Below are 104,246 nucleotides of genomic sequence, written 5' to 3' on the forward strand. Positions count from 1 at the left end.
ACTTCAAAAGTATATGCAAAAAGAACAGTCTAAACAATTTGAACCAAACAGATTAGCAGGCGAGAAGTTCTTGGCAGAAAATAAAAAGAAAGAAGGCGTTGTTACTTTGGCGAGCGGTTTACAGTATCAGATTTTGAAAAAAGGTGATGGACCAATCCCAACAGCGAATGATAAAGTAAAAACTCATTATCACGGAACATTGATTGATGGAACCGTGTTTGATAGTTCAGTAGATAGAGGTGAACCAATTTCATTTCCAGTTACAGGTGTAATTCAAGGCTGGGTAGAAGCGCTTCAATTAATGCCAGTAGGTTCTAAATGGAAATTGTTTGTTCCTTATGAATTAGCGTATGGTACTCTTGGAAGTGGCCCAACAATCAAACCATATTCTACTTTAGTTTTTGAAGTAGAATTGTTGGGTATTGAAAAATAGACTAATGAAAAATAAGATGATGAAATACTTTCTTGCTCTTGTGCCAATTTCGCTGCTTGCGTTTTTTGGCTTACAGTCCTTCTCGCACAATAATAGTGCTCTTTCTGGAGCAGATTATAAATTTGCGGCCGATGATTTACAACCGACTGCTACTCAAAAGAAAGTCGAAAACTTAGTGACAGAAATCCTAAGTAATTATCATTATCGCCGTGTGCCTTTGAATGACTCTCTTTCTTCTAAAATCTTCGATAATTATATCAAAGAATTGGATTTCAATAAAATGAATTTCACTGCTGCTGATATTACAGAATTTGAGAAGTTCCGTTTTCAATTGGATGACCAATTAAGAAATGGAGAATTGACTGCCGCTTACCAAATCTATAATGTATTCAGAAACAGAGCGAAAGAGCGTTTTGCTTTTGTAGCTTCTGTGTTATCTAAACCAGTAGATTTTAAGGTTGATGAAACCTACACTCCAGACCGTGAAAAAGCTGCATGGGCAAAATCCAAAGAAGAATTAGATAACATTTGGAGAAAAGCCGTAAAAAGCACTTTACTTGATTGGAAAATTAGCGGAAAAGCAGATACTTCTGCCATCAAAGATTTAAGAGAGCGTTATAAGCGTACCGAAAAGTACTTTGATAAAACGAAGAGTGAGGACGTATTTCAGCAATTTATGAATTCCTTCACCGAGAGTGTTGACCCACATACGACTTATTTTATTCCTAAAACGGCTTCAAGTTTCAATCAAGAAATGGCACAATCTTTTGAAGGAATTGGTGCTACGCTCAGAAACGAAGGCGATTATGTAATGATTGTAGATTGTATCGTAGGTGGACCAGCTTTCAGAAGTAAATTACTGAATCCGAAAGATAGAATTGTTGCTGTAGCTCAGGGCGACGATAAACCTTATCAAGATATTGTAGGTTGGTTTACTGATGATGCTGTGAAGCTTATCAAAGGACCTAAAAATACTGTGGTTCGTTTGAAAATTCTTTCAAGTGATGCTCCGATTGGTTCAGTACCAAAAGAAGTACGTTTAGTTCGTGAGAAAATTAAACTTGAAGACGGAACGGCTAAAAAAGAAGTATTGAATTTTAATCGTGATGGAAGAGAATTTAAATTAGGATTGATTACGATTCCACTTTTTTATCGTGATGCAGAAGGCGCTAGAAATGGCGAACAAGGCTATAAGAGTACCACTGCTGATGTTAAAAAATACTTGAATGAATTGAAAGCTGAAAAAGTGGACGGAGTAATTGTTGACCTTAGAAATAACGGTGGAGGTTTCTTGAACGAAGCGGTTAGTCTAACAGGTTTATTTATTTCGCAAGGTCCAGTTGTTCAACGTCGCCAGTCAGATGGAGAAATTAGTGTTGAAAATGACAGAGACCCTTCTGTAACTTATGATGGTCCTGTTACGGTATTAGTTAACCGTTTTTCTGCTTCTGCTTCTGAGATTTTTGCAGGTGCTATCCAAGATTACAAACGTGGTTTAGTAATTGGAGAACAGACTTACGGAAAAGGCACAGTTCAAAGTTTAGTTGATTTAGACCGTTTCTTGAAAGGTGAACCAGAAGGAGTAGGGCAACTGAAAATTACGATGGAAAAATTCTATCGTGTTACAGGTAGTAGTACTCAACACAAAGGAGTAACGCCTGATATTGAATTTCCTTCGTCTTTCAGTGCTTCTGAATTTGGAGAAAGCTCTCAGCCAAGTGCTTTGCCTTGGGATATGATTGCTTCTACCAAATATTCCCCAACGACTGATGTAAATGAACAAGCGGTTGTTAAATTGAAAGCTTTGTATCAAGATAGATTAAAAACAGATGCTGATTTGAAAAAATTAGTAGCTGATATTAATTATATCAAAAAGGCTAAAGAAAAGAAAACAATTTCTTTACAGGAAGATAAACGACGTAAAGAAATAGAAGATCAAAAGAAGAAAAATTTAGCTGATTTAGGAGATGAGTTGACAAGTGCTACAGAAAAAGAACCTGAAAAAGCACCAACAGATTCGACGAGTATAGCTCAAGCTAAATTGAAAATTTTGAAAGACAGAAGAAGTAAAGATACTTATTTAAAAGAAAGCGAGAGAATTTTAACAGATTTCATTATGTTGAATCCAACGACTTCTCAAGTAAAGCTTACTAATGTTGATAAGAAGAAGTAAATATTTGTTTTTTGAAAGTAGCTTAAAAAATCCACTCAGAATATGAGTGGATTTTTTGTTTTATTTGATGAGGAAATACTAAAGGTCTCAAATTTGCTTTGGACGTTTCAAAAGTAATGTGTTTGACGAACAACTTCTATACACTTTTCCTAAGCTCAAAAAGAATAAAAGTACCATTGGTTGTTGCACCTTTTCCTTTTTCTTCAAAACCTTTTCTTTGGTAGAATTCTACTGCTTTGATATTATTAGACAAACATTTCAATTTGATAGGTAAACCAAATTTATCAACGACAGCTTTTATTAATACTGTTCCAATTCCTTGATTTTGGTGTTTTTCGTCAATAAATAAATGATGAATAAAGTTATCTTCTTCCCAAACAGTAATAAATCCAACGATTTTGTTATCTTCTTTAGCTACAAGTACAAACTCTCCTGCTGTTTCTTTGTCAAAATCAGCAATGGAAAATAAATAAGTATTTAGCCAAGTAAAAGTATTTATTCTTTCTTGAAAAAATAATGTTCTTAAGGCTGGCAAATCCGTTGGTTTACTTTCTGAGATTAGTATCATTTCTAAATATTTAGCCTCTTTCAAAATTTAAAAAAAGAGGTTTGTAAAGAATTTATATTTGTTTTTGTATGTAAACTTAAAAGTTTAAGTTATATAGTTTAGTAATATTTAGCAGTTCATACAAGGGTTATATTAAATTATAATGTTGTTACTAACAATTAACAAAAAAATCAATGATAGGCGAAAATTTTAAGAATGTATTAAAAGAAAGTGAACAGATTAGAGCTATTGTAAATCAATATTGTGATTATTTGATGAAAAATAAAAAATGGAAATTTGAAAATGACATTAGATTTATTTTTATTAATCAACTCAATAACATATTAATATCTCATAATCTTAATATTAGTTATATAATTGAGAATATATCTAATATTGATTGGGTCAAACAAAAGTTACAGACAGATAATTATGGTGCGTTTGAAATACATGAGAGCTACATTACCTATAATAGAAATGCACTTATTTTTTCATTAACGGGAGTTGTAGAAAGGTTTTTCCGTAGAATTTTGATGGAATTAAATACTTCTTCTATCATAACCGAAGAGTTTTATAATATTAGAAAAAATGTTTTTGAGTTGTTAGAAATAGATAAGGAAGGAGATGAATGGAAGGCACTAAATGTTTTATCTAATATTAGAAATACAATTCATAATAATGGAATACATCTAACAAATCGAAAAGATATGAAAGAGATTCAGTTTAAATATCATCATCTATATATCATTTTTAAAAATGAAAAACAACACTTTAATGCGAAGTATGAAATTCTTAATTTTGTTCTAATAGACTTAATAAACTTGGCTCGCATAATTAATGAGCATCCCAAAATTTCTAATATCAACTGTATTGAAGAAGATGTAACTCTTATTTAAACAACAGTATAATTTTACTAATTATATGATTTATAAATGTAAATAAGAGTCCTCTCGAATTTTCCATCCAAAGAAATAAGTTTTAGGTGTTTTATAAGTTTTAGGATTTGTTCTCGTCCTTACTTTTTGTCTTGATACAAAAAGTAACAAAAAAATCAAGAATTCCTAAACTCGCTTCGCTCAAACAGTAGGAATTCATTGTTCATCAATCATAAAAAAGTGGTCTAAAATCTAATTTAGACCACTTTTTTATGATTTTAAAATTCGAGATTACTCGTGTTTAAAATTTATTTTACTCCACCACAATCTCATCTACAAACAACCAAGGTTTATCACCTGCACCTGTTGAATTGGCTGGAATTGTACCGAATGAATGGGCAATGATTTTGATAAACCTTAATGATTGTTGATTGAACGTTACTGGTAATGTAACAACACCTTCTTGTTGAGGAACGCTTACTTTTTGAGAAGTTATCTTTGTGAAATTCACGCCATCTTTTGAACCTAAAATTTCTACTTCAGAAGGTATCCAAATCCAACTAGATGGTTTGTGGAAGAAACGGAATGTTGCTTTTTGAATAGAAACTTCTTTGCCAAAATCTAAAGTGCCTCCAAAGTCTAAACCATTCCAACCCAACCATTCTTCGTCACCAAATCTACTTTCTCCGCCAAACATACCATTTGTTAAAGCTTTTGCTCCGCCACGATTATAGCGTTGGTCGGCAGGAGTATCTAAATTAATTATTTTTCCTGTGGCTTTGTTATAAGTGATTTTTCTTGTGATTTCATCGACTAATTTTCCTTTCATTACGGTAGAAGCCTTTACCGTACTACTTTCACGAATAGCAATTGGGCTTTTGTATTGAGCAGATGCTAAGGTCGGACTTGTTCCATCTAAAGTATAATAAATAGGAGCGTTGCCATTATCACAATTGAAAGCTAATTGAATGGCATTGTCTGCCGTGGTTGACATGCTCGTTTTGATTTCATAAAAATGTTTGGCATAATTTACTTGTCGATAATCCATGCGATTCAAATAACTGCTCAAACGGTTTAAGAAATGGTCATAATTTCTTGATTCTTTCGTTGACCAATCTACTTCTGCTAAAGCGACCGCTCTAGGAAAAGTCATGTATTCCACATGTGAACCCACAGGTACTTGTTCTGTCCACAGGTTTGCTTGTCCACCTAAAATATACTTTTCTTCTTCCTTTGTTAAGCCTTCTGGAATGGGTTCGAAACTATAAATTTTAGGTAAATTAATAAAACCACTAAAAGCCAAAGGTTCGTTCGGGTCTTCGGATTGATAATAATCTAAGTAGCAATGCGAAGTAGGAGAAATGATAGCTTGATGTTTTAATTTGGCAGCCGTTCCGCCACTTTCAATACTTCTCCAAGCCATTACGGTTGCGTTGGGCGCTAAACCTCCATCCAGAATTTCATCCCAACCGATAATTTGTCTGCCTTTTTGATTGACGTGTTCTTCGATACTTTTGATAAAATCACTTTGTAGCTCATCAATACTTTTCAAGCCTTTTTCTTTGATTCTCTTCTGACAGTTCGGGCATTTATGCCAAGCAGTTTTTGAGGCTTCATCACCGCCAATATGAATGTATTTACTTGGAAAAATCTCCATTACTTCATCCAAAATATCATTGACAAAAGCAATTGATTCATCTTTCGGACAAAATTCTCCTTGTAATAATAATTGTTTGCCAGTGCTATCTAAACAAGCAAATTGCGGATAAGCCACCAAAGCAGCATTTGAATGTGCTGGAACATCAATTTCTGGGATAATCGTAATGAATCTTTCAGCAGCATATTTTACGATGTCTCGCATTTCATCTTGCGAATAAAAACCTTCGTTGGTTGACCATTGAGGTGATTTTGCTGTATGTAATAAAGGATATTTTTTACTTTCAAAACGAAAAGCTTGTCCGTCGGTAAGATGCCAATGAAAACGGTTGAGTTTTAATGCTGCCAATTCATCCAAGTACTTTTTAATAAAATCTACCTGCATAAAATGACGAGAAACATCCAACATGATACCTCTGTAAGGAAATCTTGGAGCATCTTCAATCGTCAGAGCTGGAAGTTTACAGTCTATTTTTGAAGAGAAAGTACTCTTTTCAATTTCAGGAGGCAATAATTGTAAAATACTTTGTACGGCATAAAATACTCCAGAAGAATTGGTTGCTTTGATACTAACTTTTGAAGGAGAAATCTTTAAGAGATAAGCTTCTGGATTTGTAAGATTTTTATCCAATTCAATCACAATGCAATTTGCTTTGCTGATTTTTGTTTGAAAACTAAGATTAATACCTGCTGATTTTTGTAATTTCTCGGTGAGTGGTTTTAAAGCATTTTTTGTTTCAGCATTGTTCGTAAGGTTGATAATTTTTGTTTCTTTGTTGATTCGGAAGAAACCTTGCGATAGGCTAAGATGCTTTGGCAATGGAATAATATTGACTTGTGCTTGCGCAAATACTTTGCTAAGCGAGCAAAGACAAAGAAGTAAAAGAATGATACGATTCATTTTAAATTGGATTGAAGTATTGTTGAATGAAATACTTGTGGATAATGACTAAATTGAGAAGTAGAAATTTATAAAAAAATACTTATTAAAACTTGTCAACATTAAAATGAATGGCTTCTGAGGATAATCTTTAATTAATTAAGATAGAATCGTATTTTTGTAAACATATTTTAATTAATTCCTTTTGAAAACAGATACTTTACATATTTTACCGAAAGTGAAATTCATTTCTCCATATTTTGATGCTAAGAAAATCACTCAGTATCAACTTAGTATAGCGTTGTCGGAGACGTATTTTCATTATTGGGTAAAAGATTCGCTTGATAATTCACTGCTTGCTTTAGAAAGTTATCAATTGCCCGTTGAACCGCATTGCCATTCGATAGTTGCCAATTTAGAAATCATTTTTGCAGAACATGATTATTTGAAATCTTTGAAATGGAAAAACGTTTATATTTCAATTGATAATCATTCGTTCACATTGTTGCCTTTGTCATTGTTTAGAAAAGAATACACGAATAAGTATTTACAATTGGCAAAAGGGAAAATAATTGAAACAGACGAAGAAGTAAGAGTAAAAACACATGCTGATTTAGGCATTATTAATATTTATAGTAGCGAACGACAATTATTCAATTGGTTTGAAGAAGTTTATCCGCTTTTGAATTTAGAATATCAACATTTTGCTAGTCAGTTGATTGATTTTGCAGTTCGTTCTAGTAAAGCACAAACGGCTTTTCTACATTTTGGAAAAGATAGTTTTACGATGGTGATTTCGATTAATGGTACTTTGAAGTTTTGTAATCGTTTTCATTATAAAACTTCAGAAGATTTAGTTTACTATGTACTTTTTGTAATGAGTGAACTAGAAATTGAGCCAGACGAAATATTTATTAGATTGTATGGAAATGTTAATGCAGAATCGGTTGATTATTTATTGTTGAATCAGTACTTACCTAAAGTGAAAATTGGAGATATAATTCATGAAAATCTATTAGAAAATCAAATAGAGGAACATCGTTATATTGGAATTTTAAATGTTGAATTTTAAGCTTTACCATTCAGCATTCACAAATAAAAATTAATAAAACAAACAAGATCGTGCAGAAAAAAATCGCATTCTTCCCAGGTTCATTTGACCCTTTCACGAAAGGACATGAAGATATTGTTGTAAGAGCATTGTCGTTGTTTGATGAAATTATCATCGGAATTGGGCATAATAGCAGCAAAGCTCGCTATTTTCCAATCGAAAAAATGATTACTTGGATTGAGGAAACTTTTGAAGGAAAACCCGTAAAAGTTGTTGCCTACAATAACTTAACGGCAAATATTGCCAAAGAAATGGGTGCTAATTTTTTAGTAAGAGGACTCAGAAACACAACAGACTTTGAATATGAAAACTCTATTGCACAAGTAAATCGCTTTTTGGTGGATGGTTTAGAAACCGTTTTTCTAATTACTTCTCCACACTTAGCACCCATTAGTTCAACTATTATTCGTGATTTGTATCGTTACGGAACCAATATTGATACCTTTTTACCTTATAATATTAATAAGTAGAAGGATTAGAATCTGCCAAATTCTGATTTAATAGACTTTTATCCGACATCAAAAGCGAATTGTTGTTATCATAATTGCTAACAACATCTGATAAAATATTCTTGAGTTGCTCTACTTTTTCAAAACCAATTACTTCAGCAAATTTAGACTCAATATTAGCGGTACATTCTTTCCAATGTAACATTGTACTAATGCCTTTATCACTTAGTTTAACAATAAGTGTACGGGCATCATTTGGATGTTTTTCAATACTCACAAAACCTTCGTCTTGTAATTCTTTCACTAATTTACTCATAGCTTGTTTGGTAACACCTGCCAACGAAGCCAGATTATTGATGTTAGAACCGTCTAAATCAATATGAATTAAAGCAACCATGTGCCCAACTCTGAAATTAGTATAACCTTTTGCACGTAAAAATTCACTCGCAATTTCTCTTACTAAGCGATGGGACTTCGCAATCAAACGACCGATATGGCGATCTTTATCTTGTTTAAAAAGATAGAGTTCCGATAATTTATCCTCATTCATGGCTTTTTATGCAACACGATTTCAACGTGTTGTTGATTTTTATAAGTCTTTAATATTGTTTGTATGGATTTAGGAGAATTGAATCTACTAAATTTTATACAAAGATAACATAAAAAAAATAATTGTCAATGTACTTGACTAATTTAGTAAACTTAGTTTACCTTTGTGTCGTCAAAAGATTTTATTGCCTGATTCTCACGGGCTTTTTACTCAAGAAAATCATTTTATTCAACGACTTAATCAATCATTATTACCTTAAAAATTATTAAAAGGATGGAAAATCAAAATCCAATTAAAACTTATCTTCCTCGAATAATACTATTTTGTGTTTTAGCAGTAGGTTTATATTTAGGTTATAGTAAATACCAATATGCACAAGCGCATGAGGATACAGACAATGCACAAGTAGAAACTTATTTTGTGCCAGTATTACCAAGAATGGCAGGTTATGTAAAGGCTGTCAATGTAAAAGATTATGATGTAGTGAAAAAAGACGAATTAATCTTAGAGATTGATTCAGACGAAGCAAAACTAGCTTTAGACGAAATGGAAGCTGATTTATTGCAAGCACAAACAGATGTTGAAAATGCGAAAGCGAACATTTCAAATTTGTCGATGACGGTTAAATCAAACGAAGCGAATCTGAAAGCTAATTACTTACGCAAAGAAAAAGCGAGAAAAGATGCAGATCGTGATGCAGCTTTAGTTTCGGAAAATGCCATTACTCGTAAACAAGGCGATGATAGTAAGTCAGCTTATGAAGTATTGTCTGCACAGTACGAAGCGGGTTTGGCGGATATTTCTGCGGTGAAATCAAGAATGCCGATTCTTCAAGCGGCACTACACAAAGCTGAAGCTACTTTGGCAGTGAAAAAAGTGAAAATTGAACAACAAAAATTGAAACTTACTTATTCAAAAGTATATGCTCCAACTTCTGGAAGAATCGGAAAGAAAAGCGTAGAAGCAGGTCAATTTATTCAAGCTGGACAACCTTTGATGACCATCGTTCAAGATACTACTTTCTGGGTAGTAGCAAATTTCAAAGAAACACAAGTAAGTCGTTTGAAAATTGGTGGCGAAGCAGAATTAAAATTAGATGCTTATCCAAACAGAATTTTAAAGGGAAAAATCATTTCGATTGCAGAATCTACAGGTGCAAAAACATCTTTATTACCTCCTGATAATGCTTCTGGAAACTTTGTAAAAGTAACGCAACGTGTACCAGTGAAAATTGAAATCCATGATTTAGAAAAAAACAAGGATATTCTAAGAGCAGGTCTTTCATTGGAAGTAAGTGTTGATGTAAAATAATGAGTGAATTAGTGATTTTAATTTATCTAAACTAATTCAATCAAAGCTGAAATAATCACTAAATCACTCATTCACTAACTCACAACTAACTGACTCACAAATAAAAAAAGAGACATGGCTGCTAAAACAGGATTTGCAAAATATATAATCGTTATCACGACGGTTACAGCAGCAATCATGGAATTGCTCGATACCACCATCGTGAACGTGGCACTCAATCAAATGGCGGGTTCTTTGGGCTCAACGATTGAAGATGTTGCTTGGGTGATTACTTCTTACGCCATTGCCAACGTAATCATCATTCCTATGACGGGATTTTTAGGAGAGTATTTCGGTAGAAAAACCTATTACCTTACTTCAATGGTACTTTTTGGAGTAGCTTCCTATTTTTGTGGTGCTTCTGATGGTTTATGGGAATTAGTTTTCTGGCGTTTTATTCAAGGAATTGGTGGCGGAGCATTACTTTCTACGTCGCAAGCAATTTTATTTGATGCCTTCGACCCAAAAGATAGAGGAATAGCTTCTGGACTTTTTGGAATGGGGATTGTACTTGGGCCAACATTAGGACCAGCCTTGGGCGGTTATATTCTTGAAACTTATAACTGGTCACAAATTTTTTATGTAAATATTCCGATTTGTGCGCTTGCTACGGTTTTAACACTGATTTATATTGATAGAAAAGAAGGTGAAGGCGAGCGTAAACAAGAAATTAAAATTGATTATATCGGAATTTTACTGCTCATTATAGGTATTGGTGCATTACAATTTGTATTAGAAAAAGGAGAATCGGAAGACTGGTTTGAATCAAGAATGATTGTTACCGTTAGTTTGATGGCAGCTGTTGGTATCATCGGTTTTGTTTGGCATGAACTCCACACCGAACATCCAGTAGTGAATTTAGGCATTTTTAAATATAGAATTTTTGCTTTTTCTACGATGTTCAATTTGGTTTCAGGTTTAGGTTTGTTTACTTCTGCTTTTGTGTATCCAGTTTTGGTACAAAGAGTAAACGGTTTTACGCCACTTGAAGCTGGGATTTCATTAGTCGCACCAACGATGGCAGCCGTAATTCTTTTTCCGATAATTGGTAAAAGAATGGGAGCAGGCGCTTCGCCAATTCCTTTTATGATTGCAGGAATTTGCTTTTTTGTCTTCTTCGGTTTTTACAGTGGAACAGCTACGCCAGACATGGGCAAATGGGATTTTTTTCCGATGCAAATTTGTAGAACCATAGGTATTTCATTATTACAATTACCACTCATCAATCAAGCTGTAGCAGGTTTAAAGCCGAAGGAATATCCAGCAGGCATTGCACTTTCGAACATGATTCGTCAACTAGGTGGTGCTTTTGGAATTGCTTTGGCTAATAACTTTGCTACGAATCGTGCGGCGCAACACCGTTCAGATTTAATGGCAAATATGAGTACCGATAACCCACTTTTCAATGAAAGAGTAGCCAATGCCACCAAAAACATGATAGCATCAACAGGCGATACTTTCAATGCTGCTGCAATGGCATATAAACAATTAGAAGCTGCGGTAGCTCGTCAGGCGTATTACTTGGCTTATTTAGATACTTTTAGATTGATTTCTATCTTCTTTATTTGCTTACTTCCTTTTGTGTTTTTACTAAGAACCAAGAAGTTGTCGCCAGAAGAAGCCGCTGCTATGGCAAAAGCTGCTGCGGAAAGTCATTAATATTTTGGAGTTGAGGTTTCGGGTTGTGGAATCATCTTCTCAATTTTTAATTCATGAACTTGATTAATTTTTCAAACAATGAAAATCAACAATAATTATATCGCTTCGTTTTTACTTTTTGCCGAAATATTGGTAGGACAAGAAGTATCAGCGCAAGAAAAAACCGATGAGACACTCAAACAATTGGTGCGTTCAGCCATTGAGTATGCTCCGAAAATCAAGGAACAGCAACAAATGGTTTCTATTGGTGATTATCGTACCAAAGTACAAGAATCAGCTTTGAAACCACAGATTCAGTCTGAAATTGGAGTAACCCGAATTGACCCAGTTGCCAAAGCTACTTTTGCTACGACCAGTTTGCAGTTTCAACCTAATATGAATTACAATGCAAATATTGGTGCAAACTATGTATTGTACGATTGGGGAAAACAAGCTATCAATATCGAGAAATCTAAATTAGAAACTGAACTTTCTAAAACGGGTGTTGAAGGTTTAAAGAACATTTATGCTTACCAAGTAGCAAATTTGTATTACGGAATTATTTATACGCAAAAAGCAATTGAAGTACAAAAAGAGCAATTGAAATTGGTAGAGGATAACGGTAAAATTATCGGAGACCGATTAAAACAAGGCGATGCTTTGGATTATGACCAAGTGACGATTCAGGTAAGATATAAAAATGCTGAAACTCGTTTATCGGATTTACAAAGTCAATTAGAACGCCAGTATATTTATCTTTCTTCGCTCATCGGAAAAGATGCTCATGGAGTAATTCCAAACAATGCAGATTTCAATTTGGGACTAGCGTCACTTAGCACTGAAGAAGCTTTGAATCAAGCTCAAAACAGTAATTTTGATTTAAAAACCTTGAAAGACAGAGATTTAATTGCTGAGCGTGAAGTAAAAATTGCCAAAATGGGTTCCGCACCTTATATCGCTGCGAATGCTTCTTTGGGCTTGAGAAATGGATATTTACCAAGAATTAACGGAGAAATTCCTCCAATTTCTGATGATTTTAAATTCGGAAGTACTGTAGGTGTGAAATTGACAATTCCTGTTTATTCAGGAAATAAAACGGCTCATCAAACTGAAATTGCGAGATTGAATCGTGAAATGTTAAAATACACTGCAGAAGTAACCAATCAGAATTTGAAGCGTGATTTAGAAGCTGCTCAGAACGATTATAACACCGCAAAAAACAAATTAGATTTATCTGAACGTAACGTTTTTCAAGCACAATATGCTTTGAAATTAGCCAACGCTCGTTTTAAAAATGGCGTAATTACCAATGTGGAAATTGAAGCTTCGCAAACGGCTTTAAGAGAAGCACAACTTACTCAGTTACAATATCAGTATCAAATGTCGATTGCTCAATTAGAACTTAATCGTTTGACGGGAATCAAATTTTGGTAAATAACTTGAGACTGACTATCTTGTTTAGTCAGTCTCAAATTCAATGAAGAAAAAACTACTCTTTTACCTCTTTCTCTCCGCATACTTTCAGGCAAAAGCCTCTGAAACGGATTCTACAAAGCATTCTCAACTCAAAATCGTCAAATTTCTTACGGGTCATAAATACCTTACTTCTCCTTTTGTTTTCTATATGCCAGAAACCAGTTGGGTGATTGGTGGAGGAGTAAAACGTTTTTTTAATGGTGGAGGCGAAGGCGATTCGCTTACTCGTGTGTCAAATACTGCGGTTTTCTTACAATACTCCTTGAACAATCAAATCATGTTCGAGCATAATTATCAAATATTCACGAATAAAGAAAAATATTATATCGTTGGTTATTATGGTTTTAGCCGTTTTCCAGTACTTTTTTACGGAGTAGGAGCGGAGGCGAAACCCGAAAATGAAGAAGCCATTACTTATGATTTAATCCGTTTTGATAATTTGACTTACCGAAAAATTGCCAAGCATACTTTTGCAGGTTTGGGTTGGCGGTACTTCAATATGTATAATGTTCGTGGAAAAGTTAATGGTATTTTGGAAAATGGGAACAATGTACTTGGACGAATCGGTTCAGTCGTTTCTGGTTTGAATGCTTCTCTACAGTTTGATAATCGTGATAATGTTTTGACGACTTCAAAGGGCTCTTTTTTGCAATTAGAATATTCAGCCCATGAACGTTGGATGGGAAGTACGCAATCTTTTCATCGTTGGCAATTAGATGCTAGAAAGTTTTTGATGCCTTTTTCGCATCGAAAAGATGTGTTGGCTTTTCAAGGTTACGCTTATTTGACAAACGGAAATGTACCTTTTCACGAACTTGGTTTGTTGGGTGGTGATATGATTATGCGGGGCTATTATGTAGGTTCAAAAAGAGATAAAAGTTTGCTGGCTTTTCAAACAGAATATCGTTGGCAAGTATTAAACCGTTGGGGAGTAGTTGGTTTTGGTGGTTTAGGTTGGGTAAATGAGCAAGTAAAAGACATGAGCATGAGTAATATTTTACCAAGTTATGGTGCAGGACTTCGTTTCAAAATCAATCGAAAAGAGAATGTAAATGTTCGGGTTGATTATGGTTTTGGAAACGGACAACAGAATTTATATTTCTTTATTGCGGAAGCATTTTAAGTAAAGTTGTGAATGATATTTTAGTTCTACAAGATTAAAAATCTCATAGAACTAAAATGAAATAACATCAATAATTTACTTTATTTAAGCCAAAGCTTCACTTGGACCAAAGAATTCATAATGCAATTGCGAAGCTGGAATTTCGGCACTTTCTAACATTTTTTTTACACTTTTCATAAAACCAACTGGGCCGCAGAAGTAATATTCAGCATCTAAAGTTGATAATTTTTCTTTCAAAATATCAATCGTTAGCAAACCTGAAAATTCTTGAATTCCATCAGCAATATCTGTACTTAAAGGTTCGTCGTACAAACTGATGATTTGTAAAGAAGGTTTTTGTTTTGCCAGTTTCTGACTTTTTGCTTTAAAAGCATGCACCGACGAATTTTTAGCACATTGTACAAAAAGTACTTCATTGTCAGCAAAATGGAAAAGCTCCATATACATACTCATTAATGGCGTAATGCCTACTCCACCCGCAATCAATACGATTGGCTTTTCCGTTTTTGTCAATATAAATTCACCCGCAGGAATACCCAATTTTACAGTATCGCCAACGTTTAAATGGTCATGAAGGAAGTTTGAAACTACTCCATCAGGACTTCCAGTTTCTCTTTTTACTGAAATTCTCAAAGTATTTTGCGTAGGGCAACCCGACAAACTATAATTTCTAGTATGTAAATGTTCTAAATCTGGAATTTGTACACTTACGGCTACGTACTGTCCGCCTTTGAAACTCGGTATTGCTGAACCATCAACAGGTTTGAAATAAAACGAAGTAATAATGCTACTTTCAGCTTCTTTTTTGGTGATTACAAATTCTTTTTGTCCTCTAAAACCACCTTTTTTAGCTTCAGCATTCTGGTACAATTGTTCTTCTTTCGTGATAAAAAGTGAGGCCAAATCTCCATAAGCTTCTGCCCAAGCGTCCATAATTTCTGGTGTTGCGGCATCTTGCAATACTTCTTTAATGGCTGCCAATAAGTTTGTTCCAACAAGCTGATACATCGCTGGCGTGATGCTTAAACTACTGTGTTTTTGAGTGATTTGCTCTACAGCAGCACTTAAAACAGCTAAATTGTCAATGTTTGCAGCATAGGCATAAACGGCATTGGCTAAGGCTTTCGACTGTGTGCCATGTGTTTGATGCGTCATATTGAAGACATTTTTTAATTCTGGATGATTTTGAAATAAAAGCTGATAAAACACCTTAGTGATGTTTTCTCCATGAATAGCTAATACTGGTGCTGTTGATTTTACGATTTCAATTGTTTTTTGACTTGCCATGATGGTTTGAGTTAATTTTAAATTACATTAGATAAGGAATAAAAGACCTTTATGTCTTTTATTTGAAAATGAAAAAATTTGAAATAAGGTTTAAAATTCATGAAATATTAAGCTTGATTTTGTACTGATGTTAAAAAAGTAAGTCCAGAAGTAAGCCCAGTAGCTAGTTCTTCTAAGCTTGTACTTTCTAGCAATTTTGTAATATCATTTCTGATTTTAGCAAATTGGTTATGAAGGGGACAAGGATTTTTAGCCGAACAATTTTTAAGTCCTAATCCGCAACTGATAAAAATATTATCGCCATCAACAGCTTTCACGATGGCTGAAAGCTTTGTAGAACGCATTTTTTCTGGTTGAATTTCAAAACCTCCGTTGGGACCTTTGATAGAATCTACCAAATGATTTTTTGAAAGTACTTGCAAAATTTTAGCCGTAAAAGCCTCTGGCGAAGAGATTTCATGAGCAATTTCTTTTATCCCAACTCTTTTATTCTCAAGAGATTGAGAAGCGATATAAATGCTCGCTTTGATGGCGTACTCACAAGTTTTTGAAAACATAAAAAAATATTTCTGCAAATATAGTAATGAAATAATAAAAGACAAAAAACTCTTTTATTTTATTGCTACGGTTGAACGAAAGTAATTAAGGATTTTTAACAATGGAAGAAGGCAATAAACCAAGGAGAAAAGCTTTATGAAAGAGTAATCGCATCAGCCAGATTTACTGAAATATATGACATGATAATTTCAAATATTTGAAGAAATAGTTTTCAAGTTATTTAATCTAAATAAAAATTATTTTAATGTTTCCTGCAACGCTTCTTTTCTTTTGTCGGTCATAATGTTTAAACGATTTTGAGTGATAAAGCTTTTTTCATTGATTGATGTACCCAACCTAACCATTTTAATGTACAGATATTTTGAAAAACCCCCAAAGCCTTTCACTGAAACACCAATATAAAACCTTCTTTCTTATGACTAAATCAAAATTATTTTACGCTCTTTTTCTAATGAGTGCCGTTCTTTTTACTTCAGGAATAATTTCTTGTAAAACTGCTTCAGAAGATGAAGTAATTGAAACTGGTGAAGAAGTAATTGTTGATGGTGACTTTGATACAAAAACCAAAGACACCACTTTCGCCAATGCCGTAGTAATAAAATACTCAGGAACTACCGCCACAGTAACCAATCCTTTAGAAAGTTCGGGTGTAAAAGTAAGTGTAAGTAACGGAAATGTTGTGGTTACTTCTACGACCACAACTACCGAAGTAAATTATGTTTTGTCGGGTTCAGCTACGAATGGTAGTTTTAAAATTTACAGTGATTACAAATTCAATCTTGTATTGAACGGAGCAAGTATTGTTAATAGTAGTGGTCCAGCAATTAATATTCAATCAGGTAAAAAAGTATCTGTCAATTTATTAAGTGGTACGAATAATCGTGTGGTTGATGGCAGTACTTATGCAACCAGTTCTGAAGACCAAAAAGGAGCTTTCTTTAGCGAGGGGCAATTGAATTTTGCAGGAACAGGCGCTTTAACAGTGATGGCAAATTATAAACATGGTATTTGTAGCGACGATTATATTGCCATTACAGATGGAAACATAACCATTACCAAAACGGTATCAGATGGAATTCACGCCAATGATTATTTTAAAATGAGTGGTGGTACATTGAATATTACTGCTGCTGGTGATGGAATTGATTGCGAAGAAGGATATGTTGCTATTTCTGGAGGAAATATTACTGTAAATAGCGTAGATGATGGAATCACGGCATCTTATGATGGTACAGACACAGCTATTACTCCTTATGTGGCAATTACAGGTGGAACAATCAATGTAACAACCACAGGAGATAAAGGAAATGCTATTAAAAGCGAAAGTTACACAACCGTTAATAGTAGCGAAGCAATTACCTTAAAAGTATCTGGTAGAGCATCAAAAGGTTTTAAAACGACGGGTAATTTAACGATTACCAATGCCAATGCTAATATTACAACATCAGGAAATGCTTTTTATGATACTTCTGATGCAGATATTGCTTCAGCAGCTGGTATTAATTGTGATGCAAATTTTGTGATGCAGCAAGGAACTGTGACAATTAATAGTACAGGAATTGCAGGGAAAGGCATTACAGTAGATGGTACTTCAACTATCAACGGTGGGACTATCAATATTATCACAACTGGAGCTACTTATACTTACAATTCGGCTAATACTAGCGAAGCAAAAGGATTTAAAAGTGATGGTGCTTTTGTCATGAACAAAGGAGAACTCAACATTGCTGCCTCTAATGATGGTCTCAAATCTGGTACTTCTATTACAATAAATGATGGAACAATCAATGTAACAAAGTCTTATGAAGGCATGGAGTCTATTTTCATTACAATCGCAGGAGGTGTGTGCAATCTAACAGCAACGAATGATGGCATTAATACTTCTTATGGAACAGTATCTGGAGGTACGGAGTCGAACGATAATAGTCACTTAAAAGTAACAGGAGGTGTGTTAATTGTAACGGGTTCTGATGCGATTGATAGTAACGGTAACTTTACCATAAGTGGCGGAGTTGTGATTAGTAATGGTAATGAAAATATTGATATCAATGGTAATTTCTTGGTTAATGGAGGTACATTGATTGGCGCAGAACCAGCCAATAACATGACAAAAGCGATGAGTACTTCTTCTACTCAAGTAGGCTTTTTTATTAAATCAAGTGCATCAGTGTCAACCTCTTCTTTATTTCATATTGAAGATGCGTCAGGAAAAGATCTTGGAACATTTATGCCTAAAATGTCTTCTAGCTACTTCCATTTTTCGCATCCAAGTATGGCGAAAGGTTCTCAATATAAAATCTATTTTGGTGGAAGTTACACAGGAGGCAGTTTTGTTGGGAGTTCTTCTGGCTGGGGCTTATATACGGGCGGAACATACTCCAACACAGGAGCAACCCTAAAATCAACAACTACCACGTCGAGTTCAAGTACAGTTAATACGATTACTTTCTAAAAATAATAACCTGCCCGTTTTAGACTTGGAGAAAATCCATTTTCTAAGAAACTTTTATTATTAGTCTGAAAGTACTTTAAAATACAAATCCCTTTAGCATCAAAAAGCTAAAGGGATTTTCTTTCAATCTTATTCCGAAAGCCGAAGGCTGATAGCTCAAGGCTCACAGCTCACTGCTAAAAATTACAATACACTTTCAAGACTTGAAAGCGCTAAGCCCCAAGCATCTGAAACGCCTTTATAAACGATTTTTCCAGCTACAACGTTTAAGCCTTTTTTCAATTCCTCGTTATCAGTACAAGCTTTTTTCCAACCTTTGTTGGCTAATTGAAGTGCATAAGGTAAAGTAGCGTTTGTCAATGCCAAGGTAGAAGTATATGGTACAGCACCCGGCATATTGGCTACGCAATAATGTACTACGCCATCAATTTCAAAAGTTGGATTTTCGTGAGTAGTTGGATGACAAGTTTCAATACAACCGCCTTGGTCAACAGCAACGTCAACTAATACTGTTCCTTGACGCATTTCTTTCAACATTTCACGAGTAATCAAATGTGGTGCTTTTGCTCCGGGAATCAATACTGCTCCAATAATTAAATCTGAAACTTTGATAGCTTCACGAACATTGTATTCGTTCGACATTACAGTATCAACATTGGCTGGCATCACGTCTTCCAAATAACGTAAACGTGGCAAGCTAATATCCATAATTGTTACATTTGCTCCTAAACCTGCTGCCATTTTTGCCGCTTGTGTTCCTACGATTCCACCGCCTAAAACCAATACATTGGCTGGTTTTACGCCTGCTACACCGCCTAATAAAATACCTCTTCCGCCCATAGGTTTTTCTAAGTATTTTGCTCCTTCTTGAATCGCCATTCTACCTGCTACTTCCGACATTGGTACTAATAAGGGTAATGAACGGTCTGTTTTCTCAACAGTTTCGTAAGCTAAACAAATTGCTTTGCGTTCAATCATCGCATGAGTTAATGGCTCAGAAGAAGCAAAGTGGAAGTAAGTAAAAAGTAATTGATTTTCTTTGATTAAATTATATTCAGAAGCAATCGGCTCTTTTACTTTGCAAATCATCTCGGCAATCGCATATACTTCTTCGATTGTACCTAAAATACTTGCTCCAGCTTTTACATATTCTTCATCCGAAAATCCGCTTCCTAAACCAGCTTGTGTTTGGATGTAAACTGTATGACCGTTCTTTTTGAATTCTGCAACGCCAGCAGGAGTTAGAGCAACTCGGTTTTCATTGTTTTTAATTTCTTTTGGGACACCGATAATCATGGGATTGGGGGTTTTATGTCTGCTTTTCTGTTATTGGTTAAATCAATGCCACCAATAACAGAACTGCAGAGGTGTTTGGAAATGAAGTGTATGCAAAGTTAAGAAAACAGGAAATAGTTTTACATTTGCTGAATAAATAAGGAAAAAACATTTATTTTTATGTTTTAAAGCGAAAAAAATCCTGTATTAAGTGAATATTACCTTTCTGTAAAGTAAATTTTTCTTTATGACTTTAGATGCGACTGATTTGCGGATTCTCCAATTGTTACAAGAGAATGCCCAACTTACTATAAAAGAAATCTCAAAGCAGATTAATCTTTCGATGACGCCCACTCACGACCGTATCAAAAGGTTGGAACAAGAGGAAATCATCGAGAAGTATGTGACCATTTTGAACAAAAAAAAGTTGGGAAATCCACTCGTAGTTTACTGTAGCATTACATTGGATAAACAGCAAAAAAATCATTTTGAAGAATTTGAGGAAGCCATCAAGCAATTTCCTGAAGTAATAGAGTGCAGTGTAGTTTCTGGAAGCTATGATTATTTGGTAAAAATCATAGCCAAAGATATGGAAGCTTATAATGAATTTTATCAAAAGAAATTAACCGCCTTAGAAAGCGTAGCTCATATCAGTAGCTCATTTGTGATGTCGGAAGTAAAGAATACGACGGTGCTACCGATTGGTAATTTGAAAATTTGAGAATTTGAAGATTTGAAAATAATGGAATTGTTATTCTGAAACTCATTAAACATTTTCAAACTTTCAAATCACCAAACTTTCAAATTATTTTAATTATTTTCAAATTACCCTAATCATTTTCAAATCTTCAAATCACCAAATTTTCAAATTATTTTTCCATGAGTAGCCCTAATAATCATTCTCAAAGCAGGTTTGAAGTTCTTTAAGCTCAATAAAGTAATTTCAGACAGTACTTCATTCCCGAATAATTTTTGTACGGTTCTGCCAACCCAAAGTCTTTGAGCAAAGGTTTTTTGCCATGCTTTTTGATAGTTTTCTTCTAATTGCTTTCGGTCATCAAAGTACTTTAAAAGATGTTCGGATAAAATTTTTGCTCCATGAATCGCCATTGCCATACCGTTTCCACATAAAGGAGTAATCAAACCCGCTGAATCGCCTACCATTAAAATATGATTTTCGATAGTCGTTTTTGGAGCAAATGAAATTTCATTAATTACTTCTGGCTTGTCATAAAGAAATTCAGATTCAGTAAATATTTTTTTGAGATGTGGATTCTTCCAGAGAATATTTTTCTCCATTTTAGCAATCGTTCCGTGCTGGCGGAGGTTTTCTCTAGTCGTTAAATAACAAAGACAATACTTGTCGTCTTCAATGGCAGAAATACCACAGTAGCCATCTTTGAAATTGTGAAGAGCAATTAAATCTTTCGGAAAATCGGTTTTGATATGATACTTTACACCAATGTAAGGACTCCTTTTTCCGAAAAAATCTCGCTTTAAAGTAGCATCTAATTTCGTTCTTTTTCCATAAGAACCAATCACATAGCGAGCTTCAAAATTTTCAGTATTGGTACTTACGGTAAAATGGTTATTGTGAAATTCAACGTTTTCAACGCTTTTTTCTAATAAAAATTCAATGCCATTTTTGATTGCCAATTGATACAATACTTCATCAAAAGTATAACGACTGATACCAAAACCGCCTAAATCGAGCTGGGTTTCAAGTACTTTGCCCGAAGGTGAAGTAAATTGAAAACGGGAAATTTCTTTATAATTTAGCAGACTGAAATCAACACCCAGTGACGCTAAAAATGGTCGGGTTTCGTTGGAAATGTATTCGCCACAAACACGATGAAAAGGATAGCTTTTTCTTTCAATCAGTAAAACTTTTTTACCTGCTTTTGAAAGTAAAATGCTGTTGACCAATCCAGCTAAACCGCCGCCAACGATGATGATGTCGTACATAAATTTTATTTTTTACCAATTAGCTCAGAACAATGTAGTAAATTTAGGCTATGAAACCAAGACTTTATCATATCGTGAGTCCAGAATGGTGGGCTGAGTTTTCGGATTTAGATGATTATGAATCAGAAACGTTTTCAGTAGAAAAATTTATACATCTTTCTACTTTCGAACAAGTACAAGGAACGCTCAATAATTATTTTGTGGGCAAACCGCACTTGTTGTTATTGCATCTTGACATTGATGCTTTAACGGCTGAAACTCGTTTTGAAGACGTTCCTCATGGCGGAACTTTTCCACATTTATACGGAAAACTGAACAAAAGTGCCATCACAAAAGTTGAAGATTTGTTTCCAAATCCAGACGGAACATTTACTTTTCCTGCTGAATAGCACAATATCGAAATTGAAATTTCAGAAACCCCGTAAGTAATTTTACTTCACGGGGTTTCTTTAGTATTTAAACCTGAGAACTTTGTGTAATGTTTGATGGTTTTATGAAAAGCAATTATTTCTAAAGAGCATGTTATACCCACAAAATATAGAACAAAAATTAGGATTCGACTGCATCAGAGAACACTTAAGTGAATTATGTGTGAGTTCGCTAGGAAGAGCCTTCGTGAACAAAATTCGTTTTGCCGATAATTACGATTTAATTCAAAAAATGATTCGGCAAGTAGCCGAAATGAAAGATATTTTAGCTTTTGAGCCTCAAGCTTTTCCTTCACAGAATTATCTTGATGTAAATCTTCAACTTTCAAAGGCGGCTATTGAAGGTGCTTTCCTGACGGAAGAAGAATTTTTCGACCTCAAACTTTCGTTAAGAACCATTCAAGAATGTTTACGCTTTTTCGATAACAAAGAACCAGAAGCGTATCCGCAATTGAGAGAATTGGTTGGAACGGCTTTTTCGGCAGATTTGAACCTTCGTCAAATCTTGGATTCTTTAGATAAAGTAATTGACGACCGTGGTAAATTGAAAGACAATGCCAGTCCAGAATTACAAAGTATTCGTCGTAGAATTCAAAGTCAAGAAATAGATTTACGTAAAAAATTAGAAAGTATTCTGAAAAATGCTCGTTCGAACGGCTGGATTTCTGATGATTTTTCTTTGACTTTACGTGGCGGAAGAATGGTGATTCCCATCGCTGCCGAACACAAACGTAAAATTAAAGGCTTCGTTCACGATGAATCAGATACTGGCAAAACAGTATTTATGGAACCAACCGAAGTACTGGAAGCCAATAACGAAATCCGTGAATTAGAATCGGCTGAAAGACGTGAAATCATCAGGATTTTGATGGAACTCACGACGAGAGTTCGTCCACATGTTCCCGTTTTACGAAAAGCTTATACTTTTTTGGGCATCATAGATTTTATCAGAGCGAAAGCACGTTTGGCAATTGAAATCAATGGCATTGCGCCTTTGAGTTTGAACAGCCAAATCGTAGATTGGAAAAATGCAGTTCATCCTTTACTCTTTCTTTCTTTCAAAAAACAAGGTAAAAAAGTACAGCCGCTGACGATAAAACTGGATTCTGAAGAAAGAATTTTATTGATTTCTGGTCCAAACGCAGGAGGGAAGTCGGTTACTTTAAAGACTTTGGGTTTGGTACAATATATGTATCAGTGCGGTTTGTTAGTACCGATGTCGGAGTACTCTACGATTGGGATTTTCAGAAGCGTTTTTATTGACATTGGTGACGAACAAAGTTTAGAAAACGATTTAAGTACTTATTCGTCGCACCTGACGAACATGAAGTACTTTTTGATTAATTCAGATAGAAAAACTTTATTTTTAATTGATGAATTTGGAACAGGTACAGAACCAACTTTGGGCGGAGCGATTGCCGAAAGTATTCTGGAAGATTTGAATCGTTCTGGAGCTTATGGAGCAATCAATACGCACTACACAAACCTCAAAACTTTTGCCGATAAAACGAAAGGATTGGTCAACGGAGCGATGCGTTATGATGCCGAACATCTTGAGCCTTTGTATGAATTAGAAATCGGAAAGCCGGGAAGTTCTTTTGCGATAGAAATTGCTTATAAAATTGGTTTACCAAAAGCGATTATTGATAAATCGAAGCAAAAAATTGGCAATCAGCAAGTAAGTTTTGAGAAGCTAATCAAAGAATTAGAAATTGAAAAGAAAGTATTTGCGGATAAAAACGTTGAAAATGCCCAAAAACAACGCAAACTTGACCAATTATTAGAGCAATACAACTCATTAAAATCGTATTTAGAAACCGAAAAGAAAACGATTTTAAATACAGCAAAAATTCAGGCGAAAGAATTAATCAAGAACACGAACCAGAAAATTGAAGCGACGATTAAGGAAATTCGTGAGCAAGGAGCAGAGAAACTGGCAACGAAAGAAATTAGACAAGATTTAGTCGATTTTCAGCAAAGTTTGGTGCTTGATAAAGTAAATCAAAATACGAAAAAGCCAACGCCAAAAGAGGAGAAAGAAAAAGAAGAGCGTGAAGAAATTGAAGTAATTTTAGGCGAAATTTCAGTAGGCTCTTTGGTCAGAATCAAAGGTCAGGAGGCTTTGGGAGAAGTATTAAGTTTGCGTGGAAAAGATGCTGAAATTGCCATCGGCGATTTGAAAACGACGGTAAAAATTAATCGTTTGGAAAAGATTTCTCGCAAAGAGTACAAACAGAAAATTTCATCAAGTACCAAAATTGTTGGCGTTGATATGAATGATAAAATGATGAATTTTTCATTCAATCTTGATTTGCGAGGAAAACGTGGGGAAGAAGCTTTGGTAGAAGTAGATAAATTTATGAACGATGCCATCATGGTTGGTTATGATGAACTCAGAATTGTGCATGGAAAAGGTGATGGAATTTTGAGAAATCTCATTCGTCAGCATCTCAGAGGTTATAAACAAGTAGCCAATACACAAGACGAACATGCAGATAGAGGAGGAGCAGGCGTTACTTTGGTGAGTATGAAGTAAGTTGTTTAGATATGAAATATGAATTATGAGTTATTAGGTTTTAAAGCACTATCTCATAATTCATATCTAATATCTCATATCTATAAAACGTTAGAAGTCTGTTCTTTGATTTTTTCAAGTTCATCTTTCATATTGATGACCATTCTTTGAATCACAACATCGTTTGCTTTTGAACCAATTGTGTTGATTTCACGACCGATTTCTTGGCAAAGGAAATTTAGTTTTTTACCATTTCCTTCTTTCAATACTTCTTTGAAATAGACCAAATGCGTTCCTAAACGTACTTTTTCTTCTGAAATATCGTACTTTTCAATGTAATAAATTAATTCTTGTTCAAAGCGATTTTTATCAAAATCATCGGCTTCCAATAAATCAGTAACTGATTTTCTAAGACGTTCACGAACGGCAGGAATACGTAATTTATCTTGCTCTTCTACTTCTTTTAATAGTTCGCCGATTTTATCAATGTATTCAATGAATTTATTTTTTACAATTTCTCCTTCACGCAAACGGAATTTTGTGCATTCTGCAATTGCTTGATTCACAGCAGATAAAATAGTTTTCCATTCTTCTTCTGCTTGTTCTTCCGAAACCGTTTCAGTATTATAAGCATTTGGTAAAGTAAGGGCTATTTTGAATAATTCTGTAATATCTGCTACACCATAAACGTTGGCAGATTCTTGCAAATCTTTCATGTAAGCGTCAACCAATGGACGATTGATATTTGTTCCAGAACTGGCAACATCAGTGTAATTAATAGAAAGATTAAACTCAATTTTACCACGTTCTAAGGATTGAGTAAGTAAATTTCTTACTTCTATTTCTCTGAAAGACAGACTTTTAGGAATTCTGCAATAAATATCTGTAAACTTAGAGTTCAGTGTTTTTACTTCAGCAGTAACGGTTAAAGATTTTGCTTCTATCACCGATTTGCCAAAACCTGTCATTGATTTTAACATTATATAATAATTTAGAAAACGTGGATGTCTTTGTATGAATTAGGGTGCAATATACAGAAAATAAAAGTGTTATAAAGCAAAAAAACTGTAAGTAACATGCTTTCATGTACTTACAGTTTTTTGCGTTTAGTCTAGTATAAACTAAGACTATAATTCTTTGATTTTGATGTTTCTAAACCAAACTTTATTCCCGTGATCTTGGAAAACGATGTGTCCTTTTGTGAAAGTACCCCAGTTTTCCATGCCTTTGAATTTACTTGCAGCTACTAATTTTTTATATTCTTCGCTACCAATTGTATATTCAATAACCATTCTACCGTTTACGAATAATTTTACATGACCGCTTTTTTGTTCAATCATTACTTTATTCCACTCGCCAACTGGTTTTACGTTTTCAGGTTCATATTTGATTAAATCGTATAAATTACCTGCTCTGTGCTTGTCGATTTTACCATCTGCATGACCATCGTTATCTAACACTTGGAATTCAGGACCAGTAAACCAAGAATATGGATGTTTTGTAGCATCGTCTTCTTGTGCGTTAAAGATAATTCCAGAGTTACCGCCTTCAGAAATTTTCCAGTCGCAAGCTAAAATAAAGTTTTCGTAAATTCCATCTGTAGTCAGTTCCCCGCCACCTTTAGTATTCCAACCATCCATTTGACTGTTGTCTAACATAATGGCATCATCTGAGATTTTCCAAGCAGGACCAAGGTCTTTTTTATTGAAATTTCTCCAACCATTTAATGTTTTACCATCAAAAAGGAGTTTCCAGCCTTGTTTTTTTTCTTTGGCTGTCAAGGTGTTAGGCTTCTGAGCAATTGCTGATAAAGAAGCGAATAACAAAGTAATGATAACAAATAGATTTTTCATGTTCATTAATTGAAATAATAGTATTGTTTAATTGGCGTCTAAATTAAGCATTTTAGTGAATTATTCAATCCTTATTTATGCTTAAAGACTTTTGTAAACAACTCCATCTTTCATCACAAACGATACTTTTCTCATTACTTTAATGTCTTGTAATGGGTTTCCGTCGGTAGCAATAATGTCTGCAATTTTACCAGTTTCAATAGAGCCCGTTTCTTTTTGAGTACCCAAAATAATGGCAGGCGTCATCGTTGCAGCCTTAATCGCTTCCATCGCTGGCATTCCTGCTTCGACCATGTATTGAAATTCATAAGCATTATAACCATGAATAGAAACGCCAGAATCTGTTCCAAAAGCAATTTTAACACCTGCTTTGTAAGCTTTAGCAAAAGTAGCCTGAATCAATGGTCCAATTTCCAAAGCTTTCGGAGCTACTAATGGATGAAAGTAACCAGGGATTTTAGCTGAATCACCAACAGTTTTACCTGCAATAATGGTTGGAACATAATAAGTACCGTTCTTTTTCATCAATTCAATTACTTCGTCGTCCATATAAGTACCGTGTTCAATGGTTGTTACGCCAGCTTTTACAGCTCTTTTCATACCTTCTGTACCGTGGGCATGAGCTGCCACATGGAAACCGTAATCTTTAGCAGTTTCAACAATCGCTCTGATTTCTTCTTCGGTAAACTGTGGAGCTTTTCCGCTTTTTGCCAAACTTAATACGCCACCAGTAGCTGTAATTTTAATACAATCAGAACCTTCTTTATAACGTTGGCGCACTGCTTGACGACATTCATCTACTCCATTTACAACGCCTGTTAAATATCTTGGCTCTAGCGATAATTTATCCGCTAAAGCATTTGAAGGGTCGCCATGTCCGCCTGTTGTTGCAATAATTCTGCCCACAGTATAAACTCTTGGTCCAATCGTCGTACCTTTATTGATGGCATTTCTCAAGGCAAGATTTACACCTGAACCTCCTAAATCTCTTACCGTAGTAAAACCAGCCATCAATGTTGTTTTAGCATACTTCGCTGCATCGAATGCAATATCGGCATCATTTTGTTGATAGCGTTTTATCGCCCCACCTTTACTGGTTTCTTCTTCCAAATGCACGTGCATATCGGTAAGACCCGGCATGACTGTTTGGTTTTTTAGATTGATAACTTTATCTGTTCCAGTAGGAGCAGTAAAGCCTTTTTGAACAGCAATAATCTTTTTGCCTTCAACAACGATGGTTACTTGGCTTTGTGCTTCATTTTGAATACCGTCGATAAGCGTACCACAGTGAACAAGGGTTTTTTGTGCAAAAGAAGCGGTACTTAGCAGACAGAGCCCTGCTAGTGTAAGGATTTGTTTTTTCATTTGTTGATATTAATAAAGGTAATGGATTGGATGATGTTATAAAAATAGAAAAATACCACAAAATACCATGCTATTTCAGTTAGAAATATCAAAACTATTGAATTATGATGCTAATTCAGTGCTAACTTCTATCGGATTCGTTAATATTTTATGAACAGGACAGCTATTAGCAACGGTGAGTAACCTTGCTTTTTGCTCTTCATCTAAATTACCTATTAATTCTATTTTTCTAGTAAATGAGGATTTATTGGCAACTGCATCTCTATCAAAAGTTACATCAACTTTCACTTCTGTTAAATCCCAAGCTTTTCTGTCGGCATACATTCTTAAGGTTGCCGAAGTGCAAGCCGCTAATGCTGCCGCCAAAAGTTCTTTAGGGTTAAATCCTAAACCTTTTCCGCCTACTTCAACAGGTTCATCAGCAATCAAGGTATTTGTAGCAGACTGAATGGTAGTTTTATAAAGTTCTTTACCGATTTGTGCGTGTACTTTTTCCATTTATTTATTTTTTAAAGGATGAGCTTGTGGAAGTGGAACGAATGTAGTTTCGCCCGGAACTTTAGGAAAGCTTTGTTCAATCCATCTGGTTTTGGCATCTTCAATCAATTCTTTAGTTGAGGCAACAAAATTCCAATAAATATATCTTTCTTCAGGAAATGGCTCTCCACCAAAAATATAAACCGTAGTATTTTCAGCCATTTCAAAACTACATAATTTACTGTCGTTCGCTATCAAAATATGTTTGGGTTCATAGCTATGTCCTTCGCTACTGATACTTCCTTCTAAAATATACAAAGCACTTTCTCCGAATAAATCATCACCAATATTGATTGTAGTAGCATTTGTTGTTTTTATCTCTAAAAAATACAAAGGACTATAAACAGGAACTGCCGATTTTTTACCAAAAGCTTCTCCAGCAATTAATTTAAAAGAAACACCATTGTTTTCCCAAGTAGGAATTTCTTCCTCAGTAATATGCGCAAAACTTGGTGACATCTCTTCAAGTTCTTTAGGCAAAGCCACCCAAATTTGTAAACCATGTAAATTTTTATCAGAATGACGCAAATACTCTGGCGTTCTTTCAGAGTGAACGATGCCATTGCCTGCTGTCATCCAGTTTACTTGATTGGGTTTTATTTCTATGGCTGTTCCTAGACTGTCTTTGTGCATAACACTTCCTTCAAAAAGATAAGTCAGCGTAGAAAGCCCGATGTGAGGATGTGGACCAACATCTAAATTTTCGTGGTCACTTAATTTTGCTGGTCCCATGTGGTCTATAAAACAAAATGGACCCACCATTCTTTTCTCTCTAAAAGGTAATAATCGACCCACCATAAAATTTCCAATATTACTTGGTCTTTCTTCGATGATTAATTTAATGTTAGACATTGTTCTTTCGTTTTTAGGTTTTTCTTTTCGAGTATTTTGAATCATCAAAGATGCAAGTTTTCTGGAATACCTTGATTTATTTGTAAGGTAATTTTAAATAGCAGAGGTAAATATTTTTAAAGATAGTCTGTCGAAAGAAAATCACATTTCCCCTTCAATACCATCACAAAGGTTTTATAACTATTACTAACAATTTTTTACAGAATTATCATTAATTTGCAAAAACAATGTGTTGGAAATGCTTGATTGTTAATCGCTTTCAAACGTTTCACTTCCCAAGAACAATCCATTTTTATAAACATGAAAAAATACGCACTACTTTCAGTTGGCGAACTTTTGGCTGACTTTATTGGAACAGAAATACAAGAAAGTATTCTTGAAACCTCCACTTTTGAACGTTTTCAAGGAGGAAGTCCCGCCAATATGGCTGCTAATATGGCTCGTTTGGGCATGAATACCGCCTTAGTTTCTTGCATTGGCAACGATAATATCGGTATTTATTTAAAAAGAGAAGTAGCCAAAACAGGTATAGATGTTAGTCACGTTGCGGTAGATGATTTTCAACCAACCAGTATTGTAGTGGTTTCTCGTACCAAAGGCACGCCCGATTTTATCGCTTATCGTACCGCCGACCGTATGCTTCAACCACAGCATATTCCTGATAGTTTATTGGCGGAATCAGCCATTTTTCATACTACTTGTTTCGCTTTGAGCCAAGACCCAGCCCAAAGTACCATCGTTGATGCCGCCAAACGTGCTAATGCCTTGAATTGCCGTGTAAGTTTAGATGCTAACTACGCTATTCAGATTTGGCCCGACAGAAAACAGGCTTGGGAAACGATTTCAGCCTATTGTTCACACGATGCTTTGGTAAAATTGAGTGAAGATGATGCCGAAAGAATCTATGGACATAAAGTTTCCGAAGCACAAATCCTACAAGATTTTCATGCGATGGGTGCAGACCTCATTTGTCTAACCAAAGGCGGTGATGGTTCTATCATTTCTACTGAAAAGGGAGCAAAACAAATCACCTTAGGCGTAAAACCCATTGAAGTAATTGATGCTACTGGAGCAGGAGACGCTTATTGGGCAGGATTCTTAACGGCTTATACAGAAGGAGCTTCGCCAGAAACCTGTGCGAATGCAGGTGCTAACTTAGCGGCCCTAAAGTTAGTAACCAAAGGACCTTTGCCTGCGAAAGTGGATAAGGGAATTTTGTATGCGTAGGAGTGATTGATGATAGGCTGTCGATTTATTTACTACAAAATATTGTGCTACTAAAGACCTCACCGTAGCGACGGTCGCCCCCAACCCCCTCTCCGTCAGAGAGGGGGCTTTTTTTGCTTCAAAATCTCCCCTCTCAGCAGGAGAGGGGTTGGGGGTGAGGTTTCGTAGTAAAGAAGATTTGACTATACTTCCTTTTCCAATAGCTACTAAAAACAAAATGCGGATGCTCTAACACTAAATGCGTAAGCCTACATTCTAAATGCGGATGCTCTAATACTAAATGCGTAAGCCTACATTCTAAATGCGGATGCTCTAATACTAAATGCGCAAGCCTATATTCTAAATGCGGATGCTCTAATACTAAATGCGTAAGCCTATATTCTAAATGCGGATGCTCTAACACTAAATGCGTAAGCCTACATTCTAAATGCAGACGCTCTAATACTCATTTTACAGCTTGGCATCTTTAAAGGGGATACCCTTCACCATCCCATACTCCACACTACTCGTACCGAAAACCGCTTTGATATAATTTTTCACGTCCAAAGCCGTATCAACCAAGCCCGTTTCTGGGGAGTATAAACACTTATTTCTGGCAGCTCTGCTAATCGTCCAAGTCGTATTGGCGACCATCACATTGTTGTTGGCATTTTGTAAATCAGTTAAATAAGCTTGTAAAGTACTTACTTTCAGGGCATCTTCATTAGGATTATATACCGAATGTGAACGAATCAATTCTATCAAAGTATAAAAATGCTCTACCAAATACTCATAACTCTGTTGCGAACTAGAAATGCTTTTAGGTTGAGGCGTTTCTCCTTCAACAGCAGTACTTGCACTCTTCTCACTAGACGAAGCCCTTTTCCCTTGAATCTTTCGATTAATGGTTTTAACCTCCGCCACCGCACTGTCTGGCACGCCCGAAACAGAAAAAGCATTTAGAATTTTAGTAGCCAAAGGCTTGATTTGTGCAAATAAATCCCGACGAGTATCAGTGGATTGGATATACACCGTTTCGTTAGTGATACTTTGTTGTAATAAAGTGTTTGCGGTATTGAGTTGACTTTGCAGATTGGGGACTTTCAGGGCATCTTTTGTAGGATTGTAGCCAGCACCAAAGCCAATGCAAAAATTAATCAGGTTTTTGAAATTAGCAATGTTCGTAGCATTGCCAGAATCTTGTGAGGTGTTCATGATATATATATATTGTTTAAGTTAAGAAATACAACCTATAGAAATTGCATTTAACCGCCCCAAGGCGAAAGCGATTAATAAGTAATTGAACGTATTGAGTGGTAGGCTAAAGCATTATACAATAGATATTTGTAGTTGGCTTATACTTTAAAATTAATGAATTGATTTTAGAAAATGGTGTGGAGGAAGAGGAAATCTTTTGTAAAAAATTAAAAATAATTCGTGTCCTAATCCTGAAAGGATTAAATATGAATAACTAAAAGTAAAATGAGGAAGATATATGACCCCAAAGGGGTCGAATGGTGTCGTTTTATTGCTTTTCTATAAATATGTCATTCCTTCGGAATTGTTTGTGGCTTCATTATTTACTATTCTTTAAAAACCTCCACAAAAGTAATATCCTAAATAATAATCACTATTTTAGTAATTCAATTCAACAAATTAATCAACAAAATGAAAATCACTTTTCCTCAAACTAATCCTAAAAATCTATTGATAGGCTTGTTTGTCGGCGCTTTTGCGATTGTCGGCATGGCAAATTCCTTTAATCATTTATCGCCAAGGCATCTATCTTCGGGCGATTCTCTTAAAAAAGACACAACGAAATTTGTTCGTTACAAAGATTTACCGCTTAAAGCTACTCGTAAATTCAAACTCAATACCGACGAAGGTACTTGGCTTTCGTTGGATGTGAGTCCTGATGCTAAAAACATCGTTTTTGATTTGATGGGTGATTTATACTCTATTCCTTTTACTGGCGGAAAAGCGACTAACATTACCAAAGGTTTGGCTTTTGATACGCATCCACGTTATAGCCCAGACGGGAAAAAGTTGATTTTTATTTCAGACCGTAGCGGTTCGGATAATGTTTGGATGATTGATTTCGAGAAAAAAGATACCATCCAAGTAACAAAAGACCGTGACCAAAACTACGAAGCTGCTGAATGGACCTCCGATGGTAATTACATCATTTTTGCCAAAGGTCGCATGAATGTACAAATGTGGATGGTGCATAAAGATGGAGGCGGAGGCGTTCAATTAATTGACCAACCTGCCAATTTAAAAACCATCGACCCTGCTGTAAGCCCTGATGGAAGATACATTTACTTCTCGCAGCGTTCGGGTGCATGGAATTATAATGCCATGATGCCACAGTACCAAATTGGCGTTTACGACCGTGACAATGCGAAACGCACTACCATTACTTCAAGGTACGGTTCCGCATTTTCGCCTACTTTGTCGGGAGATGGCAAATGGTTGGTGTATGGTTCTCGCTTTGAAGAAAAAACTGGTTTGGTATTAAGAAATCTGGAAAGTGGCGATGAAAAATGGTTAGCTTATCCAGTACAAAGAGACGAACAGGAATCAATCGCAACGATGGGCGTTTTGCCTTCAATGTCTTTCACACCCGATAACCAAGCATTGATTGCTTCTTATGGGGGTAAGATTTATAAAATTGCTATCAATGGCGGAAACCCTGTACAGATTCCATTTAGTGTTGATATGGATTTAGAAATGGGACCAAGATTAGAGTTTAAGTACCCAATTTCAGATACTACTCAAACGTTAATTTCACAAATTCGTGATGCTGTTCCTTCGCCAAATGGCAAGCAATTAGCTTTTACTTCTTTGAACCGTTTGTATGTTGCAGATTATCCGAATGGAACGCCACGCAGAATTACTAATCATGAATTTACCGAAGCAAATCCTATTTGGTCGAACGATGGAACGCAGATAGCTTTCATTACTTGGACAGCCGAAGGTGGTCATCTTTATAAAGTAAATACCAGCGGAACGCCAAACGTACAGAAGCTAACGTCAGTGCCAGCTTTGTATTCGCAACCCGTTTTCTCGCAGAAAGATGATAAAATCGTTTTCATTCGTAGCAAAATGCGTACTTTCAAAGAATCCGTTGGTCCAGTTGCCAATAGTTCAGAAGATGAAATTTGTTGGATTGATGCCAAAGGCGGAGCAATCACGGTGATTGACAAAGCACAAGGCAGAAGTACGCCTCATTTCGTAAAAAATAGTGATAGAATCTATTTAAGCGGAGGTGATGGTTCTTTGCAGTCGATTAAATGGGATGGAACAGATGAAAAAGTTCATGCAAAAATTACGGGAATCACTACTTATGGCATGAGTATCGAAGGTGAAGATTATGTGCATAATTGTATGTTGGGAGAAAAAATGGCGGAGGCAATGGAAGTAAACAGAGCTTCAAATGCTTCGCAAGTATTGATGTCGCCCGATGGAGATAAAGCTTTGGCACAAATCAACAATGATATTTATGTAATGACGATTCCTAAAACAGGAAAAACCGTTAATATTTCTGTTTCAGACCCAAGTTCAGCACAGTTTCCTGCACAAAAATTAACTGAAATAGGAGGAGAGTTTCCCGCTTGGTCGAGCGATGCGAAGAAAGTACATTGGTCATTAGGTCGCTTTCATTTTGTATATGATTTAGACAAATCAAAAGCTTTTGAAGACAGTGTAAAAACGGCTAAAAAAGTACAAGAAAAAGCAAAAGCAGATTCGTTGAACAAAGTAAAAACCGATACTTTGAAAATTAAAGTAGCTATAAAAGCCAATGCAGATTCAGCCACGAAAAAAGTAGCCGTTAAAAAAGCGGATACTTATAAGCCAGAAGAAACCGAGATTAAACTGTACTTCACCAAAGATATTCCGACTGGAAATGTATTGTTGAAAGGCGGAAGAATCATCACGATGAATGGCAATGAAGTGATAGAAAACGGGGATATTTTGATTGAAAACAACCGAATAAAAGCGGTCGGGAAAAGTGGAAGTCTGAAAGGCGTTGGTAATGCCAAAGTAATCGATGTAAAAGGTAAAACCATCACACCGGGTTTTGTGGATACGCATTCGCACATGTGGCCACAATGGGGCATTCAGAAAAATCAAGTATGGATTTATGCTACGAATTTAGCTTATGGCGTTACGACTACTCGTGACCCACAAACGGCTACTACCGACGTACTTACTTATAGCGATATGGTGGATGCAGGTAAAATGGCTGGACCAAGAATCTATTCAACGGGACCGGGTGTTGGTTTCTGGTCATACAATATCAAGGATTCAACAGGGGCAATCAATGCTTTGAAGCAATACAGCAAATATTACAATACCAAGTACATCAAAATGTATTTGACGGGCAATCGTCAAACTCGCCAGTGGATTATCAAAGCGGCAAAAGACCAAAAACTAATGCCAACTACCGAAGGCGGTTTGAACTATAAATTGAACATGACCAATATGTTGGATGGTTATCCCGGACACGAACACGCTATTCCTGTTTATCCATTGTATAACGATGTGGTGAAATCTATCGCTTACTCTAAAATGGCAGTAACACCTACTTTCTTGGTAGCTTATGGCGGTCCTTTTGCTGAGATTTTCTACTTTGAAACAGAGAATCCGTATCACGACAAAAAGATGCAATACTTTATGCCTTATGAAGAATTAGCAGAAAAAACTCGTAGAGTAACAGGTTGGTTCTTGCCAGAAGAACACGTTTTCCAGAAACACGCCAAGTCGATGAAATCAATGGTAGAAAATGGTTCATTGGCAGGTATCGGTAGTCACGGAGAATTCCAAGGGTTGGGTTATCATTGGGAATTATGGTCGATGCAAAGCGGAGGCATGAAAAACCATGATGCCTTGAAAACATCAACCATTCTTGGAGCAACCGCTTTAGGTTTAGATAAAGATTTAGGAAGTATCGAAAAAGGAAAATTAGCCGATTTATTAATTATGGATAAAAATCCTTTAGAAAACATTCGCAATTCAAATACTTTGAAAATGGTAATGAAAAACGGCAGAATCTATGATGCCAATACTTTAAATGAAGTATATCCAAGCCAAAATAAACTAATTAGAAGCGAATGGGAATTTGAAAAACCTGCGGAGAATACGGGAGTTAAGGAGTAAGTATAAGTAATAAAATCCCTCATAGCGATATGGGGGATTTTTGTTTTTATTGAGATTGATAGAAACACGTTTTTTAATTTAAAGTTAGCCATCAAACCTAGGGTTTACCCTAAGTTTTCTTGTTTAAAGAAGGTGTAAATTTGTTGAATTAGTTCTTTAAAAATGGAATCTCAACGGAAATGTTGAGCATTCTAATTGAGGCTAAAGATTACAAACATATTATGCTTGATTTGATTGAAACGAATAGTAAACTAGAGCCAAAGAATTTTATTTTTTGGCTCTATTCATTTCACCATTCTACTGAAAATTCATCAATCATGATATTGGCATATAAAAAAATGATAATTTTATCAGTATATTTTGCAATTTTTACCTTATTGTTTGTGTCTATGAGACCCCTTGAGTTAAATGAATGTTTTCAGAGGTATTCATTTCAATTTTATCAATTCAATTAATTCATTTTGGCAATTAAACCCTTGCATAGCGATGATTTATTACTTTGGCAGACCTTCAAAAAAGGAGACAAGAAAGCTTTTGCCAAAATTTATCAGCTATATGCCAAGCCTCTGTTAAACTATGGAATTACTCTCAGAATTTCTCCTAATTTATCAGTAGTAGAAGACTGCATTCAAGATATTTTTTTAGAGCTTTGGCAAAGCAAGGAGAACCTTGCAGATACAGATTCTATTAAATTTTACTTGTTTCGTTCGCTCAAAAATAAATTGATGCGCACGATGAAGTACAATTTTACTAAAAATGCTGATGAAATAGAACATAATTTGGAAGCACTGTTTGAATCGTCTTTTGAAGGACTTTTAATTGAGGAAGAAAATCAGAAAGAGCAATTAGAAAGACTTGAAAAAGCTTTCGGACAATTATCGCAACGCCAGCGAGAAGTAATCAATTTAAAATATTATCATCAATTCTCGAATGCGCAAATCGCTGAAATGATGGAGCTGAATTATGCCTCAGTGGGCAATCTTATTCAAAAAGCCTTATACTCTTTGCGCCAATCCATTCATTTTCCTTCACATTTTTTACTCTTTATTATTAATTTTTTGATTTGATAAATCACTGATTTATTTGTACTTAGCTATTTTGTGAAAATTAAATGTAAAAATTTACACATTTAATAGGATATATTTTTGTTGTCTGTGTCATTCTATAATTAATTCCCCTATAAACAATGAACTACTCTGATTTCGATATTATAGATTTTGTAAAAGACGATTTTTTTTGTCGATGGGTACAAAATCCAGATGAACAAACTGAAAGGTTTTGGCAAGGTTTTCTACAAGAGAATCCTGATAAAGAAGTATTGATTTTAAAGGCAAAATCAATGGTGAAAAGCTTGGCTTCTATTCAAAATACGGCTGTTGATGAAGAGGCATCGGTAGCAAAAATTTGGCAAGGAGTAGAATCTGAGATGACAGAGAAGACAAACTATTGGGGGCGTTATATTTGGCAATTGGCAGCATCTATTACTGTATTAATTGGTTTAGGTTGGTGGATGAATTATCAAAAAGAGGCTGAAAAAACATTTGACATTCCACAATTATCAGCTAAAAGTTCGGAGGTAGAATTTATTGAAAAAGAAAATACTTCAAACGAACCAATGAGTGTTTTTTTGATGGATGGAAGTGAAATCGTTCTTGAAAAAAAATCAAAGATTCGTTATCCAAAAGTTTTTGAAGCAGATAAAAGAGAAGTGTTTTTGGTAGGAGAAGCTTTTTTTGAAGTAACAAAAAACCCAAAAAGACCTTTTCTAATTTATACCAAAAAATTAATTACAAAAGTATTGGGTACAAGTTTTACGATTAAGGCAAATCCAGAAACAGAAGAAGAAAGAGTAGTCGTAAAAACAGGACGAGTTTCGGTGGTTTCACAGTTAGAATCTAATACAATTGAAAAAGGCGTTCATTTTTCTGAGGCAAATGGCATCGTGGTTACGCCAAACCAAGAGGCTATTTACTTATCATCCAACGCCAAATTGATGAAGAGGATAGTTCCTACACCAACAATACTTTCATCTACACTACAAAAGCAAGAATTTATCTACAAAAATGCTTCTTTGGCTAAAGTCTTTACAGATTTAGAAAAGGCTTATGGCATTAAAATAATTTATGATGAAAACCTTTTTGAAGAATGCACGATTAATGGAAATCTGTCGGATGCAACCATGTTTGATAAACTGAACAGTATTGCCAAAATTACTGGAATAAATTATCAAGTAGTTGATGCACAGATTATTGTGTCTGGTAAAGGTTGTGAATAATTGTTTGATTATTAATGATTTTTATAAATACTCTAACTCAAAAAATATCTCAATTATGAAAAAACGCATTACCAATTCCTCCTGAAAAAAAGAAAAGCCGATAAATGTTCTCAGCATTTATCGACTTGATACCATTCCCTTTCAGACGCAAATCAAACACTTCCTTAGGAAGAAGTGTTAGGGAATATTTTTGCCAATTTTTTCCAAAAAAACAAAAACAGTACAATTTATGAAAAAAAATCTATTAACGTTAGCAACGTTGCTATCCATTATGAAAATTTCAGCTGGACAGATATTAATTGCGATAATCTTCACTACGTTGTCGTATGCGAGTGAAGTAAGTGGGCAAGATATACTGCAACAAAAGATAACTGTACGTATCGAAGAAAAAGGTTTATCTGAAGCTCTTTCTGAGCTTGAGAATGCTGCGAAAATCAACTTTTTCTATAGTCCAAAAAAAATTAGTGCTAAACGAAAAATTAGCATTGTGGCGAAGAATCGTGAATTAAGAGATGTCTTAAAAGAACTATTTACTCCACTAAGCATCAGTTACGAAATTCAGGGCGAACGTATTCTTTTGAAGAAAAGTAATGTCAGCATCGAAAAAAACGACCAAAGTCTTGCACCTCAATTAGAGATTCAAGAACAAAATATAACGGGAACCGTAACCGATGAAAAAGGAGAGCCTTTAGTAGGAGTAAGCATTACGATAAAAGGAACGACCAAAGGAGGAGTAACGGATGATAAGGGCAAATTTAATATTAGCGTACCTGATGATAATAGCATTCTGGTTTTCTCATTTATAGGATATAAAAAACGAGAAGTATTAGTAGGGAAGATTGCTGATATGAAAGTCCAATTGGTGGTAGAGCAACTCAATTTGGATGAAGTTGTAGTGGTAGGATATGGTACTCAGAAAAAAGTAAATTTAACAGGCTCTGTCTCAACAGTATCATCAAAGGAAATTGCAGATAGGCCTATCACGCAATCATCACAAGCTTTAGCAGGCTTAGCCACTGGCGTTTCAGTGTCGCAGGGTTCTGGGCAGCCGGGTAATAATGGTGCTAGTATTACTATAAGAGGGATAGGGTCGTATGGTGCAGGTGGTGGTCCTTTAATTTTGGTCGATGGTTTAGCAACTTCTATTAATGATGTTGACCCAAATAATATTAAGAGTATTTCTGTTTTGAAAGATGCCGCTTCGGCTGCAATGTATGGTAGTAGAGCCGCCAACGGAGTAATATTGATTGAAACAAAGCGAGGAGAAAATGGAAAAATGCAGGTTAGTTACAATAGCTATGCTGGCTGGCAAAAACCTACTCAACTTCCTGATTTTGTTGAATCGTGGGAGTTTGCTAAACTTAGAAATGAAGCAAATTTGAATGCAGGTGCTGGATTGTCTTACACTGATGCTGAAATTGAAAAATTTAGAAATGGGTCGGATCCAGATAATTATCCGAATGTCCCACACCTTAAAAATCTACTAACTTCTGGTAATGGTTTTCAGAGCAACCATAGCTTAAGTTTTATGGGTGGAAATGATAAAAATCATTATATACTATCGTTAGGGTATCTTCAACAAGATGGTATAGTGGCTAAAAATGGTTATTCAAAGTATAATTTTCTATTAAATACCGATAGCAAAATTAAAGATAACCTTACTTTAAGAGTAAGCCTATCAGGATATACTTCTGAAAATCATTCGCCTAGACACTACGAAGGAGGAATGAACCACATGATTAATTTTGCAGTGCGTGAAGCACCAATTTTTGCTGGAAAGAAATCTGATGGAACCTATGGGTATCAGGACAATTTCAGCCCTGAGGCTTGGATGTCTAGTGAATCTTTTTACAAAGGTACCAACAAATATTTTTTAGGTAGTACAGAAATTGCGTGGGAGCTATTCAAAGGTTTTACTTTGAGTGGTAAGGTTGGTTATAATTATTGGAGTTACTATAACAAAGATTATGCTTCAGATTTTGTATTCAATGCTTTCAAGACGGTTGGCCCTAATAATTTAAGTATATCAACTGGACAAGGAGAACAATTGACACTACAATCGCTTGCTACTTATACAACGCAAATTAACAAGCATTCCATCACAGTATTAGGAGGTGTTTCTGAGGAACAATATGACGATTTAGGTATGTCGGCTTATCGCAAAGATTTTCCAACCAATACTTTATATGAATTAAATGCAGGTTCGGCGACAGGGATGAGAAATTCTGGTTCAGCCTCAGCTTGGTCGATGCGTTCTTTTTTTAGTAGGGTTAATTATATCTATCATGACCGATATTTATTTGAAGCAAATATTCGCTCAGATGCTACATCTCGTTTTCCAGAAAAGGGTAGATGGGGTTATTTCCCTTCATTTTCGGCAGGCTGGATAATTTCTGAAGAAAACTTTTTGAAAAATGTACTTTGGCTAGACAATCTAAAGGTAAGAGCAAGTTGGGGTAAATTAGGTAACCAGAATGTAGGGGCATACCCTTATCAAAATATTGTTTCTCTTGGGCAGAACTATTCTATTGGCGGAGTATTGGCTTCTGGTGCTGCCAGTAGCAGACTTAGTAATTCAGATATTACTTGGGAAAACACCACCACAACCGATATTGGCATAGAAGCAAGCTTATGGAAAGGAAAGTTAGATTTTACCTTAGGAGTTTTTAAAAAGCAGACTTCTGGAGTACTTTATAGTATTGCAAGTTCAGCTACTTTAGGACTTAGTACTTCTCCAGTTAACATTGGAGGGGTGGAGAATACTGGTTTTGAAGCAAGTCTAAATTACCGAACAACCATTGGTAAATTCAAACTAGGAGTATCGCCAAACTTTACAATTGTTAATAACAAAGTGACTGAATTAGCCAATGGTCTTCAGCAAAATGTAGGTGCTAATCTATTTGTAGGACAGTCTCTAGGAGTAACATACGGTTATATTGCCGACGGGTTATTTAAAGATGCTAATGATGTGGCTACTTATCCTAAACAACCCTATTCAGCAGAACCTGGTTTTATAAGGTTTAAAGATATTAGTGGCCCCGACGGTGTGCCTGATGGTAAGGTAGATGCTACTTACGATAGAACTTTTATCGGTAATACTGTTCCTAAATATAATTTTGGGCTTACCATTACAGCCAATTATAAAGGATTCGATTTGTCAGTATTAATTCAAGGACTTGCTGGATGGAAAAAGCAGATGAATAACTATCAAGCGTTTGCTTTCTTTAACGGTGGGCAAATTCAGAGATGGCAAGTAGAAAACCGTTGGACTACAGAAAATCCCAATTCAAATGCTCTCTATCCAAAATTAACAAGCTTAAACGAGGGTAGTGGTATTATTCAATCATCTACTTACTGGAACAGAGATGCAAGTTTTGCAAGACTCAAAAACCTACAGCTAGGTTATACTTTTAGTAATAGATTAATAGAACAAATGAAGATAAGTAGGCTCAGGGTATATTTTAGTGGACAAAACCTCCTTTCAATTAATTCATATTACCAAGGTTGGGATCCTGAAATGGCGCAAAATGGTGGATTTTATCCGCTCACAAGTGTTTATACCTTTGGTGTAAATGTATCATTCTAAATTATTCTGACATATTTTTTACTAAACAATTGAAAGACATGAAATTCAATAATATATATACAACATTGCCACCTTTCAAAATTGGATTGCTCCTTTTACTATTCTTTTCCATTTCGGCTTGTAAGAATGATTATTTTGATAAACAGCCACTTGATTCAATTTCGGATGGAACCTTCTGGAAAACAGAAAAAGATGCCAATCTGGCATTAGTTGGATGTTACAATATTGGAGCAGGATGGTCAGGAGAAGATTTTTGGAATGCTCGTGCGGTGCTTAATCTTGACTTTATGGCTGGGCTAGGTTCTGAAAAAGAGCTAATTCCAGATCATGTTACCGATGGTACATTGAATGCTTCTTATTGGTTAACAGCCAGTATTTGGTCTAATACGTATAATAAAATTGCTAGATGTAATAATTTTTTAGATCATATAGATGCAATACCTATTGATCAAACTAAAAAGAATATAATAAAATCTGAAGTACGTACTTTAAGGGCATATTCTTTATTTAATCTAGCATTGTACTTTGGCGACATCCCTTTGCCTAAACATTTACTGACGTTGGCCGAAGCTAATTCAATTACTAGAACTTCGAAAACAGAAGTATGGACATTTGTTGAAAATGAATTAAAGGAAAGTGCTTCAATGTTGCCAGCTACTCGTCCTAGTAGCGAAATGGGACGTATTACTGCGGGAGCTGCCTTAGCGATTCTGGGTAGAGTACAAATGGCAGAAAAGAAATGGAGTGATGCAGCGGCAACCTACAAAAAGATATTGGATAGTGGTGTTTATTCGATAGAACAGGGAGGTTTTAAAAAGTTATTTATTCAAACAGGAGAGAGTAGTAATGAGATTATTTTGGCTTCTCAGTATCACGAGGATACTTATGGACACGTAATGTTACAATATCTTTATCCTGAAAGTTATGGAGGATGGCATCAGTTCTCTCCTTATAACGAATTAGTACAATCTTATGAATGTATTGATGGTAAAACGGTTGAGGAGTCTCCATTGTATAATCCGAATTCTCCATACACTAATCGTGATCCTAGGCTTGATCAAACGATAATGATATCCGACCGCACAATATTTAAAGGGGTAATGTATGTTTCAAGACCAGGAACTAATTCACCTGATAGAATGAGCCGATACAATTGGAGTGGCTATTGTATTAATAAATACATGGACTCTACCTTTGCAGGAAATTTGATGAACTATGGCGGTAACTTCACGTTGATTCGCTATGCTGAGGTACTTTTAAGTTATCTTGAATCAAAAGTAGAAGCTGGAGATGCTATTGATCAAACATTGTTAGATGCAACCATCAATAAGGTTAGGGGTAGAGCTACTGTTAATATGCCTCCAGTAACCGTTACAGGAGCTACTTTATTGAGACCGATAATAAGAAGAGAACGTAAAGTAGAATTGGCATTTGAGGGTATTCATTATTACGATATACTGAGATGGGGCACTGCTGCAACCGAACTAAACCGACAGTTTACAGGAATGAAGCTTACCAATTCGCCAGGTACTTATAAAGATTATCCGGTAGATGCTCAGGGCTTTTTATTGTATCAAAAGAGGGCTTTCATTGCAGGGAAAAATGAATTATGGCCAATTCCTCAATCTGAAAGAGATATTAATAAAAACTTAACTCAAAACCCTGGATATTGATATATTTGAAAAGAGAATGTAAGAGTAACGGGTTATTTTAAAGTGAATAAAGAGGTCAAAAGTTAGCTTTTGACCTCTTTGTTTTTACAGCCATCGAATCTCAAAGCTTGAAAGAATAACTTCACATTAATTAAACAAGTAGTAATATATTTTGAAAATTAACGACTATACATTTTATATAATTAACTTGTCGTTTTATTCATTTTAAAAAACAGTTGCCATGCGATTGTTCGCATCATTAAGCAGAACTATAATTATGACGTTAAACAAAATATTACTCTTTAGCTTTTTGATGATTGTTACGGCTTGCCACGGACAAGAAAAGAATAGCTCGCTTAAAGTGTCATTTACTTCCAAACCAAGCCCAACAGTAATCAAAAACTTTAAATCAGTGGGAGTAGCTCCTGATTTTGACACTACTTTAGTGAGCCAATACATCCGAAGTATTTTTGAGGACTCCAAAGGGAATTTATGGTTTGGTACTCTTGGCGAAGGCGTAGTGAGGTACGACAAAACAACTTTAACCTATTTTGCTAATCCTGATGGTTTTGAAAGCAAGTCTGTTTTTTCCATTAATGAAGATAAAAAGGGCAATATGTGGTTTGGCACCGACCAAGGAGTATATAAGTATGATTCCAAATTGGCAGTAGATAAAAGGTTTAGAAATTATACTCAAAAAGATGGGCTAAATCATATCGACATCAGTCGAAAAAGTATTCTTGTTGATAAATCGGGGACGGTTTGGGTAGGTACACACGGTGGAGTTTATCAGTATAATCCATTAGCTGATAGTTTGGGTAATCAATGTTTCTCGTTATTTCCTTTGCTTCCGCCTATCAATGTTGCGGGCATTATGGAGGACAAGGATGGAAATATTTGGTTTGCTTCATCTAATAAAGGTGTGTTTCGTTACGATGGCAAAACGATTGTCAATTTCAACGAAAAAGAAGGTTTGGGCGAGAACTATGCAGGAGGTATCGCACAAGACAAATTGGGTAATATGTGGTTTACCATGAAAAATGGTATCTGTAAATTTGACGGCAAAACTTTCACCGAATACACGCCCAAAGATGGTTTAGTCGGTACAGAGTTTTGGGGGATAATTATAGAAGATTCGGGTATTATATGGATTACAGCAAGAGGTAGCACTACCAGATTTGACCCATCTATTCCGCTGCCAAATCCCAAAGCATTTAAGGTATTTACCCCTACCGACGGGCTAAATTGTTGTGTACAAAGTATGTTTCAAGATAAATCAGGAAATATGTGGTGGGGTGCAGGAAGCGGACTTTTTAGGTTCAACGGCACGCAATTTTATCAAGTGAAGCAGAATGGTCCTTGGTAGGATTGATAAAATGGGAGATGTAATATAATCGTTAGTAAAATTAATAGGCATCTTGTTAGATAGGATTGTCATAAATTAAAAACTGTAATTAAGATTATTTTAAAATCATTGAACTTATTCGAATTCTTAATATTTTAAATAAGTACAGCATTTGAGGTGAAAAAATAATTTGTTCGTTTAGATGGTAGAAATTTAATATTTAAATAATTCAAGATTTACGATAAAACTTTCTTATACAAGCGATTTGGCGACGAGTATTTAAGAAAAACAAAACCAAATGGACACTTACAATTTAACTAAAGTTGACAACTATGACAGAAAGAGAGAAAATTATTGAAAATTATATTGAGGGCTATAATCAATTTGACGTAAACAAAATGATTATAGCTTTTGCCGACAAAATGGTTTTTGAAAATATTCAAAATGGAGAAATAAATATGACTTTAAATGGACTTACTCAATTTAGAGAACAGGCTGAACAAGCTAAAGCTTATTTTTCCCAAAGGAAACAAACAATAAAGTCATTTAAGCATACAGTCATAACAACAGAAATAGAAATTGATTATGATGCTATTCTTGGAATGGACTTCCCAAATGGAATGAAAAAAGGTCAACACCTAAATTTGACAGGCAAATCTATTTTTGAATTTGAGGGAAATAAGATTATTAAATTGGTAGATATAAGCTGAGAAATGTAACTGATAATGGAAAATTATCAATCCCTTGCTGTTTCAAATCCGCAAGATTTCACTCAAATAAAATACAAACCATACAAATCTCCCCAGAAAGCAAGGTACAAAGCTGTAACTTGCTTTTTTAGTTTAAACAATCCTAATAAATATGATAAAGTTTAGCCGTGTGCTTGCCGTACTCTTGTTGTCGAATCAATTATTGTTGGCACAGTCGAATGATGATATTTCTTCGTTGAATCTTGTCCAAAAAGGGGCTTCCTTGGTGCAAGTATCTAAGCAATTTACTTTTACAGAAGGCCCAGCGGTGGATAAAAAAGGAAATATTTTCTTTACCGACCAACCCAATGATAAAATCTGGAAATACAGTGCGGATGGCAAACTGAGCCTTTTTATGGATAAAACGGGTCGTTCAAATGGATTGTATGTGGATAAAAAAGGAAGAATAATCGCTTGTGCGGATGAAAAAAATGAGCTTTGGGCAATTGATAAAGGGAAAGTTTCAGTTTTGTTAGATAATATCAAAGGACTAAAAGCCAATGGTCCCAATGATTTATGGATTGACCCTAAAGGTGGAATTTACTTCACCGACCCATATTATCAGCGTGATTATTGGACAAGAAAAAAGCCTGAAATCGACAAACAAAATGTGTATTATTTAGCCAAAGGTTCAAAAGAAGTAACCCTTGTGGACGGCGACCTCAAACAGCCTAACGGTATTGTGGGTACGTCGGATGGAAAGTATTTATTTGTAGCCGATATTCGTGATAGCAAAACGTACAGATACGAAATTCAAGCAGATGGAACTTTGGCAAATCGTCAGCTTTTTGCGCCGATGGGTTCAGATGGAATGACTTTGGATAATCAAGGGAATTTATATTTAACGGGCAGAGGCGTGACGATTTATAATAAAGAAGGCGTAAAATTGGGCAATATTCCTGTGCCATCTAATTGGGTAGGAAATATTTGTTTTGGAGGGAAAGACCGCAAAACTTTGTTCATTACAGCTTCCGAATCCATTTATACTTTGCAGATGCAAGTAAAAGGAGTGGAATAATTAACAGCATTCTTAAATTTGAAAGGCGTATTGGATGTTAAAATTCATTACGCTTTTTATTTTTATTCTGATACAACATCTGCAAAAAGGTTCAACCCCTACAGACCCCCCAAGATTCTTTTATAAAATCCAGTATAAAAATTATCTTAGATTCTTTTGTCAATAAATCTAATTTTATAATAAAACGATGAAACAAAAGTTTTTAAGTATTTTCTTTATTATCAGTATTTTATCTTTTTCAACTTTCGCTCAGAAAGAAAAATGGACAAATTTATTTGATGGAAAAACCCTAAAAGGATTCAAACAATTAGGCGGAAAAGCTAAGTATAGCGTAAGAAATGGTGAAATTGTAGGAACTACTGTAAAGGATACTCCTAATTCATTTTTAGCTACTGAAAAAGATTACGGTGATTTTATTTTGGAACTTGAGCTAAATGTAGCTGATGGCATGAACTCAGGTATTCAATTCAGAAGTCTTTCAAGTCCAGATTATCAAAATGGTAGAGTACATGGTTATCAAGCAGAAGTAGATCCTTCAGAACGTGCTTGGTCTGGTGGTATTTATGACGAAGCTCGCCGTGATTGGTTGTATATTCCAAACATTAATCCAGAAGCAAAAAAGGCTTTCAAATTACATGGACAATGGAATAAGTATCGTATCGAAGCGATTGGAAATGTAATTCGTACTTGGGTAAACGATGTGCCTGTTTCAAATTTAGTAGATGATGTGACTGCCAAAGGATTTATTGCTTTGCAAGTACACTCTATCTATGCTAATATGACAGAAGGCATGGAAATTCGTTGGAGAAATATTAAAATCCAAACAGAAAATCTAACTCCTCGTCCGACAGACAATACGCCTGTCATCAATTTAACCTTGAATACTTTATCTGCACAAGAAAAAGCACAAGGCGTAAAATTATTATTCAACGGTAAAGATTTTACAGGTTGGAGAGGCGTTCACCAAGATGCAATGCCAACAATTCACTGGAAAGTAGTGGATGGAACAATTAATGTAAGTCCATCTGATGGTTCTGAAACAGGAAACGATATTGTAAGTACCGAACAGTACGGGGCATTTGAATTAACTTTTGAGTTTAAATTGACAGAAGGTGCAAACTCTGGCGTTAAATACTTTGTGAATGAAGCCTTTGATTCGAATGGAAAATCTGGGATTGGTTTAGAGTATCAAGTATTAGATGATGAACGTCATCCAGATGCAAAAATGGGTTCTATCGGTAACCGTACCATGAGCAGTTTATATGATTTAATTCCTTCGTATAAATTAGACAAACGTTTCCAACGCAAAATTGGCGAATGGAATCAAGCAAGAGTAATTGTGTATCCAAACAACATCGTTCAACACTGGTTGAATGGCTTTAAAGTAGTTGAATATGAACGTAACAGTAACATTTTCAAAGCTTTAGTAGCAAGAAGTAAATATGAAAAATACAATGGTTTCGGTGCGGGCGAAAAAGGAAATATCTTAATCCAAGACCACGGTAATAATGTTTCGTTTAAAAATATCAAGATTAAAACGTTGTGATTTTTTGTGATTAGTGATTGGTAATTAGATTTTTAATTCTTGTAAAACATTAAACAAATCACCAATCACTATTTACTAATCACCCATCACTTAAAATTAAATTCATTTACAAATAAACTATGGAAAGAAGAGAATTTATCCAAAAAACAACCTTTGCTTCATTAGGAGCATTGACATTTAGTGCTAAATCTTACGCTAAAATTATCGGTGCAAACGACCGTGTAAGAGTAGGTTGTGTAGGTTTTTCTGACCGTCACAGAGCTTCTCATGTGGGTCCATTCAAGGCTTTACAAAAAGAAATGAACTTTGAAATGACAGCTCTTTCTGATTTATGGAATCGTCGTAGAGAAGAAGGAAAAGCATTTTTAGATAAGCAATTGGGAAGTGATGTAAAAGTATTTAGAAATAACGAAGAGCTTTACGATTCTAAAATGGTAGATGCTGTGTTTATTTCAACAGCAGATTTCCAACATGCTTTGCATACTATTGAAGCCGTAAAAGCTGGTTGTGATACTTATACTGAGAAACCATTGGCAGAAACAATGGAAGATGCTCGTGCAGTATTGAAAGCGGTTAAAAATTCAAAGCAAATTGTTCAAATTGGTTCGCAACGTAGAAGTGGTGAAAATTACTTTGCTGCTGAAGATTTTATCAAATCTGGTAAATTTGGTCCTATTGTAATGGTAGAATTGATGTGGAACGTAAACCAACCAGAACGTTGGAGAAGACCTGAATTGGTGAAAAACTTAAAAGAAACCGATGTAGATTGGAAACGTTATTTGATGAATCGTCCTTACGAAGCATTCGATCCACGTAAATACTTAGAATATCGTTTATTCTGGCCATATTCTTCAGGAATTCCGGGACAATGGATGTCTCACCAAATTGATACAGTTCACTGGTTTACTGGTTTGCCACACCCAAGAAGCGTAGTAGCTAATGGAGGAATTTATCAGTGGAAAGATGGTCGTTCAAATGCAGATACTTTAACAGTTGTATTTGATTACGGTCCATTAGATGATCCTAAATCAGGCTTCCAAGTACAATTTACTTCTCGTTTCTCAAACTCAGCAGGTGAAACAAAAGAATTGTATTACTCAAATGGTGGTATGATTAACTTAGATACTAACGAAATTTCTTCAACAGGAGGTTTAACAGAAGGTCATGCCAAAACAATGGGCTTGAAAGCTAATTTGTTAGCGCCAATGAAGCTTGAAGGACAAAAAGTAGCTTCAGATGCAAACACTGGTGGAGATCCATTGACGTTCAGTCACATTAAAAACTGGATGGAATGTGTACGTTCACGTAAGCAAAGCCATGCACCAATTGAAGCTGGTTACTCGCATTCAATTGCAACAATCATGTCGAACGCTGCTTACAGAACAGGCTTGAAAGTTACTTTCGATGAGAAAACACAAGAAGTATTAGCAGGAGGAAAAGTATTCAAATACTAGTTGTTAATATCATTGTTGAATATAAAAGCCTACCAGAGCATTGTTTCTGGTAGGCTTTTTAGTTTTTACTTCTTGAGTAAATTGCTTAAAGAGACAATCAACTCTTTTATTCAGATGCGACTTAAGTCGCACCCTAATGAAAATTAAAGATTAAATTTTAATTTTCCTTCCCACAAATCTAATCACAGAACCTTGTCCATTATGAAATACTCCTTCGTTTAATTCAATTACCGTTTCTACTAATTCAATGATTTCATAGTTCTTAAAATCAGCTTGTATTTCTTCAATAGAGAATAGCATCGCTAATTCTTTCGGTCCACCGACTTTTTCATTTTTAGCGATATAATCAAGATGATTTTTACTAAAGGCTTCAAAAATAATAATTCCACCTTTGCGCAAATACTTATCCAATGTTTGATGAATTGATGATTTAATTTTGGCAGGAAAATGTGCATAAATCAAGGCAATGACATCAAATTGTGCTGCTTGAAAATTCAAAGTTTGCAATTCCCCAACCTGATAATCAATACTTACTTGATTCGCTTCTGCCAATCGCAAGGCTTTGTTTTTTCCTTCAATACTAATATCAAATGCTGAAACATTCCAACCCATTTTTGCCGCAAAAACTGCATTTCTTCCTTCGCCTTCTGCTGGAAAAAGGATAGAACCTACGCTTAGTTTTTCTAATTGTTCTTTTAAATAATTATTAGGTTGCTCGCCATAAGCAAACTCATTTTTACTGTATCTATCATTCCATCTGTCTGTCCAAGATGCGTCCATATTTTGCGTGGTTTTGTTTCTGTTCAATCAAAATTATTGATTATTTTACATCATTCCTATATTGTATCAGACCAGTAAGAAGCCAGCCACTTTCCTCATCCCATCTATCAGCTTGTTCATCCCAAATAAAATCTATTTCTTTAACTTTCTGGTAAATTGCTTTCCGAATTACAGTTCAAGTAATGCTATCTAATCTATTTAAGATGAATCATTTAAAGAAAGGAGAATTTTACGGGCAGACTAATCAAACTATTCATCTGAATGGTCTTACTTTGACGGATACCGTTTATACACAACCAAAGGTCGATTGGCACTATCATGAACACGCTTATTTTACTTTTATCCTTGAAGGTTTAGTAATCGAGGGCAACAAAAAAGAGGTTTATCATTGTCCTGCTGGTACTTTATTGTTTCATCATTGGCAAGATGCTCATTATAATATTAAACCCGACGGCTTTACCAGAGGTTTTCATGTAGAAATAGAAAAGCCTTGGTTTGATGATTTGTTCTTAAAGGCTGATGATATACAGGGCAACATAAACCTTTTAAACCCTGCCCTCAAACTTTTGATGTATAAGGTTTTTACAGAAACCAAGATACAAGACCAAACTTCATCTTTATCCATCCAAGGAGTATTGCTTAATATGCTGTCGCAAATGGCAGAAGGTGATAAATCTGTGGGGGATAAGAATCCTTCTTGGGTAGCTAAAATCAATGAGATTCTGAACGACCAGTTTACTGATAATCTGACATTGGGTTTTCTATCCGAAACCCTAAGTATTCATCCTGTACATCTTTCCAGAGATTTCTCTAAATACTTTAATTGTAGTTTTGGGGAATATATCCGAAAGTTAAAAGTTGAGAAATCGCTCTCGCTACTTTCAGACAAAAGGAAACTTCTGACAGACATCGCTTTTGAATGTGGTTTTGCCGACCAGAGTCATTTTATACGCTGTTTTAAACAGATAAATGGCATGAGTCCTTCTAACTATCGAAAAATACTTTTTCATTAATGCTTCAACGTTAATTCTGTTCTATTTTAGGTAAACAGTTCAGCATAACTTCGCATCTGAAATAACTCATTATTATGAAACAGATTTTAATCATACTTTTCAGTGTATTAATGTCGCTGAAAACTGTTGGGCAAATAAAAGATATTATTACGCCCGAAATCATTACCAATCCACTCCACCAAGCCAACATAGGTAGAATTACTTTTATGGCTAGCAACATTCCTCTGAATGTTTACAAGAAGGAGGATTTTCTCAGCACTTTTGAATTATCTAGAAAATCCAGCCTAAATATTAGGGTGTTTATGGGGAATTCGGTTACTAATTATCTTCATCAATTAGCACCAGAACTACCACTTGAAGAACTCGTAAAAAGTGGAAATCTACAATTTTCATTCTTTATTGACGGAAGTCTTATATACCAAGAAAATATCCATCATGGCTGCAATTTTGGAGCTAGTGTGAATAAAAATACTGCAACAACCTTTAGAGTTCCGCTAACAAGTACAACTGGTGAAGACTGGTGGGCAATGTATTTATGGGATAGATTTAAAGTAAATGGAGGGGAAAAAGCCCTAACAGAAGGTAAACATCAACTAAAAATAGAACTTAAACCTTATGTAAAACTGGTTGATAATGATCTAAGAGTAGGAGAGATGATTGCACAAGGAGAGGTAGAATTACTGATAAAAGCTCCTGTAATTACCAAAGAACAAATAGCCATACAAACCATCGCTCCAAATAGTGGTTGGGAAGTATCAAAGGCTAAATACAATACTAAGAAAATAGAAGCATTGAATACGGCTATTGCTAAATATGAGCTAAAGGATATTACGAGCATTGTGGTTATCAAAGACAATCAATTATTGTTGGAGGAATATTTTAACGATGCCAATAGAAATACTCTTCATGACCCACGGTCGGCAGGAAAATCATTTACTTCTACCGTGATGGGGATTGCCATCAAAGATGGTTATATCAAAAACGAAGACCAACCTTTGAAGAGTTTTTATGATTTGAAAAAGTATGCTAATTATGATGAAAGCAAAGATAAGGTTACCTTAAAAAATTTACTTACCATGAGTTCCGCCTTTGAAGGTTCAGATGCCAATAGCGAATCACAAGGGAATGAAGAGAATATGTATCCAACCGATAATTGGGTAAAATTTACTTTAGATTTACCGATGGACAATCACAAAAAGAATGGTGCTCAGTGGGATTATTTTACCGCAGGCGTAGTATTGATGGGCGATATTTTGAATAAGTCCGTACCAGAAAATTTAGAAAAGTACACCGATAAAAAACTATTTAAGCCCTTAAATATCACAAAATATCAGTGGCAATATACTCCACAAAAGGTGGTTAACACGGCAGGAAGCCTCCAGATGAGAGCGATAGACTATGCAAAATATGCACAGCTATATAAAAACAAGGGCAAATGGAAGGGCAAACAAATTATTCCGACTGATTGGGTTGCCAAAACATTGACCAAACAAATACAGATTTCTGAAAGGGATAATCAGTATTATGGCTATTTGTTTTGGAACAAAACCTATAATATTAAAGGCAAAAACTATGAGGCATTTTACTGTGCGGGGAATGGCGGTAATCAATTTTTAATCTTTAAAGATTTACCCTTAGTAATCATCATAACGGGCAAGGCTTATAATAAACCTTATGCACATCCACAAGTAGATAAAATAGTGAAGGAATATCTTTTGCCAGCGGTGTTGTAGTAATTATTTTGTTGGATAACTCACCAATGGGGAAATATTAAAGCTTTTTCCTGACAAAATGTGTTTGTACCAAATTGCCTAAAAAGATTTGAGAAGATTGTACTTCAAAAGCTAAGGGTTGAGTTAATTCTCCAAAGAGAGCAAAACCCCCGCCAAGTAAAAGAGGAAAAGTCGTAATTATCATTTCATCTATCAAATCTTCTTTCAAGAATTGTTGAATGGTTTTTCCGCCATCTATGTATAAGCGATTGTAACCCTTTTGGTGTATTTGTGAAAGAATTTCAGGCAATGTTCCTTTCACAAGAAAAGCTTTGCCTTGATGACTTTCAGGAATTTCGTTGAGCGTATTACTCAATACAAAAACAGGCTTTTGGTAAGGCCATTCGCAATCAAAACCACAGACAGTTTCAAAAGTAATGCGACCCATCACAAGGGCATCCATGCGATTTAGAAAAGCATAATAACCCATATCATCACCATCAGGATTAGGGATTGAATCTAACCAAGCGATGCCACCATTTTTGTCGGCAATATAACCATCAAGACTTTGAGCGATATATACAGCGTTTTGTGTTTGCATTGATTTAGAAAGTTAATTACGTTCTTTGCAAAAATACCTATAAGTTAGAACGCTTACAAGTGTTTTAATAGTTGATAGCTTTTGCTTGCTGTTCCAAGTCTCCAGATTTGGAACAGCGAGGGAACCTAAACTATATCTTTCAGTTCGGAATAACCTCAACTATTAATCTTGAAGGTTCAACTTTTGAGTAGGCATATCTTGTTTTCCAAATTGGATTTTTTCCAAGGCCTTGAACTGTCGAGTTACTTTGAATATTGTCACCAGTTTCAAAGACATAATAAGCAAGATTTTGTAAAGCTCCTGCTACTTCGCCAGGATTGTAACCTTTAAATCTACACTCAAAGTCAGGAATTCCAAAAGCGTGAAGTCCAACAGTATCCATAAGTGTTTCATCATTTGAAACATTGAACAATCTAATATTCATTATACCGTGAAGAAATGAACTTTGTTCTGAGTCACAGGCTTCTAAAAAGTCCGTTGGTTCAAGTAATTTGTCACTGTTGCGAAAATAAATTACCGTTGGATTCGTCGCACGTACAACTGCACAAATGAATTTTTGGAAATATTCAAGTCGTGCTTGATGTGGCAATGTCCTTGACATTAAATCGGTCAAATTTATTTCAAAATTGCACGATTCCATAGCAATTTTAGAATTGTCCCAATGCCAAGATTGTTGAAATGCTTTTTCAAATCTCTCCAAATTAGGTTTTTGGTCAATTTGGATAATTGCTCCTTGTGCAGGAATAGAAGCATCACCCATTTCTATCATATACTCTGGAAAGAAAAATGTAAACGATGAATCCTCTTCTGCTGAATTTACTACTTTGAATCTTGATTTCAGTTCTTTCAAAATTTGTTTTTTGTCAATCGTTGGTTTATGCTCGAAGAAAAGGCTTACAAATTGAAGTTCAGGTTGATTAGGAATAATTTCCGATTGTTGTTGTGGTGAGTCTTGTGATTTTTTTTTGAAAATGTCAAATAGTCCCATAAGTAAAAATAGAAGTTTATAATTGTTTAAATTGTTCTGTAAAATTGGAACAGCGAAGATGCTAGTTATCCACAACACCATTATGATGTATAACAACTTTCTGAATTCTTTTATGAATCCACCATGCACCCAATGGTAGAATGAGAATCATAAAAAAGGTAATAATTGATTTAATATTCACTTTTTTATTTTGTTCCAATGTTGACAAATAAATTGTTAGTATAAGAGCTAAATAAATGTAACATATCAAATTAAAATAACCCAAAAGAATTAGGTTAAACCCAAATGCACTACGTAAACTTATGGCAATCACTAACCATATCAATGCTAAATTATATGATAGTTTGATTTTAATATTTCTGTCTGAAACAGTAGATAGATGTCGAAATGCAAAATAAAACCAACTAAAAAGAAACATCGCCCAAATCCAAAAAGCAAACTTACTGTTATTATATTGTTTGGGTAAAATCATGTCAGTCCATACAGTGAAAAATAGAAGAAAAACGATAGTTTTATGGCTTGTCTGTAAAAAGAATTTCATTTATCAAATTGTTTATTTTAACTGATAGAAGTCGTATTGTAGGTGCAAGTAAATAAAAAATCCGAAGGATTTGAATGTTTATAGATAGAGAAGAAGTTTTAGCAACAATTGTTTGACTCCGAAGGAGTCGTATTTTCCACTTTATTATTTCCTATAAACATTGAATCCTTTCAGGATTTTGAGCCAGAGCTTTTTTGTATTTAGGTTATTACTGTGTTGTGCAGCCTGAGACTGTATTTTATTATTGATTTTAGGTACAAGTGACGCTTCGTTTGACACTTGCACCAGTGCGGGCAAGTAAATAAAAAATCCGAAGGATTTGAATGTTTATAGATAGAGAAGAAGTTTTAGCAACAATTGTTTGACTCCGAAGGAGTCGTATTCTCCACTTTACCATTTCTATAAACATTGAATCCTTTCAAGATTTTGAGCCAGAGCTGTTACTGGTGCAAGTGTTAAGCGAAGCGTCACTTGTACCCATAATAATTTCAGTTTAAAACTGAAACAAAATATTTTCGATACAAATAAAATAGTATTTCCCTTTTATCCTCTTTACAAACTGAGGTAATTTTAGGTACAAGTGACGCTTCGCTTGACACTTGCACCAGTGGGGACTGCATTTTATTTATTGTTCTAAGTTATTAAACTTTGAACAGCGAGTGGTAAAATTTTATGCTCCTAAAGCTGCTGTTAATTTGTCTTGCAAGTCTTCTATTGTTGTCCACTCTGCGCAATTTGCTGGTAATGGTGAAGCATAGTCAATGAGTGCTTTTAATAGTGTTTCAACAATATTGAATTTTTCTTCGTTTGTTTCTAATGTATTTAATGCGTTATATGGTTTTTCCTCATCTGCGATTTCCCCGAAGTATGCTTCTTCAAAATTTGGCAATGATGCTAAAAGTCGTGTTTCTGTCCCTGCTGGCTTTAAATTGATTGTAGATAATATATTCGGATTATTGCCCCACGCAGGATTAGCCATTTCCTTGCCCTTTTTGGTTGTTATTCTTGGAATGTCGCTGTCGTGAAGAATAGCATAGTTAGAGCCAAAATGATTTAAAACTTTTATTAAAGAAACAATGGTAGCTTTTCCTCTTGCTCGTATAATATGTATGTCTTTATACACTTCTGGCTTTTTCTTTTTTATGTAATTGAAAGCTGTGTATTCTGTGTCACCTTCAACAACAATTACTTTGCCTCCAAAGAAAAACTCTGCTACGTAAGGGTCACAAATATTTAGAAGTTTTAAATTGCTTTTGTCATCAGGGTCAAGCATGACCTTATCAGGTCTGAATACTGTTGTACCTTTTATTTCTCCATTTGCAATTTTTTCGACTTTTATAATTGTTGTATTATCTCGTGAAAAGTCAATAAAAATTGGGGAATGGGTTGTAACCATCACTTGCCAATTTGAAGTATTTGGCAATTCGTATAATACTTTACAAGCTTCACGAATTGCATTTGGATGCAAACAAATTTCAGGCTCGTCAATTAATAACAAATGTGGTCTAACTGTTGAAGTTACTTTATTTTTTTGGCTGTTTTCCGAAATGAACTTAATTGCTGTCCATAGTAATGTTCTTCTTGCTCCACTACCTTGTCTATCAACAGTACTTAGAAAACCGTCTGCTGGACCCATTAATAATTGCCCATCAGTTTTAAATAGATTTATCGTTTTGTCTAAATCATCTTCGGGTTTTGCGTCAAATGCAATTTTGTAATTTGGAAATACTTTTTCAATCGATTGAGTTAATTCTAAATTAACGGCATCAATTTGTTCCTGTGCTTCTAAAACAATTTTCTTTTGAAGTTCTTTAACTTTATTTAAAAGCTTTCTATAATCATTTTCTTCTTGTCCTTCAACAGGACCTTCAGTTTTTAAGTTTTTTACTCTTTCAGTAAGAGCTTGCATTAATAAATCTCTAATTGCTTTGGCTTGGTCTTCGGGTGATGCAAAAGCGTCAACTCTATGTGGCTCTGGTCTTCTTGAGTTTGCAACATTAGGTGCACCCCATGGAACATTTACACTCCACGAGCCTGCTTCAGCATCCCAACCTTCTCGTTTGGGTTTCCCTTCTCCATTCCAAATCCATCTTTCTTTTACAAGCATTTCGCCATTTGGTAAAGTTTGTATCCATTTTTCACCTGGGCTATTATCATAAACTATTGTATGCAATTCAATTTCAGGTAAATTGTCGTTATCTATTTCATTGTTTGGAAAGTCTTCAAGTTTTAAATCGGCTTTGCTCGAACCTTGCGACATTGCTAATTCGTATGCTTTCAATATTGAACTCTTACCAACATTATTTGCTCCAACCAAAACAACAATGTCATTAAGGTCTATTTCAACTGGTGTCGAGCCAATGCAACGATAGTTCCTAATAATAAGTTTTGTAAGTCTTGGTTTTTGGATTTCAGGATTGTCTGAAACTAATGTAGCTTCCGCTTCAACTTTTTTTGCTTTTGCCATATTTGCATAATGGTTGTGATGTGTCGTGATTTATTGCGGTCAACTCGCTTATATGCGAAAGTTTTGTAGTACTTTTTGTATTATTACTAATTTTAAACCCCAATCTACCAATTCCAAAAACCAATCAAAAACACTCCCTCCACGAATTCCATAAAACTTATTATACGGTAAGTTTTCTTGGTATAATGCAAAACATTTGAGGATACTTATTTGATAGAAAAGAAATATTGCTACTTAGAAAAGAGAAATGCTTACTTGGAAAAGAAAATTTCCAACCCGCCTAAGAAATCTTGCTACTCATAAAAGATAAATGCTTACTTGGAAAAGAAATATTACTACTCAGAAAAGGGAAATGCTTACTTGGGAAAGAAATATTGCTACTTGGAAAAGAAAACTTCTAACCCAACTAAGAAATCTTGCTTCCTGATTTAGGGATTTCGTTTCCCGACTGTGAGATTTTGCCTCCAGATTTAGGGATTTCGTTTCCCGTCCGAGAAATATTCCTTCCCAAAAAAAAGAAAAGAAGCTGTATAAGAGCCTCTTTTCTAATCATTTAATAAGCCTTTCAACTGAACATACTGCAAAAGCATGATGGTTTTAGCGTCTCTTATCTCGCCTGTTTCTATCATGTCGAGGGCTTTTGCAAAGGGTAATTCTAATACTTCAATGTTTTCGTGTTCGCCTTCTACTCCGCCGCCTTCGCTTACTTGTTGGCTTTTGTCGTACTCGGCTACAAAGAAATATAATATCTCAGTCACCGAACCGGGCGACATATACGCTTCATAAATTTTCTTTACTTCGGTAATTCTAAAGCCAGTTTCTTCTTCGGTTTCTCTTTTGATGCAATCTTCGGCATTGTCTTGGTCGAGTAAACCTGCACAAGCCTCAATCAGCATGCCTGTCGGATTTCCATTATGATAGGTCGGCATTCTAAATTGCTCGGTCAATATCACGGTTTTGTTGGCAACATTATACAATAAAATCACCGCACCATTGCCACGGTCGTAGGCTTCACGAGATTGTGTAATCCAAGAACCATCTTTTTGTTGGATGTCGAAAGTGATTTTTCGCAAAGTGTACCAATTGTTAGAAAGTACTTCGGTTTTGTTAATTTTGATGCTTGGCGTCATTTTATGATTATATTTGATAATTATTGATTATTTTTGAACAAATTAATCATGTTTTTATGAGTTTTCAAAATAGAAAGCAGATAATTCTAAAAATTTTAGAAGAAAAGGGAGAAGCCGAAGTAAAAGATTTTGCCCAAGCTTTAGATATTTCAGAGATTACCATCCGCAGAGATTTGCAACAAATGGCTACTGATGGCTTGTTGTTTCGCACGCATGGCGGAGCGATGAAATTGTCTTTGGCACAAATGCCTTTTACTTTTGCCAACAAAACGGCGGTGAATGCCAAAGAGAAAGATAAGATTTGTCAGTTGGCGGCACAGCAAATACAAGAGGGCGATATTATTTTGATGGACTGTGGCAGTACGGTATTTAGGATGTGCCAGTTTATCAAAAACAAGCGGATAAAAGTAATTACCAATTCTTTGCCTGTTGTCTATGAATTGATGAACAGCCAAGTGTCTATTAACCTCATTGGTGGCGAAATTGACCAAGAACGCCAAGCAGTACACGGCAGAATTGCGGAGGAACATATTGCTCGCTATAAAGTGGATAAGGCTTTTTTGGGTGTGGATGGCATTTCGCCTGAAAATGGATTAAGTGCTTTTGGCGAAGACGAAGCCAGTATTACTTTGGCAATGGCAAAGGCTTCGGCAAGAAACTATTTCCTTTGCGATGCCTCAAAACTGGGGAAAGACAAGTACTTGACTTTTGCTCCGATTACGTTGGTAGATGTTTTGATTACGAATGCTAGTATTGAAGATGTTAAAGTTTATCAGGATAAAGGAATAAGTATTTTGATTTGAAAATCAGGTTTTGATTTGAAGATTTGGAAATTTGAAAATTTGAAGATGAGGTTTAATTTTTAAATTTTCAAATCCTCAAATTTTCAAATTAGAGTAGAATCATTTTCAAATCTTCAAATCACCAAATTTTCAAATTAATTGGAGGATACATATAAAACAATAAAAACACCTTCGGAAGGGCTTTTTAAAGATAAGGGTAGTAAATTTTTTGCCTTTGCTTATCCAATAGAACAAGAATCGGAAGTAAAGGCTTTGATAGAACCGCTTCGGAAAGAACATTTCAAGGCGGTGCATTTTTGTTATGCTTTTCGGTTGGGTTTGGATAGAACAAATTTCAGAGTAAACGACGATGGTGAACCTTCTGGTTCGGCTGGTCGCCCGATATTGAATGTACTTTTGTCGAAGGATATTACCAATATTTTGGTGGTGGTAGTGCGTTATTGGGGAGGTACTTTGTTAGGCGTTCCCGGTTTAATCAATGCTTATAAATCCGCCACAGAAGAAGCTTTGGTGGAGGCTGAGGTCATTGAAAAAACCATAAATGAAGTCTATCAAGTACAGTTTGAATACATTCAAATGAATGATGTAATGAAAGTGGTAAAGGATTTTGATTTAAAAATCAAGAATCAACAATTTGATAATCAATGTACTATTGAAATAGATTTTCGTAAATCGCTGGCGAATCAGATTTTAGGGAAATTAGAGAAAATAGAGGGGATTTTGGTAGAATATTTACGAACAGTATAAAAGCTTTATCGGGATTCAGCCCAAAAAGCAATAGAATGTTTTACCTTTGTATTGAAATAAAATAACAAACAATGGATATTTATGTAGGAAGTATTCCTTTCAAGTGGAAGGATGCAAGACTGAAAGAGATTTTTGAAGTATATGGTGAAGTAACTTCTGCCAAAATTGTGATTGATAAAATTACTCGTCAGAACAAAGGTTTTGCTTTTGTACAAATGCCTAATGATGCAGAAGCTAAATTAGCGATTGAGTCATTGAATGGTGCAGAAATTGACGAAAGAAAAATTATAGTGAATGAATCTATTCCAAATAATGCTGGAAGTTTAGATAAAAACAAAAAGAAAAAGCCTTACACTAAGCCCGAAAATAAAGAGTGGAAACCTTTTAGAGGGAATAATAAGGGTAGGAGAGATTAGTTTGAAGCGGTCGAAATTAGATTTTCGACCGCTTTTTGATTTTAATAGTCGGTGATGATTTATGCTTGTTTACTTGAAAATCAAACCGATGCCCCAACCTAAATCAGTGGCTGAACTGATTCCAAATGAAGGCCCTGCAACAATGCCTACGTGTGGACCAGGATATAATCTAAATTCAACAGAACCTGCTAAAATATTAAATTCTTCTGGCGAAGCAAAACTGTGAACCCAACCTATTCCTGGAACAATATCAATCATTTTAGATTGAAAAATCTGTGAAAAATGGAAGTTTAGACTAATGGCAGTATTGGCTACTGTTTCATAATGACTAAGTGTTTTTGTGTACGAATAATTATAATAATACGCTACTCGTGAACGACCAATTCCTAATCCTAAACCAAGATACTTGCTTAAACCAATTTCCATTCCTAAACTGTAAGGAACAAAATCTTTTTGAATACCAATTACAGGGATGAAATAGACTTTTCCGCCTCTAAATGAGTACTCTGCTTTTTGAAGTGCGGAAACTCTAGAAAGTGTGTCAGATTGAGCTAAAGTAGAAAATGCAAAAAACAATAAAGCGAAAAGGGTAATTAAGTTTTTTTTCATGATTGTTGTGTATGTTTATTTTGGATTTGCTAATTGTAGATTCTGAATTTATGGATTAAAAAAGAGAAAAGAATAATTATTTACTGTACAGTTTGATTTGGTTGAAACCAATCTCTTTCAATATCTCTCCATTTTCAAATACTGTTTCCAAAATATCTTCTCCACTTTCATCAAGACTTTTGGTTTGATAAGTATTGTTTTCAAAGACTAATTTCATTCTCCCTTTTTTGCTTAATTTACCGTGATCGGTGATGGGGTCTTTAAAAACTTCTTGTTCTTTTCCATTAATGGTTGCCGAACTGCATTTAAAAGCAAATTTTTGTGTATCACGGTTTACTTTCTGTAACAAAGCACCACCCATGCCAAAAGCTACATTGTCTGCACTCCAGCCATGATTTTTTAAATGGGCTAAAATTTCTCCGATGCTTTCATAATTCACGCCATCGCCTTGAATGATTCTGATATTTGGGTGCAATACTTTATAACCTTTTTGGTTAATGCTAAAACCAATCTTTTCGCCTAAAATTTCAGCAACTTTCAGAACTACATTTTTGGGTTCTCCACTATCTGGTCGAACCACTAAAGTGCCTTTTCTGGCTAAAATTTGTTCTTTTAATAATCCTCCCCACAGTTTTTCGCAAGCATTATAAATATCATAACTATCACTTACTACCGCTACCAAACCTTCTGGATATTGTGCCAACATATTTTCGTAAGCATCTACTTCATGCTCTTTTCCCCAACTGGTGATGGTACTATGTTCTGCCGCAGGAATGCTAAAACCAAACATATCATCTTCATTTCCGTAATAATTCTGGATAAAAGTCAATGCAGCTACGGTATCCGTTCCCATAAAATTGATTAAATGAGCGGCTCCGCCAATACTTGCACTATCCACACTACTTACGCCTCTGAAACCAAAATCATGTAGTTTGAAATCAATTGTACTTGGGTCGCCAGTTTCTTCAAGGTATGAAGCGATAAGTTTTTTTACTTCTCTACTAATGGTTGCGACAGTACTTGGGTACCACAATTGTAATAATAATGTTTCTAGAAAGTTTGTCAGCCAAAAGCAATTTGGGTCGGTATTTTCTACCGTCATCATTACATTGTGGGTTGGAATTACTTTTCCTTCCGGAACAGCTTTGATACGGATTGGTAATTTCCCAGCATGATTGTTCAGAATATATTCCCAACCTGCTTTGTTGAATAAAGTAGCATTACCAAAATGAGCTTCATACAATTTGGCAGCTTGGTCAATTTTTCTTTGCGTGATTACTTGTCCGACTAAAAATTCCTTCAATAAATATTGTAATCCAAAGAAAGTAATTTCCTCAAATTTCCCTCCACGGCTTTCGAAGTAGCTGTAAATTTGCGTTGTGCCTTCGGGATATTGTTTGTAATGACTTACTTTGTAACTATCGGTTAGTAAAATAATATTGTTTTCCATCGTAAAATCTTGAATCCTTAAATATGATGCAATATGTTAAAATATTACGAAATCTATTCTTCCCAAATGAATATCTTGTAAATTGCAACATAAATATGCTTTGTCCGTTGGTAAATATCTTTAATCTTTGAAAAAAGTATATTTATTATCTAATGAAGAGTATGTTTAAATGATAAAAATGTCTAAAAGTCAGTGCATTACGATTTTCGTGTGTAAACCTTTCCGAAATTCTGCTGTTTGAGCGGAGCGAGTTTCGGAATTTCTTGATTTTCTTTTGTTACTTTTCTTGTATCAAGACAAGAAAAGTAAGCTAATGAGAATAGGTTTTTATTATTTATCACCAAACCAAATAATTGTTTAAACATATTATAAACTAAACAATACTAACAGATAGACGTTAATATTTCCCTAAAAAATTAATGATGAAAATTTCCACCAATTCAAAAAAAGACGTTTATCTCCATGCTGCCATCATTACACTTTTGTTAATGGTGTTATTTTTTGGTTTTTTCTTCGTGTATTTGCCTTGGAGTACCAATCATGGCGATGCTATCACTGTTCCTAATTTAAAAGGATTAACAATGGAGGAAGCTGAAGACCTTTTGGACGAAAGAAATCTTGATTTTGAAGTAACAGATAGCACTTTCACGGCTGGCTTAAAACCACTTACGGTACTTTCGCAATATCCTTTAGAAAATTCTAAAGTAAAACAAGGAAGAAAAATTTATTTGACCATCAATACCGAAACGGCTCCAATGATTAAGTTGCCTAAACTTACGGAAATGTCTGTAAGAAGCGCTGAACAACAATTATTGGTTTCGGGTTTATTGAAACCAGATTTGGAGTATCAAAACGATAGCCGACAAAATGAAGTATTAGAAGTGAAGTTTGGAGGTACGAAAATCGAAGCAGGAGCGTTAATTGCAAAAGGCTCTAAAGTTACTTTGGTTGTTGGTAATGGAACAGATTCTGTTGAAATAGATGTACCTTGTGTCGTTGGGCAATTGTATGATGAAGCGCAAATCGTTATCAAAGGTTCTAGCTTACAAATTGGTACAGTTATTTATGACCCAACTTCTACCGAACCAGCAGGAACAATTATCAAACAAAATCCTGAATGCGAAAACGGAAATAAAGTTCGTTCTGGAGATATGATAGACCTTTGGGTTGCGGGTAATCCACCGAATTGATATTTTTACTTTTAAACGATTTCATGAAAAAAATATCCTCTAATTTAATCAAATCAAAAAATATAGTGTTGTGTGGTTTCACGCAACACTTCTTTATTTTTCTACTCTTCCTACTTATTCATCAGGTTTCGAATGCGCAGTTTTTAACAGTTCCTATTCAGCGAAATCAAGCAATATCCTTACAAAAAAGTCAAGCAAATAGTAGAATAAATGCTTTGACACTTCCTTTTTTTGACGATTTTTCAACGGCAAAAAATGGACAAGCCATAGCTTCACTTTGGCAAACAAATGGAGGCGTTTTTGTGAATAATACTTTAGCCCTTAATCAACCAACAGTGAATGTAGCAACTTTTGATGGACTACAAGCCAATGGTTTCCCTTATGATTTTACCAATCAATTGACGCAAGGAGCAACGGATACTTTAACGTCACTTCCCATCAATTTATCCGTTCATACTCCTGCCGATTCGTTATATTTTAGTTTTTTTTGGCAAGGAAAAGGTTTGGGTGAACAGCCAGATTTATCAGATTCGCTTCAATTACAATTTTTAACTAATGGCAATATTTGGAATACCGTTTGGGTTCAGAAAGGCGTAAATCTTCCCGTTAATTTTAGTCAAGTAATTTTGCCAATTCGTGCTAGTTTATACTTTCATGGAAATTTTCAATTTCGTTTTCAGAGCTTCGGTAGAAAATCTGGGCAGTTTGATGTTTGGCATTTAGATTATGTTTGTTTGGCAAAAAAGAGTGATAATTCTGTGAATGGTTATATTTTAGGAAGTGTTCTGAATAACCAAACGAATAAATTTGAAAGAGTTTCTTATTTGAAAGACATTGCTTGTAGCGATAATATTGAACCAGTCTTGAAGCGTTATCGCTCGATGCCATTGGTTCAGTTTTTGGCTGGAAAACCTTCGCCATCTGCAGAAATTAATGATTCTACGGGCGTGAAAGTGAACAATTTGTACAGTAATAATAACGACGTAAATATTTATTATTCTGTCAGAAATACCAATCTTTCAGCTGGAAACGATACTTTGCAAAAAGACCAAAGAGTAGGGCGAGATGCTTTGTCGGTTGGTGCTTCAAAAGTGTTTAAATTCAAAAATAATTTTGCAAGTAAAATTACTGGCGACAAAGCTTACTTAAATTTTAAATTCCTGTTGGGAACACAAGATGCTAGTAATATTTCTTTCAAAAACAGTATTCTTGCGCAAAACGATACGATTTCAACAACAGTAGCTTTAGATAATTTTTATGCTTACGACGACGGAACTGCTGAAACGGGCGCTTATCTAAAAAAAGGTTTTGGCAGAGTAGCCGTACAATTTGTCAATAATAAAGCCGATGTTGTCAAAGCAATTCGTATTAATCTTCAACCTTCATTAACAAGTATTGTTGGTAATGCCATTACCTTACAAGTAATTGGAAATGATAAAGGAAAACCGGGGCAAATCTTGAGAGGACTTTATACAAAAGTTCAGTATTCAGATGTTCAGAATGGTTTTATCGAATACGCAATCGACCCAGTTGCTGTTACAGATACTTTTTATGTTGGTTATTTACAATTGACGGATGATGAACCAATCATTGTTGGTTTGGATAAAAATTCGCCTCAATTCACTAATAAGCATTTTTTCAATATCAGTAATTCGTGGACGAACGTAGCCAATGCTGATACAAGTATTTATAAAGCAATCAGAGGAAGTATGATGATTCGCCCAGTGATGGGAGGGAAGCCTTTGGATGTTGTGTTGGAAAGTGAGACTGAAATTCAAGATAAAAACTTGATAGTTTCGCCAAATCCAAGCCCAGATATAATTCATTGGAACGATAGTTCTTTGAAAAATGTAGAAGTATTAGATGTTTACGGTAGAAGTATTTTGAAAGAAAATGTTGACAGTCAGTCGATTAATTTACAGCATCTAAATTCAGGAATGTATCTTTTGCGACTTTCAAATGAACGTAATACATTTGTCAGAAAAATATGGATTAGTCATTAATATTAACAATCAATAAAATACCAACACAATGGATATTACTGTAGAAGAACTTAAAGAAAGAATTGACAAAGGTGAAAAATTCAATTTTCTTGATGTAAGAGAAGAATATGAATTTGATGAACAAAATCTTGGTGCAAAGTTGATTCCGTTGGGTGAATTACCAGACCGTTTGGATGAAATTGAAGCTTGGAAAGAGGAAGAAGTAATTGTTCACTGTCGTTCAGGAGCACGTTCAGGCAAAGCGAAAGCATTTTTAACAGCTCAAGGATATGCCAATGTACGTAATGTATTAGGCGGTATTTTAGCTTATAATGAATTAGACTAATTGGGTTTCGCTTCAAAATAATTTTGGATGGTCTGTCGGAAGGCAGACCACTTTTATTTAACATGAATTCATCCAGTATTACTCCTACAGAGTTTAAAGAGCGTTTGGCAACACTTCGTATTTTAGACATCCGAACGCCTTATGAAATTGAAGATTTTGATATTGGAGGCATGCAAATTCCTTTAGATGAACTCTTGCTTTCCGTTGAAAAAATAGCACATTTGCAACAAGAAGAAATTATCATTGTTTGTTATTCTGGTTTGCAAAGCGAAATAGCCAGAAAAATTTTAGCCAAAAAAGGCTTTCAGTATTTAAGAAATTTAGAAGGAGGTTTAGAAGCCTATTTAAATTTGTAAAGAAAATTTAGAATGATTTTCATGGCATTTTAATAAAGTAAAAGAAAATCTTTCGATAGAAAAACAGTATTTTTGAAAAATATTTTTGACAAAGAAATCAACGAATTTGCAGTGTAGATTAAATGTCTGTATATCAAAACCTTAACGCTCACAATTCATCACTCACAATTCATAACTCTTACATACCCTAATGTTAACATATATTGATTGGCATACTTCTCCAGAAATTTTTGAAGTTTTCGGTTTTCCAATTCGTTGGTACGGATTAATGTTTGCAATGGCTTTTTTAGCGGGTTATCAAGTACTTAGCTATATATTTAAAAAAGAAAGTCGTTCGCTTGAAGAAGCTGACGAATTATTACTTTATGCCATGATTGCCACCGTTGTAGGTGCTAGAATGGGGCATTACTTTTTTTATGAATATCCGTTATTATTAAGCGACCCAGTTAAGTTTTTTATATCCATGATTAAACCTCCTTATGCAGGATTAGCATCGCATGGAGCGGTAATTGGGATGTTAATTGCCTTTTATTTGTACTCAAAAAAGAGAAATGTTCCTTATTTGTATGTAACTGATAGAGTAGTACCAACAGCAGCTTTGGGCGGAGCGTTTATTCGTTTTGGAAACTTGATGAATTCTGAAATTGTAGGAAAACAAACAGATGTGCCTTGGGCATTTAACTTTTTTAATGACCCATCACTCGGTCATGATTATTTTGAAGTAGTGCCTCGTCACCCATCACAATTGTACGAATGTCTTTCTTGTTTGGTGCTTTTTGTCATCTTGATGTGGTTTTGGTCAAGAAAAAAGCAAAATACAACCAATGGATTTATGACAGCCGTATTTTTATTATACGTATTTATTCTCCGCTTTTTCTATGAATTCCTTAAAGAAAATCAAGTATCTTTTGAAAATGATATGACTTTCAACATGGGACAATGGCTAAGTGTACCTGTTATTCTTTTTGCAATCGGGATTTTAGTATATGCTTTTCGTAATCCTCGAAAAGAACTAAAGTAAGTTTATTTAATGATAACTTATTGTGTTGATTATTAGGGAGTTTTGTTAAAATTATTCATATTTGTGTAATGTCACTTTAACAACATAAATAATGGAAAATAAAGAAACTCAAACCGACGAACAATTAGAAGATAAGAAAGTACCTCTTGCGGATAAACTTGAGGATTTAGCCGAAGCTACAACGGATAAAATCAGTGAAATTACGGGTACTGATGTGGTTGCTGAAGCTAAGGAGTTAAAGGCAGAAGCAGCTGAAAAACTTGAAGAAGCAGAAACAGCGGTTACTGAAAAAATCTCTGAATTAAAAAATATTGATATTGCCGCCGAAACCGAGGAATTGAAAGTTGAGGCAGCTGAAAAACTTGAAGAAGTAAAAATAGCGACAGAAGAAGAAGCCTCTGAACTAAAAGCCGATGCAACTGAGAAACTCGATGAAGTAAAAGAAGCATTCGAAGAAAAAATCACGGAATTAAAAAATGTTGATTTTGCAGGTAAAGCAGAAGAGTTGAAAGCGAAAGCAACAGCAAAATTCGAGGAAGTAAAAGCTGAAGCTACTGAAAAGTTTGAAGAAGCTAAGGCAATAGCAACAGAGAAAATCACAGAGCTTAAAGCAGAAGCGACTGAAAAATTAGAAGATGTAAAAGAAGCCGTCAATGAAAAAATTACGGAATTGAAAAACATAGATATTGCTGCCAAAGCCGAAGAATTGAAAGCCGAAGCTACTGAGGAGTTCAATGATTTAAAAGAAGAAGTAAGTGCAGGAATTGAAGACTTAAAAGAAGTTGCCACAGAAAAAATAGAAGAAGCCAAAGAAGCATCAAAAGGACTTTGGGGCAAAATAAAAGGAGTTTTTGGAGCTTAATAGTCTAATTTTGAGTTATGAATTATGAGATTTTAAAAATCAGAATGGAAAGAGAGAACTTAATAGTCAATCAAGCTACATTTGATAATTAATATCTCATAATTCATAATTTACTAATAAACCTTATCTGCTTTCAACTTACCAATTCCTTCCATACCTGTTTTTAAAATACGTTTTGCTCGTAAATATCTTTTGAAATTGTAGGCATCATAATTCGGAGCAGAAGAATTCATACTATTGATACTTACTTTATCCGAAGCGTGAATAAATTCTCCATTTCCCAACCACATCGCTACGTGGACTACTCTTTCAGAGCCATCTTCACGTTTTTCTCCGAAGAATAATAAATCGCCAGTTTTTAAATTTGACCAATTGCCTGTTTTATCAACAGTCTCGCCAACCATTACTTGCTGTGAAGCATCACGAGGAAGCATAATGCCGTTCAAGAAATAAACGGTTTTGGTAAAACCGCTACAATCTACACCTTTGAAAGAAGTACCGCCCCATAAGTATGGAACGCCCATTAAACGTTTTGAAGTTTTATCAAGATTTTCTTCTGTAGCATTAATTCCTGAGAGCCATTTATTATAAAGATTAGCTTCGTTTTTAGCGATAAAGCCTTTTCTGTTATCAGGGAAAAGTACTTCGTAAAAACCGTCTTTTTCAGCTTTCAATTCAATAATACAACCTGCTACCAAATCAGAAATAGTTTCTGAATTAATATTCGCTTCAGAATAAGCCGAACCATAAGAACGAGTATAAATAAGTTTAGGCGAGTTTTGCCATTGTTTTAATTGTTCTTTTTTGATGGTGGTAATAGCACCTCTGTCCACCCAAGCGATATAATTATCTGGCGTTTGAATTAATAACCAACCATTATCTTCTCTTTCTAAAATCTTTACAGGTGTCCCCATCAAAGCCTGTGAAGCCAGCTCTCCGCTATGGCGAGGCGAATAACGAATATTACAAACGGAGACTTCAACCAAACCGTAGATTTTATCTTCTAATTCTGCTTCAGGGAGGGTTTTGATTTCATCTACAACAATTGTATTACCAATTTTCAGTCGATTTATTAAAGCATTTTTAGCTTCAATTAGATTCGTTTTTCCTGTTAAAACCAATTGATTTTCTTTTCTAAAAGCATCAATCTGAAAAATAGCTGTGCGTTTATCTGGAGCAAATCTTTGGGTAAAACTATCAATGATTTGAGTGACAGAAGAATCAACAATACTCCGTTTTGGCAAAGTATTTTTGATTGGCTTTGCAAAAGCTACAAAACTAGAGAGGAATAAAATAAGGAAATGTTTTTTCATAATGTTGATGATGAAAGTTGTTGTCTGTTAGGGAATTAAATGCTTCTATGTATAGCATGTTTTAAAAAATAACTCCTTTCAAATTTAACACTTGAAAGGAGTTTAGTATTTATAAAATTAAAGTTTTTGTATTTTATATACTACCCGTTTATTATCTCTATTGAATTGCAGAAAATATAAGCCAGTTGTAAAGCCACTGAAATCCAAAACCGTTTCGGATTTGACCAAATCTTGTTCTAAAATATCTTTTCCTAAAGCGTCAACAATTTTCAACCTTGTATTTTTAAAATAATCACTTCTAATCGTTACAAAGTTTGGTGTTGGATTGGGGAACAACGTAATATTCAAATCTTTAGGGTCTTCATTGGCAGTGATAAGTTCTATCTTAGCAATTCCAGTTCCTAGTACTTTTCCTAAACAATAACCGTCACTTACAGCAAAGATTTTGTAGGAAGTAGGCATCGTTGGAGTAATTGTTCTTACATAAGGAGATGAATAAATCGCCTGAGAATAAGCTGTTAATAATTCATCAGAACCAAATTTTACATACCAAGGAGGGGTTCCTGTTAAATTAATTTTCAGGTTTACAGGTTTACCTTCTTTAAAAAGATAGGTTGTTGAATCCAACTCTGCCGTAGAGATAGTTCTTAAACCTAATGGATAAATATTAGATGCGCTACTTACATTAACATCTGAAGCGATTACTCGTACTCTATAATTATCACCAATTGGTAAGTCTTCTGGGACTTTAAATTTCAGAGGAGAACCGTTTCCTTCAGAAGCTACAGTTTTATAATTATCACCATTTTTATCTGAAATTTGGACTGAAAATTTATTGTTTGCTGTAAAGCTTCCTTGATAAGTAAACGTTAATTCCTGAGTAGAACCTAAACATAAATAACGCATATTATTAGGGAGGCTTGTACTAATCATTTTGTCAGAAGCAGGGTTTACTGTAACAGTTGCACTCCCTGATATTTTGCCAAGACCACATATATTTGAAACTGACTTCAATGTATATGTAGTTGTTTGGTTGGGGCTGACAAAGATTGAAGCCTTTTTATTGGGAGTATAAATAGACCTTGCTATGTTATCCGAAAGTGTGAAATCTAAGTTTGAACTAATATCAGCTACAGCTTCATTATTGATAAGGTTTATGTATGTTACTTGCCCTTGGTTAATAATAGTGTTTCCCGAAAGTGTAACGTCAGGCAGATTAGACACACCTAGATAAGAAACCAATTCTTTTGATGTTACAGGGTTAGTCGAACTAACTTCCATTTTATAAGTTGAAGATGCAAAGGTCTTAGGCATTTTTAACTTCAATGTTCCTTGTAACTTATTAATTTGACCAATTTCTATTTTGTTGCTCTTATCATCTACTAACGAAAATTTAAAAATATTGTCATTAGCAAATTCACCGAAAGTAGAATAGTTAAGAAGAATATCTTTTTCAGGACATAAAGTATAACTTTCTAAACTATTTAGCTTCACAGAAGGCTTGACTGTTATTTTAACACTTCCAGAAACCTTGCCAAAACCACAAATTGAATTTGAAACAGACTTTAAGGTATATGTAGTTGATTTGGTTGGATTGACTTTATGGGTTATTTCGTCTTTATCAAAAGGAAATAAAAAAAAGGTTTTCGTAAAAGTTTGATTGTAATTGTCAGTAGTAAGAAAAGTTCCCCAAGACCCTTCTTTTATCTTATAAATTAAATCAATACTATTTTCTCCGTCAGTTGTTATTGTGTTTGAACCATCTTTGGTTGATAATTCTACCACTGCGGGAGAGTATAAATTAAACCATTGCCAAGCTGAATTATATTTTGTGGCTTTATTGACTAATCGGACAAAGTAATATCCGTCTTTTAGACCTGTGGGAAACTTGAATTTAATAGGATTATCAGGAGTATCTACGACAACATCTCTAAAAATAGAATCTTTAGCTGAAGCAATTTGTAGGGTGAATGTTGTTCCACTTTTCATTTCCCCTTCAACATCGTATGAGTAAGAAATTAATTTATCAAGACATTCCTCTCTTGTGAAATTAATATTATGGTTAGTAATGTATGGAAAAACGTTGATTTCAAAGCTGTTTTTAACATCAGTATTTATGCCACACTCATTTTTAACAGAAGCTAAAGAAAACGTAGTACTTTTTGAGAAGGTTTTGTGAATATACTGATTACCACTTGCAGTTGAGCCATCTGAAAATGTAAAGATATTTGAGGCTGATAATCCCCCAGAATTCTCAATATTGAAAGTTAATTCTGTACTTGGAAGAATACCTTTATTGTAATCATCTGTCAGGATAGATAACTTTCCAGAAGGCTTTTTATTAATAATGATTCTTTCTGTTTCTGTGCTTATTGTAGGGTTTGTTGCAATTACTCTAATAAGATAAAAATTATTATCTTCAATCACTAAATTTTCAGGTATTTTAATGTCAATGGGTGAAGTTTTTGCCGTTCCTAAAACGATAGGGATATTGTTTTGAAAGGAAGTTAGTTCTACTTTGAAATCGTTATCACTAGTAAAATTTCCTGTTGCTTTGAAATAAACTTTTGCATTAGCACCTACACAAACCCTTTGTGGAAATGCTTTTAGAATTAAACCATTAGTTGGTGGCGTTGTTATTGTAACATTAGCCCAGCGATTATCCGTTGAAATACCTTTACCACAAAAATTGCTATAAGATGCTATTTTAAAAGTAGTAGTTTCGTTTACTTTTAAAGGGATGTAAACTTTATGGATACCATTAAACTCGGAGTGAAATGCGTGTGTACTAGAATCGTCTAACGTTACAATTGTGGTTCCAACTCCTCTAATACTGATAGGTAGTTTTACTTCACCGCTGTTAGGGATTGTAATAGTAGTAGTTTCATTAAAAAATGATACTTCAGGAAAACTATTCACATATAAAATAAACGGACTATAAGCTATTTTTCCATTTTTGGAAATAATGCCTAAATAAAAATCTTTTGTATATATTTTATTTAATAAATCTTTAGGAATCGTAATTTTCAATTTCCCCTCTTTGAATGTAGCAGGAACGGTAATTTTAGGATAGCTTTCACCTGCACCAATTGATAAAAATGCAGAAAGGCTTTCGTCATTACCCCAATCTCCAAATGTAGAATAAGTTGCTTCAAAAGTTTGCCCAAGGCATACACTTAGGTTTTCTTGTTTAACAGGATTAATCACAATTTCTGGACTATTCAGTACTGTTATGCTAACTCCTTTTGTTCCAATTGTCCCAACCCCGCAAGCACTTATTACAGAAGCTACTTTAATATCTATGCTCCTCTGAGGGTTAATATCAGTATTAACAGTATAATTATCATAAGTATAATTTAAATCTGAGTATTTAAGTTGAGTTCCATTGCTTAGTATAACATTCCATGGACCTACTCCTTTTAACCCAATATTTAAAGTAACCCTCTCACCACTTGTAATCGTAGTGTTTGATGTGAGTATTTCAGCTGAAGGAGCGGCACCAATAATTACAGTGTACTGATTCCCAGTAGAAGGTGAAATAGCCTTCGGGCTAGTACTGGAAATTCTGGCTTCATACTTCATCCCTGTAGTAATATAATCTGGGATAGTGGCTTCTAAAAATCCACCTCTGTCTATAGCATCAAGCTTAAATTCTTTTTTTTCTGACCAAAGTTGTTTTAAAATTATTTTAAATTTATTGTCTTGATTGAAACTGTTATTAGCTGAATAGGATAATTTTAATTTTCCACCAATACATATCTTTTCGTCAAAATTGAGTAGCGGCAATATACCGATTTCATTAACAGTTACTTTTGCACTACCACTTGATATACCTTTACCGCAAACATTTTCTGCATAGGCAATTTTGTATTCTTTGGAGGTTGTTGGATATGTCGGAAACCCTTTTCCATATTCAAAATAATCTATATTGATTCTTGAGCTGTCATCTAAAACTACTTTAATAGGTAATGTGCCACTACCATTTATTAATAAGCCTGCCGGACTATTTGGATTAACGACTGGGTCAAGAATACCAGCTAAATTAACAAATGGAGTTGTCAATACTGTGCTAATGAAATGTGTATCACTCGTTATTTGTGGCTTTGATGAAATAATTCTAATAGAATAATTGCTGTATTGGTCAACTGAGAAGGAGTCTTGAATCGTAAATTTTAAAGGACTAGCAGTGCCAGAAGTAACAAGGTCAGTCCATGTATCTGCGAAAGTTCCTTTAATTTGAACTTTAAAAGTATTACCTGATTCAAAGCTACTATTTGAAGTAAAAGGTAGTTCCATGGTTGCACCTCTACAAACATTATAAAATGTAGGTTTTAGTGTTATTTGGGCTTGAACAAGGGTAATGAATGATAATAGAATTACAGTAGTAAAAAGAATTTTTTTCATAGAAAGGTTTGTAAAAATGTGAACGATATTGATTGAAATTTGTGTAGCTCAAAGATAGTAATATTTACTTATCATAACTCTTCTTAAACTTACTCAAATCTGCTTTGTATTTTCGAGGACGAGTACTTTCAAAATCATAAATCAATTGTCCTAAATTCTTCATAAACGGAAAGCCTACGGTTTCGTAATCGTAATGGTCGTCGTTGAAAACTTCGTCATTATTACAAAGTAAAACAGTCGTTAACATAAACTCTACACCTGTCGAAAAATCAACGATATAGGCATTATCCAACAAAAAACCATAAGCATCGCCTACTTTGTTAAAGATGCGAATATTAGGATTTATTACAGTATCTTTATTACCTCCATACATCAAAAACTTGCAATAGGTCGGATAAAAATCAGGAGCTTCATACTTGGGATAAGTACTTTCTGTAGGCATTTGCGACATATACTTGTACAAAAACTGATAGTCGGAATCCGTCAATTGAAAGCGTTGTTTAGTAGGAATTGCTTCTGGGAAAAGTACAGCTTTTAAAATACCTTGCTGCTCTAACAATGGAAAAAAGTTTTTATCAGTAAAAACAAAGGGTTCTTTCACCAGAGAATCTCCTTTCATATAGCCTTTGCCTACTAAAATTGGTGTAGGAGAAGCGTAATTTTTCTCAGAAATTACCATAGGTTGTTCGTATAAAACCTTGTTGCCTTCTTTGAACTGAATAGGATTCGTTCTTCGGTTTTGTTCACGGTTCATGCCCACTTGTAAGCGATGATAAATACGACTATGTTCATAGCCTTTCTGATGAAGCGTCTCATTAAAAGCTTCTTGTCCTAAGAATTCATACAGCCGATTGAAAGCATCATTATCTGAAACCATCAAGATTTTTTTGATATAATGTGCTACTGAAGGCAAACCATTTTCTGCCGTAGAGTCTTTCGTTACAGGTGTATGTCGTTCATACTCTGCACCCGTAAACATGGGAGTTTCTTTTGTTAAGCCTTTGATATTTAGCTGATTAATTTTCTCCAAAGCCATCAAGCTGGCTGGAAACTTCACTGTACTGGCTGGATAAAAATACTCTGAATTGTTGATTCTGAAACCATAAATTTTAAAAGTCGGACGGTTCTTTTTATCTCTATTAATCTGAGTATAAAGAATTTGTACCCGATACTTATCGGCATTATCCAAAATGTCCTTGAACTGTTCGGGCTTAGTAGCCATTAGTTTGGGAAGGAAATCAGTATCAAGATTTTGAGCTTGAGTCATAATAGAAGTCATTAGCAGTAAAGCGATTAGCTTTAAGGTTCTTTTTGTTTTTTGTTTATTCATTGGGCTATTTGTTGATGTATTTCCGTAGCACGAGTTTCCAGCTCGTATAACAATTGCTTTACGAGTTGGAAACTCGTGCTACTTTCGGTATCAGTTACAATACTCATAATTTGACTAAAATCGACCTCATGTTTAATGCAAGTACCATCTAGTAAAATGTAATGGTCATCTTGTTTGATGGAACTGTCATCTTGTTTAATGAAATTGCCATCTAGTAAAATGTAATGGTCATCTTGTTTAATAAAATTGCCATCTAGTAAAATAGAATAATCATCTTGTTTGATGTAATTGTCATCTTGTTTAATGGAATTGCCATCTAGTAAAATGTAACGGTCATCTTGTTTAATGAAATTGCCATCTAGTAAAATGTAATAGTCATTTTGTTTAATGGAATTGCCATAAAGTAAAATATGCTAAGCCCCTAAAGCTTCTTGGTTTCTTGGTTAATAAAGTCAATAAACTGTTGCTCTGTTGGTAATTCAACCAAGTATTTTGTTACAAAAAGGTTTTTATCCATTCCAGCCAAAGCATATTCTACTAATTTTTTCCCTTTTTGTGTACAGAGTAAAATCCCAATCGTAGGGTTATCATCTTGACGTTTTACTTCATTATTATAATATGCCACATAAGTATTGAGTTGAGAGGCAAATTCAGGCTTGAAAACATCAGCTTTTAGTTCCACCAAGACATGGCATTTGAGGATTCTGTGATAAAAAACTAAGTCAATAAAGTAGTACTCATCATCTATCAAAATACGTTTTTGCCGAGCCTCATAACAAAATCCATGTCCTAATTCAAGCATAAATTCTTGCAAATTTTCCACAAGAGCGTCTTCAATATCATTCTCAAGAATAGCTTCATGACTTTTTAGTCCAAGAAATTCAAAAACAAAAGGTGACTTTATCAATTCGTAATTGTCTGTTTTTTCAGCTTTTTCAAATGTAAGTTGACTAAGTTTTTCAGGGTTTAAACTCATACCACTTCTTTCAAAATACAAGGTTGCAATTTGTCGTTTCAATTCGCTGACACTCCACGTTCCTTTGATGGCTTCAATTTCATAGAATGTGCGTTTGATTGGGTTGTCAATTGACAGTAATTGTTCAATGTGCGTATATGAAAGTTTTGCGATTAGTTTATCAGCAGGTATTATTTTTAGGCTGTTTATCAATTGTGGGGTTGGCGAACCCACAATTATTGTATTTGAAAATGAAGAGGGTAGAATATGTATAATAGAAGAATTTTTTAAAAAATCTCCTATTTGAGGGTAATACAGATAGAAAGTTCTAAATCTGAAAAGTGACCTACGGTCTATTCCTTTAATAGCTTTCATTTTTTTGGCGATTGCATCTATTAAACCCTCTCCATACTTGGCTCTATCTTCACCTTTTTGCTCATATTCTACGATATAAAAACCAATTAGCCAATTCCGAATAGTTAGATGTGTATTTATCGCTTTTACAGCACTTTGTTGTAGTGTTGTATGAGTTTCAAGGATAGTGTTCGTTAATAAGTCAAAGTTCATAACAGTCGTAGGATTTAAAACTCAAAACCAAATATTCAAAACCTCAGCCAATTTATCTAAATCTTCTTTTGTATGCAAGGCACTAATTACCAGACGAGTAACGGGCAAATCGGTGACGGTAGGATAAGGGAAGCAGGCAGTCATGATACCGTGACTTTTGAGGTGTTCATGCAAACCTACTTGATGCGTACAATAAGCAGGATATTTGTCAATACAATCTAAATTTGAATTGGGAATCTGTTGATTGAAGTATTGAATATTGTTCAAGAGTTTTACTCTTTGCTCTTGAAAAATATTAGTTGAATTGACAAAGGCTTCCAACAAAGCAGGCATCATTGGTGATGCTCCTGAGAACATTGGAAAATGTCTGAGCTTTTCGATAAAATCTTTTTCTGCAAAAATTACTCCTCCTGTCATACCCATTGCTTTGTTGAGCGAAGAAGTAATAATTAGGCGAATGTTTTTAGCCGAAATTTTAGGTAAATCAATCCCAAAACTATGCGAAGCATCGATAACGACGGTAATGTTTTTATCGGAAGGAAGCGTATTAATCCATTCAAAATCAAAGTATTCAACATAAGGAGAACCCACAGAGTCGGCACAGATGACAATCTTGTCAGCTAAACTATTTTGTACTTTTTCGGCAATTGATAAAGTCCATTCCTGATAACTTTCTGATGAAAATGGAATCGTTCCATTCCACAAAGCAGGATGTGTTTTCGGAGCAAAAAAGAATGTAGCACCTTCATGTTTTAAGAAGTTTACTACCAATTGCCCCGCCCACATTCCCGATGAGACCGTTAGAGCAGCTGGCATTTGTGCAAAATCTGCCAATGCTTTTTCAGCCTTTTCGTAAATACTTAATTGAACCGTATTATTTCTTGAACTTCCCCAAGAAGTACTATAATCGGCAACAGCTTTAATAAAATTTTCCTTAAAAACAGGATGATGTGGAATGCCCAAATACGAAGTGCCGCTAAACCAAAGATAAGTCTGTTTGTCGCTGACTAAAGTATTACTTGGGAGTTGATTGGTAAGGTATTTCATGGTTATAGCATTGAGAATTGAGCTATGAGCCATGAGAAATTTTAATACTGTTTTTAAAATTGTCTAGTATTAAAAAGCTCAAAGCTCAATGCTGAGAGCTGAAGACTAAATCAACTTCGCTCCAGTTCCGTTTTCGTTGGCGTAAATTACTTTTCCGTAGTCGATGGTTACACCCGTTGAGATTTTATCATCTACTAACAAGATTCCATCCATATCTACATAGTCCAAAAGTGGTAAAAGTTGTGCGATGGCAGAACAACCCACGTTTGATTCCGTCATACATCCCACCATTACTTTTAAACCAAGTGTATGAGCTTGTGCAATCATTCTTCGGGCAGGAGTAAGTCCTCCACACTTCATCAATTTTACATTTACTCCATGAAAAAAACCAAAACAACGAGCCACATCTTCTTCCACAATGCAACTTTCATCAGCAATGATGGGCAATGCCGACTCTGCAAATACTTTTTTCATGCCTTCCCAATTGTCGGCTTTCATCGGTTGTTCGATGAATTCTACACCTAATTTTTTTAAGGCAAAAGAATTTTTAATTGTTTCTTCTACATCCCAAGCTGTATTGGCATCTACTCTGAAAACGGCATCAGTATGTTTTCTAAGTTCTTGTACAATTTTAATATCATCTTTCGTTCCTAATTTAATTTTATACAATGGAAAAGGTACTTCTTGCATTTTTTCGACCATTTTCTCAATGGTATCAATGCCAATTGTATAATCAGTAATTGGATTTTTAGTAGTATTCAAGCCCCAAAGTTTGTACAAAGGTTGTCCTTTTTTCTTTGCCCAAAGGTCGTTTGCAGCAATGTCTAAAGCACATAAAGCAAAAGGATGTTCGTCTTTGAGATAAGGATATAAATCACTCCAGAATTGCTCTGGATTTTGTAAATCATAGTTTTCAATCAGCGAGCGAACGCCTTCTAATTGCGCTGACATTTTTGCCATTGTCACGCCATAATAAGGGGTTTCGGTAGCTTCGCCAAAACCGCTGAATTCGCCATCTCGAAGTTCAACAATCAAAGTAGGTTGCACATCACGTGATTCATGCGTAATCGTAAAAGTGTGACGCAATTGTAAATTAAAAGAGTGAAGGATTAGTTGCATTGATGATTGGTTGGTTTTTTGAAATATCAAGTTACTAAAAAAGGAGGAGAATTTCTAAGTCGATTTTGCGTTGAATGGCGTACTAAAATACTTGTTTATTCTTTTTTGTTTTATTTCACAAAAAAAGAAAACTTTCAAAAACACTTCATAAAATCGTTTTTTTTTGACGTAATTAATGAAAAATAGGTCATTTTTTGCTTAAAAAACTGTAATTTTGAAGAAAATAGAAATTTATTAGCAAAATAAATTTTCATCACAAACACACTTTTACAAGAGATTTAGGTTGAAAAATGCCGACGATTTTTGTAAAAGTGTTTTTGTTTTGAAGCGATGGAATTACTTTAATACGGTGCCCTAAAACTATAGATTTGAAATGTTAGAAACCATAAAAAAATATAAATTTCAAGCTGTTGTTCCTTTTGACTTTCAACATGATATCGTTTACGAAATTGATTTAACTGAAAATAATTCCGAATTGTCGGAATTAAATTTGTCGGATACCGCTTTATTTAATGAGTACGTTACGAGAAAAATTGAGCAAGCCAATGCCGTTTGTGCGATTGGTGGTTACCTCGAAAATCGCTATATTTATCGTAGAAGTGAACATTTTCAGCAAAATGATGAAGTTCGTTCCATTCATTTAGGTATCGATATTTGGGCTCCTGCGGGAACACCAGTATTTGCTCCTCTTACTGGAAAAGTGCATAGTTTTCAAAATAACAAAGGTTTTGGTGACTATGGACCAACCATAATTCTTGAACATCAATTAGAAGAAAAGACTTTTTATACTTTGTACGGACATTTGAATGAAGAATGCCTTGTAGATCTTTTTGAAGGAAAAGTCTTTGAAGCAGGAGAACAAATTGCTGAGTTTGGTGACTTTCCTATTAATGGAGATTGGCCTCCACATTTACATTTTCAAGTAATTACTGATATGTTGGGATGTAAGGGCGATTTTGCTGGAGTTTGCCAACCTTCAAAATTAGAAACGTATGCGAAAATATGTTTGGACGGAGCAACAATATTGGGTATTACCAGATAGTTTATGAATCGTGCTTTGCTAAATATTTACAACCTCTTTTTAAAACAAAAAATATACTATGCGAATAGGCTTTTTAACAATTGATTGGATTGATATTTTAGATATTTTATTGGTAGCATATATGTTGTATCAGATTTATAAACTGATACAAGGAAGTATTGCTAACAAGATTTTCTTTGGCTATATACTTATTTATGGTGTTTTCTTGGTGTCAAAAGCATTAGGAATGGAGTTTCTGTCTTCTATTTTAGGACAGTTTATGAACATGGGTGTATTGGCTTTGCTGATTATTTTCCAGCAAGAAATTCGTCGTTTTTTAATGATGCTTGGTCGCTCTACTTCTTTTCGTGAAAATGCTTTGCTCAAAAGATTTTATACTCCTAAAGTATCAAAAGAGAATCTTTCCACCTTACAATCTATCGTAGAAGCTGTAAAAGTAATGGCAACCACTTATACCGGGGCTTTGATTGTGATTGAAAAAGAAGATGATTTAAAGAAATTTATCGAATCGGGCGATGTGTTGGATGCAGAAGTATCAAAAAGATTATTGCTGACAATCTTTCATAAAAATAGTCCTTTGCACGACGGCGCTGTTATCATCAAAGGCGGAAGACTTGCTGCGGCTCGTTGTATGCTTCCCGTTTCAGAAAGTGGTACTATTTCGCCAGCTTTAGGTTTCAGACACCGTGCAGCCTTTGGTATGAGTGAACAAACGGATGCGGCAATTATTGTAGTTTCAGAAGAGAAAGCAGAAATTTCATTCGTAAACCACGGAGGGATTTTCAGAAATATGTCTGTTCAAGATTTAGAAGTAAAATTGAAGGATTATATTTTGAAGGATTAAGATAAAGACTTTAGGATTTGGAGACTTTAGGACTAGAAGACAGAAGTTTTTATATCGAATTTATTTTCGTTGGGTATAGATTAATTTTTTAATAATCCCGAAGGGATGGCAGGATTAGAGGAAATAGAAATGTCTGAATCTCTAACCCTGAAAGGGTGACATAATTTTGGTCATATTGATTTTTCAATTATATCACCCTTTCAGGGTTGTGACTACATTGTTTTTGCTTATTCTATAATCCTAACATCCTTTCAGGATTATGCTTGTATTAATTTGCTGTTGAAATCGAGATTCTTTAAGTCCAAAATCCTTAAGTCTCACATTAATTCCTTCAACGCTTTCTGATAAACTGGCAAAACTCTTTTTCTTGCCACATCGTGATTAACGATTGGTTGAGGGTAATCAAAACTATTCAATTCTGGAACCCATTTTTTGATGTACTCAAGGTTTTTATCAAACTTCTGAGTTTGTAGCGTTGGATTAAACACTCTAAAATACGGAGCCGCATCGCAACCACTTCCAGATGCCCATTGCCAGCCACCATTATTAGCCGCAAAATCAAAATCTAATAATTTTTGAGCAAAATAAGCTTCACCCCAACGCCAGTCAATCAACAAATGCTTAGTTAAAAAACTCGCAACAATCATTCTTACACGGTTGTGCATAAAACCTGTAGCATTCAATTCTCGCATTCCCGCATCTACAATAGGGTAGCCAGTTTTGCCTTCGTACCAGGCTTTAAATTCTGTTTCATTATTTCGCCAGATGATTTTATCATAGTCTTTCCTAAAAGCATGACCTTGAGAAATATGGGGGAAATTGTATAAAATATTGAAGTAAAAATCTCGCCAGATTAATTCATTGAGCCAAGTTTCAGAAAGTGTGTTTGCTTTTCGGGCTAATTCACGAATACTTAGCGTACCAAAACGAAGATGAACAGATAATCTTGAAGTACCGACAATGGCAGGAAAATCTCGTTTTTCAGCATAATTTTTTACAATGGAATCTCTTAATACTTTAATGGGGAAATTTGTACCAATTGCTTCAAAACCCATTGACGCCAAAGTTGGAATTTCAAAAGCTTGTGTCTGTAAAAAATGTTTGAAATACTTTTCTGTAGGATATGATTTTAAATAAAAGTCATTGAGTTTTTCTTTCCATTTTCTGCTGTAAGGCGTAAAAACTGTGTAAGGAGTGCCTGTGCCAGAGAGGACTTCTTTCTTTTCAAAAATTACTTGGTCCTTATAAGTATTAAAATCTATGTTTTCGTTTGTTACGAATTCTCGAACGCTCTCATCTCTTTCATTGGCATACAATTCGTAATCGTGATTGGTGAAAATACTTGCTATATCATATTGATTGAGTAATTCAGGAAATACTTCTTCTGGTGTTCCGTATTTTACTAATAATGAAGAACCTAATTCTTGAAGAGATGCTTGGATTTCAGTTAAAGCTTGGTGAATAAATTCAACTCTACGGTCACGTTTATCTTCTAATTTATCTAAAATATTTTTGTCGAAAATAAAGATTGGTAATACTGGCATACCTTTTTTGAGTGCATGATACAATCCTGCATTATCATGTAAACGGAGGTCACGGCGGAACCAGAAAATTGAAATTTTAGACATTTGACGATTGTTAAAAATAATAATATACTTAGATACTTTCATTTAACCGTTTATTACTCTTTTTGTTCGATTTAAGGTTTTGGTTCTTGAAAATATTTTGGTGAAAATGATTAACTAAACTGAAAACCTTCTGAAAATCAGCAATTTTAAAGTTATCCGATAAAATATTTTTTTTATTTCAATTTTTTGAGATAAATACAATTGCCTAATAATGAGCTTGTTCGCTTTAGGCTTCTGTGTATAATCGCTAAATAATTTCGAATAATCAACTAAAAGACTAATTTATTATCATTTTGTATTGACAAGCCCTATCTCGAAATTGTATATTTGCAAGAATCGTATTGAAGTCATTTAGCTATAGGGCGTGAGACTTTGGTATAAAATCAGGATAGATGTTTTGGTTTTATACGATAAAAACCCATAGACCAATCATTTTATCAAACAAAATCCAAGTTTAAAAACCGTAAGAAATGACTCCAGGCGAAAAAACCGCAAACATTATTAGAATGAAACTATCTGAGTTCAGATTCGACCTCCCTAATAACCTCATTGCCTTGTACCCACCAGAGAACAGAGGTGAATCACGATTAATGGTCGTAAATAGAAAAACCAAAACAATTGAGCACCGTATGTTTTCGGACATATTAGAATATTTTGACGATGGCGATGTAATGGTTACCAATGATACTAAAGTTTTTCCTGCTCGTTTGTTTGGACAAAAAGAAAAAACTGGTGCAAAAATTGAAGTATTTTTATTGCGTGAATTAAATAGAGAACACCGCCTTTGGGATGTATTAGTAGATCCTGCTCGTAAAATCAGAGTTGGTAATAAATTATATTTTGGTGATAGTGATTTAGTAGCTGAAGTAATTGACAATACCACTTCACGTGGACGTACTATCCGTTTCTTGTATGATGGCGACCACAAAGCGTTGATGAAAGCAATTCACCAATTAGGCGAAACGCCACTACCAGATGAAATTCGTTTCAAACGTAAAGTAGAGCCTGCCGATGAGGAACGTTATCAAACAATTTATGCTGAACACGTAGGTGCTGTGGCTGCTCCAACTGCTGGTTTACACTTCTCGAAAATCATCATGAAGCGTTTGGAATTAAAAGGAATTAACTTTACTCCATTAACATTACATGTTGGTTTAGGAACTTTCCGTCAGGTAGATGTTGAAGATTTGACAAAACATAAAACTGATTCTGAAAATTTCAATATCACAGAAAGAACTTGTGATGTAGTAAATGAAGGAATTGATGGTAAAAAGAAAATCTGTGCAATCGGAACAACTGTTTTGAAAGCTTTGGAATCGTCAGTTTCAGCAGATGGTCACTTAAAACCAATTGAAGGTTGGACGGATAAATTTATTTTCCCTCCTTACGATTTCAGAATTCCTAACGCATTATTAACCAATATGCACTTGCCAGAATCTATTTTATTGATGATGACTTCTGCTTTTGGTGGTTATGATTTGATTAAGGAAGCATACCAAATCGCTATCAAAGAAAAATATAAATTCTTTAGTTATGGCGATGCCATGTTGATTATTTAAGATGAATAATCTCTAAGAATCAGGCGAAAGACATTAAGCATCAATATGGCTTAGGTCTTTCGCCTAATTGTTTTATAGGATTTTACCGATTCTTTCTAAGTATTCATGAAAAAATATGCCATCATCGTAGCGGGCGGAAGTGGAAGCCGAATGAGGAGTAATTTGCCCAAGCAATTTATTGAAATTGGCGGATTACCCGTTTTGATGCACACTTTAATCCGTTTTAAAGAAGCCTTTGCCGACATTGATTTAATTTTAGTATTACCAGAAAGTCAATTTGATTTTTGGGAAGAATTATGTCAAAAGCATCATTTTACTGTAGCACATCAATTAGTAAAAGGTGGAAACTCAAGATTTCAATCCGGGAAAAATGGATTGTCTGTCATTGAAACAGATGGAATTGTGGCAGTTCATGATGGCGTCCGCCCATTTGTAAGTACAGATATTATTCGTGAAAGTTTTGAAGTAGCACAAGTAAAAGGAACGGCTGTGGTAAGTGTGGCATCTAAAGATTCAGTACGAGTAAACGGACAAGCAATTGACCGTCAAACAGTTCGTTTGATTCAAACACCACAAACATTTCAGGTTTCAATCATTAAAAAGGCATTTGAGACGGAAGAATTAAGTACTTTTACCGACGATGCTAGTGTGGTAGAATTTGCAGGTTTTGATATTAATCTGATTGAAGGTTCCTATGAAAATATTAAAATTACCACTCCAGAAGATTTAGAATGGGCAGAAATTATTTTGAAGCGAAATGCTTAAACGCTTAACAACCAAAGAATATATCGACGGCATTTTGGCAGCGAACAGAATGATTCTCAGCAGAGCAATCACGCTGACAGAAAGCAATTTGCCCGCTGATAAAATATTGGCTCGTGAAGTGCTAAATGCAGTTTTACCCAAAACTGGAAATTCAATTAGAATTGGTATTACTGGTGTGCCTGGCGTTGGCAAAAGTACTTTTATCGAAGCTTTTGGTCAATTTTTAACTAAACAAGGGAAAAAAGTTGCCGTTTTGGCCATCGACCCAAGCTCACAAATTAGTAAAGGAAGTATTCTTGGTGATAAAACCAGAATGGAAAAACTGGTCAACGAGCCACTGGCTTATATTCGCCCTTCGCCAACAAGTGGAGGTTTGGGCGGAGTAGCCAATAAAACTCGTGAAGCCATGTTACTTTGTGAAGCCGCAGGTTTTGAAGTAATTATTATTGAAACAGTTGGTGTTGGTCAGTCGGAAACACTGGTTCATGGTATGGTCGATTTCTTTTTATTATTAATGTTGGCCGGTGCAGGAGATGAATTGCAAGGCATCAAAAAAGGAATTATGGAAATGGCTGATTTGATTGCCATTACCAAAACAGATTCAGGGAATGAATTACAAGTAGATTTGGCAAAAGTAGCTTATCAAAGTGCTTTACATTTATTTCCGCCCAATCAAACAGGTTGGTATCCAGAAGTACTTACTTGCTCGGCACTTACCGAAAAAGGTATTAATGAAATTTGGCAATCCATCGAAAAACATCGTTTACTTTTTACTGAAAATGGATTTTTTCAACAGAAACGTAGCGAGCAAAATCTTGCTTGGATGTATGATTTTATCAAACAATCCTTAGAAGAAAAATTTTATCAACATCCCAGTGTGAGCCTTCATCTCAAAAATATTCAGCAAGAAGTAAGTGAAGGTAAAAAGTTGCCCATCAATGCTGCCATTGAAATGTTGAATCTATTTTATCAAACATAAAAAATGAAAAACTTTTGGCATAATTTAGCCCTTTCAATTCTTAAATATCGACTTTCTTATTTATCAGCTGTTATTGCTCTTGCAATTTTTATGACGATAATGGCTGCTAAAACACAAGTTTCTAGCGAATTACCCAAAATCCTTCCTAAGTCGGACGAGCGTTTTCAGTTGTATGAATCTTTCAAAAAGAGATTTGGTGAAGATGGCTCTGTAATGGTAATTGGTGTTGAAACGAATAAAATGTTTCAACTGGCTTTTTTCCAACAGTGGCAAGATTTAGCGACAGAAATCAAAGCAGTAAAGGGAATAAAAACAGTAGTTTTTGCGGGCAATATTCCAAGAGTTGAAAAAGATGATTCTTTAAAACGCTTTATCACGAAAAATCTTATTACTCAAAGAGCGACGTCACAAATTGAAGTAGATTCTGTCAAAACGAAATTAGATAAATTGCCATTTTACAAAGGATTTATCATTAACGAAGCAGGGAATGTGCATTTGATGATGATTACTTTTGACCAAAGTGCCATCAATGATAAAAGTAGGGTAGAAGCTGTAAAAAAGATAAAAGTAATCGCTCAACATTTTGAAGAAAAAGAAAAAACCGAGTTGCATCTTTCTGGAATGCCTTTTATTCGGACAGAAATGACGGCTCAGATTACCAATGAATTAGGCATTTTTCTAATCTTAGCCATTGTTGTTACTTCATTGATTTTATTGGTGTTTTTCAAAAACATCAAAGTGATGTTGGTAGCGTTGGCGGTTGTGTTGATTGGCATTGTTTCAGCTTTGGGCATTATTGTACTTTTCGGTTTTAAGATTTCGATTATTTCAGGATTAATTCCGCCTTTGGTGGTAGTGATTGGTGTACCCAATGCCATTTTTATCGTCAATAAATATCACGAAGAATACGCTTTACATGGCGACCAGCAATTAGCTCTAAAAGTAACTATCGAAAAAATTGGTCAGACCTTAGTCCTTTCTAATCTTACTACTTCAATTGGTTTTGGCGTTTTTGCTTTTACAGGAAGTATATTTTTAATGGAATTTGGCATCGTTGCCGCCATCAATGTTATGTTGACTTATGCGGTTTCTTTGATTTTGATTCCGATTATGTTTAGCTATTTAGCGCCGCCATCAAGTAAACATACTGCTCGTTTAGAATCTGGTAGAATTGCAAAAATATTAGTGGCAGTTGACCGCTGGGTGAATAATCGTAGAACGGTTATTTATTTAGTCATACTAAGTATTATTGGTGTTTCGGTTTACGGAACTACTAAAATAAAATCAATCGGATTTATCGTTGATGATTTAACGAAAGACAATCCGATTTATACAGATTTAAAATTTATTGAGAAGAACTTCAAAGGAATTATGCCTTTTGAAGTTGCTATTGATACTTATGAAGCCGGAAGAGTAATGAATTCACCTGAACTTTTTACCAAAATAAAAAGAATGGAAAAGGAATTTGCCAAGTATCCAGAATTTACAAAGCCTGTTTCATTGGTGACAGCCGCTAAATTTATTTATCAAGCTTACCGTGGTGGAGATCCAAAATACTTTGTTTTGCCGGGTATCGACGAACTTTCTAAATTGAAAGATTACAATTCAAGTCTTTCTGGAAAACAGAATTTAGCTAAAGGATTTATTGATTCTACTAAACGCTATACTCGTGTTAGTTTTCAAATTGCCGATTGTGGAACAGTTCGTACCAATGAAATTATTAAAGAATTACAACCGAAAATTGATACGATTTTCAACTATAATGCTGAAACAAATGAGTTTTATAAGAAAGGCGATAAACGTGGTTATGATGCTGAAATTACTGGAAACAGCGTAATTTATGCTTGGCAAAATGATTACTTACAAGGCAATTTGGTAGAAAGTACGCTACAAGCTATTTTCTTGATTTGTATCATTATGGCATTGCTGTTCCGTTCTTGGAAAATGGTCTTTATCTCTACTTTACCAAGTTTAATTCCTCTTTTAATTACAGCTGGTTTAATGGGTTTCTTTGATATTCATTTGAAATACTCTACCATTTTGATTTTTTCAATCGCTTTCGGAATTTCATCAGATGGTACTATTTACTTTTTGACTCGCTATAAAGACGAATTATTGAATAAAAACAGAACTGTTAAAGAAGCCATTACAGAAACCATTTTGAATACTGGAGTTTCGATGTTTTATACGGCAATCGTCTTGTTTACAGGCTTTTTCATCTTTACAGCCTCAACTTTTAAAGGAACACAATCTTTAGGGATATTAATTTCTATCACATTGTTGATGGCGATGATTTGCAATTTGGTATTACTTCCAGCTTTCTTGATGACGCTCAATAAGCGTGAAAGTAAAAAGCTTCTTCAATAATGAAGAGTTATTAAATATGAATTATGAGATTTTAATTTGGTTAGTGGCTAAAGCTTAATGCTTGTAGCTACTAATTATCTTTGCGAATGGAAAAACAACCTTCAATATATACTACTCAGTTTTGGTTACTTTGTCTCAGTAATTTTCTTTTTTCTGCTAGTTTTCAAATGATGATTCCAGAATTGCCCGATTATTTGGGCTCGATGGGAGGAAAGGAATACATTGGTTACATCATTGCTTTATTTACACTTACCGCAGGTTTTGCTCGTCCTTTTTCTGGAAAATTGACTGACACTATCGGTAGAGTACCCGTTATGGCGTTTGGTTCAATCGTTTGTTTTGTTTGCGGCGGTTTGTATCCTTTTGTGCATACAATTGCAGGTTTTTTGTTACTTCGATTTTTACATGGCTTTTCTACAGGTACCAAACCGACGGCAACTTCGGCTTATGTTGCCGATATTATTCCTGAAGATAGAAGAGGAGAAGCACAAGGAATGCTAGGGATTTTTACAGCAACGGGAATGTCAATCGGACCAAGTATTGGAAGTTATTTAACCGATTGGACGTCTATCAATGTGATGTTTTTTACTTCTTCGGCTTTCGCATTGCTATCAATTTTAATATTGCTCAATATGCGAGAAACACTTCCTACAACTCAGAAAGAAGCTTTTTCGCTTAAATTATTTAAAATTGGTTGGAAAGATGTTTTTGAACCTAGAGTAATTCCCGCTTTTACGGTCATGCTTTTGGTATCTTTTTCTTCAGGTGTATTACTGACACTTGTGCCAGACCAAACCAAATTATTAGGCATTACCAACAAAGGACTTTTCTTTACAATTTATACAATTTCTTCGCTGACGGTCAGATTGTTTTTTGCAAAATCATCGGATAAATATGGGCGAATTCCAATTTTAATGATTTCATCAGCCATTTTGGTATTTTCAATGGTACTTTGCGCTTTGACTAGCTCTTTTTGGGTATTTATGTTAGCGTCAATCTTGTTTGGGTTCTCATGGGGATTCAATACGCCAACATTAATGGCTTGGACTGTAGATTTATCAGACGAACTTTATAGAGGAAGAGCAGTCGCCACAACGTATATTGCGTTGGAGGCAGGCATTGGTTTAGGTGCATTATTTGCAGGACAAATTTATCAAGGGAAAGTAGAGAATATTATTATCCCATATTTTCTTGCTGCTTTTTTTGCATTTACTTCTTTGGTATATTTATTTTTCAAACAAAAAAGAGGAGTTGTTTTACTTGAATCTTAGTATTCAAAGAATCAATTTTTTCATAAATATTCAATCAATCATCATGGTTTTTGAACAGTATCTCGAACAAAAAAATATAGATTCAGAAAAATTTCTTTGGGATAATCCAGAGGAATTTCAAGACCTTAAAGTGATTTTTAATCAGGTAAATCCTGAGAGTTTTACAGCGCAAAAGAAGTTTTTAATTAACAAACTTCGTCGAAAATATCAGTTGAAAACCTTTTGACGAGGTATTTTTTTTATCTTAAAGAAGTAACGAGCACTTTTAACTGCAAAACAATAATTATAATTATTTTTAGTATATTTATAATTATTAAAATAAAACGGTAGCATTCTACTTGTTGAAATTCCTTTCTTTTAAACTTTGCCAAGACAAAAATCTAAATCATTGTACTTTTTTAAGAAGAAAAATTCATGTCATCTGTAAAAAACTTAGAAACATTATTTCCAACCGAAGCTCAGATTCCAGCGGAATATAACCTCACTGAGCCGATTGAGCAAAGAGAGTATTTAGTAAACGGTGAGATGCGCCAATGGGCTGGAAAAACCCAAGACGTTTGGTCTCCGATTTATGTTCAAACATCAAGCGGTTTAGAACAAAAAAGAATCGGTTCGTACCCTATCACCAATCCAGAAGATGCGATGGAGATTTTGGATGCTGCCGTAAAAGCTTTCGACCACGGTCGTGGCGAATGGCCTTCAATGTCGGTAGCTCATCGTATTGAATGCGTTGAGAAATTCACGCAGCAAATGATTACGAAACGTGATGAAGTTGTGAAATTATTGATGTGGGAAATCGGTAAATCTTTAGGTGATTCACAAAAAGAATTCGACCGTACCGTTCAATACATTTATGATACAATTGGTGCTTTGAAAGACATCGACCGTAATTCTTCAAGATTTATGATTGAAGAAGGAATTATCGGTCAGGTTCGTCGTTCGCCACTAGGCATTGTTTTGTGTATGGGACCATTCAATTACCCTTTGAATGAAACATTTACGACTTTAATTCCTGCGTTGATTATGGGAAATATCGTGATGTTCAAGCCACCAAAACATGGTACTTTATTGCATTATCCATTGTTAGAGGCTTTCCGTACTTCGTTCCCTGCTGGTGTAATTAACACGATTTATGGTCGTGGAAATTCAGTAGTTCCGCAATTGATGGAGTCAGGTAGAATTGATGCTTTGACTTTGATTGGTTCGTCGAAAGTAGCGGATAAATTGAAAAAAATGCACCCGAAAGTAAACCGTTTGAGAGCAATTTTAGGACTAGATGCTAAAAATGCAGCCATCGTTACTGAAAGTGCAGATTTAGAATTAGCCGTGAAAGAATGTATGTTAGGTTCATTGTCGTTCAACGGTCAGCGTTGTACAGCTTTGAAAATGATGTGGGTTCACGAATCGTTAGTTGATGCTTTCAACAAGCGTATGTCTGAAGAAATTGGTAAGTTGAAATTGGGTATGATGTGGGAAAAAGGAGTAAACATTACGCCACTTCCTGAACCAAACAAACCAGCATATTTAAAAGAATTGATTGAAGATGCCATTGCACACGGTGCTAAAGTAGTCAACGAAGGTGGTGGAGAATCGTTCAAATCAATTGTTTACCCAGCATTGGTATATCCTGTGAATAGAGAAATGAAAGTATGGCATGAAGAGCAATTTGGGCCATTAGTTCCAGTTGTAGCATTCAGCGATATTCAAGAGCCAATCAATTACTTAATTGAATCATCTCATGGACAACAAGTATCTATTTTCAGTAAAGATGTTCACCAAATTTCTGAATTAATGGATGTTGCAGTTCATCAAGTTTCTCGTGTAAATATTAACTCACAATGTCAACGTGGACCAGACGGTTTCCCTTTCACTGGTCGTAAAGATTCGGCAGAAGGAACACTCTCAGTAACAGCGGCATTGCGTTCGTTCTCAATCAGAACAGTAGTGGCTACTAAAGAAACTGCCGAGAACAAAGCCATCGTTAACCAAATTGTAGAAAACCAAGAATCAACATTCCTTTCTACTCGCTTTATTTGGTAGTTGATAGCTTTAAGTCTTGAGTGATGAGCTTTGAGATTTTTCTATAAATAAAAACCTGCAAGGATTTATTTTCTTGCAGGTTTTTTATTTTTTGAATAAGATTTTAATGCTTTGTTATCGTTTTTACAATAGCGATAAATTGAGAAGTATTTACCATCGAATCAAAGCAGAGCCCCAAGTAAATCCGCTACCAAAAGCGGCTAAACAGACTAAATCTCCGTCTTTTATTCTTCCGGTTTCCCATGCTTCGCAAAGTGCTATTGGAATTGAAGCTGCGGTTGTATTGCCATACTTTTGAATATTGTTCATGACTTTTTCTTCTGGTAATCCCATTTGTTGGCGAACATATTCTGAGATTCGCAAGTTAGCTTGATGAGGTACTAATAAATCTATATCCTCTGCTTGTAAACCATTTTTATCTAAAGCTTCACGAATTACTTCTGGAAAACGTACTACGGCATGTTTAAAAACAGCATTTCCATTCATAATTACATCTCCGCTTGTTTTGTCATTAACTAAATTATCATAAAATCTACCAGCACTGCTACTACTGCTTGGCTCTTTTACGTAAAGATCTTCTGCGTATCTGCCATCTGCGTGTAAATGTGTTGAAAGTATTCTGTGGTTTTTATCTTCCGTTGCTTGAACGACCACAGCGCCAGCTCCATCTCCAAAAATTACAGCAACGCCTCGCCCTTCATTACTTGGATTGAGGAAAGTCGATTGTATTTCAGCACCAACTACTAAAATGTTTTTATACATTCCAGAACGAATAAATTGGTCTGCTGTGGATAAAGCATAAATAAATCCAGAACATTGGTCTCGAATATCAAGTACTCCAGCATTTTGAATCCCTAAATTTCTTTGCATCACAAAGCCTGGTCCTGGGAAGTAATAATCAGGAGTAATGGTGGCATAAACAATAAAGTCGATGTCTTCTGCACTAATTCCAGCTCTTTCAATCGCTATTTTGGCAGCTTCGGTAGCCATTGAAGCATTGGTGTCTTTACCCAAAGTAAAGTATCTTCTCTCTTTGATACCCGTTCGTTCAGTTATCCAAGCATCCGAAGTATCCATTAATGTTTCTAAATGTTGATTGCTGATGATGTTTTCAGGTACGTAATGTCCGATACCTGCAATTCTTGAGTAAAGCATAATTGAATGTTTAAATACGGGTCAAAATTATGAATATTCGTGAAAATATTATATTATATTAATAAAATAAAGAGGTGGAGCTTGCTAAGATGATTTTGGAGCTTGTTGAAAATTGATTGAAATGCCACTATTTTTTGTTCATCATTGACTAATTTTTATTGAGATACCACCATTTTTTGTTCATGCTTGACTAATTTTTACTGAGATGTCACTACTTTTTGTTCATGCTTGACTAATTTTTAATGATATGTCACCATTTTTTATTCATGCTTTACTAGTTTTTATTGATGTGCCACCATTTTTTGTTCATGCTTGACCATTTTTTATTGATGTGCCACTATTTTTTGTTCATGCTTGACTAATTTTTATTGAGATGCCATCATTTTTTGTTTATGCTTGACCAGTTTTCATTAATATGCCACTATTTTTGTTCATGCTTGACCAGTTTTTAATTGGATGTGACTGATATTTTTTATTCGAAAAAGTGATAAAGATTGCAATAATCAAATTTATTGACTTGTCTCTTTATTAGAAGTAGAAGCGACTTTTATGAAATGACTTGTAGCGCAAAAAAAAAGTGTCATCTAAGCTTTGCTTAAATGACACTCCTTTATAAATCGTAATGATTTCTAAACCGAAAAGCTTTCGCCACATCCACAAGTACGTGTAGCATTTGGATTTTTGAATTGAAAGCCTTTTCCATTTAAACCGTCTGAAAAATCAAGTTCAGTACCAGCTAAATATAGAATTGATTTTTTGTCAACCATAATCTTTACGCCTTTGTCTTCAAAAACCATGTCAGTTGCTTGTGGTTGAGAAGCAAAATCAAGATTATACATCAAGCCCGAACATCCTCCTCCTTCAACGGCTACTCTAACATTAAAGTCGCTAGTAAGTCCTTCTTTTTGACGTAGTTCTATGATTTTATTGGCTGCTATTTCTGTGATCGTTACCATATCGTTATTAAAATTTATATCCTGTTGTTGTTTTTCAAACGACAAAGTTAATCTGAAAGTTCATTGAAAACATTCTTGTGGAATTCAATTTGAAATTATTTCAGCGGTAAATGTACTTCTGCCATCATACAACGAGCAGAACCGCCACCATTTCCTTCTATCATCGAAAGGTCGAAATGATGAATTGTGCAGTAATCTTCAAGAATTTTTATTTGTGAAGAAGTTAATGAATAATAGGCTGCATTAGACATCACTAACATTTTATCACCTTTTTCGCTTCTTACTTCTAGCATGTTGCCAGCGAATTGATTCATTTGTGCCTGTGTAATTTCAACAATTCTTTTACCATTTGATTCTAAAGAATTTCTCAATTGCAAGCGTTCATCTAAATCTGGAACGGCTTCTAAGCAAACTACAGAAAACATATCGCCAACACACATCAATACATTGGTGTGGTAAATTTGCTTGCCATTTTCATCTACTGCTTCAAAAGCTACTATTTGATAATTCGTTTGCAAAGCAAATTCAGCCAATACTTCTTGATGCGTTCTTGGTGAAATACAAGCGTAGGCAATTTTATTTTTTCGGTCTAACACCATTGAACCTGTACCTTCTAAGAATTTATCTTCTTGTTCAAAAGACGACAAATCAATGACTTTATTGACATAAAATTTCTCTTGAAGGCTATCTACAATATCTTCTCTACGTTCCAATCGTCTATTTTCTGCTTGCATTGGATACAGCATTACTGTGCCATCGTTATGAAACGAAATCCAGTTGTTCGGAAAAATAGAATCAGGAGTATGTGGGTTTGGCGTATCCTCAATAACGATAATATCAACGCCCGCTTTGCGGAGTTGAGCCACCATTTCATCAAATTCCTTTAAAGCAATTTCTTGTGAACTAGCTTGCGTTTCTTTACCAAAAGCTTGATTTTGAAAAGCATTCGAAGTAGCAGTTTGTTCATTGAAACCAAAACGAACTGGACGAATCATTAAAATATGAGCAGTAGTTTGATTTTGCATGGCTTTTGAAATTGTTAATTAAATGCTTGTTTTGATTATAATTCACTTCTTAAAATGGGCATCGACATACAGTGCGAGCCACCTCTTGCTCTTGAAAGTTCAGCCGAAGGAAGCATAATAAAAGTATTTTGAATGGTTTCAGGCGAACGTTTTCCTGATTCAAAATCATTTAATAAATCCTCCATCTTAATGGTTTCAAATCCTACTTCTTTGAAAGCCTCAAGTGTTTTATCATTTCTGTCATAACCGATAACCACACCTTCTTTCACTGCCAATAAATTACAAGAATCTGTCCATTGTTCTCTGGCTCCATAAGGAAATTCATTATTTCCTGAATAAATAAACTTCACATCCAATGGTTGACAACCGAGGTCGTAAATAGAAATTTCGGTTAATAATTCTTCCAAACTTGCAATTTCACGAGGTTCATGTGCTTGTCCACGTCGAAACTGAACAATATGTACTTGTTCCGCTTTTTTAGAAGGAAGTAAACCCGCTTTGATTAATACTTCATCTTCAGCTTTTAATTGTGGTTTAGCCAAAGAACCCAGCAAGACCCAAACATTGCGTTTTACTTGCGTGAAAACCGTATCAATGTGCATATAATCACGTTTGTTCGGAATTTTTACCAAAGTAATTTTGTCCACAATTTTCTTTTCAAACAAAATTTTAATCACTTGTTTTGCCGCATTTACGGTTGTTCTTTCAGAAATACCAATCAGTAAATGGTTTTTAGCGACCATCATTACATCGCCACCTTCTAATGTAGTTTGTGCTTCGTTGGCTTCGTATTCTGGTAACAAGAAAAGCGTTTCATTATCTGGAATTTCAATTAAATTTTTACGAACCGCATCAAAAATCGGGTGATTAAAGAAAATATATTGTACCAATAAAGCTTCACGAGTACGTGCCTGTTTCTTCGGACGATTCAGCAAAATATGGTCGTTGATGGTAATGCCAATATCACGAGTAAAAATAAAATTTGGAATAGGAGGGAAAAGCATTTCGCCAGAAGGAGTACTTCCTGAAATCAACGTTTTTGCTAATTCGATAGGTGGAAGATTGAACAATTCATCATGGGTAGAATACCATTCTTTTTCAATGGCACAAGCCGCCGCAACGAGTTTCATCCTCACTAAATCGTTTTCAAGAATATCAGAAAGTAATTTTTGAAGTTCAATAACTTTATCTGAATTAAAATATTCAGGATGGTCTGGCTTGAAAAAATTACGTTCATTATCGGCATTAATCGTTGCCAATTTCCCTTTTATCTTATCTGGGTCAAGGAAATAAAGTAATGTTTTTACGTAAAAATCATATTCTTGACGGCGCATTGTATCTAAATGAACGATGTCTTCAAAAAGCCAATCTTGTGCTTTTGAAGGAACAACTTTGCCTAAACCACTATCGGGACTATGAATGAGCAATCGCCTAAGCGTGCCTACTTCTGAAGAAACTTGGATGAGATTTTCCATAAAAATGATTGATGAAATCTGATTTCTCGCAAGTACTCATAATTTTTTAGCATTGTCAAGCCTGTTTTGAAAGGTAATTTTGAAAACATTGCCTATTGAATTTAAACTATGTTTTCGAGTAATAATTTTTTGAGAAAATAATTTTGCCCCACAAATTTTTAATTGATTTGACTTTAATCCAGATATTTTATTCTTAACAAAGCCCTAAAAATATAGTAATGACCAAACTTTTTTCATTTACTTAGAGTTGTTCTAAATAAAGTATAGTATTTAAAAAATACAATATTTAATTTTGTATCATGATTGGGAAGTTTACAATTGAGTAATCATTTTGAAATACATCAATAGGTAAATGTTAATCTCCATCAATCAAGGTTTAGAAATTAATAGATAAAATGCTCAAAATAGACAATTTACAGGCGAAGATTGGGGAGAAGCAAATCCTCAGAGGAATTAATCTTGAAGTTAAGGCGGGTGAAGTACACGCAATCATGGGACCAAACGGTTCTGGGAAAAGTACTCTAGCTTCTGTATTAGCTGGACGTGAAGACTATGAAGTAACTGGTGGAAGCGTAGATTTTAACGGAACAGATTTATTAGAATTAGCTGCTGAAGAACGTGCTGCTGAAGGTATTTTCTTAGCGTTTCAATATCCAGTTGAAATTCCAGGAGTTTCAACAACCAACTTTTTGAAAACTGCTGTTAACGAAATTCGTAAATATCGTGGCGAAGAGCCAATGGATGCTGTTCAGTTCTTGAAAATGTTCAAACAGAAAATGGCTTATGTGAACATCGACCAATCTCTTTTGAACCGTGCTTTGAACGAAGGTTTTTCGGGTGGTGAGAAAAAGAAAAACGAGATTTTCCAAATGGCGGTACTTGAACCTAAATTAGCCATTTTAGATGAAACGGATTCAGGACTTGATATTGATGCACTTCGTATTGTAGCTGAAGGCGTAAATAAATTGAAATCTCCTGATAATGCTGTGATTGTGGTTACTCACTATCAACGTTTATTGGATTATATCGTACCTGATTTTGTTCACGTTTTATACAAAGGACGTATCGTAAAATCTGGCACGAAAGAATTAGCCTTAGAATTAGAAGAAAGAGGTTACGACTGGATTAAAGCAGAAGTAGATGCTGAAGAATTGGGCGAAACAATCGCTTAATTCAATTTAGAGTTTTATTGTGTATTGGTCATTCTGATAACACAGCAATATCAATTATTAACATGGATAATAAAGATTCATTAAAGGCTCAATTAATTTCAGATTTTCAAACGATTGAAGGACGTATGAATGGTGCAGCAAAATCTGCTGTTCACCAAGTGCGTCAAGAAGCGTTGAAAACATTCGAAACTTTGGGCTTTCCGACGATAAAACACGAGGAGTGGAAGTATTCTAATGTCAAAAACTTGGTTAATCAAGCTTTTGAATTTAATGCAGCTTCTGATTTTTCAGCACAAGACGTAGCGGAATCGTCAATTCCAAACCTTGAAGGAAATATCCTTTACTTTGTGAATGGCGTTTACAATGCAGAACTTTCTTCTATTGTAAGTCCAGCTTCAGAACTTCAAATTTTAACTTTTTCTGATGCTATCAAGCAAGAACCAGCTTTAGTTGAGAAGTATTTTAATCAATATGCTGATTCAAAAAACAATGCTTTTACTGCATTAAATACTGCATTCGCACATAATGGAATTTTTGTTCACGTACCAGCGAATAAAGTAGTTACTCAGCCAGTTATTTTAAGATTCATTGCTGATGCTCGTAAAGTAAATGTAGCATCTCAGCCAAGAAACTTAATTGTAGTTGGAAAACGTTCAGAAGTACAAATTGCAGAGGCTTTCCGTTCTTTAGGAGAAAACGCTTCATTTACCAATGCAGTAACGGAATTCTTTATCGAAGAAGAAGCAAATGTACATTATTACAAAGTTCAGAACGAATCAGACAAAGCTTATCATATTGGTACAACATCGGTGCTACAAGCTGGGAAATCAGTTTTTACAGCCAATACTGTAACCGCTAATGGAGGTTTTGTACGTAATAACCTCAATATTAAAATTGATGGCGAGTACGCAGAAGCGAATATGTTTGGCTTATATATTCCAAACAAAAAACAGCATATTGATAACCATACTGCTGTTGACCACGCCAAGCCAAATTCAGAATCTAACGAATTATATAAAGGTATTTTGAAAGATAATTCTGTTGGAGTATTCAACGGTAAAATCTTTGTTCGTGAAGATGCTCAGAAAACAAACGCTTTTCAATCTTGTAAAAACGTATTGATGTCTGAAAATGCTTCTATGAATACCAAACCACAATTGGAAATTTGGGCAGATGATGTTAAGTGTTCGCACGGTACAACTACTGGACAATTGAACGAAGATGCTTTGTTTTATATGCAAGCTCGTGGTATTTCAAAAGAATCAGCAAGAGCATTATTGATGTTGGCCTTCGCACAAGAAGTAATTGACAAGATGAAAATTCCTGCGATTAAAGAATATTTACAGGAGTTAGTTGTTGATAAGATTTATCAGGGATAATTGCTCACAGTAAAAAAGCACCATTGAAACCATGATAACGACCGATATTTTAGACATACAAAAAATAAGAGCAGATTTTCCTATTCTTAATCAAGAAATCAATGGAAAAAAATTGGTCTATTTTGATAACGCTGCAACGACACAAAAACCGACTGCTGTTATCAATGCCATTGCTCATTATTATAATTTCGATAATGCCAATATTCACAGAGGGATTCACACATTAGCTGAAAGAGCTACTCGTGATTTTGAAGCTTCGAGAGAAGCCGTTCGTGAATTTTTGGGTGCATCTTCTATTGAAGAAATCATTTTTACTTCTGGTACAACACAAGGGATTAACTTGGTGGCAAGTACTTTTGGTAGAAAATTCATCAAGGAAGGAGATGAAATCATCGTGTCGGGAATGGAACACCATTCCAACATTGTGCCTTGGCAAATGCTTTGTGAAGAAAAAGGAATTACCTTAAAAGTAATTCCAGTAACTGAACAAGGTGAATTAGACATGGAAGCTTACGAAAACTTACTTTCTGAGAAAGTGAAGTTAGTGGCTGTAAACCATGTTTCAAATTCATTGGGTACGATTAACCCAGTAAAAGAAATCATAGCTTTAGCACATGAATATGGTGCCAAAGTATTGATTGATGGTGCTCAGGCAACTTCACATTTTAATATTGATGTGCAAGATTTAGATGCTGATTTCTATGCTTTTTCGGCTCATAAATTATATGGACCAACGGGTATGGGTGCTTTGTATGGCAAAAAAGAGCTTTTGAATGCCATGCCTCCGTATATGGGTGGTGGTGAAATGATTAAGGATGTTACTTTCGAGAAAACTACTTATAATGAATTGCCATACAAGTTTGAAGCAGGTACGCCAAATATTGCAGATGTTGTAGCGTTAAAAACAGCTTTAGAGTATGCGAATGCACTTGGAAGAGAGAATATCGCAGCCCATGAAGATATGCTTTTGAGCTATGCTACTGAACAATTATCTGAAATTGAAGGACTAAGAATTATTGGTCAAGCAAAGAAAAAAGTATCAGTATTGAGTTTCGTAATTGATGGAATTCATCATCAAGATATTGGAGTTTTGCTTGATAATCAAGGAATTGCTGTAAGAACGGGACATCACTGTACGCAGCCTTTGATGCAAAGATTTAATTTACTTGGAACTTCAAGAGCTTCTTTTGCAGTTTATAACACAATTGAGGAAGTAGATAGATTAGTGGCGGGTATTCATCGAGTAAAGAAAATGTTATTGTAGTTTGAAAACAGTGTAATACTATTTTCAAAACTATTCAAAAGAATTTATGACTATCAACGAAACACAAGATGAAATCATTGATGAGTTTGCACTTTTTGACGATTGGGCAGATAAATATGAATACATCATTGATTTAGGTAAAAAATTAAAAGGCTTGCCAGAAGAGCAAAAAACTGAAGATAATATCATTAAGGGTTGTCAAAGTAGGGTTTGGCTGAATGCTCGTTTTGAAAATGGCAAACTACTTTTTGATGCAGATTCCGAAGCGATTATCGTAAAAGGTTTGGTGAATATGTTAATCAGAGTATTATCTGGACATACTCCCGATGAAATTACTGCTGCTGATTTGTATTTCATTGATAAAATTGGAATGACTTCACATTTGGCTCAAACTCGTTCTAATGGTTTGGCTTCGATGGTAAAGCAAATGAAAAATTATGCAATCGCTTACGGCTTGAAAGCTTAATTATTTACTAAATATAATCCTAGAAATTCATTATTATTGATAGAAATCATGTCGGAAGTTGAATTAAAAGAAGAAGTAATCAAAGCACTAAAAGGCGTATATGACCCAGAAATTCCTGTGGATGTGTATGAACTTGGCTTGATTTACGATATTAAAATTTTCCCTGTAAATAATGTTTACGTATTGATGACTTTAACTTCACCTTCATGCCCATCTGCTGAAGCAATTCCTGTTGAAGTTGAACAAAAAATACGTGAAATAGAAGGTGTAAGTGAAGTGAGTGTGGAATTAACTTTCGACCCACCTTATTCGCAAGACATGATGTCTGAGGCAGCCAAATTGGAACTCGGTTTTATGTAATTGTGTTTTTAATCAAGTTGTGCTTTAGCGTTTTTACGCTAGCTTTTTATTACAAGACAAAATCATATTTGAAGTGTTTCTTTGAAGAACAATTTTCAAATTGACTATTTTTCAAATTTTCAAACTTTATATCATGTACCCAGAACATTTAGTAGCTCCGATGCGTGCTGACATCGTAGAAGGAGGATTCAAAGAATTAAAATCAGCTTCAGAAGTTGATCAAGTATTAGCTGAAAAAGGAACAACTTTAGTGTTTATCAACTCTGTTTGTGGTTGTTCTGCTCGTACTGCTCGTCCAGGTGTGAAAGAAGCCGTTTGGAATTCTGCTAAAAAACCAGAACATTTAGTAACGGTTTTCGCTGGTGTTGACCAAGAGGCAACTCAAAAAGTTCGTGAATATCATTTGCCATATCCTCCGTCGTCGCCTTCAGTAGCATTGTTTAAAGACGGTGAATTGGTTCATTTTGTAGAGCGTCATCACATTGAAGGTCGTTCGGCAGAAATGATTGCTGGACACTTAGAAATGGTATTTGAAGAATTCTGTGCTTAGTCACAAATTTTTTCCATAAAAAAAGCGACTTTCAATTTAGGAAGTCGCTTTTTTTATGGGTATTACTATTGATTTGAAATATTATCAAAAACTATTAAATCTGTGGTTTAAATCTTTTGCTGTCCAAGTTTAAGAGCTTTGAACAACAAGAGTTTATCTGAAAATCTTACAATCTATCTTGATATATTTTAAAGTAATTACTTGCTGAATCACTCAGTTTTATTGTGGAATTTCAGTAATTCCATTTTTTTAATTGCTTTTTTCAATTTCATAAAAACATTTTAACAATATAAAAGAATAATTAATAGTGGTAAAGTACAATGTTGTTGTCGTAGAATCAAAATCCTAGGAAATCATATTTTGTTTTAATTCTTCAACACGTAAACTTTACTATTATGAAAAAAAATGTCGTTTTACTATTATGCCTTATTTTTACTGCTTGTCGTGAAAAAACTGTTGACCCTATTACACCTTCGCCAACACCTATTATACAGGAAACGAAAGAACAAGCAAAACTGAATTCGATAATTACGCCACTCAAGCAATCTGCCTTGGATTTAACAGACGACGAACTCAAAGTATTAGACGAATTAAAATCTGCCTCTATTATTGGTTTGGGGGAAGCTACGCATGGGACAAAAGAGTTTTTTGACATGAAACATCGCCTTTTCAAGTATTTTGTTGAACATTTTAATCATAAATACTTCGCTTTTGAAATGGATTATGCTGAATCGCTGATTTTTGATGAGTACGTACAAACCGGAAAAGGAGATATTGTACAACTCATGAAAGACAAAATGTACTTCTGGACTTGGAATACTGTAGAGGTAAAAAACCTTTTGGAATGGATGAAAAACTATAATCAAGGAAAAGCAGAAGCCAACAGAGTACATATTTTCGGTATTGATTGTCAGACTTTCAAGTACAATGTACCAGAATTTGTAAAGAGAATGAGACTCATTGACTTGTCTATAGGAAATAATGTGGATTTGCTATTAAAGCCTTTGTTGGATATTACGGGTGAGTACAAAGGTGGATATGGTAATAATGTTGTAGAAGTAGCCAGTTTGGTAAGTACAAACAAAGATTTAATTGTTTCAAAAAGTTCATTAAAAGAGTACCAAGTACTTGAGCATTTGGCAAATGTGGTTGTGCAAACAGAAGATTATCTAAAAATGTATTATACCAATTCAAGTTATATAAGTGGAAATGTGCGAGATAAATATATGGCTGATAATGTAGATTGGCTGAAAAATCAAACGCCTAATCCAATGAGTGTTTGGGCTCATAATTTACACGTTGCCAATGAAGGTAACAATATGGGTAAAAACATTAATCAGACATACCAAGAAAAGTACCGTACAATTGGCTTTTCTTTTGCAGAAGGTTCTGTTACAGCAGTAAATGTAAATCAAAAGAAATTGGCGTATAATGTTTTTGATTCGGATGTGAAGGAAAAATATATTAATCAACTTTTTTCACAAGCAAGCTCACCAAATTATATCGTAAAAATGGCTGATATGTTTGCTGACGAGTCGTTAAAAACTTATTTTATGAGTAAACCTTTTTTTCAGATTGGTGCAGGTTTTTATAGTCCGTTTGAACTCACCAATTTTACTACATTGAAAGCCTATAATTTTACTTACCTAATTCATCTCAATACTTCTACTCATAGTAGTAATTATTTACTTACACCATAAATATGAGTCATCCCGAATTTTAAAATCACAAAAAAAGCGGATAAAATTAGTTTTTTGACCGCTTTTTTGTGATTGATTGGCAATGAATTCCTACTGTTTGAGCGAAGCGAGGCGGTTCGCCGCTGCGGTTACTTTTTGTATCAAGACAAAAAGTAAGGACGAGAATAAATCCCAAAAACAGTGAAATCTTTTAAAACTTGCTTTTTCAAGAGAAAATTCGGGATGACTCATGTTTTTGATAAAATACTATTTTGTTGTATGAATAGTTCCAGTTTTGAACTGAAACCAATTGTGTCTTTTATTCTCTTTACAAACTGAGTTAATTTTATGTATAAGTGAAGGTTCGCTTGACAATGCACCAGTTGCAGGAATAGCCAAAGTACATCATTCTTGCAGTCAGAGACTGTATTTTATTATTGTTCCAAGTTTACAACTTGGAACAGCGAGGGAACAATCCCCAGTTCTCAAAAGTCCCAAAAATACCTATATTTTTCACCTATTTTGGCTAATTCAATGTTAAAATACAATAAATCAAGTAGGTCTAATCCAAATTGTCCATCACGAATTGTCACTTTAAAATCATCAGTCTTTATCGTTGTCATGCTCTCAACTTTATTTCTCCAAACTCGGAAACTGAACGAGTGATGATTCAAAATTTTAGTTTGTACTTTTCCAAATGGGTATTTGTAGATAATTGTCAAAGTGCAGTTTTGATTATTTATTTCGATATATTTTATCAAAGGTCCCCGAAGTGCGATTACAATATATAAATTAAGTAGTTGAATCGTTCCCCAAGTCATAAATGAAAGATATACTGTTATTAATAATGATACTTTACCTAACCAAAATGAAAGTCCTAAAACTAATAATGTCAATCCTACGAAATTATACCACTTTGAAAACCAGTATGAAAACCAAACTAAGGGGGAATCAGAATAATTCTCATTCTTGTATGTTTTTGTTTTAGTCATGTTTGGTTTTGTCAGATGGTTATCTCCCCGTTATTTTACTTGAATGTCTTTTTTGCGGTTGCCACCAACGTTAAAGCATTGGCGTTTCAGCCTTAGATTTCTATGACAAAAACAAGGGAAATTTATCGGAATTTTCATATTTTTCTTTTCTTTGGACGACCGAAATAACTCGATGCAAAAGTTTAGCTTT

At 34.8% G+C, this 104,246-nt stretch carries 84 protein-coding genes (1 of these 84 only partly in view); 51 read left to right on the top strand and 33 right to left on the bottom strand.

Annotated elements, in window-relative coordinates; genetic code table 11:
• On the top strand, positions 1–433 hold the 3' portion of the coding sequence (gene bamJ, locus ABID42_RS20360; RefSeq protein ID WP_367285228.1) for a BamJ family beta-barrel-assembly machinery protein. 314 nt of this gene lie to the left of the window's left edge; only the last 433 of its 747 coding nucleotides appear in the window; the start codon falls outside the window, past its left edge; its stop codon occupies positions 431–433.
• A 4-nt stretch (positions 434–437) separates the two neighbouring features.
• Positions 438–2,606, top strand: coding sequence for a carboxy terminal-processing peptidase (locus ABID42_RS20365; protein ID WP_367285229.1), 2,169 nt, complete (start codon positions 438–440; stop codon positions 2,604–2,606).
• A 136-nt stretch (positions 2,607–2,742) separates the two neighbouring features.
• Here ABID42_RS20365 and ABID42_RS20370 read toward each other — a convergent pair whose 3' ends face one another.
• Positions 2,743–3,174, bottom strand: a complete 432-nt coding sequence (locus ABID42_RS20370; protein WP_367285230.1) for a GNAT family N-acetyltransferase — start codon at positions 3,172–3,174, stop codon at positions 2,743–2,745.
• A gap of 173 nt (positions 3,175–3,347) precedes the next feature.
• Here ABID42_RS20370 and ABID42_RS20375 point away from each other — a divergent pair, with 173 nt between their 5' ends.
• Positions 3,348–4,049 carry a hypothetical protein gene (locus ABID42_RS20375; protein WP_367285231.1) on the top strand — a complete coding sequence of 234 codons (702 nt, stop codon included), beginning with the start codon at positions 3,348–3,350 and terminating at the stop codon, positions 4,047–4,049.
• A gap of 292 nt (positions 4,050–4,341) precedes the next feature.
• On the opposite strand, the gene ABID42_RS20380 is transcribed toward ABID42_RS20375, so the two are convergent.
• The gene (locus tag ABID42_RS20380) at positions 4,342–6,585 is read right to left on the bottom strand and encodes a beta-N-acetylhexosaminidase (protein ID WP_367285232.1); all 2,244 of its coding nucleotides are present in this window, start codon (positions 6,583–6,585) and stop codon (positions 4,342–4,344) included.
• A 184-nt stretch (positions 6,586–6,769) separates the two neighbouring features.
• On the opposite strand from ABID42_RS20380, the gene ABID42_RS20385 reads away from it, so the two are divergent.
• The gene (locus tag ABID42_RS20385) at positions 6,770–7,636 is read left to right on the top strand and encodes a DUF3822 family protein (protein WP_367285233.1); all 867 of its coding nucleotides are present in this window, start codon (positions 6,770–6,772) and stop codon (positions 7,634–7,636) included.
• Positions 7,637–7,686: 50 nt separating this feature from the next.
• On the top strand, positions 7,687–8,145 hold the full coding sequence (gene coaD / locus ABID42_RS20390; protein WP_323697544.1) for a pantetheine-phosphate adenylyltransferase: 459 nt from the start codon (positions 7,687–7,689) through the stop codon (positions 8,143–8,145).
• Here the strand turns inward: coaD and ABID42_RS20395 are convergent.
• Positions 8,135–8,674 carry a MarR family winged helix-turn-helix transcriptional regulator gene (locus tag ABID42_RS20395; protein ID WP_367285234.1) on the bottom strand — a complete coding sequence of 180 codons (540 nt, stop codon included), beginning with the start codon at positions 8,672–8,674 and terminating at the stop codon, positions 8,135–8,137. The two genes, coaD and ABID42_RS20395, sit on opposite strands and share 11 nt — an antisense overlap.
• A gap of 273 nt (positions 8,675–8,947) precedes the next feature.
• Between ABID42_RS20395 and ABID42_RS20400 the strand changes: the two genes are divergently transcribed.
• From ABID42_RS20400 to ABID42_RS20415, 4 genes are all read left to right on the top strand, one after another.
• On the top strand, positions 8,948–9,985 hold the full coding sequence (locus ABID42_RS20400) for an HlyD family secretion protein (RefSeq protein ID WP_323688948.1): 1,038 nt from the start codon (positions 8,948–8,950) through the stop codon (positions 9,983–9,985).
• A 114-nt stretch (positions 9,986–10,099) separates the two neighbouring features.
• Positions 10,100–11,683: a DHA2 family efflux MFS transporter permease subunit gene (locus tag ABID42_RS20405; protein WP_367285235.1), complete on the top strand. Its 1,584-nt coding sequence runs from the start codon at positions 10,100–10,102 to the stop codon at positions 11,681–11,683.
• Between the two features lie 78 nt (positions 11,684–11,761).
• A complete protein-coding gene (locus ABID42_RS20410; RefSeq protein WP_367285236.1) occupies positions 11,762–13,096 on the top strand; it encodes a TolC family protein in 1,335 nt (444 codons plus the stop codon).
• 43 nt (positions 13,097–13,139) lie between these two features.
• On the top strand, positions 13,140–14,261 hold the full coding sequence (locus ABID42_RS20415) for a BamA/TamA family outer membrane protein (RefSeq protein WP_367285237.1): 1,122 nt from the start codon (positions 13,140–13,142) through the stop codon (positions 14,259–14,261).
• 84 nt (positions 14,262–14,345) lie between these two features.
• On the opposite strand, the gene hmpA is transcribed toward ABID42_RS20415, so the two are convergent.
• Positions 14,346–15,548: an NO-inducible flavohemoprotein gene (gene hmpA, locus ABID42_RS20420; protein WP_367285238.1), complete on the bottom strand. Its 1,203-nt coding sequence runs from the start codon at positions 15,546–15,548 to the stop codon at positions 14,346–14,348.
• Between the two features lie 107 nt (positions 15,549–15,655).
• The gene (locus ABID42_RS20425; protein ID WP_367285239.1) at positions 15,656–16,105 is read right to left on the bottom strand and encodes an RrF2 family transcriptional regulator; all 450 of its coding nucleotides are present in this window, start codon (positions 16,103–16,105) and stop codon (positions 15,656–15,658) included.
• Between the two features lie 416 nt (positions 16,106–16,521).
• Between ABID42_RS20425 and ABID42_RS20430 the strand changes: the two genes are divergently transcribed.
• The gene (locus ABID42_RS20430; protein ID WP_367285240.1) at positions 16,522–18,558 is read left to right on the top strand and encodes a carbohydrate-binding domain-containing protein; all 2,037 of its coding nucleotides are present in this window, start codon (positions 16,522–16,524) and stop codon (positions 18,556–18,558) included.
• Positions 18,559–18,741: 183 nt separating this feature from the next.
• Here the strand turns inward: ABID42_RS20430 and ald are convergent, their stop codons facing one another.
• Positions 18,742–19,854 carry an alanine dehydrogenase gene (gene ald, locus ABID42_RS20435; protein ID WP_367285241.1) on the bottom strand — a complete coding sequence of 371 codons (1,113 nt, stop codon included), beginning with the start codon at positions 19,852–19,854 and terminating at the stop codon, positions 18,742–18,744.
• A gap of 226 nt (positions 19,855–20,080) precedes the next feature.
• Here ald and ABID42_RS20440 point away from each other — a divergent pair, with 226 nt between their 5' ends.
• Positions 20,081–20,554: an Lrp/AsnC family transcriptional regulator gene (locus ABID42_RS20440; RefSeq protein WP_367285242.1), complete on the top strand. Its 474-nt coding sequence runs from the start codon at positions 20,081–20,083 to the stop codon at positions 20,552–20,554.
• A 143-nt stretch (positions 20,555–20,697) separates the two neighbouring features.
• Here ABID42_RS20440 and ABID42_RS20445 read toward each other — a convergent pair whose 3' ends face one another.
• The gene (locus ABID42_RS20445; protein ID WP_367285243.1) at positions 20,698–21,798 is read right to left on the bottom strand and encodes an NAD(P)/FAD-dependent oxidoreductase; all 1,101 of its coding nucleotides are present in this window, start codon (positions 21,796–21,798) and stop codon (positions 20,698–20,700) included.
• 50 nt (positions 21,799–21,848) lie between these two features.
• On the opposite strand from ABID42_RS20445, the gene ABID42_RS20450 reads away from it, so the two are divergent.
• Both ABID42_RS20450 and ABID42_RS20455 read left to right on the top strand, forming a co-directional pair.
• Positions 21,849–22,187 carry a DUF952 domain-containing protein gene (locus ABID42_RS20450; protein ID WP_367285244.1) on the top strand — a complete coding sequence of 113 codons (339 nt, stop codon included), beginning with the start codon at positions 21,849–21,851 and terminating at the stop codon, positions 22,185–22,187.
• A gap of 130 nt (positions 22,188–22,317) precedes the next feature.
• The gene (locus tag ABID42_RS20455; protein WP_367285245.1) at positions 22,318–24,762 is read left to right on the top strand and encodes an endonuclease MutS2; all 2,445 of its coding nucleotides are present in this window, start codon (positions 22,318–22,320) and stop codon (positions 24,760–24,762) included.
• 80 nt (positions 24,763–24,842) lie between these two features.
• Here ABID42_RS20455 and ABID42_RS20460 read toward each other — a convergent pair whose 3' ends face one another.
• From ABID42_RS20460 to ABID42_RS20480, 5 genes are all read right to left on the bottom strand, one after another.
• A complete protein-coding gene (locus ABID42_RS20460; protein WP_367285246.1) occupies positions 24,843–25,721 on the bottom strand; it encodes a YicC/YloC family endoribonuclease in 879 nt (292 codons plus the stop codon).
• Between the two features lie 147 nt (positions 25,722–25,868).
• The gene (locus tag ABID42_RS20465) at positions 25,869–26,594 is read right to left on the bottom strand and encodes a 3-keto-disaccharide hydrolase (protein ID WP_323688961.1); all 726 of its coding nucleotides are present in this window, start codon (positions 26,592–26,594) and stop codon (positions 25,869–25,871) included.
• A gap of 81 nt (positions 26,595–26,675) precedes the next feature.
• Positions 26,676–27,959, bottom strand: a complete 1,284-nt coding sequence (locus tag ABID42_RS20470) for a metal-dependent hydrolase family protein (RefSeq protein WP_323688962.1) — start codon at positions 27,957–27,959, stop codon at positions 26,676–26,678.
• Positions 27,960–28,061: 102 nt separating this feature from the next.
• Positions 28,062–28,457, bottom strand: a complete 396-nt coding sequence (locus tag ABID42_RS20475; RefSeq protein ID WP_323688963.1) for an OsmC family protein — start codon at positions 28,455–28,457, stop codon at positions 28,062–28,064.
• On the bottom strand, positions 28,458–29,348 hold the full coding sequence (locus ABID42_RS20480; protein ID WP_367285247.1) for a pirin family protein: 891 nt from the start codon (positions 29,346–29,348) through the stop codon (positions 28,458–28,460). It lies immediately after the preceding gene.
• A gap of 300 nt (positions 29,349–29,648) precedes the next feature.
• Between ABID42_RS20480 and ABID42_RS20485 the strand changes: the two genes are divergently transcribed.
• Positions 29,649–30,575, top strand: a complete 927-nt coding sequence (locus tag ABID42_RS20485; protein ID WP_367285248.1) for a carbohydrate kinase family protein — start codon at positions 29,649–29,651, stop codon at positions 30,573–30,575.
• A gap of 450 nt (positions 30,576–31,025) precedes the next feature.
• Here ABID42_RS20485 and ABID42_RS20490 read toward each other — a convergent pair whose 3' ends face one another.
• On the bottom strand, positions 31,026–31,769 hold the full coding sequence (locus ABID42_RS20490; protein ID WP_367285249.1) for a hypothetical protein: 744 nt from the start codon (positions 31,767–31,769) through the stop codon (positions 31,026–31,028).
• Positions 31,770–32,222: 453 nt separating this feature from the next.
• Between ABID42_RS20490 and ABID42_RS20495 the strand changes: the two genes are divergently transcribed.
• The 10 genes from ABID42_RS20495 (at position 32,223) to ABID42_RS20540 (ending at position 49,339) form a co-directional block, all read left to right on the top strand.
• Positions 32,223–35,714: an amidohydrolase family protein gene (locus ABID42_RS20495; protein WP_367285250.1), complete on the top strand. Its 3,492-nt coding sequence runs from the start codon at positions 32,223–32,225 to the stop codon at positions 35,712–35,714.
• Between the two features lie 461 nt (positions 35,715–36,175).
• On the top strand, positions 36,176–36,781 hold the full coding sequence (locus ABID42_RS20500) for an RNA polymerase sigma factor (RefSeq protein ID WP_367285251.1): 606 nt from the start codon (positions 36,176–36,178) through the stop codon (positions 36,779–36,781).
• Between the two features lie 119 nt (positions 36,782–36,900).
• The gene (locus ABID42_RS20505) at positions 36,901–37,989 is read left to right on the top strand and encodes a FecR family protein (protein ID WP_367285252.1); all 1,089 of its coding nucleotides are present in this window, start codon (positions 36,901–36,903) and stop codon (positions 37,987–37,989) included.
• 229 nt (positions 37,990–38,218) lie between these two features.
• Positions 38,219–41,575 carry a TonB-dependent receptor gene (locus ABID42_RS20510; RefSeq protein ID WP_367285253.1) on the top strand — a complete coding sequence of 1,119 codons (3,357 nt, stop codon included), beginning with the start codon at positions 38,219–38,221 and terminating at the stop codon, positions 41,573–41,575.
• Between the two features lie 38 nt (positions 41,576–41,613).
• A complete protein-coding gene (locus ABID42_RS20515) occupies positions 41,614–43,248 on the top strand; it encodes a RagB/SusD family nutrient uptake outer membrane protein (RefSeq protein ID WP_367285254.1) in 1,635 nt (544 codons plus the stop codon).
• Positions 43,249–43,504: 256 nt separating this feature from the next.
• Positions 43,505–44,593: a ligand-binding sensor domain-containing protein gene (locus tag ABID42_RS20520; RefSeq protein ID WP_367285255.1), complete on the top strand. Its 1,089-nt coding sequence runs from the start codon at positions 43,505–43,507 to the stop codon at positions 44,591–44,593.
• A 311-nt stretch (positions 44,594–44,904) separates the two neighbouring features.
• Positions 44,905–45,282, top strand: coding sequence for a nuclear transport factor 2-like protein (locus ABID42_RS20525; protein ID WP_367285256.1), 378 nt, complete (start codon positions 44,905–44,907; stop codon positions 45,280–45,282).
• A gap of 151 nt (positions 45,283–45,433) precedes the next feature.
• Positions 45,434–46,339, top strand: a complete 906-nt coding sequence (locus tag ABID42_RS20530) for an SMP-30/gluconolactonase/LRE family protein (protein WP_367285257.1) — start codon at positions 45,434–45,436, stop codon at positions 46,337–46,339.
• A gap of 187 nt (positions 46,340–46,526) precedes the next feature.
• The gene (locus ABID42_RS20535; protein WP_367285258.1) at positions 46,527–47,885 is read left to right on the top strand and encodes a 3-keto-disaccharide hydrolase; all 1,359 of its coding nucleotides are present in this window, start codon (positions 46,527–46,529) and stop codon (positions 47,883–47,885) included.
• Positions 47,886–48,004: 119 nt separating this feature from the next.
• Positions 48,005–49,339, top strand: coding sequence for a Gfo/Idh/MocA family protein (locus ABID42_RS20540; RefSeq protein ID WP_367285259.1), 1,335 nt, complete (start codon positions 48,005–48,007; stop codon positions 49,337–49,339).
• A gap of 150 nt (positions 49,340–49,489) precedes the next feature.
• Here the strand turns inward: ABID42_RS20540 and ABID42_RS20545 are convergent, their stop codons facing one another.
• A complete protein-coding gene (locus ABID42_RS20545; protein ID WP_367285260.1) occupies positions 49,490–50,119 on the bottom strand; it encodes a class I SAM-dependent methyltransferase in 630 nt (209 codons plus the stop codon).
• 203 nt (positions 50,120–50,322) lie between these two features.
• Here ABID42_RS20545 and ABID42_RS20550 point away from each other — a divergent pair, with 203 nt between their 5' ends.
• Together ABID42_RS20550 and ABID42_RS20555 are read left to right on the top strand one after the other, a co-directional pair.
• Positions 50,323–51,132 carry a helix-turn-helix domain-containing protein gene (locus ABID42_RS20550; protein WP_367285261.1) on the top strand — a complete coding sequence of 270 codons (810 nt, stop codon included), beginning with the start codon at positions 50,323–50,325 and terminating at the stop codon, positions 51,130–51,132.
• 74 nt (positions 51,133–51,206) lie between these two features.
• A complete protein-coding gene (locus ABID42_RS20555) occupies positions 51,207–52,865 on the top strand; it encodes a serine hydrolase domain-containing protein (RefSeq protein WP_367285262.1) in 1,659 nt (552 codons plus the stop codon).
• A gap of 37 nt (positions 52,866–52,902) precedes the next feature.
• Here ABID42_RS20555 and ABID42_RS20560 read toward each other — a convergent pair whose 3' ends face one another.
• From ABID42_RS20560 to nudK, 4 genes are all read right to left on the bottom strand, one after another.
• Positions 52,903–53,445, bottom strand: coding sequence for a dihydrofolate reductase family protein (locus tag ABID42_RS20560; protein WP_367285263.1), 543 nt, complete (start codon positions 53,443–53,445; stop codon positions 52,903–52,905).
• A 139-nt stretch (positions 53,446–53,584) separates the two neighbouring features.
• Entirely contained in the window at positions 53,585–54,433 is an 849-nt protein-coding gene (locus ABID42_RS20565; protein ID WP_367285264.1) for a DUF4261 domain-containing protein, read from the bottom strand.
• Between the two features lie 1,211 nt (positions 54,434–55,644).
• The gene (locus tag ABID42_RS20570) at positions 55,645–57,441 is read right to left on the bottom strand and encodes an ATP-dependent nuclease (RefSeq protein ID WP_367285265.1); all 1,797 of its coding nucleotides are present in this window, start codon (positions 57,439–57,441) and stop codon (positions 55,645–55,647) included.
• Between the two features lie 545 nt (positions 57,442–57,986).
• Positions 57,987–58,571 carry a GDP-mannose pyrophosphatase NudK gene (nudK, locus tag ABID42_RS20575; RefSeq protein ID WP_367285266.1) on the bottom strand — a complete coding sequence of 195 codons (585 nt, stop codon included), beginning with the start codon at positions 58,569–58,571 and terminating at the stop codon, positions 57,987–57,989.
• Positions 58,572–58,627: 56 nt separating this feature from the next.
• Between nudK and ABID42_RS20580 the strand changes: the two genes are divergently transcribed.
• From ABID42_RS20580 to rbp, 3 genes are all read left to right on the top strand, one after another.
• Positions 58,628–59,374 (top strand): DeoR/GlpR family DNA-binding transcription regulator, encoded by a 747-nt coding sequence (locus ABID42_RS20580; protein ID WP_367285267.1) that lies wholly within the window; start codon positions 58,628–58,630, stop codon positions 59,372–59,374.
• A gap of 138 nt (positions 59,375–59,512) precedes the next feature.
• Positions 59,513–60,121 (top strand): IMPACT family protein, encoded by a 609-nt coding sequence (locus ABID42_RS20585; RefSeq protein WP_367285268.1) that lies wholly within the window; start codon positions 59,513–59,515, stop codon positions 60,119–60,121.
• A 71-nt stretch (positions 60,122–60,192) separates the two neighbouring features.
• The gene (rbp, locus tag ABID42_RS20590) at positions 60,193–60,537 is read left to right on the top strand and encodes an RNA-binding regulator (RefSeq protein ID WP_367285269.1); all 345 of its coding nucleotides are present in this window, start codon (positions 60,193–60,195) and stop codon (positions 60,535–60,537) included.
• 69 nt (positions 60,538–60,606) lie between these two features.
• Here the strand turns inward: rbp and ABID42_RS20595 are convergent, their stop codons facing one another.
• Positions 60,607–61,146 carry a hypothetical protein gene (locus tag ABID42_RS20595; protein WP_367285270.1) on the bottom strand — a complete coding sequence of 180 codons (540 nt, stop codon included), beginning with the start codon at positions 61,144–61,146 and terminating at the stop codon, positions 60,607–60,609.
• A 76-nt stretch (positions 61,147–61,222) separates the two neighbouring features.
• Positions 61,223–62,596 (bottom strand): nicotinate phosphoribosyltransferase, encoded by a 1,374-nt coding sequence (locus tag ABID42_RS20600; RefSeq protein WP_367285271.1) that lies wholly within the window; start codon positions 62,594–62,596, stop codon positions 61,223–61,225.
• A 419-nt stretch (positions 62,597–63,015) separates the two neighbouring features.
• Here ABID42_RS20600 and ABID42_RS20605 point away from each other — a divergent pair, with 419 nt between their 5' ends.
• The 6 genes from ABID42_RS20605 (at position 63,016) to ABID42_RS20630 (ending at position 68,353) form a co-directional block, all read left to right on the top strand.
• Positions 63,016–63,786 (top strand): PASTA domain-containing protein, encoded by a 771-nt coding sequence (locus tag ABID42_RS20605; RefSeq protein WP_323688991.1) that lies wholly within the window; start codon positions 63,016–63,018, stop codon positions 63,784–63,786.
• Positions 63,787–63,809: 23 nt separating this feature from the next.
• On the top strand, positions 63,810–65,789 hold the full coding sequence (locus ABID42_RS20610) for a T9SS type A sorting domain-containing protein (protein WP_367285272.1): 1,980 nt from the start codon (positions 63,810–63,812) through the stop codon (positions 65,787–65,789).
• A gap of 28 nt (positions 65,790–65,817) precedes the next feature.
• Positions 65,818–66,114, top strand: coding sequence for a rhodanese-like domain-containing protein (locus ABID42_RS20615; RefSeq protein ID WP_367285273.1), 297 nt, complete (start codon positions 65,818–65,820; stop codon positions 66,112–66,114).
• A 62-nt stretch (positions 66,115–66,176) separates the two neighbouring features.
• Entirely contained in the window at positions 66,177–66,470 is a 294-nt protein-coding gene (locus ABID42_RS20620) for a rhodanese-like domain-containing protein (RefSeq protein WP_323688994.1), read from the top strand.
• Positions 66,471–66,660: 190 nt separating this feature from the next.
• Entirely contained in the window at positions 66,661–67,491 is an 831-nt protein-coding gene (lgt, locus tag ABID42_RS20625; RefSeq protein ID WP_367285274.1) for a prolipoprotein diacylglyceryl transferase, read from the top strand.
• Between the two features lie 91 nt (positions 67,492–67,582).
• Positions 67,583–68,353: a hypothetical protein gene (locus ABID42_RS20630; RefSeq protein WP_367285275.1), complete on the top strand. Its 771-nt coding sequence runs from the start codon at positions 67,583–67,585 to the stop codon at positions 68,351–68,353.
• A 113-nt stretch (positions 68,354–68,466) separates the two neighbouring features.
• On the opposite strand, the gene ABID42_RS20635 is transcribed toward ABID42_RS20630, so the two are convergent.
• The 6 genes from ABID42_RS20635 to ABID42_RS20660 form a co-directional block, all read right to left on the bottom strand.
• Entirely contained in the window at positions 68,467–69,666 is a 1,200-nt protein-coding gene (locus ABID42_RS20635) for a C40 family peptidase (RefSeq protein WP_367285276.1), read from the bottom strand.
• A gap of 117 nt (positions 69,667–69,783) precedes the next feature.
• Positions 69,784–74,070, bottom strand: coding sequence for a T9SS type A sorting domain-containing protein (locus tag ABID42_RS20640; protein ID WP_367285277.1), 4,287 nt, complete (start codon positions 74,068–74,070; stop codon positions 69,784–69,786).
• Between the two features lie 64 nt (positions 74,071–74,134).
• Positions 74,135–75,400 (bottom strand): serine hydrolase, encoded by a 1,266-nt coding sequence (locus ABID42_RS20645; RefSeq protein WP_367285278.1) that lies wholly within the window; start codon positions 75,398–75,400, stop codon positions 74,135–74,137.
• Positions 75,401–75,821: 421 nt separating this feature from the next.
• Positions 75,822–76,922 carry a PDDEXK nuclease domain-containing protein gene (locus ABID42_RS20650; RefSeq protein ID WP_367285279.1) on the bottom strand — a complete coding sequence of 367 codons (1,101 nt, stop codon included), beginning with the start codon at positions 76,920–76,922 and terminating at the stop codon, positions 75,822–75,824.
• Between the two features lie 21 nt (positions 76,923–76,943).
• Positions 76,944–77,969, bottom strand: a complete 1,026-nt coding sequence (locus tag ABID42_RS20655) for an aminotransferase class I/II-fold pyridoxal phosphate-dependent enzyme (protein WP_367285280.1) — start codon at positions 77,967–77,969, stop codon at positions 76,944–76,946.
• Between the two features lie 105 nt (positions 77,970–78,074).
• Positions 78,075–79,088 (bottom strand): dipeptide epimerase, encoded by a 1,014-nt coding sequence (locus tag ABID42_RS20660; RefSeq protein ID WP_367285281.1) that lies wholly within the window; start codon positions 79,086–79,088, stop codon positions 78,075–78,077.
• Positions 79,089–79,461: 373 nt separating this feature from the next.
• Between ABID42_RS20660 and ABID42_RS20665 the strand changes: the two genes are divergently transcribed.
• Together ABID42_RS20665 and cdaA are read left to right on the top strand one after the other, a co-directional pair.
• Positions 79,462–80,130: a peptidoglycan DD-metalloendopeptidase family protein gene (locus ABID42_RS20665; RefSeq protein ID WP_367285282.1), complete on the top strand. Its 669-nt coding sequence runs from the start codon at positions 79,462–79,464 to the stop codon at positions 80,128–80,130.
• A gap of 58 nt (positions 80,131–80,188) precedes the next feature.
• Complete coding sequence (cdaA, locus tag ABID42_RS20670) at positions 80,189–80,974, top strand: diadenylate cyclase CdaA (protein WP_323689004.1); 786 nt, start codon at positions 80,189–80,191, stop codon at positions 80,972–80,974.
• Between the two features lie 317 nt (positions 80,975–81,291).
• Here cdaA and ABID42_RS20675 read toward each other — a convergent pair whose 3' ends face one another.
• Positions 81,292–82,602: a cryptochrome/photolyase family protein gene (locus tag ABID42_RS20675; protein ID WP_367285283.1), complete on the bottom strand. Its 1,311-nt coding sequence runs from the start codon at positions 82,600–82,602 to the stop codon at positions 81,292–81,294.
• A 506-nt stretch (positions 82,603–83,108) separates the two neighbouring features.
• Here ABID42_RS20675 and queA point away from each other — a divergent pair.
• From queA to ABID42_RS20710, 7 genes are all read left to right on the top strand, one after another.
• On the top strand, positions 83,109–84,161 hold the full coding sequence (gene queA / locus ABID42_RS20680; RefSeq protein WP_323689103.1) for a tRNA preQ1(34) S-adenosylmethionine ribosyltransferase-isomerase QueA: 1,053 nt from the start codon (positions 83,109–83,111) through the stop codon (positions 84,159–84,161).
• Positions 84,162–84,266: 105 nt separating this feature from the next.
• Positions 84,267–84,926 carry a 2-C-methyl-D-erythritol 4-phosphate cytidylyltransferase gene (locus tag ABID42_RS20685; protein ID WP_367285284.1) on the top strand — a complete coding sequence of 220 codons (660 nt, stop codon included), beginning with the start codon at positions 84,267–84,269 and terminating at the stop codon, positions 84,924–84,926.
• Complete coding sequence (gene meaB, locus ABID42_RS20690) at positions 84,919–85,905, top strand: methylmalonyl Co-A mutase-associated GTPase MeaB (protein WP_367285285.1); 987 nt, start codon at positions 84,919–84,921, stop codon at positions 85,903–85,905. Before ABID42_RS20685 ends, meaB begins: the two co-directional genes overlap by 8 nt.
• Positions 85,906–85,908: 3 nt before the next feature.
• A complete protein-coding gene (locus ABID42_RS20695) occupies positions 85,909–88,272 on the top strand; it encodes an efflux RND transporter permease subunit (RefSeq protein ID WP_367285286.1) in 2,364 nt (787 codons plus the stop codon).
• 86 nt (positions 88,273–88,358) lie between these two features.
• Positions 88,359–89,543 (top strand): MFS transporter, encoded by a 1,185-nt coding sequence (locus ABID42_RS20700; protein WP_367285287.1) that lies wholly within the window; start codon positions 88,359–88,361, stop codon positions 89,541–89,543.
• A gap of 43 nt (positions 89,544–89,586) precedes the next feature.
• Positions 89,587–89,769 (top strand): hypothetical protein, encoded by a 183-nt coding sequence (locus ABID42_RS20705; protein ID WP_367285288.1) that lies wholly within the window; start codon positions 89,587–89,589, stop codon positions 89,767–89,769.
• Positions 89,770–89,957: 188 nt separating this feature from the next.
• Positions 89,958–91,583, top strand: coding sequence for an NADP-dependent glyceraldehyde-3-phosphate dehydrogenase (locus tag ABID42_RS20710; RefSeq protein ID WP_367285289.1), 1,626 nt, complete (start codon positions 89,958–89,960; stop codon positions 91,581–91,583).
• A gap of 150 nt (positions 91,584–91,733) precedes the next feature.
• Here the strand turns inward: ABID42_RS20710 and ABID42_RS20715 are convergent, their stop codons facing one another.
• The 4 genes from ABID42_RS20715 to ABID42_RS20730 all read right to left on the bottom strand — a co-directional run bounded on the left by ABID42_RS20715 (position 91,734) and on the right by ABID42_RS20730 (position 96,194).
• Positions 91,734–92,738, bottom strand: a complete 1,005-nt coding sequence (locus tag ABID42_RS20715; RefSeq protein WP_367285290.1) for a beta-ketoacyl-ACP synthase III — start codon at positions 92,736–92,738, stop codon at positions 91,734–91,736.
• A gap of 629 nt (positions 92,739–93,367) precedes the next feature.
• Entirely contained in the window at positions 93,368–93,694 is a 327-nt protein-coding gene (locus tag ABID42_RS20720) for a HesB/IscA family protein (RefSeq protein WP_323689013.1), read from the bottom strand.
• A 95-nt stretch (positions 93,695–93,789) separates the two neighbouring features.
• Positions 93,790–94,719 (bottom strand): citrulline utilization hydrolase CtlX, encoded by a 930-nt coding sequence (ctlX, locus tag ABID42_RS20725; protein ID WP_367285291.1) that lies wholly within the window; start codon positions 94,717–94,719, stop codon positions 93,790–93,792.
• A gap of 35 nt (positions 94,720–94,754) precedes the next feature.
• Positions 94,755–96,194 (bottom strand): arginine deiminase family protein, encoded by a 1,440-nt coding sequence (locus tag ABID42_RS20730; protein ID WP_367285292.1) that lies wholly within the window; start codon positions 96,192–96,194, stop codon positions 94,755–94,757.
• 395 nt (positions 96,195–96,589) lie between these two features.
• On the opposite strand from ABID42_RS20730, the gene sufC reads away from it, so the two are divergent.
• From sufC to ABID42_RS20765, 7 genes are all read left to right on the top strand, one after another.
• On the top strand, positions 96,590–97,366 hold the full coding sequence (sufC, locus tag ABID42_RS20735; protein WP_184131087.1) for a Fe-S cluster assembly ATPase SufC: 777 nt from the start codon (positions 96,590–96,592) through the stop codon (positions 97,364–97,366).
• 62 nt (positions 97,367–97,428) lie between these two features.
• Positions 97,429–98,745: a Fe-S cluster assembly protein SufD gene (gene sufD, locus ABID42_RS20740; RefSeq protein ID WP_367285293.1), complete on the top strand. Its 1,317-nt coding sequence runs from the start codon at positions 97,429–97,431 to the stop codon at positions 98,743–98,745.
• A 31-nt stretch (positions 98,746–98,776) separates the two neighbouring features.
• Entirely contained in the window at positions 98,777–100,009 is a 1,233-nt protein-coding gene (locus ABID42_RS20745) for a cysteine desulfurase (protein ID WP_323689017.1), read from the top strand.
• Positions 100,010–100,055: 46 nt separating this feature from the next.
• A complete protein-coding gene (locus ABID42_RS20750) occupies positions 100,056–100,475 on the top strand; it encodes a SufE family protein (protein WP_367285294.1) in 420 nt (139 codons plus the stop codon).
• 48 nt (positions 100,476–100,523) lie between these two features.
• A complete protein-coding gene (locus ABID42_RS20755; RefSeq protein ID WP_323689019.1) occupies positions 100,524–100,835 on the top strand; it encodes an SUF system Fe-S cluster assembly protein in 312 nt (103 codons plus the stop codon).
• Between the two features lie 133 nt (positions 100,836–100,968).
• Positions 100,969–101,385 (top strand): BrxA/BrxB family bacilliredoxin, encoded by a 417-nt coding sequence (locus ABID42_RS20760; RefSeq protein ID WP_323689020.1) that lies wholly within the window; start codon positions 100,969–100,971, stop codon positions 101,383–101,385.
• 395 nt (positions 101,386–101,780) lie between these two features.
• Positions 101,781–103,085 carry an erythromycin esterase family protein gene (locus ABID42_RS20765; RefSeq protein ID WP_367285295.1) on the top strand — a complete coding sequence of 435 codons (1,305 nt, stop codon included), beginning with the start codon at positions 101,781–101,783 and terminating at the stop codon, positions 103,083–103,085.
• Positions 103,086–103,175: 90 nt separating this feature from the next.
• Here ABID42_RS20765 and ABID42_RS20770 read toward each other — a convergent pair whose 3' ends face one another.
• A complete protein-coding gene (locus tag ABID42_RS20770) occupies positions 103,176–103,316 on the bottom strand; it encodes a hypothetical protein (protein ID WP_367285296.1) in 141 nt (46 codons plus the stop codon).
• 233 nt (positions 103,317–103,549) lie between these two features.
• Entirely contained in the window at positions 103,550–104,056 is a 507-nt protein-coding gene (locus ABID42_RS20775; protein WP_367285297.1) for a hypothetical protein, read from the bottom strand.
• Positions 104,057–104,246 lie beyond the last annotated feature (190 nt).

This window comes from Arcicella rosea (assembly GCF_040543805.1).
Lineage (GTDB): Bacteria > Bacteroidota > Bacteroidia > Cytophagales > Spirosomataceae > Arcicella > Arcicella rosea.

Bases quoted from the DNA above. Each gene is read 5' to 3' on its own strand.
- ABID42_RS20365 (WP_367285229.1), top strand. From the start codon at position 438: ATGAAAAATAAGATGATGAAATACTTTCTTGCTCTTGTGCCAATTTCG.
- ABID42_RS20370 (WP_367285230.1), bottom strand. From the start codon at position 3,174: ATGATACTAATCTCAGAAAGTAAACCAACGGATTTGCCAGCCTTAAGA.
- ABID42_RS20375 (WP_367285231.1), top strand. From the start codon at position 3,348: ATGATAGGCGAAAATTTTAAGAATGTATTAAAAGAAAGTGAACAGATT.
- ABID42_RS20380 (WP_367285232.1), bottom strand. From the start codon at position 6,585: ATGAATCGTATCATTCTTTTACTTCTTTGTCTTTGCTCGCTTAGCAAA.
- ABID42_RS20395 (WP_367285234.1), bottom strand. From the start codon at position 8,674: ATGAATGAGGATAAATTATCGGAACTCTATCTTTTTAAACAAGATAAA.
- ABID42_RS20400 (WP_323688948.1), top strand. From the start codon at position 8,948: ATGGAAAATCAAAATCCAATTAAAACTTATCTTCCTCGAATAATACTA.
- ABID42_RS20405 (WP_367285235.1), top strand. From the start codon at position 10,100: ATGGCTGCTAAAACAGGATTTGCAAAATATATAATCGTTATCACGACG.
- ABID42_RS20410 (WP_367285236.1), top strand. From the start codon at position 11,762: ATGAAAATCAACAATAATTATATCGCTTCGTTTTTACTTTTTGCCGAA.
- ABID42_RS20415 (WP_367285237.1), top strand. From the start codon at position 13,140: ATGAAGAAAAAACTACTCTTTTACCTCTTTCTCTCCGCATACTTTCAG.
- hmpA (WP_367285238.1), bottom strand. From the start codon at position 15,548: ATGGCAAGTCAAAAAACAATTGAAATCGTAAAATCAACAGCACCAGTA.
- ABID42_RS20425 (WP_367285239.1), bottom strand. From the start codon at position 16,105: ATGTTTTCAAAAACTTGTGAGTACGCCATCAAAGCGAGCATTTATATC.
- ABID42_RS20430 (WP_367285240.1), top strand. From the start codon at position 16,522: ATGACTAAATCAAAATTATTTTACGCTCTTTTTCTAATGAGTGCCGTT.
- ald (WP_367285241.1), bottom strand. From the start codon at position 19,854: ATGATTATCGGTGTCCCAAAAGAAATTAAAAACAATGAAAACCGAGTT.
- ABID42_RS20440 (WP_367285242.1), top strand. From the start codon at position 20,081: ATGACTTTAGATGCGACTGATTTGCGGATTCTCCAATTGTTACAAGAG.
- ABID42_RS20445 (WP_367285243.1), bottom strand. From the start codon at position 21,798: ATGTACGACATCATCATCGTTGGCGGCGGTTTAGCTGGATTGGTCAAC.
- ABID42_RS20450 (WP_367285244.1), top strand. From the start codon at position 21,849: ATGAAACCAAGACTTTATCATATCGTGAGTCCAGAATGGTGGGCTGAG.
- ABID42_RS20455 (WP_367285245.1), top strand. From the start codon at position 22,318: ATGTTATACCCACAAAATATAGAACAAAAATTAGGATTCGACTGCATC.
- ABID42_RS20460 (WP_367285246.1), bottom strand. From the start codon at position 25,721: ATGTTAAAATCAATGACAGGTTTTGGCAAATCGGTGATAGAAGCAAAA.
- ABID42_RS20465 (WP_323688961.1), bottom strand. From the start codon at position 26,594: ATGAAAAATCTATTTGTTATCATTACTTTGTTATTCGCTTCTTTATCA.
- ABID42_RS20470 (WP_323688962.1), bottom strand. From the start codon at position 27,959: ATGAAAAAACAAATCCTTACACTAGCAGGGCTCTGTCTGCTAAGTACC.
- ABID42_RS20475 (WP_323688963.1), bottom strand. From the start codon at position 28,457: ATGGAAAAAGTACACGCACAAATCGGTAAAGAACTTTATAAAACTACC.
- ABID42_RS20480 (WP_367285247.1), bottom strand. From the start codon at position 29,348: ATGTCTAACATTAAATTAATCATCGAAGAAAGACCAAGTAATATTGGA.
- ABID42_RS20485 (WP_367285248.1), top strand. From the start codon at position 29,649: ATGAAAAAATACGCACTACTTTCAGTTGGCGAACTTTTGGCTGACTTT.
- ABID42_RS20490 (WP_367285249.1), bottom strand. From the start codon at position 31,769: ATGAACACCTCACAAGATTCTGGCAATGCTACGAACATTGCTAATTTC.
- ABID42_RS20495 (WP_367285250.1), top strand. From the start codon at position 32,223: ATGAAAATCACTTTTCCTCAAACTAATCCTAAAAATCTATTGATAGGC.
- ABID42_RS20505 (WP_367285252.1), top strand. From the start codon at position 36,901: ATGAACTACTCTGATTTCGATATTATAGATTTTGTAAAAGACGATTTT.
- ABID42_RS20510 (WP_367285253.1), top strand. From the start codon at position 38,219: ATGAAAAAAAATCTATTAACGTTAGCAACGTTGCTATCCATTATGAAA.
- ABID42_RS20515 (WP_367285254.1), top strand. From the start codon at position 41,614: ATGAAATTCAATAATATATATACAACATTGCCACCTTTCAAAATTGGA.
- ABID42_RS20520 (WP_367285255.1), top strand. From the start codon at position 43,505: ATGACGTTAAACAAAATATTACTCTTTAGCTTTTTGATGATTGTTACG.
- ABID42_RS20525 (WP_367285256.1), top strand. From the start codon at position 44,905: ATGACAGAAAGAGAGAAAATTATTGAAAATTATATTGAGGGCTATAAT.
- ABID42_RS20530 (WP_367285257.1), top strand. From the start codon at position 45,434: ATGATAAAGTTTAGCCGTGTGCTTGCCGTACTCTTGTTGTCGAATCAA.
- ABID42_RS20535 (WP_367285258.1), top strand. From the start codon at position 46,527: ATGAAACAAAAGTTTTTAAGTATTTTCTTTATTATCAGTATTTTATCT.
- ABID42_RS20540 (WP_367285259.1), top strand. From the start codon at position 48,005: ATGGAAAGAAGAGAATTTATCCAAAAAACAACCTTTGCTTCATTAGGA.
- ABID42_RS20545 (WP_367285260.1), bottom strand. From the start codon at position 50,119: ATGGACGCATCTTGGACAGACAGATGGAATGATAGATACAGTAAAAAT.
- ABID42_RS20550 (WP_367285261.1), top strand. From the start codon at position 50,323: ATGAATCATTTAAAGAAAGGAGAATTTTACGGGCAGACTAATCAAACT.
- ABID42_RS20555 (WP_367285262.1), top strand. From the start codon at position 51,207: ATGAAACAGATTTTAATCATACTTTTCAGTGTATTAATGTCGCTGAAA.
- ABID42_RS20560 (WP_367285263.1), bottom strand. From the start codon at position 53,445: ATGCAAACACAAAACGCTGTATATATCGCTCAAAGTCTTGATGGTTAT.
- ABID42_RS20565 (WP_367285264.1), bottom strand. From the start codon at position 54,433: ATGGGACTATTTGACATTTTCAAAAAAAAATCACAAGACTCACCACAA.
- ABID42_RS20570 (WP_367285265.1), bottom strand. From the start codon at position 57,441: ATGGCAAAAGCAAAAAAAGTTGAAGCGGAAGCTACATTAGTTTCAGAC.
- nudK (WP_367285266.1), bottom strand. From the start codon at position 58,571: ATGACGCCAAGCATCAAAATTAACAAAACCGAAGTACTTTCTAACAAT.
- ABID42_RS20580 (WP_367285267.1), top strand. From the start codon at position 58,628: ATGAGTTTTCAAAATAGAAAGCAGATAATTCTAAAAATTTTAGAAGAA.
- rbp (WP_367285269.1), top strand. From the start codon at position 60,193: ATGGATATTTATGTAGGAAGTATTCCTTTCAAGTGGAAGGATGCAAGA.
- ABID42_RS20595 (WP_367285270.1), bottom strand. From the start codon at position 61,146: ATGAAAAAAAACTTAATTACCCTTTTCGCTTTATTGTTTTTTGCATTT.
- ABID42_RS20600 (WP_367285271.1), bottom strand. From the start codon at position 62,596: ATGGAAAACAATATTATTTTACTAACCGATAGTTACAAAGTAAGTCAT.
- ABID42_RS20605 (WP_323688991.1), top strand. From the start codon at position 63,016: ATGATGAAAATTTCCACCAATTCAAAAAAAGACGTTTATCTCCATGCT.
- ABID42_RS20610 (WP_367285272.1), top strand. From the start codon at position 63,810: ATGAAAAAAATATCCTCTAATTTAATCAAATCAAAAAATATAGTGTTG.
- ABID42_RS20615 (WP_367285273.1), top strand. From the start codon at position 65,818: ATGGATATTACTGTAGAAGAACTTAAAGAAAGAATTGACAAAGGTGAA.
- ABID42_RS20620 (WP_323688994.1), top strand. From the start codon at position 66,177: ATGAATTCATCCAGTATTACTCCTACAGAGTTTAAAGAGCGTTTGGCA.
- lgt (WP_367285274.1), top strand. From the start codon at position 66,661: ATGTTAACATATATTGATTGGCATACTTCTCCAGAAATTTTTGAAGTT.
- ABID42_RS20630 (WP_367285275.1), top strand. From the start codon at position 67,583: ATGGAAAATAAAGAAACTCAAACCGACGAACAATTAGAAGATAAGAAA.
- ABID42_RS20635 (WP_367285276.1), bottom strand. From the start codon at position 69,666: ATGAAAAAACATTTCCTTATTTTATTCCTCTCTAGTTTTGTAGCTTTT.
- ABID42_RS20640 (WP_367285277.1), bottom strand. From the start codon at position 74,070: ATGAAAAAAATTCTTTTTACTACTGTAATTCTATTATCATTCATTACC.
- ABID42_RS20645 (WP_367285278.1), bottom strand. From the start codon at position 75,400: ATGAATAAACAAAAAACAAAAAGAACCTTAAAGCTAATCGCTTTACTG.
- ABID42_RS20650 (WP_367285279.1), bottom strand. From the start codon at position 76,922: ATGAACTTTGACTTATTAACGAACACTATCCTTGAAACTCATACAACA.
- ABID42_RS20655 (WP_367285280.1), bottom strand. From the start codon at position 77,969: ATGAAATACCTTACCAATCAACTCCCAAGTAATACTTTAGTCAGCGAC.
- ABID42_RS20660 (WP_367285281.1), bottom strand. From the start codon at position 79,088: ATGCAACTAATCCTTCACTCTTTTAATTTACAATTGCGTCACACTTTT.
- ABID42_RS20665 (WP_367285282.1), top strand. From the start codon at position 79,462: ATGTTAGAAACCATAAAAAAATATAAATTTCAAGCTGTTGTTCCTTTT.
- cdaA (WP_323689004.1), top strand. From the start codon at position 80,189: ATGCGAATAGGCTTTTTAACAATTGATTGGATTGATATTTTAGATATT.
- ABID42_RS20675 (WP_367285283.1), bottom strand. From the start codon at position 82,602: ATGTCTAAAATTTCAATTTTCTGGTTCCGCCGTGACCTCCGTTTACAT.
- queA (WP_323689103.1), top strand. From the start codon at position 83,109: ATGAAACTATCTGAGTTCAGATTCGACCTCCCTAATAACCTCATTGCC.
- ABID42_RS20685 (WP_367285284.1), top strand. From the start codon at position 84,267: ATGAAAAAATATGCCATCATCGTAGCGGGCGGAAGTGGAAGCCGAATG.
- meaB (WP_367285285.1), top strand. From the start codon at position 84,919: ATGCTTAAACGCTTAACAACCAAAGAATATATCGACGGCATTTTGGCA.
- ABID42_RS20695 (WP_367285286.1), top strand. From the start codon at position 85,909: ATGAAAAACTTTTGGCATAATTTAGCCCTTTCAATTCTTAAATATCGA.
- ABID42_RS20700 (WP_367285287.1), top strand. From the start codon at position 88,359: ATGGAAAAACAACCTTCAATATATACTACTCAGTTTTGGTTACTTTGT.
- ABID42_RS20705 (WP_367285288.1), top strand. From the start codon at position 89,587: ATGGTTTTTGAACAGTATCTCGAACAAAAAAATATAGATTCAGAAAAA.
- ABID42_RS20710 (WP_367285289.1), top strand. From the start codon at position 89,958: ATGTCATCTGTAAAAAACTTAGAAACATTATTTCCAACCGAAGCTCAG.
- ABID42_RS20715 (WP_367285290.1), bottom strand. From the start codon at position 92,738: ATGCTTTACTCAAGAATTGCAGGTATCGGACATTACGTACCTGAAAAC.
- ABID42_RS20720 (WP_323689013.1), bottom strand. From the start codon at position 93,694: ATGGTAACGATCACAGAAATAGCAGCCAATAAAATCATAGAACTACGT.
- ctlX (WP_367285291.1), bottom strand. From the start codon at position 94,719: ATGCAAAATCAAACTACTGCTCATATTTTAATGATTCGTCCAGTTCGT.
- ABID42_RS20730 (WP_367285292.1), bottom strand. From the start codon at position 96,194: ATGGAAAATCTCATCCAAGTTTCTTCAGAAGTAGGCACGCTTAGGCGA.
- sufC (WP_184131087.1), top strand. From the start codon at position 96,590: ATGCTCAAAATAGACAATTTACAGGCGAAGATTGGGGAGAAGCAAATC.
- sufD (WP_367285293.1), top strand. From the start codon at position 97,429: ATGGATAATAAAGATTCATTAAAGGCTCAATTAATTTCAGATTTTCAA.
- ABID42_RS20745 (WP_323689017.1), top strand. From the start codon at position 98,777: ATGATAACGACCGATATTTTAGACATACAAAAAATAAGAGCAGATTTT.
- ABID42_RS20750 (WP_367285294.1), top strand. From the start codon at position 100,056: ATGACTATCAACGAAACACAAGATGAAATCATTGATGAGTTTGCACTT.
- ABID42_RS20755 (WP_323689019.1), top strand. From the start codon at position 100,524: ATGTCGGAAGTTGAATTAAAAGAAGAAGTAATCAAAGCACTAAAAGGC.
- ABID42_RS20760 (WP_323689020.1), top strand. From the start codon at position 100,969: ATGTACCCAGAACATTTAGTAGCTCCGATGCGTGCTGACATCGTAGAA.
- ABID42_RS20765 (WP_367285295.1), top strand. From the start codon at position 101,781: ATGAAAAAAAATGTCGTTTTACTATTATGCCTTATTTTTACTGCTTGT.
- ABID42_RS20770 (WP_367285296.1), bottom strand. From the start codon at position 103,316: ATGAGTCATCCCGAATTTTCTCTTGAAAAAGCAAGTTTTAAAAGATTT.
- ABID42_RS20775 (WP_367285297.1), bottom strand. From the start codon at position 104,056: ATGACTAAAACAAAAACATACAAGAATGAGAATTATTCTGATTCCCCC.